Annotated in this window: 107 protein-coding genes, 2 tRNA genes and 1 pseudogene (1 of these 110 only partly in view); 26 read left to right on the top strand and 84 right to left on the bottom strand. The window is 65.9% G+C overall.

Features of this window, described 5'->3' with window-relative positions; genetic code table 11:
* Positions 1–192: 192 nt before the first annotated feature.
* From AAD027_RS00005 to AAD027_RS00065, 13 genes are all read right to left on the bottom strand, one after another.
* Positions 193–2,241, bottom strand: coding sequence for an acyltransferase family protein (locus AAD027_RS00005; RefSeq protein ID WP_341723966.1), 2,049 nt, complete (start codon positions 2,239–2,241; stop codon positions 193–195).
* Between the two features lie 21 nt (positions 2,242–2,262).
* Entirely contained in the window at positions 2,263–2,775 is a 513-nt protein-coding gene (locus tag AAD027_RS00010) for a hypothetical protein (RefSeq protein ID WP_341723967.1), read from the bottom strand.
* A gap of 58 nt (positions 2,776–2,833) precedes the next feature.
* Complete coding sequence (locus AAD027_RS00015; protein WP_341723968.1) at positions 2,834–7,336, bottom strand: FkbM family methyltransferase; 4,503 nt, start codon at positions 7,334–7,336, stop codon at positions 2,834–2,836.
* A gap of 95 nt (positions 7,337–7,431) precedes the next feature.
* Entirely contained in the window at positions 7,432–8,709 is a 1,278-nt protein-coding gene (locus AAD027_RS00020; protein WP_341723969.1) for a nucleotide sugar dehydrogenase, read from the bottom strand.
* Between the two features lie 57 nt (positions 8,710–8,766).
* The gene (locus AAD027_RS00025; RefSeq protein WP_341723970.1) at positions 8,767–12,333 is read right to left on the bottom strand and encodes a glycosyltransferase; all 3,567 of its coding nucleotides are present in this window, start codon (positions 12,331–12,333) and stop codon (positions 8,767–8,769) included.
* On the bottom strand, positions 12,330–13,703 hold the full coding sequence (locus AAD027_RS00030) for a glycosyltransferase family protein (RefSeq protein WP_341723971.1): 1,374 nt from the start codon (positions 13,701–13,703) through the stop codon (positions 12,330–12,332). Before AAD027_RS00030 ends, AAD027_RS00025 begins: the two co-directional genes overlap by 4 nt.
* A gap of 11 nt (positions 13,704–13,714) precedes the next feature.
* Positions 13,715–14,488 (bottom strand): ABC transporter ATP-binding protein, encoded by a 774-nt coding sequence (locus AAD027_RS00035; RefSeq protein WP_341723972.1) that lies wholly within the window; start codon positions 14,486–14,488, stop codon positions 13,715–13,717.
* A gap of 2 nt (positions 14,489–14,490) precedes the next feature.
* Complete coding sequence (locus tag AAD027_RS00040; protein WP_341723973.1) at positions 14,491–15,282, bottom strand: ABC transporter permease; 792 nt, start codon at positions 15,280–15,282, stop codon at positions 14,491–14,493.
* The gene (locus tag AAD027_RS00045; protein ID WP_341723974.1) at positions 15,279–16,466 is read right to left on the bottom strand and encodes a cystathionine gamma-synthase; all 1,188 of its coding nucleotides are present in this window, start codon (positions 16,464–16,466) and stop codon (positions 15,279–15,281) included. The genes AAD027_RS00040 and AAD027_RS00045 overlap by 4 nt, the downstream gene beginning before the upstream one ends.
* 100 nt (positions 16,467–16,566) lie before the next feature.
* The gene (locus tag AAD027_RS00050) at positions 16,567–17,937 is read right to left on the bottom strand and encodes a pyridoxal-phosphate dependent enzyme (RefSeq protein ID WP_341723975.1); all 1,371 of its coding nucleotides are present in this window, start codon (positions 17,935–17,937) and stop codon (positions 16,567–16,569) included.
* A gap of 120 nt (positions 17,938–18,057) precedes the next feature.
* On the bottom strand, positions 18,058–18,276 hold the full coding sequence (locus AAD027_RS00055; RefSeq protein ID WP_056879505.1) for an HP1242/YdcH family protein: 219 nt from the start codon (positions 18,274–18,276) through the stop codon (positions 18,058–18,060).
* A 356-nt stretch (positions 18,277–18,632) separates the two neighbouring features.
* The gene (locus tag AAD027_RS00060; RefSeq protein ID WP_341723976.1) at positions 18,633–19,529 is read right to left on the bottom strand and encodes an OmpA family protein; all 897 of its coding nucleotides are present in this window, start codon (positions 19,527–19,529) and stop codon (positions 18,633–18,635) included.
* A complete protein-coding gene (locus AAD027_RS00065; RefSeq protein WP_341724718.1) occupies positions 19,526–19,810 on the bottom strand; it encodes a DUF4398 domain-containing protein in 285 nt (94 codons plus the stop codon). Before AAD027_RS00065 ends, AAD027_RS00060 begins: the two co-directional genes overlap by 4 nt.
* A gap of 197 nt (positions 19,811–20,007) precedes the next feature.
* Here AAD027_RS00065 and AAD027_RS00070 point away from each other — a divergent pair, with 197 nt between their 5' ends.
* Positions 20,008–21,147 carry a PilT/PilU family type 4a pilus ATPase gene (locus tag AAD027_RS00070; RefSeq protein ID WP_341723977.1) on the top strand — a complete coding sequence of 380 codons (1,140 nt, stop codon included), beginning with the start codon at positions 20,008–20,010 and terminating at the stop codon, positions 21,145–21,147.
* Between the two features lie 40 nt (positions 21,148–21,187).
* On the opposite strand, the gene maiA is transcribed toward AAD027_RS00070, so the two are convergent.
* From maiA to rplM, 6 genes are all read right to left on the bottom strand, one after another.
* The gene (gene maiA / locus AAD027_RS00075) at positions 21,188–21,847 is read right to left on the bottom strand and encodes a maleylacetoacetate isomerase (protein ID WP_341723978.1); all 660 of its coding nucleotides are present in this window, start codon (positions 21,845–21,847) and stop codon (positions 21,188–21,190) included.
* A 101-nt stretch (positions 21,848–21,948) separates the two neighbouring features.
* Positions 21,949–22,938 carry a fumarylacetoacetate hydrolase family protein gene (locus AAD027_RS00080; RefSeq protein WP_341723979.1) on the bottom strand — a complete coding sequence of 330 codons (990 nt, stop codon included), beginning with the start codon at positions 22,936–22,938 and terminating at the stop codon, positions 21,949–21,951.
* Between the two features lie 171 nt (positions 22,939–23,109).
* Positions 23,110–23,856 carry a 2OG-Fe dioxygenase family protein gene (locus AAD027_RS00085; protein WP_341723980.1) on the bottom strand — a complete coding sequence of 249 codons (747 nt, stop codon included), beginning with the start codon at positions 23,854–23,856 and terminating at the stop codon, positions 23,110–23,112.
* A gap of 68 nt (positions 23,857–23,924) precedes the next feature.
* Positions 23,925–23,999, bottom strand: a tRNA-Gln gene (locus AAD027_RS00090).
* Between the two features lie 21 nt (positions 24,000–24,020).
* On the bottom strand, positions 24,021–24,413 hold the full coding sequence (rpsI, locus tag AAD027_RS00095; protein WP_341723981.1) for a 30S ribosomal protein S9: 393 nt from the start codon (positions 24,411–24,413) through the stop codon (positions 24,021–24,023).
* A 2-nt stretch (positions 24,414–24,415) separates the two neighbouring features.
* Positions 24,416–24,844 (bottom strand): 50S ribosomal protein L13, encoded by a 429-nt coding sequence (gene rplM, locus AAD027_RS00100; protein ID WP_267791595.1) that lies wholly within the window; start codon positions 24,842–24,844, stop codon positions 24,416–24,418.
* Positions 24,845–25,114: 270 nt separating this feature from the next.
* On the opposite strand from rplM, the gene coq7 reads away from it, so the two are divergent.
* On the top strand, positions 25,115–25,768 hold the full coding sequence (gene coq7, locus AAD027_RS00105) for a 2-polyprenyl-3-methyl-6-methoxy-1,4-benzoquinone monooxygenase (RefSeq protein WP_341723982.1): 654 nt from the start codon (positions 25,115–25,117) through the stop codon (positions 25,766–25,768).
* A gap of 136 nt (positions 25,769–25,904) precedes the next feature.
* Here the strand turns inward: coq7 and sugE are convergent, their stop codons facing one another.
* On the bottom strand, positions 25,905–26,225 hold the full coding sequence (gene sugE, locus AAD027_RS00110; RefSeq protein WP_341723983.1) for a quaternary ammonium compound efflux SMR transporter SugE: 321 nt from the start codon (positions 26,223–26,225) through the stop codon (positions 25,905–25,907).
* A 177-nt stretch (positions 26,226–26,402) separates the two neighbouring features.
* A complete protein-coding gene (gene speD, locus AAD027_RS00115; protein WP_141455567.1) occupies positions 26,403–27,197 on the bottom strand; it encodes an adenosylmethionine decarboxylase in 795 nt (264 codons plus the stop codon).
* A gap of 185 nt (positions 27,198–27,382) precedes the next feature.
* On the opposite strand from speD, the gene crp reads away from it, so the two are divergent.
* Positions 27,383–28,069 (top strand): cAMP-activated global transcriptional regulator CRP, encoded by a 687-nt coding sequence (gene crp, locus AAD027_RS00120; RefSeq protein ID WP_341723984.1) that lies wholly within the window; start codon positions 27,383–27,385, stop codon positions 28,067–28,069.
* A 467-nt stretch (positions 28,070–28,536) separates the two neighbouring features.
* Here the strand turns inward: crp and AAD027_RS00125 are convergent, their stop codons facing one another.
* From AAD027_RS00125 to AAD027_RS00165, 9 genes are all read right to left on the bottom strand, one after another.
* On the bottom strand, positions 28,537–29,259 hold the full coding sequence (locus AAD027_RS00125; RefSeq protein WP_341723985.1) for an HAD-IB family phosphatase: 723 nt from the start codon (positions 29,257–29,259) through the stop codon (positions 28,537–28,539).
* The gene (gene trpC / locus AAD027_RS00130) at positions 29,256–30,050 is read right to left on the bottom strand and encodes an indole-3-glycerol phosphate synthase TrpC (protein WP_341723986.1); all 795 of its coding nucleotides are present in this window, start codon (positions 30,048–30,050) and stop codon (positions 29,256–29,258) included. The genes AAD027_RS00125 and trpC overlap by 4 nt, the downstream gene beginning before the upstream one ends.
* A gap of 201 nt (positions 30,051–30,251) precedes the next feature.
* The gene (locus AAD027_RS00135) at positions 30,252–30,602 is read right to left on the bottom strand and encodes an antibiotic biosynthesis monooxygenase family protein (protein WP_341723987.1); all 351 of its coding nucleotides are present in this window, start codon (positions 30,600–30,602) and stop codon (positions 30,252–30,254) included.
* A gap of 1 nt (position 30,603) precedes the next feature.
* Complete coding sequence (gene trpD / locus AAD027_RS00140) at positions 30,604–31,650, bottom strand: anthranilate phosphoribosyltransferase (RefSeq protein WP_341723988.1); 1,047 nt, start codon at positions 31,648–31,650, stop codon at positions 30,604–30,606.
* Between the two features lie 105 nt (positions 31,651–31,755).
* Entirely contained in the window at positions 31,756–32,334 is a 579-nt protein-coding gene (locus AAD027_RS00145; RefSeq protein WP_341723989.1) for an anthranilate synthase component II, read from the bottom strand.
* Positions 32,335–32,427: 93 nt separating this feature from the next.
* Positions 32,428–33,915, bottom strand: coding sequence for an anthranilate synthase component I (gene trpE, locus AAD027_RS00150; protein WP_341723990.1), 1,488 nt, complete (start codon positions 33,913–33,915; stop codon positions 32,428–32,430).
* 557 nt (positions 33,916–34,472) lie between these two features.
* Entirely contained in the window at positions 34,473–35,405 is a 933-nt protein-coding gene (gene yegS, locus AAD027_RS00155) for a lipid kinase YegS (RefSeq protein ID WP_341723991.1), read from the bottom strand.
* A gap of 343 nt (positions 35,406–35,748) precedes the next feature.
* Positions 35,749–36,423: a ribulose-phosphate 3-epimerase gene (rpe, locus tag AAD027_RS00160; protein WP_341723992.1), complete on the bottom strand. Its 675-nt coding sequence runs from the start codon at positions 36,421–36,423 to the stop codon at positions 35,749–35,751.
* A 94-nt stretch (positions 36,424–36,517) separates the two neighbouring features.
* Positions 36,518–36,847 carry a J domain-containing protein gene (locus AAD027_RS00165; RefSeq protein WP_341723993.1) on the bottom strand — a complete coding sequence of 110 codons (330 nt, stop codon included), beginning with the start codon at positions 36,845–36,847 and terminating at the stop codon, positions 36,518–36,520.
* A 201-nt stretch (positions 36,848–37,048) separates the two neighbouring features.
* Between AAD027_RS00165 and AAD027_RS00170 the strand changes: the two genes are divergently transcribed.
* Both AAD027_RS00170 and AAD027_RS00175 read left to right on the top strand, forming a co-directional pair.
* Positions 37,049–37,984 carry a phosphoribosylaminoimidazolesuccinocarboxamide synthase gene (locus AAD027_RS00170; protein WP_341723994.1) on the top strand — a complete coding sequence of 312 codons (936 nt, stop codon included), beginning with the start codon at positions 37,049–37,051 and terminating at the stop codon, positions 37,982–37,984.
* Positions 37,985–38,265: 281 nt separating this feature from the next.
* On the top strand, positions 38,266–38,745 hold the full coding sequence (locus AAD027_RS00175) for an Mpo1 family 2-hydroxy fatty acid dioxygenase (protein WP_341723995.1): 480 nt from the start codon (positions 38,266–38,268) through the stop codon (positions 38,743–38,745).
* Between the two features lie 87 nt (positions 38,746–38,832).
* Here AAD027_RS00175 and AAD027_RS00180 read toward each other — a convergent pair whose 3' ends face one another.
* From AAD027_RS00180 to AAD027_RS00220, 9 genes are all read right to left on the bottom strand, one after another.
* Complete coding sequence (locus AAD027_RS00180) at positions 38,833–39,714, bottom strand: NAD-dependent epimerase/dehydratase family protein (RefSeq protein ID WP_341723996.1); 882 nt, start codon at positions 39,712–39,714, stop codon at positions 38,833–38,835.
* Between the two features lie 18 nt (positions 39,715–39,732).
* Entirely contained in the window at positions 39,733–40,101 is a 369-nt protein-coding gene (locus AAD027_RS00185; RefSeq protein ID WP_425605359.1) for a Na+/H+ antiporter subunit G, read from the bottom strand.
* Positions 40,098–40,367, bottom strand: coding sequence for a K+/H+ antiporter subunit F (locus AAD027_RS00190; protein WP_341723997.1), 270 nt, complete (start codon positions 40,365–40,367; stop codon positions 40,098–40,100). Before AAD027_RS00190 ends, AAD027_RS00185 begins: the two co-directional genes overlap by 4 nt.
* A complete protein-coding gene (locus AAD027_RS00195) occupies positions 40,364–40,861 on the bottom strand; it encodes a Na+/H+ antiporter subunit E (protein ID WP_341723998.1) in 498 nt (165 codons plus the stop codon). The genes AAD027_RS00190 and AAD027_RS00195 overlap by 4 nt, the downstream gene beginning before the upstream one ends.
* Positions 40,858–42,381 carry a monovalent cation/H+ antiporter subunit D gene (locus tag AAD027_RS00200; RefSeq protein ID WP_341723999.1) on the bottom strand — a complete coding sequence of 508 codons (1,524 nt, stop codon included), beginning with the start codon at positions 42,379–42,381 and terminating at the stop codon, positions 40,858–40,860. Before AAD027_RS00200 ends, AAD027_RS00195 begins: the two co-directional genes overlap by 4 nt.
* A complete protein-coding gene (locus AAD027_RS00205) occupies positions 42,378–42,788 on the bottom strand; it encodes a Na+/H+ antiporter subunit C (protein WP_341724000.1) in 411 nt (136 codons plus the stop codon). Before AAD027_RS00205 ends, AAD027_RS00200 begins: the two co-directional genes overlap by 4 nt.
* Complete coding sequence (locus AAD027_RS00210) at positions 42,788–45,613, bottom strand: monovalent cation/H+ antiporter subunit A (protein ID WP_341724001.1); 2,826 nt, start codon at positions 45,611–45,613, stop codon at positions 42,788–42,790. The genes AAD027_RS00205 and AAD027_RS00210 overlap by 1 nt, the downstream gene beginning before the upstream one ends.
* 115 nt (positions 45,614–45,728) lie before the next feature.
* Positions 45,729–46,679: a calcium/sodium antiporter gene (locus AAD027_RS00215; protein ID WP_341724002.1), complete on the bottom strand. Its 951-nt coding sequence runs from the start codon at positions 46,677–46,679 to the stop codon at positions 45,729–45,731.
* 92 nt (positions 46,680–46,771) lie between these two features.
* A complete protein-coding gene (locus tag AAD027_RS00220) occupies positions 46,772–47,395 on the bottom strand; it encodes a lectin (RefSeq protein ID WP_341724003.1) in 624 nt (207 codons plus the stop codon).
* 138 nt (positions 47,396–47,533) lie between these two features.
* Here AAD027_RS00220 and AAD027_RS00225 point away from each other — a divergent pair, with 138 nt between their 5' ends.
* Entirely contained in the window at positions 47,534–48,070 is a 537-nt protein-coding gene (locus AAD027_RS00225) for a hypothetical protein (RefSeq protein ID WP_341724004.1), read from the top strand.
* 3 nt (positions 48,071–48,073) lie between these two features.
* Here AAD027_RS00225 and hmgA read toward each other — a convergent pair whose 3' ends face one another.
* The 3 genes from hmgA to hppD form a co-directional block, all read right to left on the bottom strand.
* Positions 48,074–49,384, bottom strand: a complete 1,311-nt coding sequence (gene hmgA, locus AAD027_RS00230) for a homogentisate 1,2-dioxygenase (protein ID WP_341724005.1) — start codon at positions 49,382–49,384, stop codon at positions 48,074–48,076.
* A gap of 16 nt (positions 49,385–49,400) precedes the next feature.
* On the bottom strand, positions 49,401–49,799 hold the full coding sequence (locus tag AAD027_RS00235) for an endonuclease domain-containing protein (RefSeq protein WP_341724006.1): 399 nt from the start codon (positions 49,797–49,799) through the stop codon (positions 49,401–49,403).
* A 117-nt stretch (positions 49,800–49,916) separates the two neighbouring features.
* Entirely contained in the window at positions 49,917–51,011 is a 1,095-nt protein-coding gene (gene hppD / locus AAD027_RS00240; protein WP_341724007.1) for a 4-hydroxyphenylpyruvate dioxygenase, read from the bottom strand.
* A 101-nt stretch (positions 51,012–51,112) separates the two neighbouring features.
* Between hppD and AAD027_RS00245 the strand changes: the two genes are divergently transcribed.
* Positions 51,113–51,616: a MarR family winged helix-turn-helix transcriptional regulator gene (locus AAD027_RS00245; RefSeq protein ID WP_341724008.1), complete on the top strand. Its 504-nt coding sequence runs from the start codon at positions 51,113–51,115 to the stop codon at positions 51,614–51,616.
* Positions 51,617–51,965: 349 nt separating this feature from the next.
* Here AAD027_RS00245 and AAD027_RS00250 read toward each other — a convergent pair whose 3' ends face one another.
* Both AAD027_RS00250 and AAD027_RS00255 read right to left on the bottom strand, forming a co-directional pair.
* Complete coding sequence (locus AAD027_RS00250) at positions 51,966–53,498, bottom strand: peptide MFS transporter (RefSeq protein WP_341724009.1); 1,533 nt, start codon at positions 53,496–53,498, stop codon at positions 51,966–51,968.
* A gap of 189 nt (positions 53,499–53,687) precedes the next feature.
* Entirely contained in the window at positions 53,688–54,566 is an 879-nt protein-coding gene (locus AAD027_RS00255) for a tryptophan 2,3-dioxygenase (protein WP_341724010.1), read from the bottom strand.
* Between the two features lie 253 nt (positions 54,567–54,819).
* Between AAD027_RS00255 and AAD027_RS00260 the strand changes: the two genes are divergently transcribed.
* From AAD027_RS00260 to AAD027_RS00295, 8 genes and pseudogenes are all read left to right on the top strand, one after another.
* A complete protein-coding gene (locus AAD027_RS00260; protein ID WP_341724011.1) occupies positions 54,820–58,035 on the top strand; it encodes a lamin tail domain-containing protein in 3,216 nt (1,071 codons plus the stop codon).
* A gap of 295 nt (positions 58,036–58,330) precedes the next feature.
* Positions 58,331–59,407: a pyruvate dehydrogenase (acetyl-transferring) E1 component subunit alpha gene (gene pdhA, locus AAD027_RS00265; protein WP_341724012.1), complete on the top strand. Its 1,077-nt coding sequence runs from the start codon at positions 58,331–58,333 to the stop codon at positions 59,405–59,407.
* Between the two features lie 8 nt (positions 59,408–59,415).
* On the top strand, positions 59,416–60,459 hold the full coding sequence (locus AAD027_RS00270) for an alpha-ketoacid dehydrogenase subunit beta (protein ID WP_341724013.1): 1,044 nt from the start codon (positions 59,416–59,418) through the stop codon (positions 60,457–60,459).
* Complete coding sequence (locus AAD027_RS00275) at positions 60,459–60,806, top strand: SH3 domain-containing protein (protein ID WP_341724014.1); 348 nt, start codon at positions 60,459–60,461, stop codon at positions 60,804–60,806. The genes AAD027_RS00270 and AAD027_RS00275 overlap by 1 nt, the downstream gene beginning before the upstream one ends.
* Positions 60,807–60,917: 111 nt before the next feature.
* A complete protein-coding gene (locus tag AAD027_RS00280) occupies positions 60,918–62,345 on the top strand; it encodes a dihydrolipoamide acetyltransferase family protein (protein ID WP_341724015.1) in 1,428 nt (475 codons plus the stop codon).
* Positions 62,346–62,377: 32 nt separating this feature from the next.
* On the top strand, positions 62,378–62,725 hold the full coding sequence (locus tag AAD027_RS00285) for a VOC family protein (protein WP_341724016.1): 348 nt from the start codon (positions 62,378–62,380) through the stop codon (positions 62,723–62,725).
* Between the two features lie 141 nt (positions 62,726–62,866).
* Positions 62,867–63,249 (top strand): annotated as a pseudogene (locus AAD027_RS00290) (VOC family protein).
* A gap of 147 nt (positions 63,250–63,396) precedes the next feature.
* On the top strand, positions 63,397–63,783 hold the full coding sequence (locus AAD027_RS00295; RefSeq protein WP_341724017.1) for a VOC family protein: 387 nt from the start codon (positions 63,397–63,399) through the stop codon (positions 63,781–63,783).
* 100 nt (positions 63,784–63,883) lie between these two features.
* Here AAD027_RS00295 and AAD027_RS00300 read toward each other — a convergent pair whose 3' ends face one another.
* From AAD027_RS00300 to AAD027_RS00315, 4 genes are all read right to left on the bottom strand, one after another.
* Positions 63,884–65,506, bottom strand: a complete 1,623-nt coding sequence (locus AAD027_RS00300) for a M28 family metallopeptidase (protein WP_341724719.1) — start codon at positions 65,504–65,506, stop codon at positions 63,884–63,886.
* A 190-nt stretch (positions 65,507–65,696) separates the two neighbouring features.
* Entirely contained in the window at positions 65,697–66,626 is a 930-nt protein-coding gene (locus tag AAD027_RS00305) for an MBL fold metallo-hydrolase (RefSeq protein WP_341724018.1), read from the bottom strand.
* 382 nt (positions 66,627–67,008) lie between these two features.
* Positions 67,009–67,308 carry a hypothetical protein gene (locus tag AAD027_RS00310; RefSeq protein WP_341724019.1) on the bottom strand — a complete coding sequence of 100 codons (300 nt, stop codon included), beginning with the start codon at positions 67,306–67,308 and terminating at the stop codon, positions 67,009–67,011.
* The gene (locus tag AAD027_RS00315; protein ID WP_341724020.1) at positions 67,308–68,615 is read right to left on the bottom strand and encodes a tryptophan--tRNA ligase; all 1,308 of its coding nucleotides are present in this window, start codon (positions 68,613–68,615) and stop codon (positions 67,308–67,310) included. Before AAD027_RS00315 ends, AAD027_RS00310 begins: the two co-directional genes overlap by 1 nt.
* Before the next feature lie 190 nt (positions 68,616–68,805).
* On the opposite strand from AAD027_RS00315, the gene AAD027_RS00320 reads away from it, so the two are divergent.
* On the top strand, positions 68,806–69,603 hold the full coding sequence (locus AAD027_RS00320) for a hypothetical protein (protein ID WP_425605376.1): 798 nt from the start codon (positions 68,806–68,808) through the stop codon (positions 69,601–69,603).
* Positions 69,604–69,681: 78 nt separating this feature from the next.
* Here the strand turns inward: AAD027_RS00320 and AAD027_RS00325 are convergent, their stop codons facing one another.
* The 5 genes from AAD027_RS00325 to AAD027_RS00345 all read right to left on the bottom strand — a co-directional run bounded on the left by AAD027_RS00325 (position 69,682) and on the right by AAD027_RS00345 (position 72,285).
* A complete protein-coding gene (locus AAD027_RS00325) occupies positions 69,682–69,906 on the bottom strand; it encodes a CsbD family protein (protein ID WP_341724022.1) in 225 nt (74 codons plus the stop codon).
* Between the two features lie 228 nt (positions 69,907–70,134).
* Positions 70,135–70,269: an entericidin A/B family lipoprotein gene (locus tag AAD027_RS00330; RefSeq protein ID WP_341724023.1), complete on the bottom strand. Its 135-nt coding sequence runs from the start codon at positions 70,267–70,269 to the stop codon at positions 70,135–70,137.
* 203 nt (positions 70,270–70,472) lie between these two features.
* Positions 70,473–70,625: an entericidin A/B family lipoprotein gene (locus tag AAD027_RS00335; RefSeq protein WP_341724024.1), complete on the bottom strand. Its 153-nt coding sequence runs from the start codon at positions 70,623–70,625 to the stop codon at positions 70,473–70,475.
* A 134-nt stretch (positions 70,626–70,759) separates the two neighbouring features.
* A complete protein-coding gene (gene rocF, locus AAD027_RS00340; RefSeq protein WP_341724025.1) occupies positions 70,760–71,683 on the bottom strand; it encodes an arginase in 924 nt (307 codons plus the stop codon).
* A 179-nt stretch (positions 71,684–71,862) separates the two neighbouring features.
* Positions 71,863–72,285 carry a hypothetical protein gene (locus tag AAD027_RS00345; protein WP_341724026.1) on the bottom strand — a complete coding sequence of 141 codons (423 nt, stop codon included), beginning with the start codon at positions 72,283–72,285 and terminating at the stop codon, positions 71,863–71,865.
* A 108-nt stretch (positions 72,286–72,393) separates the two neighbouring features.
* On the opposite strand from AAD027_RS00345, the gene AAD027_RS00350 reads away from it, so the two are divergent.
* Positions 72,394–73,245, top strand: a complete 852-nt coding sequence (locus AAD027_RS00350) for a helix-turn-helix domain-containing protein (RefSeq protein ID WP_341724027.1) — start codon at positions 72,394–72,396, stop codon at positions 73,243–73,245.
* A 75-nt stretch (positions 73,246–73,320) separates the two neighbouring features.
* Here AAD027_RS00350 and AAD027_RS00355 read toward each other — a convergent pair.
* From AAD027_RS00355 to birA, 4 genes are all read right to left on the bottom strand, one after another.
* Positions 73,321–73,396: transfer RNA gene (locus tag AAD027_RS00355), tRNA-Thr, on the bottom strand.
* A gap of 28 nt (positions 73,397–73,424) precedes the next feature.
* Positions 73,425–74,090 carry an SPOR domain-containing protein gene (locus tag AAD027_RS00360; RefSeq protein WP_341724028.1) on the bottom strand — a complete coding sequence of 222 codons (666 nt, stop codon included), beginning with the start codon at positions 74,088–74,090 and terminating at the stop codon, positions 73,425–73,427.
* A gap of 23 nt (positions 74,091–74,113) precedes the next feature.
* Complete coding sequence (locus tag AAD027_RS00365; RefSeq protein WP_341724029.1) at positions 74,114–74,866, bottom strand: type III pantothenate kinase; 753 nt, start codon at positions 74,864–74,866, stop codon at positions 74,114–74,116.
* A complete protein-coding gene (birA, locus tag AAD027_RS00370; RefSeq protein ID WP_341724030.1) occupies positions 74,863–75,828 on the bottom strand; it encodes a bifunctional biotin--[acetyl-CoA-carboxylase] ligase/biotin operon repressor BirA in 966 nt (321 codons plus the stop codon). Before birA ends, AAD027_RS00365 begins: the two co-directional genes overlap by 4 nt.
* A gap of 478 nt (positions 75,829–76,306) precedes the next feature.
* Here birA and AAD027_RS00375 point away from each other — a divergent pair, with 478 nt between their 5' ends.
* Together AAD027_RS00375 and AAD027_RS00380 are read left to right on the top strand one after the other, a co-directional pair.
* Positions 76,307–76,627 carry a hypothetical protein gene (locus AAD027_RS00375; protein ID WP_341724031.1) on the top strand — a complete coding sequence of 107 codons (321 nt, stop codon included), beginning with the start codon at positions 76,307–76,309 and terminating at the stop codon, positions 76,625–76,627.
* Between the two features lie 18 nt (positions 76,628–76,645).
* The gene (locus AAD027_RS00380; protein ID WP_341724032.1) at positions 76,646–77,404 is read left to right on the top strand and encodes a M90 family metallopeptidase; all 759 of its coding nucleotides are present in this window, start codon (positions 76,646–76,648) and stop codon (positions 77,402–77,404) included.
* 140 nt (positions 77,405–77,544) lie between these two features.
* Here the strand turns inward: AAD027_RS00380 and AAD027_RS00385 are convergent, their stop codons facing one another.
* The 5 genes from AAD027_RS00385 to dusA form a co-directional block, all read right to left on the bottom strand.
* Positions 77,545–78,993, bottom strand: a complete 1,449-nt coding sequence (locus tag AAD027_RS00385) for an ATP-binding protein (protein ID WP_341724033.1) — start codon at positions 78,991–78,993, stop codon at positions 77,545–77,547.
* The gene (locus tag AAD027_RS00390) at positions 78,993–79,679 is read right to left on the bottom strand and encodes a response regulator transcription factor (RefSeq protein ID WP_341724034.1); all 687 of its coding nucleotides are present in this window, start codon (positions 79,677–79,679) and stop codon (positions 78,993–78,995) included. The genes AAD027_RS00385 and AAD027_RS00390 overlap by 1 nt, the downstream gene beginning before the upstream one ends.
* 74 nt (positions 79,680–79,753) lie before the next feature.
* On the bottom strand, positions 79,754–80,158 hold the full coding sequence (locus AAD027_RS00395; protein ID WP_341724035.1) for a PepSY domain-containing protein: 405 nt from the start codon (positions 80,156–80,158) through the stop codon (positions 79,754–79,756).
* 147 nt (positions 80,159–80,305) lie between these two features.
* The gene (locus tag AAD027_RS00400) at positions 80,306–81,220 is read right to left on the bottom strand and encodes an arginine deiminase-related protein (protein ID WP_341724036.1); all 915 of its coding nucleotides are present in this window, start codon (positions 81,218–81,220) and stop codon (positions 80,306–80,308) included.
* Positions 81,221–81,223: 3 nt separating this feature from the next.
* The gene (gene dusA, locus AAD027_RS00405) at positions 81,224–82,228 is read right to left on the bottom strand and encodes a tRNA dihydrouridine(20/20a) synthase DusA (protein WP_341724037.1); all 1,005 of its coding nucleotides are present in this window, start codon (positions 82,226–82,228) and stop codon (positions 81,224–81,226) included.
* A gap of 95 nt (positions 82,229–82,323) precedes the next feature.
* On the opposite strand from dusA, the gene AAD027_RS00410 reads away from it, so the two are divergent.
* The 6 genes from AAD027_RS00410 to AAD027_RS00435 all read left to right on the top strand — a co-directional run bounded on the left by AAD027_RS00410 (position 82,324) and on the right by AAD027_RS00435 (position 85,650).
* Positions 82,324–83,610 (top strand): site-specific integrase, encoded by a 1,287-nt coding sequence (locus tag AAD027_RS00410; protein ID WP_341724038.1) that lies wholly within the window; start codon positions 82,324–82,326, stop codon positions 83,608–83,610.
* A gap of 34 nt (positions 83,611–83,644) precedes the next feature.
* Positions 83,645–83,974: a type II toxin-antitoxin system RelE/ParE family toxin gene (locus AAD027_RS00415; RefSeq protein WP_341724039.1), complete on the top strand. Its 330-nt coding sequence runs from the start codon at positions 83,645–83,647 to the stop codon at positions 83,972–83,974.
* A complete protein-coding gene (locus AAD027_RS00420; protein WP_341724040.1) occupies positions 83,937–84,290 on the top strand; it encodes an addiction module antidote protein in 354 nt (117 codons plus the stop codon). The genes AAD027_RS00415 and AAD027_RS00420 overlap by 38 nt, the downstream gene beginning before the upstream one ends.
* Positions 84,291–84,318: 28 nt before the next feature.
* Positions 84,319–84,705, top strand: a complete 387-nt coding sequence (locus AAD027_RS00425) for a helix-turn-helix domain-containing protein (RefSeq protein ID WP_341724041.1) — start codon at positions 84,319–84,321, stop codon at positions 84,703–84,705.
* A gap of 15 nt (positions 84,706–84,720) precedes the next feature.
* Positions 84,721–84,861 (top strand): hypothetical protein, encoded by a 141-nt coding sequence (locus tag AAD027_RS00430; RefSeq protein ID WP_341724042.1) that lies wholly within the window; start codon positions 84,721–84,723, stop codon positions 84,859–84,861.
* 81 nt (positions 84,862–84,942) lie between these two features.
* A complete protein-coding gene (locus tag AAD027_RS00435; RefSeq protein ID WP_341724043.1) occupies positions 84,943–85,650 on the top strand; it encodes a hypothetical protein in 708 nt (235 codons plus the stop codon).
* Here the strand turns inward: AAD027_RS00435 and AAD027_RS00440 are convergent.
* From AAD027_RS00440 to AAD027_RS00485, 10 genes are all read right to left on the bottom strand, one after another.
* Complete coding sequence (locus tag AAD027_RS00440) at positions 85,632–86,855, bottom strand: hypothetical protein (protein WP_341724044.1); 1,224 nt, start codon at positions 86,853–86,855, stop codon at positions 85,632–85,634. The genes AAD027_RS00435 and AAD027_RS00440 overlap by 19 nt on opposite strands.
* Before the next feature lie 155 nt (positions 86,856–87,010).
* Positions 87,011–88,189, bottom strand: coding sequence for a TraB/TrbI/VirB10 family type IV secretion system protein (locus AAD027_RS00445; protein WP_341724045.1), 1,179 nt, complete (start codon positions 88,187–88,189; stop codon positions 87,011–87,013).
* Complete coding sequence (trbG, locus tag AAD027_RS00450; protein ID WP_341724046.1) at positions 88,186–89,172, bottom strand: P-type conjugative transfer protein TrbG; 987 nt, start codon at positions 89,170–89,172, stop codon at positions 88,186–88,188. The genes AAD027_RS00445 and trbG overlap by 4 nt, the downstream gene beginning before the upstream one ends.
* Positions 89,169–89,876 carry a conjugal transfer protein TrbF gene (gene trbF, locus AAD027_RS00455; RefSeq protein WP_341724047.1) on the bottom strand — a complete coding sequence of 236 codons (708 nt, stop codon included), beginning with the start codon at positions 89,874–89,876 and terminating at the stop codon, positions 89,169–89,171. The genes trbG and trbF overlap by 4 nt, the downstream gene beginning before the upstream one ends.
* Positions 89,876–91,015 carry a P-type conjugative transfer protein TrbL gene (trbL, locus tag AAD027_RS00460; RefSeq protein WP_341724048.1) on the bottom strand — a complete coding sequence of 380 codons (1,140 nt, stop codon included), beginning with the start codon at positions 91,013–91,015 and terminating at the stop codon, positions 89,876–89,878. Before trbL ends, trbF begins: the two co-directional genes overlap by 1 nt.
* A gap of 6 nt (positions 91,016–91,021) precedes the next feature.
* Positions 91,022–91,342 carry an EexN family lipoprotein gene (locus AAD027_RS00465; protein ID WP_341724049.1) on the bottom strand — a complete coding sequence of 107 codons (321 nt, stop codon included), beginning with the start codon at positions 91,340–91,342 and terminating at the stop codon, positions 91,022–91,024.
* Positions 91,339–92,070, bottom strand: coding sequence for a P-type conjugative transfer protein TrbJ (gene trbJ / locus AAD027_RS00470; protein ID WP_341724050.1), 732 nt, complete (start codon positions 92,068–92,070; stop codon positions 91,339–91,341). The genes AAD027_RS00465 and trbJ overlap by 4 nt, the downstream gene beginning before the upstream one ends.
* Complete coding sequence (trbE, locus tag AAD027_RS00475; RefSeq protein ID WP_341724051.1) at positions 92,067–94,517, bottom strand: conjugal transfer protein TrbE; 2,451 nt, start codon at positions 94,515–94,517, stop codon at positions 92,067–92,069. Before trbE ends, trbJ begins: the two co-directional genes overlap by 4 nt.
* Positions 94,514–94,783: a VirB3 family type IV secretion system protein gene (locus tag AAD027_RS00480; RefSeq protein WP_341724052.1), complete on the bottom strand. Its 270-nt coding sequence runs from the start codon at positions 94,781–94,783 to the stop codon at positions 94,514–94,516. The genes trbE and AAD027_RS00480 overlap by 4 nt, the downstream gene beginning before the upstream one ends.
* Positions 94,780–95,079 (bottom strand): TrbC/VirB2 family type IV secretion system protein, encoded by a 300-nt coding sequence (locus tag AAD027_RS00485; RefSeq protein ID WP_425605377.1) that lies wholly within the window; start codon positions 95,077–95,079, stop codon positions 94,780–94,782. Before AAD027_RS00485 ends, AAD027_RS00480 begins: the two co-directional genes overlap by 4 nt.
* 413 nt (positions 95,080–95,492) lie before the next feature.
* On the opposite strand from AAD027_RS00485, the gene AAD027_RS00490 reads away from it, so the two are divergent.
* Positions 95,493–96,527 carry a hypothetical protein gene (locus tag AAD027_RS00490; protein ID WP_341724053.1) on the top strand — a complete coding sequence of 345 codons (1,035 nt, stop codon included), beginning with the start codon at positions 95,493–95,495 and terminating at the stop codon, positions 96,525–96,527.
* Positions 96,528–96,927: 400 nt separating this feature from the next.
* Here AAD027_RS00490 and AAD027_RS00495 read toward each other — a convergent pair whose 3' ends face one another.
* The 12 genes from AAD027_RS00495 to AAD027_RS00550 form a co-directional block, all read right to left on the bottom strand.
* Positions 96,928–98,118, bottom strand: coding sequence for a metallophosphoesterase (locus AAD027_RS00495; RefSeq protein WP_341724054.1), 1,191 nt, complete (start codon positions 98,116–98,118; stop codon positions 96,928–96,930).
* Positions 98,108–100,729 (bottom strand): alpha/beta hydrolase family protein, encoded by a 2,622-nt coding sequence (locus AAD027_RS00500; RefSeq protein WP_341724055.1) that lies wholly within the window; start codon positions 100,727–100,729, stop codon positions 98,108–98,110. The genes AAD027_RS00495 and AAD027_RS00500 overlap by 11 nt, the downstream gene beginning before the upstream one ends.
* 286 nt (positions 100,730–101,015) lie before the next feature.
* A complete protein-coding gene (locus tag AAD027_RS00505; protein WP_341724056.1) occupies positions 101,016–103,631 on the bottom strand; it encodes a TonB-dependent receptor domain-containing protein in 2,616 nt (871 codons plus the stop codon).
* A gap of 130 nt (positions 103,632–103,761) precedes the next feature.
* Positions 103,762–104,754, bottom strand: coding sequence for a FecR family protein (locus AAD027_RS00510; protein ID WP_341724057.1), 993 nt, complete (start codon positions 104,752–104,754; stop codon positions 103,762–103,764).
* 10 nt (positions 104,755–104,764) lie between these two features.
* Entirely contained in the window at positions 104,765–105,343 is a 579-nt protein-coding gene (locus tag AAD027_RS00515) for an RNA polymerase sigma factor (RefSeq protein WP_341724058.1), read from the bottom strand.
* Positions 105,344–105,550: 207 nt separating this feature from the next.
* Complete coding sequence (gene trbB, locus AAD027_RS00520) at positions 105,551–106,456, bottom strand: P-type conjugative transfer ATPase TrbB (RefSeq protein WP_341724721.1); 906 nt, start codon at positions 106,454–106,456, stop codon at positions 105,551–105,553.
* A 44-nt stretch (positions 106,457–106,500) separates the two neighbouring features.
* Positions 106,501–106,962, bottom strand: a complete 462-nt coding sequence (locus tag AAD027_RS00525) for a CopG family transcriptional regulator (protein ID WP_341724059.1) — start codon at positions 106,960–106,962, stop codon at positions 106,501–106,503.
* Positions 106,959–108,812 carry an IncP-type conjugal transfer protein TraG gene (gene traG, locus AAD027_RS00530; protein WP_425605360.1) on the bottom strand — a complete coding sequence of 618 codons (1,854 nt, stop codon included), beginning with the start codon at positions 108,810–108,812 and terminating at the stop codon, positions 106,959–106,961. Before traG ends, AAD027_RS00525 begins: the two co-directional genes overlap by 4 nt.
* Before the next feature lie 173 nt (positions 108,813–108,985).
* The gene (locus AAD027_RS00535; protein WP_341724060.1) at positions 108,986–110,245 is read right to left on the bottom strand and encodes a DUF3363 domain-containing protein; all 1,260 of its coding nucleotides are present in this window, start codon (positions 110,243–110,245) and stop codon (positions 108,986–108,988) included.
* 285 nt (positions 110,246–110,530) lie between these two features.
* Positions 110,531–111,637: a reverse transcriptase family protein gene (locus AAD027_RS00540; protein WP_341724061.1), complete on the bottom strand. Its 1,107-nt coding sequence runs from the start codon at positions 111,635–111,637 to the stop codon at positions 110,531–110,533.
* Between the two features lie 213 nt (positions 111,638–111,850).
* Positions 111,851–113,203: a phosphoribosyltransferase-like protein gene (locus AAD027_RS00545; protein ID WP_341724062.1), complete on the bottom strand. Its 1,353-nt coding sequence runs from the start codon at positions 113,201–113,203 to the stop codon at positions 111,851–111,853.
* Between the two features lie 359 nt (positions 113,204–113,562).
* Positions 113,563–113,691 carry the 3' end of a lytic transglycosylase domain-containing protein gene (locus AAD027_RS00550; RefSeq protein WP_341724063.1) on the bottom strand. The gene runs 495 nt beyond the window's last position, so the window shows 129 of its 624 coding nt (coding positions 496–624); its start codon lies beyond the right edge, outside the window; it ends in the stop codon at positions 113,563–113,565.

Below are 113,691 nucleotides of genomic sequence, written 5' to 3' on the forward strand. Positions count from 1 at the left end.
GAAATCACGAAGAATACGTCCACGCCAATATAGCCGCCGGGCAGGATCCCTGGCCACACGTGGTACACCAGCACCGCCAATACCGCTATGGCGCGCATGCCCTGTATGTCAGAGCGGAAGCCTCCGGTATTAGCAGTTGCTAACATGCTTGAGGTCATAGGAAGGATGGACTGGCATAGGGTTCCAAGAGCGCTAACGCATTGCGCTCTCAATTCCATCGGCCAACATAGGAGCCATACTCCTCGCGTATGTAGCGGTCAAATGGTGCTTGTCGCGATAGACAAGTACGCCCCCGATTACAACCGGACAATCGCCCTTGAAGCAGAAGTAATTCTGCATGTCGATCACCCTAATCGATGCTTCTTTCTTGGCCACGATCGCAAGTGACGCCGTGGATAATGCCTGTTGGGCCGTCGTCGAACAGGCATCAATACTTGCATTTGGGCGCGCCATGCAACCCGGAACATCTTCCAGTTGCCATGGCGTATGCTTGATAACTGCCACGCGTATGCCAGCCCTATCAAGCTCACGCGCGTATTTCCGGACACCTTCGGCAATGGCTTCCTGGCTGGATGGATATGAAGTGCCCGGTATTGCCTGTCTAGGTGAATGACTGATAATCACTAGGTCGGGATGATGCTCCAGAATCCATTCCACAACCTTTTGTCCCCAGATTTGGCATTCGATGTAATCGCGATCAGCACCGCGCGACGAGAATTGAGTGAGTGCTGCGGTGAACGCACAGCTGCTTTTAGTGATTCCAGTAACTCGCCATCCCCGTATCCCGGCGATCTTCTCGAGTGCCGGCAACCAGTGAACCGCGTGGGAATCGCCCACGATCACAATATTAAGCTTCGCGTCCTCCGGACCGTAATGGCAAAAGCTGAGATCTTTGGACGGAACACTGCCAATACAACGCGAAGAGCCGTCCAAGCCATATGCCGGGCCTCGATCAAGTCTTGCAATCTCTGCCTTAGGAATGAAATCTGCGTTCGTGTTCCAATCAAGATTGAGGATGGCTCCTGCGCCAGGATGCTTATTGTCCACCAAGCTTGATTCTTCAAACTCGGCCCTCGCACGCTGATCACCAGCAAAGGTGAGGCCTGTGGCAAACAACGCCAATGTGGCTGTCAGCCCTGCCCCGATCACATAAGGACGGAAGGACTCCCCCTTGCGTGCATGCCGGAAGCGCTCCTCGATCACATACTTCGACACGTGCGCCAAGAGAATCGAGACCACCACCACCACCACGCCATCCTGCAAGGTCGCCACTTCCCGTCCCGTCACCGGCGCATAAAACACCACCACCGGCCAGTGCCAGAGATATAACGAGTAGGAAATGTCACCCACATATTGCATCGGGCGAGTCGATAGCAGCCTGCCCAACACTTCCTGCTCGCCCACCCTCGCGAACAGCAGCGCCGCGGCACCCAATGTCGGCAGCAAGGCCTCGTAACCCGGAAAGGGAAGACGACTGGAATAGAACCAGGCCGATGTCCCGATGGCCGCCACACCCAGCCAACCAAACCCAGAGCGAATCCAGCCTGTCACCCCGTCCACGTCCCGACCGGCAATGACCAGCAGCCCCCCAATGCCCAGCTCCCATACCCGCGTGGTCGTCAGAAAGTAGCCTGGCGCAGGATCAACAAACGATACATGGACCCCGTATGCCAGTGACGCCAACGTCACCACACCCAAGGCGGTCAGAAACGCTTGCCTGATCGGCCAGCCACGGCGCCGCGCAAGCACCCCCACTCCCAGCATCAGGAGCGGCCAGATGATGTAGAACTGCTCCTCAACCGACAATGACCAGAAATGCTGGACAGGACTGGGAGCCGCATCCTGCGCCAAATAGTCCACCGAACGCTGCACCAGCAGCCAGTTCTCCACGTACAGCGCGCTGGCAACAAGCTCCCGGGACAAATCCCGCCACTCCGAGGCTGACAGCCATAACCACGCCGAAACCGCCACTGCCAACAGCGTCACCGACGCTGCGGGCAGAAGACGGCGGATGCGCCTGGCATAGAAGTCACGCAGGCTGATCGTATCGCTTCGTTCAAACTCCCGAACCAGCAGGCCTGTAATCAAATAGCCCGAAATCACAAAGAACACGTCCACGCCGATATAGCCGCCGGGCAGGACCCCTGGCCACACGTGGTACACCAGCACCGCCAATACCGCTATGGCGCGCATGCCCTGTATGTCAGAGCGGAAGCCTGACGAGCCTTTTGAACGAGACATCAACGGAGCATCAATCCGGGATTAATTGGCAAGCGAATAGGCCATGTAAACTGTGCCTTTGGCATCAGGCATCTGCAGCACATAGCGCTCGCCTCGGGGAGCACCCGGGCGCACCCATACCAGCACATCGCCTTGGCCCTGCTTGGAATAGACGACACGGATCGCCCGGCCCTGCTCTTCCCGGGAAGCCTGTTGGTAGCCCTCTTTGGCGAACTCAGCGGTCACTGCTTTCTCGACATCGGGCACTATAGAGTCAAGGAACTCTATCCCTACCTCGCGTGACTTCTGGCCATCTTTCTTGCGGGTAACCTCGCGATCAACGCTCACATGGTACTGGAACGGAAACGATGTGATGCCCCCCGCAATTGGAGAGACGAACTCAGTCTTTCTTTCAACAGCTGGCTTGGCCACCTCCGACTGAGTTGCCTCGGCTTGCGGGGCCGGAGTCTGTGCGTTGTCCGCTTCTGCCGGCCCCGGGTCGCGGCAGGCGGCCAACACGAGCAGCATAGCAATAACGATAATTTTCTTATTCATAAGATAATTCTCCGGAAATAATTATGTTTTACTCAGACAATGCATTAAGAGGAAATATTCAGGATTGAGCGTACTTATGGAAAGTAAGCAGTCTAAGATACATCTGCGCGCTCATATTCTCCCATGTCAAACCCTTAGCAACGAGACTTCCTGCCCGAGACACACCTCCCCATACATCGGGGTCTTCATAGATCGCCTTGGCACATCTCGTCATGTGCTTGATCGACCGCACCTCGACCGCACCAAGACCGAGATAATCGGACAACGAATTATCCATCTTGGGATGCAGAACTGGCACCCCCATAGCCGCCACCTCCATCGGCACCATCTCGAATGTCGCGTATTTAACCAGGCTTATCATCAGGCGCGAACGTGAGAGAACCCGCGTGTACTCCTCTTGTAGGAACGGCAGCACCTCGATGCCCAGGTCTCTAGCCTGCCTAGGACGATACTGCTGCACACAGAACAAGTGCGCATCAGGCAAGGCAATCCGTAATGATTCAATCGCTTCTTCCGCAGACCAAGCAAGCAAGGACTGATCGCAGAGTTTCCCATAGTCGCCCAGGAATATTCCCTCACGCTCGGAGAATCCGACCTCGGGGATATGTTCATAACTCAAGGTCTTCGGGATGGCCACCAACATGTCGGCGACCGGAGCCAGCAATGGATCGTCTTCAACCCGATCGCCGAATACCATCAATCCAACCCGCTTCCCGTACAGCGCGCGCCAGGTCGACATTTGCTCACAGATATAATGCTTGCGGGAGTCGCGTCCGTTCAGCGAGAGATTCACTATGATTGAACGAGCCTGACGGGCATGATGGTCCACCAACTCGATGACATCTTTGAAGTCGGGCCGCTCCGGGTCGCCCGGATAAACCATGACTATATCCGCGTCAAATCCGTTCAGCGTGCGCGGATCGTCCATCTCGAGATCGATCAGCGCCACTTCTATACCGAGAGGCCTTAGCATGTCGGCAGTCAAATGGGTGGACTTCAGTATTCCTCCCTTTTTCCAGCGTTCCTTATTAGTCCGCCCAACGATGGCGAGCCGGAAACGCTCGCGATGGAATCCAGGCAGGTTGGCCTGACTCGTTTCTTGCGACTGAGCGGGACTAACCATCTCCAGTTCGCATATCTGTTCGGCAAAGGCAGAGCCGGATGCTGCGATCCTTGACTCTAGGTAGTCACGCAACGATTGGCTGACCCCCGCCCCCCAACCCCGGCTACTCGCGATCAGCCTTGTCTGCTGGTCCGCGGAAGAGCGGAATTCGTCGAACAATGAAGGCGGTGCGCCGTTCGCATCTGGAATGGGTGTCAACCATGCCTTGCGGCGCTCGATCGCAACCAGAGTTACCCCGAGCTTTTTGGCCTCAACCGCAATCCAAGCATCCACCATACCGGTGGAACTGAAATTGTCGCAGGATGGCCGCCAGAGACTGGTATGGAATGCGAGCGTCCCGGTACCGAGCTGATCCACGACATGGTCCCGTCCCAGTCCCTGGCGGAAATGGAACACCCGCCGCCCCTCGAAGTAGGAGACAAAGGGTCGGGAAAATATAGTCCCATGTACACCAACGGCAGCCTTGCGACCGTAAATCTCGATCCTCCTGATGAGCGATTGGACATAATCCTTCGGATAAACGATGTCATCGTCCACCGTGAAGCAGTAACCATCTGGAACAGAAGGCATGAAGTAGAACTTTCCGTTATCTCTCAAGTTCGCTCCGCCCAGTTTCACCACAATGCGCGGATGTTTGAGGAATTCAGGAACTGAAGTGTACTCATTAAGGTAGACAAACAGGAAATCTACCTGGTCGATGAGTGAGTTGACGGCAACCTTCAGTTGTCGCTCACGTGCAGGAAAGGTCGCGATGCAAACGGATATGGGCTCCCCATTGAGATCGTTCCCCGCCACACGCAGACGCTCATGGATCGGGAAAGGACGTCTTACGACCGGAAATGGCACATACGGATATCTACCGCGTTCAAAAAGAGTTTCATGCCAGCGGTCGACGGCATCGCTGTATGCCTTTCTCGGTTCGGACAAGATGCCTGGCTGCGCGGATAGGGCGCCATTGGAAGGATCTTGCGTCAAGGAAAACTCTCTGACTACTGCCTTATAAAGCACCTCATGCACCGTTCGATGGGAATCGATGCCGATGAAACGTTTGATGCGGCGTAGCATCTCGTCATCTGCCGACGTGCGGACGGAATCGAAGTAACCGAGCAGATCGAAAACACCCTTTCTCATCATCTGACTGATGTAGGCCACGCGCTTTGTCCGCCCCGCGACAACCAACAGGCTACCCGCGAGGTCCCTTCGCTCATGCAGGCATGTCGTGACAGCGCATCCTGACTCGCCCAATAGGACGTACTGCTTCTCGAGCCTCGTCGGCTCACTTACGTCATCCGAGTCCATGAACGTCACTGCCACGCCCTTGGCCTTGGTGATGCCATAGTTTTTGCACCAGTAGGTACCTCGATTGACACCGAAGCTGATACACGTGACTCGCGAGTCACGAGATGCTGCAGCCTGCACGACATCGATGGTGCCATCCGTACTGCCATCATCGACTACGATCAGCTCGAGATTCCGATGTGTCTGGTTCAGTATCGACTCGATGGCGGCCCCAACAAAATTTCGGGTATTGAACGTCGTCATCACGACGGATATCAGCCCCTCCACGGGGAGTGGACGCTCCAGGAACGAGAGATCCTTATTTACAGATCGCCTCGACATGTACGGCACTCCGCCGCGTAGCACTTTCTCAACAATCTCCCCAGCGCTGAATGACACATCCGCCCCCGCGGAAACAGCCGTCGCTGCTTGGGCCGCGTTGACCTCATTCACGCGATTCGTTTCAGGCCTGGTCTTCGAGACCAGGGAAGTTACAGCTGTCGGGTGCATTATCTCGCTAGACGCCGAGGGTACGTCCAGCGTCAACTCCCTTGCCTTGCCAGCTTCCGCCACCACCGACTCGTTCATCGCGCGTTTCTGCGGGAATGGATGTAGAACCCGTCTTCCAATCTGCTTAAGCAGCCTCAGGAACGAGAAGATCCTTCCATTCATGAGTGCGTCGAATCTCTCGTTCGCACTGCGCGTGCCTTCAAGGGCGCGTTCGAGTTGCTGTTCGAGTTGCCTGTGATCTCGCTCCAGTCGTTCCGCGAGACCTTTCTGTTCCAGGCTGATGGCCGCTCGAAGGTTCTTGATCCGGCTCGCCGAGTCGTTATCGAACTTATTGACCGTAGCCCATAGCTGTCGGACATCACTATGGCTATTCTCCTGCTCAACCGCGACCTTATCCTGATAGGATCGCAGTTGGTCGGCCACTTCATCGATATCGATGCTCAGCGAAGAAAATTTCGCGCGAACTTCTTCCAATTGAGCTTTTTGAATCAGAAGTGCAGCATCCTGTGCCTTTGCCTGTTCGCTTAACGCTTGCAGATGAGCATTTATTGATCGCTCATGCTCGCTCTGCCTGCCATCGATACGCTCCTCCAAGGAAGAGGCCGCCAACGATGCGGACAATTCAAATCGTTTGATGTCTTCCGACAAGCTAGAGACGCGGGCTGCAACGTCGGCAGCACTATATGCTACGGACGCCAATTGGGTCAGGCTGGTCAAAAGGCTTGCTTGCTGGTTCTCCACCTTGTTCCTGGATTCTTCGACACTTGAACCCAGCCTAAGGGCTACTTGGTCGAGGCTCGCCAACCGTTCAAGTATCGGTACCGGGTTATTTTCAGTCGCATTAGATCCGTATATCGCAGCCGTTAAGTTGCGCTGCTGCATTGCAATCTTGTCCAACGAATTCTTGCTAGCGCTGACTCTTCTCGAGAGGTCCTTAAGATCATGCTGAGCACTAATGAGTCCACTGGCCTGCAGCGTGGCAACTGCATTTTTTTCCGCATTCGTGCTATCTGCCACAAAGATGTAGGTATCTGTCGCATTGAAACAACCGACAGCGATGTACCCGAACCGGGATAGCATTTCACTGGCGACTGCGTATGCATCAGCATCCTGTGCCTCATACACGATAATGGGTCGGTCCCTGCGAATCAGGTTTTCGGCACCCCTAATGACCTGCGCTTCCATGCCCTCGACATCAATCTTAATGAGAACGACTCTGGAATCGAAGTCGAAACCGTCCAAACGACGTGCTGGCAATTCGCCCTCATCGTCCATCCGGAAGGATATGGCTCCCAAATTATCATCCACGGAATGGGCAATGGACACATGACCATCTACATCCGACAGGGCAACCTCGTTGACCTGCACGCGCCCCTCCAGACCATTGAGACGAACTGTAGCCTTCAAGAAATGGCATGCCTCCGGGTTTACCTCGAAGGCTTCGACTCGACAACCACACACGCCGGCAAAGAAGACCGTGTGATTCCCGATGTTTGCACCCACGTCGAGCACAAGATCGCCTTCCTGAAGCTGTGCCTTCAAGATGGAAAGCAGCTTGCTCTCGTAGAACGTACCGGACGCGACGATCTTCGAGATATGGTCCGTTAAAGAAGGAAGGAGAAACTGGAAATTTTTTTCACCATAGCTCACTTTTGGAGCAAGCACATTCGTACTGTGACTATTCTTCTCAGATTCTAGCGGCATCGGTGCGGCCTCAATTTTCGCGATTCGGGCCCAGAACGGACCTACAACCTGGCAACGTTCTTCCCAACAGGCAACACGCCCTTGACATCAAAAACGATGCCATTTGGCTTGAGGAGAGAAAAAATATCGATGGTCGCCTCCTCGCCGATGAATTGCTTGTGTGCGACGGCCAGGATCACCGCGTCGTAGACCCCATTGTCAATCTTCCCCAATAGTTCCACGCCGCACTCGCGCATTGCCTCCTCGGGATCGACCCAGGGATCGTAGATTTCGACCTTGGCATTGATATCTGCGAGTTCCTGCAGTACGTCCACTACCTTTGTATTGCGCACATCGGGGCAATTCTCTTTGAATGAGAGGCCCAGCACCAAGATCCTCGAGCCGATAACGTTCAAACCAGACTTCGCCATCAGACGCAGCACCCTATCGGCGACGTAGGGACCCATCTCGTCATTAATGCGCCGCGCGGCCAGAATGAGCTCAGGGTTGTATCCGAGCATGGTCGCTTTGTGCGCAAGGTAATATGGATCGACGCCGATGCAATGGCCACCAACCAGACCAGGCACGAATGGCATAAAATTCCATTTTGTCCCTGCGGCTTCGAGCACCTCATGAGTATCGATACCCACACGCTGGAATATCCTCGCCAACTCGTTCATCAACGCAATATTTACGTCACGCTGCGTATTCTCGATCACCTTTGATGCCTCAGCCACCCGGATCGAGCTCGCCTTGTGCGTTCCTGCAACGATGATCCGCTTGTAGAGTTGATCGACGAAGTCCGCCACTTCAGGCGTCGAACCGGATGTGACTTTCATGATCTTGGTTACCGTTCGCTCCTTGTCCCCCGGATTTATCCTCTCCGGACTGTAACCGCAGAAGAAATCCTCATTGAACACGAGCCCCGACGCCCTCTCCAATACGGGCACACAAACTTCCTCTGTGACACCCGGGTACACAGTGGACTCATAGATCACGATATCGCCCTTCTTGAGCAGCGCGCCAATGGCTGCGCTGGACTTAAGCAATGGATCAAAATCCGGCCGACGCGCACTGTCGATAGGCGTTGGAACCGTGATGATGTAGACGTTGCAATCGACAATCTCGCCGGGTATATCCGTATAACGGAGCAGTTCAGCCTCACGGAGTTCGTCATCAGAAACTTCAAGCGTATGGTCGTGACCGCGCTTCAATTCATCAATGCGAGTCGCATTGATGTCGAAACCAATCACCTGCATTTTCTTGCCAAAAGCAACAGCCAGCGGTAGGCCAACATAGCCCAAGCCAATCACTGCAAGGCGTGTGGAATTAATATCCATTAATTATTCCTTTTTAACCTCAAGAGAAACCCATCCCTAGCCAGACCTTGGCCAGGCTCATTCCATGATACCGGCGAGCCCAAGTACTTGCAGTTCCTGACTCACTACTTGTCGAGATCCAGCCTGATTCCTGACTCTCTGGGAAGCCCCTCTAGACAGTCGAGCGAACATGGCAGGTTCCTCGGCCAAACGTATTATCGCAGCAGCGAAGGAGTTCGGGTCATCCACAGGGCACAAAATACCCGATTCATCATCCACAAACTCCGGAATGGCACCTATTCGCGCAGTCACAGGTACCAGCCCCGAAGACATGGCTTCATCCCGGCTGACTCCCTGCGTGTCACCTCTGGTTGGTACTAGAAATACACCATGCTGCCGATGCAAGCTGGCGATCTCTTCTTGCCGGAGGAACCTGCGATGGAGGCTTACGTTCGGGTATTGTCGCAAATCGCCAAAGTTCTCGTCCCACAAAGCGCCGTCGCCTACCAAAGTGAAATTCAACGAACCAAACAAATCGTGCTGCGAGAGGGCATGGATGGCTTGTGCTACCAAATCATTCGCATAAATGCGATAGTCGTGCGGCCTGATAGACAAAATGTGAAAACGTTGTTCCACAGGCTTGGGCTGATAGCCGAACAGATCAGTATCAATCGGGTTGTGAATGACGCTCCATCGAGCGTCCGCACACCTGACCCCTAGGTCGGTCCAGGTTTCTTCGGCAAATGTCTTTGAAACAAAGACCAAGTGCAGTCCAGGTGGCGGATCCCGTAGTAACTCCCGCCAGAATGCTGCTCGTGCGTCACCAAGACGGATGGCCTCATGAAGCTCTTCATCGGCACGATAGTTAAAGCGTCTCCGCCATGGAGACTGAATCTCGGCTCCATGCAGCCATACCACCACCCGACGATTGTGAGCCGCTTCCTGCAAACCCTCCCACATCGCCCTGTCCAGGAAATGGACAGCAATGGCGGCATGCTTGGAGTGCCTGATGGTTGCCGCCAAGGTGGCAGGCGAACAGACTTGCACGAGGATCCCATCGTGCTCATAGGCACGCTGCGCCTCTGAAGCGCTCACGGATATGACGTCTACGATGACACCAAGACTGCGATACGCCAAAACTCGTCGATGAAGGAAAGCATTCCGATAGAGTCGCCCACGTTCTGGGTAACCATTGCAGACAAGCAACAATCTGCCTCGTCCCGGCAGCACCAACGGCGCCGCCGGCATACCCGTTAGCCAGAGCCCCTCGACATGATGGACGAAGTGCCCCCTGACCGCGGCGGCCAAACGATAATGTGCAACCTTGAGGGGAGGGTCCATGATCGCCTCAACCCCGGGCTCTAAATGCAGCCGGTGCAGTACCGTGCCCGCTGAGTCCAGGGCATCAGCGTAAAGATCCAGATGCTTCGAGTATGCTGCCTGCAGGCCAACGCGTAGAAAACCAGCACGCTCCACTCTTGATCGTTCGATCGGCGCCGAAAACAGCGCATCCTCCTGGCCATGCTCCAAAAGCGAGCAAATTTCCATTCCACTGATGCTGGCGCCAGCGGAAGTGCGCGCCGGGATCGTTCCATTGTTGAACAGCCTAACAAGCATCTCACCGTCAATAGCATCATCACCTGCTGACGACGGATCCGGAGTCGGCTCCAAAGCACTAACGGCAGCTTCCACGTCGCCAATATCGATTCCCATATTTAGGGCGTGTGTCTCTAGTTCAGGAAAATCGAAGCCTGCACCGTTCTCTACATAGCTCATGACATCCAAGGACACCAATCTCTCTCCCTCCAGGGATGCGGTATCCAAGTCGTCCAGCAGGTCTACCAGTTGCCCCGGCAGACGATCCAATCTGACCAAGCTTCTACGCAAAAGCAGTGTTTTGGCTTTCTTATACTCGCCATCTGCATTGTTGAGCTTCAAACCACCGCTAGCATCACGCTCGAGCCAAGCCGCCTTTCCTAATGCGGAGGATCCGAGGCCGAAGAAACGCCCCAAGGCCAGATCCTCTAGGTAATGATCACCGTAGTAGTCGTCTGGGTGGAGCATCGCAATCCAGTCCCCGGGAACAAGGGGGGATTCCTCCAATCTCTCAGCATGAACGGGCAACGGCAAGCCAGGTGCCAACGCCAGCACAAGGACGGCGTCCACTCCTTGCTGGCGAGCGAATGCCCGTTGAATGCTCTCGAGTTGCCTACCATCCTTCGCCTTGGCAACCACACGAACGCGTCCATACCCGCTGTTCGGTGCGCGTCCGAATGCGGCGAGTGATATTGTCTGAAGACGCCTAGCCCAAGTGTGCTCCTTCAGGACCTTCCGCAAGGCGAGTAGCCGCCGCTTCCGGTGCTCCATGCCCCCCGGGTTACGCAGCTCTTCCCAGGCCCGGGCAAACAGTCGTTCTGGATCATCCGAGGAAACGGTCAAGTCACCCAGCAACAGCCTCAATGCTAGCGAAAAATTCCCATACACCGACGTGTTGCAGCCTATGAGTTCCAGCACGCGCCGCGCGAACATAGTCGGCGACTGCTTGATAGTGTTCAGGTTGAGCCCGATGACATGGGATCGATATAGATTCGGAGTTTCCTCGAACGGAACGCCTGGTCGTATGCACGCGGAGAACCGCTCCGGGAATCGCTGGTGGGATTCGCCGTGACCGCTGTGGCGATCATGGATGAACAGTGGGCCAGCTAGCATCAATGCGTCCGCGGCGGCTTCGAAATCACTGCAACGATCGTGCATGCGACCGTACCAAGCTCCAGCGAACACGGACGATGCATCTCGCTCGGCACTGCATACGGGATGATGGGTCCGCGGCTGCAACGCAAAAGGCAGCAAGGCCACCCGATCATGCCCGAGAGCCCGACGGTACTTGGGGATGCTAAGCGCATCCGTGGTGAAGACATGATCAAATAATCGGGCAGTTTCGACAAATGCCTCAAAGTGGAGTGGGTCCTCCTTGTTCCAGAAAATGGTGGGTATACCTGCCGCCCTGCAGGACGCGACCAGCGACTGAAGCTCCGAAGGAGCCCGTTCTACCTTTCCCCTCCACTCACCCTGTAGCCCAGTCCAGGCAGACTCGACCAGCAGGAGATCTGGACGAGATTCACGAATCTGATGCAGCCAGTCATTCGGGTGCAGAGAGATGAAACGGCATTCAGGACTGAAACTGGCTACTGAGAACGGGTCCATCACCGCAGCAATGCACAGAACCGACAGTTCGGACGGCACTGGTCCGGGAGATGGCAATGGCCTTACATCCACGAGCAGCGGCGCATCCTCAGACGAGCCCAAGCCCACTCCGCCATCCTTCAAGGTACTGTGCATCATAGGCGACGAAGCCAATAGCGTGTCCGGAACCCGATCACGCCTAGCCTGGCTGCCAAAGATATTCCTTGCACGACGGAGCAGCTTCAAGGGCAACTTGACTCCTTCCACCATGCAATCTCCAAGCCTGAAACGTACACTTGCTCGTAGAACAGACTTCTCTTTGGCCATTTCTGCCAATCGCCCCTGGAGCGCCTTAGCATTTTCGGATGCTGAATCAAGCGAGGCACGAAGCTCACCCACCTCTCGCTGTGCTCGCAGCAGCTGAAGCCTAAGCTCGAATTCGTCGGATGGGGCCAGACTCATGCACGCACCATGTCCGCTACGTGTCGCCAAAATTTTTCTGCCAAGGCCTGCCAGCTATACGGCTCGACGCCCGGGGTCCGTCGAGTAGCATTGTTCAACCGCCCCGCGAGCTTCTCATTCCGCCACAAGGTCAATCTACTAGCCAACGCGCTCGACTCGTTCTTCTCGCATACTCCTATGCCAACCCGTTCGATCAACGCCGACGCTGCATCATCCCCATCCCCTATATGCAGGATACTCACACCTGCTCCCAAGTACTCATAAATCTTTCCCGGTATCTGCATCGGGTCATCGTTGGCGATGTTTACAAGCACGTCACATTTCCGCTGAAGCCGCAAGGCCTCATCATGCGGAAGGAAACCCATCAACCTGATCTTCTCGGGGTGAGCCTCCGATGCTTGGAGCACATCCTGTGGAGGCGAGATGGTAGCAATGGAGATTCTCGTCTTTGGCGTCTCGATCACAGCCTGCAACAAAGCGTTGATTCGCCGGAAAGCATAGAAGCTACCCGTATAGACAAGTTCGAGCCGATCAGGATCAAACTCTATGCCATCGGAGCCACTATTAACGGAACGGAACTCCCTGTCAAAACCCTGGGTCAGCAAATAGAAGTGGTCCTCTCCAACACCATGCCTCGACATAAGAACTTCAATCGTGCGGAGCGTAGTCACCGTGATCAGATCCGCCGAGCAGCAGACTTCCCGTTCCACATCCAATGCTCTCGCCACCCAATGCGGCGGCGTGTATGCGGCAGCCACTGGATCTCCCAAGTCTGCGGACCAGCGGAATCCGAGCCGCTTTGCCTCCATGCCCAACGGCAAGGTGAATGCTGGCTCATGCGAGGTAACCACCAAGTCAGGAGAAAACTCTCGGAGGATACTCCTCATCTTCCGCCGGGCCCAAAACGCCCATTCCGCACGATAGTCGGGAAACACCTTGAGTGAGACACGGGACCTGATAAAGGCAACGGTTTTCCGTGCCAATACTCCCGGAGTTTGCCCACGCAATAGAAACCTTACCCAATAGGCAAACTTTCCTTTCCGGTTCAATTCATCATAAGGGAGATTGCGAACGCCTTCCGCAAGCAATCCGACTGTGCTGTCAAACGCACTACGCCGGTACGGCACGCCCTTGCATATTTTTGTGCGCCGAAAATTGAAGCCAGCAGATAGCAGCCCCGGCCATACCCTGTATACCAGCACGTCCTCCGGAATCTCCGGCAATCCACCCAAGCCATATCCAGGTAAATCGGCAGTCAGCACTCGAACCTCATGACCGAGGGCGCACAGCTCACGCACCAGATAAGCCCAACGCAGGCTCTGCGGCGAGGGAATTGGCGGAAATTCATACGCGACCAGAAATATACGCATACGCAAATCGACTATTCGTCTTCTTCCGCTACGGCCATGGGTGTCTTGAGAAGCTTGGCATACTGTTCAAGCACCGGATTGACATCACCAAACGCCATCATTTTTCCGCCCTCGAGCAGGATCGCCTTGTTGCAGACGCTGCGGAGCAGCGAAAAGCTATGACTTGCGAGCACGACAATCTGGGCACCATCCACATGCGACTGGATGCGGACTTTGGCCTTCTCCACGAAAGATGCGTCACCGGTGCCTAGCCACTCGTCCATGATCAATATTTCGTGCTGCACTGCAGTCGCCAATGCAAATCCAAGACGCATGCGCTGGCCGGAAGACAACGTTCTTAGACGGTGTCCGGCCTTCTCGCCGAGTTCCGCGAACTCAAGCACCTCGTCGGTGATCGTGGAAACCTGCGCCGGACGCAATCCCATCGCAATCCCACGGAGCATTATGTTTTCGACGATAGTCGCCTCTTGGTTGAATCCTAATGAAAGATTCAATAGGCCCTGTCGCTCTCCCTCCACCTCAATATGCCCTCTGCTTGGACCATAAGCGCCCACGAGCACCTTGAGTAACGTTGATTTCCCCGACCCGTTACGCCCCACGATCCCAAGGCGGTCGCCGGACGAGAGCTTGAAATCGATTCCATCCAAGATGGTGCGAGTAACCCTTCGAGGCGGCTCAAAAGCTGCTCGCAAGAACAATCTCAGGCTTGCGCGCACGCTACGCTGGTCTTGGGTGAATACAGGAATGTCGAGACCAACTGAATGGGCATTTAGATGAGCATTCATAGTCACACCCATAGCGGGACAAATCGCGCGTACCTGCGATACACGTGGATGGCCATCAACCAACCAATCAACGTGAAAACCACGAGGTACTTGTATGTCCACGACTCGATCGGCTCGCCAAGCAAAGGCGCCCGCACGATCTCAACAAGATGGAACAAAGGATTCAGACGGGCAATGCCGCCTCTGAGAGTGTCGGGAGGTGCGTTTGCTGCCGTCCAGAGAATGGGGGTGAACAGAAAGCTGAACATCAGAGCACTGCCCACCAACTCATATACGTCCTGCAGCCTTGCCCCAATCACTGACACTACAGCGCCCATCCAAGCCACATTGATGAACACCAAAGCCAGAGCCGGCAAAAGAGCGAGTAACCCGACAACACGGAAGTCCGGGCTCATCGCCAAGGCAACCGCCATAACGGGGATTGCAAGCATGAAATAGAACAATGCCTTTGCAACTACTCTAAGCACATAGTCAGTCAGTCTGACCCGCCCATCCAAGATGAAGTTGGCGTGCCCTGCATAAGTCGTGGTTGCCTCGCTCAGCGACACGGTTACGAAGCGGAAAATCATATAGCCCAGACCAAGGTGGGCAACGAATTTTCCTGCAGGAATTCCTTGGAGATGGGCAAAGAAACTGCCGACACCGAAAGTGTAAAGAACCGGCGGAAAGAATGCCCAGAACATGCCAAGACGTGAACGTCGATACTTAGTTACCAGATCCAACCATGTCGCGTAGATCCAGAATTCAGGATGACGAAAGCTTTCCAGGTAATCTCGAACTAGGTGACGGGTCATGCTGCGAATGCACTCTGAATATCCGTAACGAGGTTGCTAGCCTCCTCCACCCCCACACTCAACCGCACCAATCCATCCGATATCCCCAGCTTCTCCCGCCGCTCCACCGGAATCGACGCATGCGTCATCATCGCCGGGTGGTTGATCAGGCTTTCCACGCCGCCCAGCGACTCCGCCAAGGTGAACAGCCGCGTGTTCTCGCAGAGCTTGCGGGCGGCGTCGAAACCGCCCTTCAGCACGATCGAGATGATCCCGCCGAAACCCTGCATCTGGCGCTTGGCCAGTTCATGTTGCGGGTGGGATGGCAGGCCGGGGTAGATGACCTTCTCGATGGCGGGATGGGTTTCCAGCCATTCGGCCAGTGCCTGGGCGTTCTCGCAGTGGGCCTTCATGCGCAGGTGCAGGGTCTTCAGGCCGCGCAGGGCCAGGAAGCTGTCGAACGGGCCCTGCACGGCGCCGATGGAGTTCTGCAGGAAGGCCATCTGTTCGGCGAGTTCCGCGTCGTCGCCCACCACCACCATGCCGCCGACCATGTCGGAGTGGCCGTTGAGGTACTTGGTGGCCGAGTGCATCACGATGTCGGCGCCCAACAGCAGCGGGCGCTGCAGGATCGGCGAGGCGAAGGTGTTGTCGACCACCACCCGCAGCCCGCGCTTGTGCGCGATCTCGCACACGGCCACGATGTCGACGATCTTCAGCATCGGATTGGTGGGGGTTTCCACCCAGACCAGGCGCGTCTCCGGGCGGATGGCCGCCTCGAGCGCGGACAGGTCGGTCAGGTCCACGAAGCTGAAGTCCAGCCCCGCGCTGCGCTTGCGCACGCGCTCGAACAGGCGGTAGCTGCCGCCGTAGAGGTCGTCCATGGCGACGACGTGGCTGCCGCTGTCCAGCAGTTCCAGCACCGTGGAGGTGGCCGCCATGCCGGAAGCGAACGCGAACCCCCGGCTGCCGCCTTCCAGCGCCGCCACGCAGCGCTCGTAGGCGAAGCGCGTCGGGTTGTGGGTGCGCGAATACTCGAAACCCTGGTGTACGCCCGGACTGCTCTGGGCGTAGGTCGAGGTGGCGTAGATCGGCGGCATGACCGCGCCGGTGCTGGGGTCGGGGGATTGCCCGCCGTGGATGGCCAGCGTGCCCAGTGCGAGTCCGCCGGGCTCCCCGCTGGTCGGGGATGGGTTTTGCGCCATTTTCTGGTTCCTTGAAGCAGCCGGTCATTCTACCAGCCGGGTCTTAACGTACCGTCCATGCCACGCCGTCGTCCGGGTCCGGCCGCGGGGGATGCCGCGATTATTGTGCGCGGCGTCGCAGGTAGTTCAACAGGTCGATGCGGGTGATCAAGCCCAGGAAGGCGTCGCCGTCGGTGACGATGGCCACCTGACCCCGGTCGAACACCGGCAGCAGGGCCTCGATGGGCGAACGCACGTCCAGCCGGTCCAGCTTGCTGACCATGGCCGTGGACACCGGGTCCCGGAAGCGGGCCTCGTCGCCGTACACGTGCAGCAGCACGTCGCTCTCGTCGACGATGCCCGCCAGCTTGTCGCCCTCCATCACCGGCAACTGCGACACGTCGTACAGCTTCATGCGCTGGTAGGCCGTGGTCAGCAGGTCGGTGGGGCTGACCACCACGGTGTCGCGCTGGTTGTACGGGCGCAGGATCAGGTCGCGCAGGTCGCCGTACTGGGGCCGCTCGATGAAGCCGTTGTCCAGCATCCAGTAGTCGTTGTACATCTTGGACAGGTACTTGTTGCCGGTGTCGCAGACGAACACCAGCACCTTCTTCGGCGTGGTCTGTTCGCGGCAGTACTTCAGCGCGGCGGCCAGCAGGGTGCCGGTGGACGAGCCGCCCAGCACGCCCTCCTTGGCCAGCAGCTCGCGCGCGGTCAGGAAGCTCTCGCGGTCGCTGATGGCGTAGGCCTTCCTGACCCGGGTGAAATCGGAAATCTGCGGCAGGAAGTCCTCGCCGATGCCTTCCACCAGCCAGGTGCCGGACTTCTCGCTCAGCGTGCCCTCGTTGATGTACTGGGTCAGGATGGAGCCGACCGGGTCGGCCAGCACCAGTTCGGTATGCGGCGAATGCGTGGCGAAGCAGCGCGACAGGCCGGTCATGGTGCCGGAACTGCCGCAGCCGAACACGATGGCGTCCAACTGGCCGTCCATCTGCCGGAGGATCTCCGGGCCGGTGCCGAATTCGTGCGCGGCCGGGTTGTCCGGGTTGCCGAACTGGTTGATGAAGTAGGCGCCCGGCGTTTCGCGGGCGATGCGCGCGGCCAGGTCCTGGTAGTACTCGGGGTGGCCCTTGGCCACGTCGGAACGGGTCAGGATGACCTCGGCGCCCATGGCCTTCAGGTTGAAGATCTTTTCCCGGCTCATCTTGTCCGGGACCACCAGCACCAGCTTGTAGCCTTTCTGCTGGGCCACCAGGGCCAGGCCGATGCCGGTATTGCCGGCGGTGCCCTCCACCAGGGTGGCGCCGGGTTTCAGGTCGCCGCGCTTTTCGGCTGCCTCGATCATCGACATGCCGATGCGGTCCTTGATGGACCCGCCCGGGTTGGCGCTTTCCAGCTTCAGGTAGAGCTCGCAGACACCGGCGTCGAGGTGCTGGGCCTTGACGATCGGCGTGTCGCCGATCAGTTCGAGTACGGAGGAGTGGATCGCCATGCGGGCCGTGCATCCAGTGCGGAAGAATGGCCCGGATTATCGCACCTGGGTGGCGCGGGCGGCGACGACGGACGAGGAAGCCGTCGCCGCCCGCGACAATGAAAGCGTCCGGGGGAGGCGCTAGTGCGGTTTGGCGTCGTAGATCCGGAGCAATCGCTCCTTGGCATGCAGTTTTTCGCGTTTCATCTGGCCCAGCAGGTTGTCGTCGATGGGCAGCACGCCGAGCTCGGCGTCGGTGACCTTTTTGTCCAGTTCGCGGTGGCGCTGGTACAGCTGCTTGAACTCCGGATCGGCCTTGATGAGTGCGTCGATTTCGGCCTGCGGTTGTCCTTCGAACATGGTCGTTACCTCCTTCAGCGGAAATACAAACGCCCCGGCCTTCACAGGTTCGGGGCGTTGGCTTGGGAGCGGAGCATCGTGCGGGTGTCGCGGGCACGTCCCTCAGGAATGCCCGCTGCGGCCTGGTTGCCGGCGGCGGTCTCCTGCGGGGGCGGTACGGGCGTCATCGGCCTGATTCTCCGGTGAGCCAAGCGACGGATGCCGCTTGGGTATACGACCCTACTCCTCGAAAACCGACCCGGCAAGGCCCGACGCAAGTACTTGATTGCCTTGGAATCAGGAAACTGAACGCCATTCGCCGGGCACCGCGCGAAACGACCACGGCTTCGTTCATGTTGCTGTTTCCAAAGGGAAAATCAATGCGTGACGATCACTTCCACGGCCCTGGCGCGGCTGCCACTCCCCTTGCCGCTGCTTTGCAGGCGCGAACGGGTCACGCCGCCCGCCGTCAGCGCATCGCGCACGGCATCGGCGCGGCGCTGGCCGGGCGTCTGGTTGTCGCCGTAACCTTCGATGCGTGCCTTGGCCCTGGGGTTGGCCTGCAGGTAGGCGGCCAGCGCGCTGGCACTGGACGCACCGCTCGCCGACAGTTTGGCCGATCCGCTGGCGAAGGCTTCCGCCGCCAGCGTGAACACCTCGCCGCGGCTCTCGAACTTCGACGCCGGCAGCTTGGCGCCGGACATCAGTTCGGCTTCCTGCCGGGCCAGCCTGAGTTCGCGCTGGCGGGCCGCGCTCAGGCGGTTGGCCTGCTGGCCGGCGACGGTATCCAGCGTGGTCTCCGCCTCCTGGCGGGCCAGCGCCTCGGCCTCGGCGGCCAGGCGCAGGCGTTCGGTCTCCTCGGCCTGGATCTGGGCCTGCACGCGCAGGCGCTCGGCCTCCCGGCGGGCGCGTTCCGCTTCGCGGCGGCTGGCTTCCACCAGCAGTTCGCTGCGAGTGCGGTCCAGCCGGTCCGCCTCGCGGCGGGCGGCCTGGGCGCGGGCGGCGGTCTCGGCGATCTCGACGCGGCGTTCGGCGATGTACTGCGCGGTCGCGCGCTGGTTGCGGCGCGCCTTGTCGAAGGCGGCGATGGCGTTCTGGGCCTGCAGTTTCTCGTAGGACGCCAGTTCGGCCAGTTCCGGATCGGATTGCAGCGCGGTCAATCGCTGGTTCAACTGCACGACCAGCGGGTTGTCCGCCGCCCAGCCCGGCAGGGCCAGGATCGCCAAGGCCACGGCCAGCGCGAACCGGGTTGGGATCATCCGGCGGGCACTCATCGGCCGCCCTCCGCGCCCAGCGTGCGCTGCAGGTCGGCGATCTCCTCACGGCGCTGCTGTACCTCGGCGGCGGCCACGGCTTCCTGGCTGCGCGCGCGCGCCAGGTCGGCATCGACCGCCGCGCGCAGGGCCAGGTCCAGCGCCAGCCTCTTGTCGCGCGAGGCCTGCGCCTGCGCCAAGGCCTGGCGCGCGGCGTTCAAGGGTTCCGGCGCGTACTGGTCGGCATCGGCCTGGTCGGCGCGTTGCACGGCCTGCACGGCCGCCTCCATTTCCGGGGTCATCACGGCCTGCGCCCGCAGTGGTCCGGCGGCCAAGGCCATTGCCGCTACTGCGGCCGCCATCACATGCAGGGGGAAGCGGAAGTGTGAGAAGCTAACAGTCATTGGGGTGCCGTGACGTTGAGGGGTGCGCGCGGCCATTGTCGTAAGCCTTTGGCGCCGCTGCAACGTCGCGCCGCGCATCTTGGGGAGCATTGCACATGGACATCGGCTATTTCCTGAAGCTGATGACCGAGAAGAACGCCTCGGACATGTTCCTGACCACGGGCGCACCGGTCTACATCAAGATTGAAGGCAAGCTCTACCCGCTGGGCAACACCGGGCTGCCGCCCGGCATGGTGAAGAAGATCGCCTACTCGCTGATGGACGAGGGCCAGGTGCCCGTGTTCGAGCGCGAGCTGGAGCTCAACATGGCCATCGCCCTGCAGGACGCCGGCCGCTTCCGCGTGAACGTGTTCAAGCAGCGCGGCGAAGTGGGCATGGTGATCCGCGCCATCCGCAGCGTCATTCCTTCCATCGAGGAACTGAACCTGCCGCAGGTGCTGAAGGACATCATCATGACCCCGCGCGGGCTGGTGCTGATCGTCGGTTCCACCGGCTCCGGCAAGTCGACCTCGCTCGCGTCGATGATCGACCACCGCAACACGGTCAGCACAGGGCACATCCTCACCATCGAGGACCCGATCGAATACCTGCACAAGCACAAGCAGTCCATCGTCAACCAGCGCGAAGTGGGCCTGGACACCCACGCCTTCCACAACGCGCTGAAGAACGCGATGCGCGAGGCGCCGGACGTCATCCTGATCGGCGAGATCCTGGACGCCACCACGATGGAGGCCGCCATCGCCTTCGCCGAGACCGGCCACCTGTGCCTGGCGACGCTGCACTCCAACAACGCCGACCAGACCATCGAGCGCATCCTGAACTTCTTCCCGGAGAGCGCGCACAAGAACGTGCTGATGAACCTGGCGCTGAACCTGCGCGCCGTGGTCTCGCAGCGCCTGGTGAAGGGCATCGACGGGCGCCGCCTGCCGGCCGCCGAGGTGCTGATCAACACGCCGATGATCCGCGACCTGCTGCGCCGCGGGCAGGTGCACGAGATCAAGCAGGCCATGGAGGAGTCGCTGGAGGAAGGCATGGAGACCTTCGACCAGTGCCTGTTCCGCATGGTCAAGGAAGGCCAGATCGAGCAGGAGGAGGCGCTGCGCGCGGCCGACTCGCGCGATGGCCTGGCGCTGAAGTTCCGCCTGTCCGAAGGCAGCAAGGGCGAGCACGACCCCTACGCCGACTACGACACGCCCGGCGGCGGCTCGCCGCGGATCACCCACGGCTTCGGCTGAACCGGCCCATGGGGCGGAGCTTGCTCCGCTCTACGCCGCCTCACACCTGCGCGTCGGGTTGTTTCTCGGGCCGCGCCTGGTCGAAGGCGGGCAGCGCCAGGCAGGCCTGCTCGATGCGGGCGATGGTGGGGAAGGCGGCCACGTCCACGCCGAACCGGCGCGCGTTGAATACCTGCGGCACCAGGCAGCAGTCCGCCAGGCCGGGCGTCTGCCCATGGCAGTAGGTGCCGGTGGCGGAATCGCCGGCCAGCAGCGACTCCATCGCGGTGAAGCCTTCCACGATCCAGTGCTTCACCCAGTCGTCGCGCTCGGCCTGCGGCACGTTCCAGGTGTTGTCGAAGTACTGCAGCACGCGCAGGTTGTTGAGCGGATGGATGTCGCAGGCCACCATCTGCGCCAGCGCGCGCACGCGGGCGCGGTCGCGCGCCGTCATCGGCAGCAGGCGCGGCGACGGCCAGGCTTCGTCCAGGTATTCCAGGATCGCCAGCGACTGGCGGATCACCCGCACGCCGTGCTGCAGCGTGGGCACCATGTGCTGCGGGTTCTTGGCGACATAGTCGGGCTTGTGCTGCTGCCCGCCTTCGCGGACCAGGTGCACGGGCACCGTTTCGTAGGCCAGTCCCTTGATGTTCAGGCCGATGCGTACGCGATAGGCGGCGCTGGAACGCCAGTACGAATACAGCCGCAGTTGCTCAGCCATGCAAGCCGCCCCCTGCGGTTTGCGGTGCCATGTGCGCGTGATGTCCGTCCATGCCCCGTAGCCTTCGTCTCCGTGCGTTCACACTGGGCCTTGGCGGGCCATCAAGGCAAGGGCTGCGGCTCGATCCGCTGCTCGATCACACCAAAAATGGAACGGCCGTCACGGTCCTGCATTTCGATGCGGACCACGTCGCCGAACTTCATGAAGGGCGTGGACGGCTTGCCGTCGCGCAGGGTCTCCACGGTGCGCTTCTCGGCGAAGCAGGACGCGCCCCTGGAGGTGTCCTCGTTGGCGATGGTGCCGGAACCGACGATCGTGCCCGCCGACAGCGGCCGGGTCCTGGCCGCGTGCGCCACCAGCTGGGCGAAGTCGAACTGCATGTCCACGCCCGCTTCCGGCGCGCCGAACCATTCGCCATTGATGTGCGTCAGCAAGGGCAGGTGCACCTTGTTGTCGCGCCAGGCCTCGCCCAGTTCGTCCGGCGTCACGAACACCGGCGACAGCGCCGAACGCGGCTTGGACTGCAGGAAGCCGAAGCCCTTGGCCAGTTCCGGCGGGATCAGGTTGCGCAGCGACACGTCGTTGACCAGCCCGATCAGCTGGATGTGGCCGGCGGCCTGCTGCGGCGTCACCGCCATCGGCACGTCGTCGGTGACGACGACCAGTTCGGCCTCCAGATCGATGCCATAGTCCTCGCTGACCACCCGCACCGGGTCGCGCGGGCCGTAGAAGGCCGCACTGGTGGCCTGGTACATCAGCGGATCGGTGTAGAAGCTGGCCGGCACCTCGGCATTGCGGGCGCGGCGCACGCGTTCGACGTGCGGCAGGTAGGCGCTGCCGTCGACGAACTCGTAGGCGCGCGGCAGCGGCGCCGCCAACGCCTGGAAATCCACTTCGAACACGCCATCGGCATCGCCGTCGTTGAGCGATTCGGACAGCGCATTGAGGCGCGGGGCGACGTTGGACCAGTCTTCCAGGGCCTGTTGCAGCGTCGCCGCGACACCGCTGGCACGCACGGCGCGCGTCAGGTCGCGCGACACCACGATCAGGGTGCCGTCGCGACCGCCTTCCTTCAGGGAACCCAGCTTCATCGGAACTCCAGGATGCATTGCGCGCGGGTGCGCCATGGTTTCAATTGTAACGAATTGCCGGACGCTTGCTTCCCTCCGGCCCCTCCCCCATCGCCCTCCATGATGCTGCTCTGCGCACCGGCCAGGCCATCCATCCTGGCCGTGCATGGCGGACGCTTCCGGGGGCGACCGCTAAGCCTGCGCCTCCCCGCCCTGGAACCCGCCGGCGCGAAAGGTCAGCACCAGCGTATCGCGGTGGCCCGTGCCATCGAGGGGCTGGATGGGCGTGGACTCGTGAATCACCCGCTCATCGTCCAGGAAGATCAGCGACCAGGGTGCTTCCAGTGTGAAACGCTGGCCGTCCGGGCCCGCCGCCTCGAACACCCGGGTCTCGCCGCCCTTGATCCCGCCGCGGTCCACCAGCATCACCGCCACGAAATCCACGCCGTCGCGGTGCGCACCCTCCGGCGTGGGGCGGCCGATACCGTCGGTGGTGTCGATGCGGAACTGATGCGCCTCGACGAACCATGGGCGTTCGCCCTTCAACTCGGAGCACCACCGGCCCAGCGATACCAGCAGCGCCTGCCAGACCGGCTGCGACACGACCCCGGGCTCGATGGGCTGGAACCAGCGCTGCATGCCGCCATGCAGGGCGTTGTAGTCCAGCGACTGCCAATGCGCCCGGTGCGGCACCCGTTCCAGCCGGTCGCCTTCGACGACGAAGCAGGAATGCCGGCGGCGACGGTAGCGGCCGCCATCCTTCAGGTATTCGTCCGGTTCCAGGCGGTCCCAGCTGGGCAGCAGGACCTGCAGGTCGGCGGGTGCGAAACCGCACAACTGGCCGACGGCCTTCGGCGCCAGCACGGCATAGCCGCGCTCGCGGATGCGCGGCAGCGCCTGGCCGGGCGGCGAGAACGGGGGTTGGAACGTGGCGACCATCGGCATGACCCCTCAACGCAAAAGCCCGCACGAGGCGGGCTTTTGCGGATGTCCAGCGGACTTCGATTTGGCAGCCCCGGATGGATTCGAACCACCGAATGCCTGAGTCAGAGTCAGGTGCCTTACCGCTTGGCGACGGGGCTGTGTAACCAGTGAAGCGTAGTTTAGCGCTTCGAGAACTGCGTGGCACGACGTGCCTTGTGCAGACCGACCTTCTTGCGCTCGACTTCGCGGGCGTCGCGGGTCATGAAGCCCGCCTTGCGCAGTTCAAGCTTCAGGGTTTCATCATACTCCACCAGCGCGCGGGCGATGCCCAGGCGGATGGCGCCGGCCTGGCCGGTGGTGCCGCCGCCGGTGGTGGTGACCTTGATGTCGAAGCTTTCGGTGTTCTTGGTCAGCTCCAGCGGCTGGCGCACGATCATGCGCGCGGTCTCGCGGCCGAAGAATTCGTCCAGCGGACGATCGTTGACCGTGATGTTGCCGGTGCCCTTGCGCAGGAACACGCGGGCGGTGGAGGACTTGCGACGGCCGGTGCCGTAGTTCTGAGTGATAGCCATGATTAGATGTCCAGGACCTGCGGCTGCTGCGCGGCGTGCGGATGGTTGGGGCCAGCGTAGACCTTCAGCTTGCGGTACATGTCGCGGCCCAGCGGGCCCTTCGGCAGCATGCCCTTGACGGCGGTCTCGATGACGCGTTCCGGATGACGTTCCAGCGCCTGCGCCAGGGTCTCGGTCTTCAGGTTGCCGATGTAGCCGGTGAAGCGGTGGTACTTCTTGTCCGCCAGCTTGTTGCCGGTCACGGCGATCTTCTCGGCGTTGATGACGACCAGATAGTCGCCGGTATCGACGTGGGGGGTGTAGACGGGCTTGTGCTTGCCACGCAGGCGGCGGGCCAGCTCGGTGGACAGACGGCCGAGCGTCTTGCCGGTGGCGTCGACGAGGAACCAGTCGCGCTGGACGGTCTCGGACTTGGCGGTAAAGGTGGTCATGACAAACTCTGTGTTGGTCGGGCGGATTCCGCGGTTCATCCGGCGGAACTTTGCCACGCGATGTGAAGGGTACAACGTGAGAAGCGGGATTGTACTGGGCCCGCCGGGTGCTTGCAAGCCACCGCCTTGCCCCACCTGACGGGCGCGCGGCGAGGCGGCACAATGCGCCTTGGAACGGGTTCGTCGGTTGCTGGTTCCTGGTTGCTGGCAGGCGACCCGGTCCAGTGCTTTGCCAGCAACCAGGAACCAACCACCAGGAACACACCCTCCATGCCAGCGCGCCCTCTCTCCCGCACCTACTCCCCCGTGGACCGCTGGCTGGTCGAAGCCCAGCGCGGGCTGGACACCGTCTTCGGCGATCCGCCGGCGCAGCGCCCCAACCCGGCCGGCGACACCCCGGAACTCGAACTGGAAGCCGCCGAGCAGCGCCACGCCGCCGGCCTGATGCGGATCAACCACGTGGGCGAGGTCTGTGCGCAGGGCCTGTACTTCGGCCAGGCGGCCGTGGCGCGCGATGCGGCCACCCGCGAGCACCTGCTGGAGGCCGCGCAGGAGGAGACCGACCACTTGGCCTGGTGCGCCGACCGCCTGCGCGAGCTGGACAGCCGGCCCAGCCTGTTCAACCCCCTGTGGTACGCCGGCAGCTACGCGCTGGGCGCACTGGCCGGGCTGCGCGGGGACGGCTGGAGCCTGGGTTTCGTGGTGGAGACCGAACGACAGGTGGAAGCCCACCTGGACGAACATCTGGAAACCCTGCCGCCGGCCGACCTGCGCAGCCGCGAGATCCTGACGGTGATGAAGACCGACGAGGCCCGCCACGCCGAGCACGCCGAACAGGCCGGCGCGCGCATCCTGCCCGCCCCCATCCCCACCCTGATGGCCGGAGCATCGAAACTGATGAAGGCCGTGGCTTACCGGCTGTAGAGCCTGCCCCGCGCCTGATGCGGGGGTATGCCCTGGCGCATCATCGCCATGCCCACACCCGCGATGGCACGCAGCGAAGTCGCTTCGCCAAGCCACCGCCTTGCCCGAAGATCAGGGTGGTGCGCCGGGGCGCACCCTACGTGTTCGACGTCAGTTTCAACCCTGCGATCCCCGCCACGATCAGGCCGATGCACACCAGCCGCGCCGCGGTCGCGGGTTCCTTGAACAGCCACATGCCCACGAAGGCCGTCCCCACGGCGCCGATGCCCACCCACACGGCATAGCCCGTGCCCAGCGGGATGTGCTTCAGCGAAACCGCCAGCAGCCAGAAGCTGGCCACCAGCGCCACGGCCGTGATCGCGCTGGGCACCAGCCGGGTGAAGCCTTCCGAGTACTTCAGCCCCACCGCCCAGACCACTTCCAGCACGCCCGCCACTACCAGATATACCCACGCCATCGTCGTCTCCTTGGATTCTGCCCGGGCCATGACGCGGAACGGCCCGGAACTCGCGTTCCGGGCCGCCGTCGGCCTGAGTGCGCGGCTCCCGCCGCTGGCGGGTCGTCCCGCCTGGATCGTGTCGCCAGCCTGCATCCCCGCGCCCGAACCGGGTGTAACCCGGCCGGGCGGCGGCCGTCATTCGGACAGGTTGCGGCCGTGGAACAGCTCTTCGATCTCGCGCTTGAGCAGCGCCTCGATCTTCATGCGTTCCTTGAACGACAGGTTCTTGGCCTTTTCCTCGAACAGGTACTGGTCCAGGTCGAAGTCCTTCAGGTGCATCTTCGTGTGGAAGATGTTCTCCTGGTAGACGTTGACGTCGAACATCTCGTAGCGCGACTTGATGTTGTTGGCCAGGAAGTTCTGGATCGAGTTGATCTTGTGGTCGATGTAGTGCTTCTTGCCCTTCACGTCGCGGGTGAAGCCGCGCACCCGGTAATCCATGATGACGATGTCGGATTCCAGGCTTTCGATCAGGTAGTTCAGCGCCTTCAGCGGCGAGATCACGCCGCAGGTGGCCACGTCGATGTCCGCGCGGAACGTCGCGATGCCGTGCTGCGGGTGGGTTTCCGGGTAGGTATGGACGGTGATGTGGCTCTTATCCATGTGCGCCACCACGGCGTCGGAGATGATCTCCTTGCCGGCCTGCTTCTTGTCGATCACCGGCTCTTCGGAAATGAGGATGGTCACCGACGCGCCCTGCGGGTCGTAGTCCTGGCGGGCCACGTTGAGGATGTTGGCACCGATGATCTCCGCCACATCCGTCAGGATCTGGGTCAGGCGGTCGGCGTTGTATTCCTCATCGATGTACTCGATGTAGCGCTGGCGCTCGTCCTCGGAGACGGCGTAGCACACGTCGTAGATGTTGAAGCTCAGCGCCTTGGTGAGGTTGTTGAAGCCTTGCAGCCTGAGGCGCGGCAGTGGTTTTACCACGGCGGTGGTCCCTCTGGGGGAAGCGGATGGGGGCCGGAATTATGCGGCATACCGGGTGACAGCGGAATGTCCGTTCGCCGGCCGTCGGCCGGCCGCCGCGGCGCTGGCCCGCCGCTTGCATGGCCTGCGTTTGCCGTCGGCTACGTATTCAGACTAAGCTTCCCGAATTCGACGCTGCGACCACCATGAGCCTAGGCATCCCCCTTTCAGCCCCCGCTCGCCCCGCCGCCAGTCCGCTGACGCCGGATAACGCCACCATTGAGCGCTTCCTGGCCCATAGCCACCGGCGGCGCTACCCCGCGCGCGCGGACGTGTTCCGCCCCGGCGACCCGGCCGGGACCCTCTATTACGTGGTCAGTGGCTCGGTCAGCATCATCACCGAGGAAGACGACGAGCGCGAGCTGGTGCTGGGCTATTTCGGCAACGGCGAGTTCGTCGGCGAGATGGGCCTGTTCATCGAGTCCGACCGCCGCGAGGTCATCCTGCGCACCCGCACCCAGTGCGAGCTGGCCGAAATCAGCTACGAGCGCCTCCACCAGCTGTTCGCCGGCAGCCTGTCGGCCGATGCGCCCAAGCTGCTGTACGCCATCGGCGCGCAGCTCTCGCGGCGCCTGCTGGATACCAGCAGGAAAGCCAGCCGCCTGGCCTTCCTGGACGTCACCGACCGCATCGTCCGCACCCTGCACGACCTGGCCCGCGAGCCGGAAGCCATGAGCCATCCCCAGGGCACCCAGCTGCGCGTCTCCCGGCAGGAACTGGCGCGCCTGGTCGGCTGCTCCCGCGAAATGGCCGGCCGCGTGCTGAAGAAGCTGCAGGCCGACGGCGCCCTCCACGCACGCGGCAAGACCGTCGTGCTGTACGGCACCCGCTGACCGGATCGAGTCGCGGCGGGTCCCTGCGGCCCGCCATGCACGCTTCGCCTTCCCGTTCGCTGCTCGGATCTTCGCCCAGTCCAGCCTGCAACTGCTGGGTGTCGAGCAACGGGTCACGGCGAAGATGTACAAGGGAGCAGGAGCAGCGGATGGCCCGCGAGACGCAGCAGGGCCAGGGATCGGCATTGACGGTATGAACGGGGCCGGGACTGGTGGCAGCGCCGATGTGACGCCCTGTTTCGCCATGCATCAGTGTGCGGCCCGGCGTGAGGAGGCCATGGCCGAGAGCGAATTCGCCGACCTGGTCAAGGACTGGAACGCGCCCGAGCGACCTTGAATCGCGCAGCGTGGACCCTAGCCCATCATTGCCATGCCTATATTCGCGATGGTGTATGGCGAATTGGATTCGTCATACGCCACATCCGCCGCATCACCTGAAGTATTCCAATGGTGCGCCGGGGCGCATCCTACCCGACGGAAGCGCCGCCGCGTTCCTTGCAACCCCAGTTGAGGATCGGCGTGCCGGGCGGAAGCACGCGGCGGAACATGGCCACGCGCGCGGGCTTGGGATTGACCACCACCGGCGCATGCGCGGCCTTCAGCAGCGGCAGGTCGGCGCTGCTGTCGGAATAGGCCACCGCCACATCACCGTAGCCGCGCTCACGCAGCATGCGCATCTTCTCTTCGTTGTGGCAGTGGCGGGTGGCCACCACCGCGCCGAAACGCGGTCCCACGGCGGTGCCGATCACCGGCACGTCCTCGTGGGCGACGAAGCTGAGGATGGCGCGCGCCAGTTCCGGCGGCGCGCCGGTGGCGACCACGACGCGGTCGCCGTTCGCACGGTGCTCGCGGAACACCTCCAGCGCCTGCGGCAGCAGCCGCTGCTGGACTTCCTCGCGGTGCGTGGCCACGTACTGGTCGATCAGCGCATCGAAACCGCGCCGCCCGTGCAGGCCGAACGTGCCGATCCAGATGTAGCCGGAAATGCCGCGCCGGCGCGTGGGCAGGTAGGCCACCATCGGCCCCAGCACCACCGACGCGGCCAAGGCCGCCAGGATGCGCAGCGGATTGCGCTGGATCAGCCACTTGACCAGGTGGCCGCCGGAATCGCCGTCGTACAGGGTGTGGTCGAAATCGAACACCACCAGCGGGGCTTCCGCGCGCGGGGTCGGGTAAGCGGATTCACTCATGCGGCGAAGAATAACTGACGCAGGGCCTCGCCCGGTTCTTCGGCGCGCATGAAGGTTTCGCCCACCAGGAACGCATTCACGCCCGCCGCGCGCATCGTCGCCACGTCCCCGGACGCCAGGATGCCGCTTTCGGTGACCAGCAGGCGATCCCTGGGCACGGCGTCCTTCATCGCCAGCGTGGTCTCCAAAGACACCTCGAACGTGCGCAGGTTGCGGTTGTTGATGCCGACCAGCGGCACCGGCACCTGCAATGCGCGTTCGAGTTCGTCGATGTCGTGCACTTCCACCAGCACGTCCATGTCCAGTTGCATCGCCAGTCCGGACAGTTCGACCAGCTGCGCATCGTCCAGCGCGGCCACGATCAGCAGGATGCAGTCCGCGCCCAGCACGCGCGCTTCGTACACTTGGTACGGATCGATGGTGAAGTCCTTGCGCAGCACCGGCAGCGTGCAGGCTTCGCGGGCCTGCTTCAGGTAATCGTCCGCGCCCTGGAAGAAATCCACGTCGGTCAGCACCGACAGGCAGGCCGCGCCACCGAACTCGTAACTGACGGCGATGTCGGCCGGACGGAAGTCGGGACGGATCACGCCCTTCGATGGACTGGCCTTCTTCACTTCGGCGATCACCGCCGGCTCGCCCTGCGCGATCGTCGCGTTCAGCGCATCGGCGAAACCGCGCGTCGGCGGCGCATCTTCGGCGCGCGCGCGCAGGTCCGCCAGCGGCACGCGGGCGCTGCGTTCGGCGATCTCGTCCGCCTTGCGGGCGAGGATGGTGGTGAGGATGTCGCTCATTGAAGCCCTTGATTCGTTCCCTCGCAGGCGCGCGGGGAACGGTATTGTCGCATCCATGCTGCCTTATGTAGGAGGGGCTTCAGCCCCGACCGGATTCCTACAGGGACAAGTCCATATCCAGCCGTTCCCCAAGCGGGCGCGCTGCGGTGCGCTCATGGTCATGCCGGCCGAAGGCTATCGCGGAGCGGGCTGAAGCCCCTCCTACAATGGCTCAGCGCGATCCCAGCCATAGGCGCGCTCGACCTTGGCCACGCGCAGTTCGAAATGGTCGTACCAGTCGCGCCGGCCCTGCTCCCGGGCCGCCGTGTGCTCGGCGTTCTGCCGCCATTGGCGGATGGCCTCCTCGCTCTCGAAGTAGGCCACGGTGATGCCGAAGCCGTCCGCGCCGCGCGTGGATTCCGCACCCAGGAAGCCGGGCTGCCGCGAAACCAGTTCGACCATCCGCTGCGCCATCGCGCCATAGCCCGCCTCGTCGCGGTCGCTGCGCCGGGAAGAGAAGATCACCGCGTAGTACGGCGGCTCGGGCAGTGAAGCGAAGCCGGGATCCGACATGTCACGCTCCTCCGGCCTGCCGGCCCAGTGCCTGCGTGGTGGCGACGAACCGCTGCAGCCGCTCCAGTGCGCGGCCGCTGGCGATCGCGTCGCGCGAACGCGCGATGCCGTCCTCGATGGTGTCCGCCACCCCGGCCACGTACAGCGCCGCGCCGGCGTTCAGCACCACGATCTCGCGCGCCGGGCCGGGCCTGTTGTCCAGCACGCCCAGCAGCATCGTCTTCGACTCGGCCGCGTCGGCCACGCGCAGGTTGCGGCTGGCGGCCATGGCGATGCCGAAGTCTTCCGGATGCAGTTCGTATTCGCGCACTTCGCCGTCGCGCAGTTCGCCGACCAGCGTGCCGGCGCCCAGCGACAGTTCGTCCATGCCGTCGCGCCCCCAGACCACCAGCGCGCGCTCGGCACCCAGTTCCTGCAGCACGCGCGCCTGGATGCCGACCAGGTCAGGATGGAACACGCCCATCAGGATGCTCGGCGCGCCGGCGGGGTTGGTCAGCGGGCCGAGGATGTTGAAGATGGTGCGCACGCCCATCTCGCGGCGCACCGGCGCCACCACCTTCATCGCCGGATGGTGCACCGGCGCGAACATGAAGCCGATGCCGGCCTGCGCGATGGACTGCGCCACTTGTTCCGGCTGCAGTTCGATGTCCGCGCCCAGCGCTTCCAGCACGTCGGCACTGCCGGACTTGGACGACACGCTGCGGTTGCCGTGCTTGGCGATGCGCGCGCCCGCGGCGGCCGCGACGAACATCGAGCAGGTGGAGATGTTGAACGTGTGCGAGCCGTCGCCGCCGGTGCCGACGATATCGACAAGATGCGTGCGGTCGGCCACGTCCACGGTGCGGGAGAACTCGCGCATCACGGTGGCCGCACCGGCGATCTCGCCCACGGTTTCCTTCTTCACCCGCAGGCCGGTCAGGATGGCCGAGGTCATCGTCGGCGACACGTCGCCGCGCATGATCTGCCGCATCAGATCGACCATCTCGTCGTGGAAGATCTCGCGGTGCTCGATGGTGCGCTGCAGGGCTTCTTGGGGGGTGAGGGGCATCTTCGGTCGCCTGTAGGAGCGGGCCATGCCCGCGATGCTCTTGGTGCCACGTAGGAAACGCATCGCGGGCATGGCCCGCTCCTACAAGGCATGTCTTGCCGGGGACTACCTTTCCAGGAAATTCTTCAGCAGGGCATGGCCGTGTTCGGTCAGGATGGATTCGGGATGGAACTGCACGCCCTCCACCGAGAACTCGCGATGGCGCAGGCCCATGATCTCCTCGAAACTGCCATCCTCGTTCTCGGTCCAGGCGGTGATCTCCAGCGCGGCGGGCAGGCTGCCGCGCTCGACCACCAGCGAATGGTAGCGCGTCGCCTCGTAGGCATCCGGCAAGCCGGTAAACACGCCCCGGCCTTCGTGGCGGATGCGCGAGGTCTTGCCGTGCATGATCTGGCCGGCGCGGATGACCTTGCCGCCGTAGGCCTGGCCGATGCTCTGGTGGCCCAGGCACACGCCCAGGATCGGCGTGGTGGCGCCCAGCCGCTCGATGATCTCCAGCGACACCCCGGCCTCGTTCGGCGTGCACGGGCCGGGCGAGATGACGATGCGCTCCGGCGCGAGTGCGGCGATCTCGTCCACCGTCATCGCATCGTTGCGCACCACCTTCACCTCGGCGCCCAGCGATTGCAGGTACTGCACCAGGTTGTAGGTGAAGCTGTCGTAGTTGTCCAACATCAGAAGCATGGCGCTTTACTCCCCCTCTTCCGCTTGCGGGAGAGGGTTGGGGTGAGGGTCATCGGATGACGGGAAACGCGGCGCGGGTCGTCGGCATCATGCTCACAGCCCCCTCGCCGCTTCCGCCACCGCGCGGAACAGCGCGCGGCCCTTGTTCATCGTCTCGTCCCATTCCTTCTCGGGGTCGGAGTCGTAGACGATGCCGGCGCCGGCCTGCACGTGCAGGCGGCCGTCCTTGATGACGGCGGTGCGGATGGCGATGGCGGTGTCGGCGTCGCCGTGCCAGCCGATGTAGCCGATGCTGCCGGCGTAGACGTTGCGCTTGATCGGCTCCAGCTCGCGGATCACTTCCAGCGCGCGGATCTTCGGCGCGCCGCTGACGGTGCCGGCCGGGAAGGTGGCGCGCAGCACGTCGGCGTAGCTCAGGCCGGGCAGCAGCTTGCCGGTCACTTCGCTGACGATGTGCATGACGTGGCTGTAGCGTTCGATGACGAACTGCTCGCCGACCCGCACGGTGCCGGCTTCCGACACGCGGCCGGTGTCGTTGCGGCCCAGGTCGATCAGCATCAGGTGCTCGGCGCGCTCCTTGGGGTCGGCCAGCAGTTCGGCCTCCAGCGCGAGGTCCTCGTCGTGCGTCCTGCCGCGCGGCCGCGTGCCGGCGATGGGACGCACGGTGACTTCATTCCCCCCTTTATCGGTATGTTCGAGACGGACGAGGATTTCCGGCGAGGAGCCGACCACCTGCACGTCGCCGACGTCGAGGAAGTACATGTACGGCGACGGATTCAGCGCCCGCAGCGCCCGGTACACGTCCACCGGGCGCGCGTTGAACGGCACGCTCAACCGCTGGCTCAGCACCACCTGGAAGATGTCGCCGGCACGGATGTATTCCTTGGATTTCTCCACCGCGGCGATGAAGCCGTCGTGGGTGAAGCCGGAGACGAAGTGGCTCTCGTCCAGCACGTCGCGGGTGATCGGCGTGGGGTAGGAACCGGGCTGGCGCAGCTTGCGGGTCAGTTCGTCCAGCCGCGCCTGCGCCTTCTCCCATGCCCCTGCTTCGCGTGGATCGGCATGCACGACCAGGTACAGGCGGCCCTTGAGGTTGTCGAAGACCGCGACTTCCTCGGACTGCATCAGCAGGATGTCGGGCGTATCCAGTTCGTCGGGCTTCTCGCCAACGGCCAGTCGCGGTTCGATGTAGCCGATGCATTCGAAGCCGAACCAGCCGACCAGCCCGCCGGTGAAGCCCGGCAGGCCTTCCAGCTTGGGCACGGAATACGCGACGCGCAGCGCTTCGACTTCGGCGAAGGGATCTTCCACGTCGCGCGATTCGACCAGTGCGCCGTGGTCGCGGATTTCCAGCGTGTGGCCGCGGAAGGTGGCCACGCGGCGCACCGGCAGGCCGATGATGGAATAACGGCCGAAGCGCTCGCCGCCTTCCACCGATTCGAACAGGTAGGTATGCGGGGCGTCGGCGAGTTTCAGGTAGACCGACAGCGGCGTGTCCAGGTCGGACAGCACTTCGCGGACTACCGGGATGCGGTTGAAACCTTCAGCAGCGTACTGCTGGAACTGGGCGTGCGGGATCAAGCGGGCTTTCCTTCCGGGGCGCGGTGGCGGTGTGGACGACGGCGACGGGCCACCATCGCCAGCAACGGCGTGCGGAAAGTTCGGAAAGCGGGAGCGCGGGATGGGACACGCGCCTACTCTACCCGACCAATGGGCCGCTCCGCCACCTGAAGAACGCGCCTTATTCCACTACGGACCGCCGCCGTTGCAGGCAGGGCTCGAGGGTTTGCAGGAGCGGGCAGTGCCCGCGATGCTATTGGTATGGGGTGACGGGAAAAGCATCGCGCCCATGGGGCGCTCCTACAGGGATCGCCGAGGCGGCGCATTGCGGGAGCGGGCCATGCCCGCGATGCTTTTGTGCGGGGTGACGGAAAAGCATCGCGCCCGTTTGGCGCTCCTGCAAGGATCCTCGGTGCCTGCCGGATTTCTCGCAAGCGGAAAGCCGGCCGCACCGGGTGGGCGCGCCTCGACGCCTTCATCGTCGCGTCGGTGGCTAAGGCATCGCGGTCGGGGCTGGTTTTCAACAGCCGGATGGCTGGTCAACCCCTCCTGCAGCCTTTCGACCGAACTCGCGAGCGCTACGCCGTTGCGAGCAAGGGGCAACCGGCCGGCAAGTGCATGCGCAGGCGGGCCGGCACGCACTCCACCCGGAAGCGCCGGGACCGCACGGGCTCTCCGTCCAGATTGAGAGCCAGCGGTTCGTCCGAGACCAGTTCCACCCACGGCATCCGCGCGCGCACGGCCACGCGGTCCAGTGCGGCGTGCTTGCCGTCCTTGACCAGCGTGCCAATGGTGGACGCCACCTCGCCGGACAGCTCCGGGACGATGGTCAGGTCGAGCAGGCCGTCGTCGATCCGTGCGTCCGGGCACAGCGCCTGCCCGCCGCCGGCCTGGCGGCCGTTGCCGATGCCCAGCGCGATGAAGTCCCCTTCCCATGCGAAATCCGGCCCGCTCACGCGCGCGGCCAGCGGTTCGATGCGCCCCAGCTTGGCGATGCCGGTGATCAGGTAGGCCAGGCCGCCGAGCATCTTCTTCAGGCCTTCGTCGGTTTCCACCGTGACCTCGGTGCCGAAACCGCCGCTGGCCAGGTTGGCGCACCAGTGGGTGCCGTCGTCGGCGTCGATGCGCAGCAGGTCCAGCGGCACGGCGGCGCTGTCGCGGATCAACTGCAATGCGGGCAACGGTTCCTCGGGGATGCCGGCGGCGCTGGCGAAATCGTTGGCCGTGCCCAGCGGCACCAGGCCCAGCGATGGCAGCGTTTCGGCCGGCTCGTCCCGGCGCGCCAGCTCGGTGGCGACCTCGCTCAGCGTACCGTCGCCGCCGGCGGCGACGATGGTGTCCACGCCGTCGCGGATGGCTTCGTCCACATGGCGTTCGGCGTCGCCGCTTTCCCAGGTCACCCGCACGCCCAGCGCGACGCCCGCCTCGCGCAGTTTGCCGACGGCTTCGCGCAGATCGTCGTCGCCCGCGCACTTGCCGTTGAGGATCAGGCGCCATCGGGGTGCGGTCATAGGGGTTCCTCGCGAAGACGCACCTAGCTTATCCATCCCCCTGTAGGAGCGACGTGAGTCGCGACCGCACGCCGACCACCCTCTTTGCCGCTTTCCTGCGGTGCGGGCAAGCCGTTGGCCTTTCCGGGGCCTCACGGTGACCCCGGGGCCGCGGTCGCGACTCACGTCGCTCCTACAGCGCATGGCCTGTCATCACGCCGTCATCTGGCGGGCGTAGCGTCGAAGGCCATAGCAGGGACGATGGGCGGAGGCAGGATCAGCCTCCAGTTTTCCGGGGCGGTGGCACAGGCCATCGCCCTTTTTCATGGCCGCAGGGCGGTGCATGCTCCGCTCTATGCGGTGCTCAGCCGCGTGCGGCGGCCACGGCCTGGCGCATGCGGCCGATCACGTCCGCGTAGTCCGGCGCATTGAAGATCGCCGAGCCGGCGACGAAGGCGTCCGCGCCCGCCGCCGCGATCTGGCCGATGTTGTCGGCCTTCACGCCGCCGTCGATCTCCAGCCGGATGTCCTTGCCGGTGGCGTCGATCTTCGTGCGCACCGCGCGCAGCTTGTCCAGCGCCGACGGAATGAACGCCTGGCCGCCGAAACCCGGATTCACCGACATCAGCAACACCAGGTCCAGTTCTTCCAGCACCCAGTCCAGCACGTCGACGGGGGTGCCGGGGTTGAGCACCAGGCCGACCTTGCAGCCGTGCGACTTGATCAACTGGATGGTGCGGTGGACGTGCCGGGACGCCTCCGGGTGGAAGCTGATGATGCTGGCGCCGGCCTCGGCGAAGTCCGGCACGATGCGGTCCACCGGCTCCACCATCAGGTGCACGTCGATGGGCGCGGCGACGCCGTGCTTGCGCAATGCCGCGCAGACCATCGGGCCGATGGTCAGGTTGGGCACATAGTGGTTGTCCATCACGTCGAAGTGCACCCAGTCGGCGCCGGCCTTCAGCACGTTGTCCACTTCCTCGCCCAGGCGGGCGAAATCGGCGGACAGGATGGAGGGGGCGATGATGCAGTTCGACATGGCGGTTCCAATGTAGGAGGGGCTTGAGCCCCGACATAGTCTCTGTGGGAACGTCGGGGCTGAAGCCCCTCCCACAAGAGCAATCCGTGCAGGACTATCGGCGCTTGCGCAGCACCTTGATGCGGTCGTAGGCGGCATTGATCTCGCCGGCCTTCCTTTCGGCCTGGCGGCGCAGGTCTTCCGCCGCGCCGGCCATCTTGTCCGGGTGGTACTGCGAGATCAGCCGGCGATAGGCCTGGTCGATCTCCGCGTCGGTGGCGTCGCTGGTCAGGTTGAACACCCGGTACGGGTTGTCGCGGCTCAGCCGGAACCAGTCCTCGTCGAAGGCGTGGCCGATGATCAGCCCGACCAGACCGCCCAAGGGGTGGCGCATCAGCAGCCAGCCTGCCACGAATCCCAGCAGTTTCCCGTACCAACGCTTCATTCGGCCCGCCTTCTCCGGCAATCGGGGGCATTTTACGGCACACGGCGGCCCCAAGCGCCGTACACTACGCGGCCCGGTCCGGTACCCGGCCCCGCAGCAGCGGGAGGACGGCCGCCCCGGGGCACAGGGCGGCCGGTGCACGCCGGGCCCCTGCGGACCCTGATCCACCTTGTTGGTTTCCGGACTCCCCAAGGAGTGTTTGTGCCCACGACGTTGCTGCAATCCGATCTGCCCGGCCTGACGCTGCGCCATCGCGGCAAGGTCCGCGATGTGTTCGACCTGCCCCGCGACCGCCTGCGCGCCGACCCGTCATCGACCTTCACCGGCGATTACCTGTTGATGGTGGCCACCGACCGCCTGAGCGCGTTCGACGTGGTGCTGCCCGACCCGATTCCCGGCAAGGGCGAGATGCTCTGCCAGATCTCCAACTTCTGGTTCGCCAAGACCGCGCACCTGCTGCCCAATCACCTGACCGGCATCGACGTGGCCAGCGTGCTGCCGGCCGGCGTGGACGCGGCGCTGTACGCCAAGCGCGCGGTGGTGACGAAGAAGCTCAAGCCGGTGCCGGTGGAAGCCATCGCCCGCGGCTACCTGATCGGCAGCGGCTGGAAGGACTACCAGCGCACCGGCAAGGTCAGCGGCATCGAACTGCCCGATGGCCTGCGCCAGGCCGAGCAGCTGGCCGAACCCATCTTCACGCCCTCCACCAAGGCCGCCGTCGGCGACCACGACGAGAACATCGACTTCGACGCGATGGTGAAGACCGTCGGCGCGGAACTGGCCGAGCGCGTGCGCGACGCCACCCTGCGCATCTACCGCTACGCCGCCGAGTACGCGGCCGAGCGCGGCATCCTGCTGGCCGACACCAAGTTCGAGTTCGGCACGGATGAAGACGGCCGCCTCTACATCATGGACGAGATGCTGACGCCGGATTCCTCGCGCTACTGGCCGGCCGACGAGTACGAGGTGGGCACCAGCCCGCCGAGCTACGACAAGCAGTTCGTGCGCGACTACCTGGAAACGCTGGACTGGGACAAGACCGCACCCGGCCCCCGGCTGCCGGCCGAAGTGATCGAGCGCACCCGCGCGAAGTACGCCGAAGCGCTGCAGAAGCTGGCCGGCATCGTCGTGGATTGAGCCACGGCCTGGGAGCGGCGTAGGGTGCGCCCTGGCGCACCGCTCCTCCGATGGCCCATTCCATCTGCACCATGCTGAACGCGCCGCAGCGCGCGTGGGTGGGTGGCGAACACGCAGGCTTTTATCGTGTCTGCGGATCGGATCGAAGCGGTGCGCCAGGGCGCACCCTACGCCACGCTCCTGACAGGGGACTGGCGGAGGCCTGACGGCCGGCCCAACATGCCCGGCCGGGCTGGGGTATGCTCCATACCCTGCCGCATTGCCATCCTCGGGAGGGATGAATGAACGCGACCGCGCAACGCCCGGTGGACCGCTGGTTCGCCAGTTATTCCGGCGACCATCGCAACGACACCAACCAACGGATCCATGTCTTCGCGGTGCCCGCCATCCTGTGGACGGTGATCGCGCTGCTGTGGTGCATCCCGGTGTTCGGCACCTGGGTCAAGTCCGGCGTCTGGGCCGCCTTGGCGATGTTCGCCGCATGGATGTACTACTACAAACTCTCGCGCCCGCTGGGCCTGGGCATGCTGGCCATCTTCATCGCGATGGCCTGGCTGACCCGCTGGCTGGAAGCGGCGCTGGGCATCCAGAACCTGTTCTTCCTGGCATTGGGCGTGTTCGTCGTCGCCTGGATCGCGCAGTTCATCGGCCACAAGATCGAAGGCCGCAAGCCCAGCTTCCTGACCGACATCACCTACCTGCTGATCGGGCCGGTGTGGGTGCTGAGCAAGTTCTACCGCAAGATGGGCTGGAAGTACTGATCCGATCCGCCTCGTAGGAGCGCCCTCGGGCGCGATGCTCTTGCGCTTGCGAGAGGGACACAAAAAGCATCGCGCCCTAGGGCGCTCTTACGGGTTATCGGGGGGCGTCGCCTTGCGCCCCAGTGCGCGCGCATCCGGCGCGAACACGCGCGGCGCGTAGCCGAAATCGGTGGCCGCGGGCGTCGCATCGAAGGCCAGGTCCTGCCGCATGCGCGCGATGGCCGCGTCGCTCAGTCCCTGCATGCGCCCGGTCAGGCGCGCGAGCGCAAGCGCGCCCCGGAACAACGGCGCGGGCGCTTCGATCAACCGTGCAGGCGGCGTCAGCGCCGCCAGCGTGCGCGCCACCATCTCGCGGTATTCCAGCGTCTCGCCGCCCGGCAACGCATAGGCGCGGCCATGGGTCGCGGGCACATCCACCACCGCCAGCGCCGCGGCGGCCAGGTCCTCGACATGCACCGGCTGGCGCAGGCCGGTGGCGCCGCGCGGCAGCACGAAGGCTCCCAGCCTGCCCGCGATCGCGGCGATGCGCGTCAATGTCTGGTCCCGCCCCGCGCCATAGACCAGCGTGGGCCTCAGCAACGTGGCGGCGGCGCCGCGTTGCCGGGCCGTGGCGAACACCGACGTCTCGCCGGACTGCAGTCGTGCCACCAGATCGCGCTCATGGGCGTCGTCGGACGCCACCTTGGTCTCCACGCTGGTCGAACCGAACGCCACCACGCGCGCCGTTTCCACCCCGCCATGCGCATACCACGCCGCGAAGCGGTCCAGCGGACCCAGACTGAAAATGGCGTCCACGCGGGCCGGCAGGTCGTCGCATCGCTCAAAACCGCCCGCCAACCACCGCACGCCCGGCTGCGGGCGCTGGGGCCGCCGCGACACCGCGATCACCTGCCAGCCCGCCCCGTGCAGCCGCGGCAGCAGCGGTGCGCCGATCTGGCCGGTGCCGCCGAAGACCAGCGCGGTCCGCATCAGCCCGCCGCTCCCGGTTCACGCATCGCGTGCGTCCGTGCCGGCATCGGCTTTTTCCGGCTCGCCGGGCGCCTGCGGCAGTTCCGGCCGGTCTTCCATCATCAGCGACAAGGCGGCCTTGGCCATCAGGTGCGCGCTGATCGGCGCGGTGATGAACACGAACACGGTGATCAGCAGTTCGCGCGGCTGCGGGTCGTTGCCGGTGTAGGCGTGGTAGCCGATGGACGCCAGCAGCACGCAGCCCACGCCCAGCGTGCTGGCCTTGGTGGGCCCGTGCAGGCGCTTGAAGAAGTCGTTCAACTTCACCAGCCCCAGCGAACCGACGAAGATGAAGAAACTGGCCGTCGCCAGCAGCGCCACCAGCACGATTTCCACGAACAGGCTCATTCCACGATGTCCCGGCGGATCACGTACTTGCTCAGCACCACCGTGCTGACGAAACCCAGCAGGGCGATGATCAGCGCGGCTTCGAAGTAGACCGGCGTGTCCAGGTACATGCCGAACAGCATCAGTTCGGCGATGGCGGCGATGTTCAACGTGTCCAGCGCCAGGATCCGGTCCGGCACGGTCGGTCCGCGCAGGACGCGCCACAGCGCCATCAGCATGGACGCGCCCACCACCATCATCGAACCGGCGATCGCGTACTGGATCATGGGAATACCTCCATCAACGGGGCTTCGTAACGCCGCTTGATCTCGTCGATCGTCGCCTGCGCGTCCTTCAGGTTGAAGCAGTGCACCAGCAGGTAGCGGCGGTCTTCCGACAGCGCGGCCGACACCGTGCCCGGCGTCAGCGTGATCATGCTGGTCAGTGCGGCGATGCCGTGGATGTTGCGGATGTCCAGCGGCACCCAGATGAAGCCCGGCGTGATCGCCGACTCCGGCCCCAGGATGCGGCGCGCGACCTCCACGTTGGAGCGCACGATGTCCCACGCCACCACCGCCAGCATGCGCGGGACCGGCCGCAACGTGCCGATGCGGGCGAATTCGCGGTCCAGCCGCGCCCCGAACAACGGCACCACCACCGCCAGCACCGCCGCCATCGCCAGGTCGCCCGCGGCCACGCCGCCCACCATCAGCAGCCAAAGCGCGAACACCACCAGCGAGAATCCCGGCGAGGGGAACAACGTCTTCGGCATGGTCTTCATGGCGACGGACTCCGCTTCTGCGGCGCCGTGCCGCGGATGTGGTCGATCGCATCCACGGGCGCCATCAATTGCCGCGCCGCCGCCTGCGCGTACGCCATCACCGGCTGCGCCTTCACCGCCATGCCCACCCCCAGCGCCAGCAGTACCGTCACCGCGCCGTACTCGATGCGGCGGATCGGCGCCGGCGCCAGTTCCGAGACGTCGTCGACGCGCCAGAAGATGCGGCTGCCCGCGCGCGCCAGGCCGACCAGCACCATCAGGCTGCTGAGCAGCAGCACGCTCCAGACCAGCGCCACGCGTCCTTCCGGCACCGCCTGCATCAGCGACGCCTTGCCCAGGAAGCCGGACAGCGGCGGCAGGCCCGCCACCGATACCGCCGCCACCAGGAACAGCAGGCCCAGCGCGGTCTTCTCCGGCATCGGCGCGATCAGGTCCATGCGGTCGCCGGAGGCGCCGCGGCGGCGGCACACCAGGTCGGCGATCAGGAACAGCGCCGCGCCGACCAGGCTGCTGTGCACCAGGTAGTACAGGCCGGCGCCGATCGCCTTCTCGCTGTCCAGCGAGAAAGCGATGAACAGCGTGGCCGCCGACACCAATATCAGATAGGCCACCAGCGTGCGCAGGCGCACGGCCGCCAGCACGCCGAACGCCGCCAGCAGCAGCGTGGCCAGGCCCAGGTACAGCAGGCCGTCCCAGGCGAACCCGGCCAGTGCGCCCGCCTGCGCGCCGAACAGCAACGTCCCTACCCGCAGCACCGCGTACAGGCCCACCTTGGTCATGATGGCGAACAGCGCCGCCACCGCCGCCGGCGCGCGCGTGTAGGTGTCCGGCAACCAGAAGTACATCGGCAACAGCGCGGCCTTGGCGCAGAACACCACCAGCAGCAGCCCGCCGGCCGCCTGCACCAGCCGCGCGCTGTCCGGCGGCAGCTGGCCGATGCGCAGCGCCAGCTCGGCCATGTTCAGCGTGCCCAGCAACCCGTAGATCAATCCCAGCGCGATCAGGAACAGCGTGGACGCGGCGATGTTGAACGCCACGTAGTGCAGGCCGGCGCGCATGCGCTCGTCGCGCCCGCCGCTGAGCAGCAGGCCGTACGACGCGATCAGCATCACCTCGAAGAACACGAACAGGTTGAATACGTCGCCGGTCAGGAAGGCGCCGTTCAACCCCATCAGCTGGAACTGGAACAGCGCATGGAAGTGCGGCGCGCGCTTGTCCCAACCGGCGCAGGCGTACAGCAGGCAGGCCACCGCCAGCAGGTTGCCGGCCACCAGCATCAGCACGGACAGGCGGTCGGCCACCACCGCGATGCCCAGCCGCGCCGGCCAGTCGCCCAGCAGGTACACCGCCACCTCGCCGCCGGAGACGCGGTACAGCAGCAGGCCGACCACGCCCAGCAGCGCGACCGTGCCCAGCGCCGCGATCGCGCGCTGCGTGCGTATGCCGCGGCGTTCCAGCAACAGCGCCAGCGCACCGGCGAACAGCGGGACCAGGATCGGCAGGACGGGCAGGTGCGTCATCCGCCGCCCTCCTCTTCCACTTCCACGCCATCGCGCAGGCCGCCGTCCGGCGAGATCGGCGACGGCGCGGCTTCGGGCTTGGCGTCCACGTGGTCGCTGTGGTTGTCCGAGCGGCTGCGCATCGCCACCACGATCGTCACCGCCGTCATCGCGAAGGCGATCACGATGGCGGTCAGCACCAGCGCCTGCGGCAGCGGATCGATGTAGTGCTCCAGCGTGGCCGGCACGCCGTCGCGCAGCACCGGTGCGCGGCCGACCGACAACCGGCCGCCGGAGAAGATCAGCAGATTGGTGGCGTAGGACAGCAGGGTCAGGCCCAGGATCACGTCGAAGCTGCGCGCGCGCAGCAGCAGATAGACGCCTGCGGCGGTCAGGATGCCGATGGCGCTGGCCAGTGCGATTTCCATCAGCGCAGCTCCGCGGTGCGTGGCGAACGTTTCACCGGATCGATCCGGCCGCGGCGCGAGGCGCGCCGGCGGGCCGGCTCGATGGTGCCCATCATCGACAGGATCAGCATCGCGCCGCCGAACACCACCAGGTACACGCCGATGTCGAAGCCGATGGCGCTGGCCAGCGGCACTTCGCCGATCCAGGGCAGCACCGGTTCGGCATGCCCGCTGGTCAGGAACGGCAGGCCCAGCAGCATCGGCGCCACGCCGGTCAGCCCGGCGATCAGCAGGCCCGCGCCGATGCAGGCCACGTAGTTGAAGCCGAAGCGCGATTCCACCGAGGCCGCGCCCTGCACCACGTACTGCATCAGCAAGGGCACCGCCAGCACCAGGCCGGCGATGAAGCCGCCGCCCGGCGCGTTATGGCCGCGCAGGAACAGGTAGACGGACACGGTAAGCGCCATCGGGAACAGGATCTGGGTCAGGTCCGCCGGCACCGGCAGCGCGATCGGGCCGCCGGGCATGTGCTTCTCTGGCGCCATCCGCACGCGCCGCAGCAGCGCATGCACCACCAGCGCCGCGATGCCGAACACGGTGATCTCGCCGAAGGTGTCGAAGCCGCGGAAGTCCACCAGGATCACGTTGACCACGTTGCGCCCGTAGGCCTCCGGCAACGAACGCGCCAGCAGCTCGCCGGCGATGGTGTCGGCCGGGCGCGTCATCATCGCGTAGGCCAGCATGGCCACGCCCGCGCCCGCCGCCAGCGCGATGCCCGCGTCGCGCCACTGCCGCCAGCGCGACGGCTCCGGCGGCGAGGTCGGCGGCAGGTAGTTCATCGCCAGCAGCAGCAGCGCCAGCGTCACCATCTCCACCAGCAACTGGGTCAGCGCCAGGTCCGGCGCCGACAGGAACGCGAACGCCAGGCTCACCATCAGGCCGATCACGCCCATCACGATCACCGCCAGCAACCGCTGCCGGTACAGCACCAGCGTCGTCGCCGTCGCCGCCAGCATCGACAGCCACAGCAGCCAGCCCAGCGCCGGCATGGTGTGCAGGCGCGGCTCGGGCAACGCCACTTCGCGCAGGAACGGCCATGCGCCGGCCACGATGGCCGCGCCCACCAGCCAGCGCACGCTGCGCTGCAGGCTGCCGTTGGCCAGCGCATCGGTGAACCGCGACGCCAGCCGGAACATCGCCTCCAGGTTGAACCGGAACAGCGTGCGCCCCAGCGACTGGCGCACCACCGCGTGCAGGTCGAACAGCCGGCGCAGGCTGAAGTACAGCGCCACGCCGCCCACCACGCCTCCCAGGCTCATCAACAGCGGCAGGTTGACGCCGTGCCATACCGCCAGGCTGTATTCCGGCATCCGCTCGCCCAGCAGGGACGTCGCCGCCGCGCGCAATGCCGGCGCCACCGTCCAGGCCGGCGCGACGCCCACCGCCACGCACAGCACCACCAGCACCTCCACCGGGATCTTCATCCAGCGCGGCGGCTCGTGCGGCTCGCGGTCCAGCGCGCGCGGCCCCTTGCCGAAGAAGGTCTCGTAGACGAAGCGCAGGCTGTAGGCCACGCCGAACACGCCGGCCAGGAACGCGGCGACGATCATGGCGATGCGCATCGGGCCGCGCTCGTCGATCTCCAAGGCCTCGGCGAAGAACATCTCCTTGGACAGGAAGCCGTTGAGCAGCGGAATGCCCGCCATCGCCAGCGAGGCGATGATCGCCAGCGCGCTGGTGAAGGGCATCGACCGTCGCAGGTTGCCCAGCCGGCGCATGTCGCGGGTGCCGGTCTCGTGGTCGATGATGCCGGCGGCCATGAACAGCGAGGCCTTGAAAGTGGCGTGGTTGAGGATGTGGAACAGCCCCGCCACCACCGCCATCGGCTTGGACAGGCCGAACAGCATCGTGATCAGGCCCAGGTGCGAAATGGTGGAATACGCCAGCACTCCCTTCAGGTCGTGCTGGAAGATCGCGTTCCACGCGCCGATCAGCATCGTCAGCGCGCCCACCGTGCTGACCACGTAGAAGAACAGGTCGGTGCCGGCCAGCGCCGGGTGCAGGCGCGCCAGCAGGAACACGCCCGCCTTCACCATCGTCGCCGAATGCAGGTAGGCCGACACCGGCGTGGGCGCCGCCATCGCGTGCGGCAGCCAGAAATGGAACGGGAACTGCGCGCTCTTGGTGAACACGCCGGCCAGCACCAGCGCCAGCACGGCCGGGTACCACGGGCTGGCGCGCAGCGTGTCGGCCGCCGCGTAGACCGCGTCGATCTCGTAGCTGCCGACGATGCGGCCGATCAGCAGCACGCCGGCCAGCAGCGCCAGTCCGCCGCCGCCGGTGATGACCAGCGCCATCTGCGCGCCCTCGCGGGCGTCGCTGCGCTGCGACCAGAACCCGATCAGCAGGAACGAGCTGATGCTGGTCAGTTCCCAGAACACCACCAGCAGCAACAGGTTGCCGGCCAGCACCATGCCCAGCATGGCGCCCATGAACAGCAGCAGGTAGGCGTAGAAGCGCGGCGCGCTGTCGTCGCGGCCGAGGTAGTAGTGCGCGTACATCACCACCAGCGCGCCGATGGCCAGCACCATGCCGGCGAACATCCAGGCCAGCCCGTCCAGCCGCAGCGAGAAGGCCAGGCCGATCTGCGGCAACCAGGCGTGTTCGCCGCGCACGATGTGGTCGGCCAGCACCGCCGGCGTCAGCCAGGCCAACAACAGCAGGCCCAGCACCGGCGCCGAGGCCGCCAGCCAGGCCGTCGTACCGCGCGAAACGCCGCGCGCCAACGCCACCACCAGCGCCAACACGAACGGCAGGGCCAGCAGGATTTCGAGGAAAGGGATCATCAACCGCCTTGCGTTGCAGGGAATGCGAGATTCGCGAGCAATATCCGAGTTTAACAGGCCCGCGAACGCCACCGCCCATGGCGTAAGGTCGGCGCGTCGATGCAGGAGAAGGCCCTCAGGCCAGCAGCGCGACTTCCAGCGCCACCCAGCCCACGAACGCCGCCGCCAGGATGCCGCCTTCCACGCGGCTGACCTTCAGGTCGCCGCGCAGCATGGGATAGAGCACGAGCACGAAGGCGATGGCGGCCGGCAGTTCCAGCCGCACGAACGACTCGGGCAACGCCAGCGGACGGAACGCCGCCATGCCGCCCACCACCACCAGCAGGTTGAACAGGCTGGAACCGATGACGTGGCCGGCGACCATGTCGCCCTGCCCGCGCCGCGCCGCCATCACCGCGGCGGCCACCTCCGGCAAGGCGCTGCCGATGGCCACCGGCAGCAGGCCGGTCAACAACGGCGACAGGCCCCAATGCGCGCCGATCACCGGCGCCCCCTGCACCACGTAGCGCGCGCCGAAGTAGAGCAGCGCGGCGGCCACCCCGAAACGCAGCAGGTTCATCCACAACACCACGCGGGTGCCGGCATAGGCTTCCACTTCCGCACGCACGTCCGGCGATTCGCGCGGCGCGCGCGCCAGCAGGAACCCGAGCATCGCCACGAAGCCGAGCAGCAGCACGCAACCTTCGACGCGGCTGATCACGCCATCCAGGCCGAACACGATCAGCGCCAGCGTGGCCACCGCCAGCAGCACCAGCAGCGGCGACAGCACGCGCATGCGGATCAGCACCGGCGCCACCAGCGCCGCCAGGCCCAGCGTCAGGCCGAGGTTGACGATGTTGCTGCCCACCGCGTTGCCCAGGGCCAGATCCTGCGCGCCCACCCACACCGCGCGCGCGTTGACCGCCAGTTCCGGCAGCGACGTGCCGAAGGCGATCAGCAGCAGGCCGGCGACGAAGGGCGAGGCGCCGAATCGTTGCGCCAGCCCCGAAGCGCCCTTGACGATGGAGTCGCCACCCAGCGCCAGCAGCACCAGGCCCAGCGCGAAATATCCCCAGGCTTCCATCATCGCCGTCCCCCTCCCTCGTGGTATCCGGCGATTCTATGCCCGGCCGCCGCGGCCCGGCCAGCGACGGCCCCGCGTACGGCCGCCGCGATCGATCAGGAACAGCCTTCCACGTAGTCCACCTGCGGGGACAGGCCCACCCGCCACGAGGTGACCTTGCCGTCGGCATCGGCCTCGAAGACCAGCCGGGTCGGCGCCACGTCGCCGGCGTCCAGGGACAGGTACTGGCCGCCCTGCGTGTACTTGTGCGGCGCGGCCTTCAGCGCGCCCCCGTAGAGCTTCTGCAGTTCGTCCACGCTCATGCCGACCTTGCCGCCGCCCGGCGCGGTTTCCTTGTCGATGCCCACGTCGTAACGGACGAACTTGCCTTCTTCCATCATGAAAGCGAAGTCGGCCGGCCGCGTGATCCACTTCGGCCACAGGTAGTGGCAACTGGTGCCTTCGGTGGGCGAGCCGTTCAACTCGCCGCCCCAGGCCGCGCGCGCTTCCTCCACGGTGCTGCCCAGCTTCATGTCGCCATAGCCCAGGAAGCTGGCCTGGCTGACCGGACCGGCCGGCACCGCGGTGTCGTCCACGGCCGGGGCCGGTTGCGTGGTGACGGCCATCGGCGTGCTCGTCGCCGTGGTCAGCGGTTCGGTCCCGGTCTTCGCCGGGACGTCCTGCCGCTGGCATGCGCTGAGCAGGGTGACCGCCATCACGATCGGCAGCATCGACTTCATTCGGTTCTCTCCGGAAACAAACTCGCAGATTAACGGCAGAACGTTAAGTCGCCGCGAACGCATTGTGTCGAAGCGTGCTGTCATTCGCATTTCATCGCACTCGACTAGCGTGTGGGCCCTCCCCTCCTTCGCATGGCCATGCGCCCGCACAAGACAGACCTCGCCCGCCGGACCCTGCAGGCCCACGACGGCACGCTGGGCATGCGCGAGCGGCGCGCGCTGATCCTGTGCGATGGCCAGCGCGACCTGGACGAACTGGTGCGCCTGTTGGGACAGGATGTCCCCGATCTGGTGCAACGACTGGCGGAGGCCGGCTACCTGTCGGTGCAGGCGTCCGCGCACGCGCCCTCGTTCGCCGCACCCGCACCGGCAACGCCTGCGCGCACGCAGGCCGGCCCGCGCCGCTCGCTGGTCGCGGCCAAGGTATACGCGCTGGGCATGCTGGAACTGCAACGCGACGACGATGCCGCGCGGCATCGCCAGCAACTGCAATCGCGGCGGGACGACGACGCACTGGTCGAAGCGCTGGTGGAAACCCTGCGCTTCCTCGAATCGCGCGTGGCCGCATCGCTGGCCGCGCGCATCCGCGAACGCCTGGCCGAAGTATTGCCGGAGGAACACCTGCCGCGCCTTGGCGCGGCCACTTCGCAACAGAGCGAACCCGCGCTGTCCTGACGATCAGCCCGCGGGCGGACGGAAGTGCTTTTGCAGGCCGGCCCAGCACGCCTGGTAGTCGCGCTGCCGATGCGCCGCGTCGATGGCCTGCCGCGTCGGCCGGATCACCGCGCGCGTCTCGAACATGAAGGCCATGGTGTCGCGGATGACATCCGGCTTCGACAAGTCGGCGCTGCTGCCCTTCTCGAAAGTGGCCGCATCCGGTCCATGCCCGGTCATGCAGTTGTGCAGCGACGCGCCACCGGGCGCGAAACCATCGGCCTTGGCGTCGTACACGCCATGGATCAGCCCCATGAACTCGCTGGCCACGTTGCGGTGGAACCACGGCGGACGGAACGTGTCCTGCGCCACCAGCCAGCGCGGCGGGAAGATCACGAAGTCCAGGTTCGCCGTGCCCGGCGTGTCGCTGGGCGAGGTCAGCACGGTGAAGATGGACGGGTCCGGATGATCGAAGCTGATCGAGCCGATCGTGTTGAAACGGCGCAGGTCGTAACGGTACGGCGCGTAGTTGCCGTGCCAGCCCACCACGTCCAGCGGCGAATGGCCGATGTCGGCGCGCCACAGATGGCCCTGGAACTTGGCGACCAGTTCGAATTCGCCCTCGATATCTTCGTAAGAAGCGACCGGGGTCTCGAAATCGCGCGGATTGGCCAGGCCGTTGGCGCCGATCGGTCCCAGGTCCGGCAGCCGCAGCAGCGCGCCGAAGTTCTCGCACACGTAGCCGCGCGATGCGCCGTCCGGCAGGTCCACGCGGAAGCGCACGCCGCGCGGGATCACCGCGATCTGCAGCGGCTCGATGTCGATCGCACCCAGTTCGGTGGCGATATGCAGGCGGCCCTGCTGCGGCAGGATCAGCAATTCGCCATCGGCGCTGTAGAAATAACGCCCCTGCATGGACCGGTTGGCCGCGTACAGGTGGATGCCCACGCCGTGCTGGCCTTCGGCCGAGCCGTTGCCGGCCATGGTGTAAAGGCCTTCGACAAAGTCGGTGGGCGTTTCCGGCAACGGCAGCGGCGACCAGCGCAACTGGTCCGGCGACACCGGGCCGGTGCCGAAGTCGTTGTGGAACGCAGGCTGCGAGAACGGCGCGAATGTCCCGTGCATCGCCGCCGGACGGATGCGGTACAGCCAGCTGCGCCGGTTCTCCCGGCGCGGCGCGGTGAACGCGGTGCCGCTCAACTGTTCGGCGTACAGCCCATGGGCGACGCGCTGCGGCGAATTGCGCCCCACCGGCAGCGTGCCGGCCACGGCCTCGGTGGCGAAGTCGTTGCCGAAGCCGGATTGGTAGGGATTGTCGATCTTGCTCGTGGACATTCGGATGCCTCGCTGCCTAAAGCCCCTCTCCCACCGGGAGAGGGGTTGGGGAGAGGGTACGGTCGCCGACGATGTTCCAGATCGCCTCGACCACCGCCTCCATGTCGTTCAGTACCTCATTGTCCCAGAAGCGGACCACTTGCCATCCCTGCGATTGAAGATATCGCGTGCGGACCGCGTCCTTTTCGTCCGTATGCTGCGACCCGTCCAGTTCGATCACCAACTTGCGTTCCACGCAACAGAAATCGGCGATGTAGGGTGGAATGGGATGCTGCCGACGAAACTTGAGGCCGCCCAGGCCCCCGGCACGCAGATGTCGCCAGAGATTCCGCTCCGCATCCGTCATTTCACGGCGAAGCTTTCTGGAATGCTGCTTCGTCGTCGTGGGTAACGGTGGTTTGACCGTCCTTGGCATGGCCTTTCCTGACCTGCGTTTCCTGTGAGGGGAGGGGTGCACTGTGATCTGCGACCGCCTGGTTCCACCGGACCCTCACCCCAACCCCTCTCCCGGAGGGAGAGGGGCTCGTATCGTTCAAAGCACGCCGCGCTTCATCTGGTCGCGCTCGATGCTTTCGAACAGGGCCTGGAAGTTGCCTTCGCCGAAGCCTTCGTTGCCCTTGCGCTGGATGATCTCGAAGAAGATCGGGCCGATCGCGTTCTGGGTGAAGATCTGCAGCAGCTTGCGCTGGTGGGTTTCCGGGTCGGCGTCGATCAGGATCTTGTTCCTGGCCAGCCGCGGCACGTCCTCGCCGTGGTTGGGCACGCGCTGGTCGATGACGTCGAAGTAGGCGTCCGGCGTGTCCAGGAATTCGATGCCCTGTTCGCGCATGGCTTCCACGGTGTCGTAGATGTTGTCGGTGAAGCAGGCGATGTGCTGGATGCCCTCGCCCTTGTAGGCGTCCAGGTATTCGTTGATCTGCGACTTCGGATCTGACGATTCGTTGAGCGGGATGCGGACGATGCCGTCCGGCGCGGTCATCGCCTTGGACAGCAGGCCGGTCTTGGCGCCCTTGATGTCGAAGTAGCGGATCTCGCGGAAGTTGAACAACCGCTCGTAGTAGTCCGACCACTTGGCCATGTTGCCGAAGTACAGGTTGTGGGTCAGGTGGTCGATGAAGGTCAGGCCGAAGCCCTTCGGGTCCTGCTCGGCACCCTGAATGGGCAGGTAGTCGGCGTCGTAGATGCTGCCGGCGCTGCCGTAGCGGTCCACCAGGTACAGCATGCAATCGCCGATGCCCTTCACCACCGGCGCCGGCACGGCGCGCGTGTCGGCCAGGTGCACGATGGCCTCGCCACCGTTGGCGACGACCTTGGCCACCACCTCGTCGGCGGGATGCTTGAAGCGGATCGCGAAGCCGCACGCGGACGGGCCGTGCGCGCGGGCGAACCCGGCGGCGAACGAATCCGGGTCCTCGTTGACCAGGAAGTTCACCCCGCCCTGGCGATACACCGTGATCGGGCGCGTCCGGTGACGCAGCACCGCGGTGAAGCCGAGGCGGCGGAAGTAGTCGTGCAGCGCTTCACCCTGTCCCTCGGGCGCGGCAAACTCGACGAATTCGAAGCCGTCGATGCCCATCGGGTTCTCGAAGGTGGTGACCTGCATGCCGAGGTTGGGTTGTGCGTTCATGGGGCGCCTCGCTAGGCTTGCATCGGATATCCGCCTTTATAGTTTCAACTGAAACTATAAGCAAGCGGCGCCGCAGCATGCCCCTCCTACCGGCCCCTTCCATGACAGACCCCGCGCAAGACGAACACGCCTCCGACGAGCACCCTTCCCACGCCCACGCCGTCCTGGAACTGGAGCACTTCCTGCCCTACCGGCTCAGCATCCTGTCCAACCGGGTCAGCCAGACCATCGCCCAGCTGTACGAGCGCCGTTTCGGCCTGGCGATCACCGAGTGGCGGATCATGGCGGTGCTGGGCCGCTACAAGGACCTGTCGGCCGGCGAGGTGGCCGAGCGCACCGCGATGGACAAGGTCGCCGTCAGCCGGGCGGTGGCGCGGCTGCTGGAGCGCGGCCTGATCGCCCGCGAGACCCACGGCCACGACCGTCGCCGCTCGGTGCTGGCGCTGTCGGAGGTGGGCTATTCGGTCTACGACGAAGTCGCGCCGATGGCGCTGGAATGCGAACGCCGCCTGCTGACCCACCTGTCGGCCGAGGAGAAGGCGCAACTGGATGCGCTGATGGGCAAGCTGACCGAAGGCATCGCGCACATGGCGGAGCCGCATTGAGGGGTCGACCACCGTCGGCAACTACGGGCAACGTGAAACACAATCGGAAACGAACACGGCAGCCAATGGCCGCCGTGTTCGTTTTTGCCGTCATCCCGGCGCAGGCCGGGACCCAGCGACTTGCGGATGGTTCACAGGCACGGGACCCCGGCTTGCGCCGGGGTGACGATTCCGCAAAACCGCGCCCACACTCCGGGCGCGGGCAGAATCCTGTTGCTCTTGCCGTCATCCCGGCGTAGGCCGGGACCCAGCGACTTTCTCAAGCCAACTGCAAGTCGCTGGATCCCCGCCTTCGCGGGGATGACGCACCGGCCAAGGCATGCCCGCAACGCGGGCACGCGCCGGTGCGTCACTTGACCCCGTGCATCAGCTTCTGGATCAGCGGCGCGACCACGAACAGCAGCACGCCCGAGCCCACCAGCGCCCAGAAGCCGAACGTGTAGCCGGCGTGCGCCGATGCGACCGTCATGCCGCCTTCGCCGCTGACGCGGCCGGCGAAGATGCCCGCCATGTTGTTGCCGATCGCGATGGACAGGAACCAGCAGCCCATCGCCATGCCGGCCAGGCGCGAGGGCGCCAGCTTGGTGGTCATCGACAGGCCGATCGGCGACAGGCACAACTCGCCGACGGACTGGATCACGTAGACCATGAACAGCGTCCAGAACGGGATCTTGCCGTTGCCGTCCACCATGCTCGACAGCGCCACCATCAGCAGCAGGAACGCCAGGCCGTTGAAGATCAGGCCCAGGCCGAACTTGCGAGGGATGATCGGATTGTTCTTGCCCATCTTCACCCACAGCCAGGCCAGCACCGGCGCCAGCGCGATGATCGCCACCGAGTTGACCGACTGGAACCAGGACACCGGGAAATCGTTGGTTCCCGCGAAGGTCTGGAACAGCCAGGACATGCCGATATCGCGATCGACGATGCGGTCGGCCAGGAAGTTGAACGAACTGCCGGCCTGCTCGAAGAACATCCAGAACAGCACGTTGAAGACGAAGATCACCAGCATCGCGATGACCTTGTCGCGGGCCACCTTGCCTTCGCGCACCCCCTCGACGACCAGCATGATGGCCGGGATGACGAACAGCGCCATCAGGATGCCCTGCAACAGGTTGGCGTCGATGGTCAGCAACGCGTAGAACATCGGGATGCCGATCACGGCGCCGAACAGCAGGACGAGGCCGATGTTGCGCATCCCCGTCTGGTGCTCGGCGGGCAGGCCGATGCCCTGCAGCTGCCTGCGGCCGAACCAGAACCAGACCAGGCTCAGCAGCATGCCCACGCCGGCGGCGATGAACACCACCTTGTAGGCCGGCATGTCCTCGATGCCGAACACCTTCTTGGCCAGGTACTGGGTCACCAGCGGCGCCAGCAGCGCGCCGATGTTGATGCCCATGTAGAAGATGGTGAAGCCCGCGTCGCGGCGCGCGTCGCCCTGGGCGTACAGCTTGCCCACCATGGTGGAGATGATCGGCTTGAACAGGCCGTTGCCGACGATGATCGTGGCCAGGCCCAGCTTGAACATCGACTCGCTCGGCAGGGCCAGCAGGAACAGGCCCGTCGACATGAACACCGCGCCCAGCAGGATGGAACGCTGGAAGCCGATCAGCTTGTCGGCCACGTAGCCGCCGAAGATGGCGCCGGCGTAGACCAGCGCCAGGTAGGCGCCGTACAACTCGCTGGCCGGCTTCTCGCCGGACGTATCGCCGCCGTGGAACTGCGCCACGATGTACAACACCATGGCCCAGCGGATGCCGTAGAACGCGAAGCGTTCCCAGAACTCGGACATGAACAGCATCCACAAGGGACGCGGGTGTCCCAGCACCTGCTTGAATTCCGGTATCCGCTCCGGCGTTTGCGTATCGACGGCACCGCTCATGCGGTCTCCCCCTTCAAAAAGTGATTCAGGAATGACAAGACCGTGCGAAACGCACGGGACGCGGGAGGATCACCGACCCGCCCGGGCCGCGTCAAATGGCTGAAACATGGGTGTGCTGGCTCTCGGCGCGCAACGACAACCCATTAAATCACTGAATTTTCAGGGATTTCGTGAAATGAACAGGGCTCTTCAATAGGCCTGCGACGACCCCGGCTTGCCGTCGATGGTGGTCCGTACCTCGAACAATTCCGGGAAGAACGTCAGTTCCAGCGCCTGTTTCAGGAAGCCCACGCCGCTGGAACCGCCGGTCCCTCGCTTGAAGCCGATGATGCGCATCACCGTGCGCATGTGGCGGAACCGCCACAGCTGGAACTGGGTTTCCAGGTCCACCAGGTCCTCGCACAGCGCGTACTCGCGCCAGTAGCGGTCGGTGTCCTCGTAGATGGCCTCGAACACCGGCAGCAGCGCCGGATCGGAGGCATGCGCCTGCCGCCAGTCGCGCCGCAGGTGCTGCGCCGGGATGGCATGGCCGAAACGCGACAGGTAGATCAGGAACTCGTCGTACAGGCCGGGGGCGTTCAACACCGCTTCCAGTCCCGCGTGGCCCGCAGGGTCGTGCGAGAACACCTTCAGCATCGCGGCGTTCTTGTTGCCCAGCAGGAACTCGATGGTGCGGTACTGCAGCGACTGGAAGCCCGACGAAGGCCCCAGCAGGTCGCGGAAACCCATGTATTCCGACGGCGTCAGCGTTTCCAGCACCGACCACTGCTCGGTCAGCTGGCGCAGCACCTGCTTGCTGCGCGCCAGCACCTTGCGACATTGCCACACCTGGTCGCGTTGCAGGAAATCGATCGCCGCGCGCAGTTCGTGGATCATCAGCTTCATCCACAGCTCCGACACCTGGTGCTGCACGATGAACAGCAGCTCGTCGTGGTGCATCGGGTCCGACACCGGTTGCTGCGCGGCCAGCAACTGGTCCAGCCGCAGGTAGCCGCCATAGGTCATGCGCCCGGACAGGTCGGTGTGGATGCCCGCTTCCAAGGGGCGCTCGTTCTTTTCTACGGACATCCGTCGGTCGGTCGATACGCTGCGGCGGCAGCAAGGGCCACAGCGTAACCGATGGCACGCCCGCCCCTTCGCGTCCGCGCGCGAAGGCCAGCAAAAACCGGCACTTATGTCATCGGCATGCAATGCATGCGCGCGAGGCTTCCGCTACATTGCGTCGGCCGGGGGCGGCACTCGCCTTCGACGGGGGGCGGCGTCCACACCACAGTCAGGGAGTGTCTGTTCCATGGAAATGCCACGGGGCCGCATCTCGGCCATGCTCTTCTCACTGGCGATCCTGTTCGCCTCCGCCACCTCCGCGCAAGCCCAGGTGGTCATCAGCCAGATCTACGGCGGCGGCGGAAATGCCGGCGCCACGCTGAAGAACGACTTCATCGAACTGCGCAACAACGGCTCCGCGCCGGTAAGCCTGGACGGCTGGAGCGTGCAGTACGCATCCTCGGCCGGTTCGAGCTGGTCGCGCACCAACCTTGCCGGCAGCATCGCGCCGGGCGGATTCTACCTGATCCAGCAGGCGCAGGGCGCGGGCGGCACCATCGACCTGCCCCCGCCGGACGCCACCGGCACCATCGCCATGGCGGCCACGGCCGGCAAGGTGGCGCTGGTCAACACCACCACCGCGCTGACGGGAACTTGCCCGCTGGCGGAAACCATCGTGGTCGACTTCGTCGGTTTCGGCAGCGCCGCCAACTGCTTCGAGGGCGCCGCGCCCACCGCCACGCTCAGCAACACCACCGCCGCGCTGCGCCATGGCGACGGCAGCGTGGACACTGACAACAACAACGCCGACTTCGCCATCGGCGCGCCCAATCCGCGCAACAGCGGCGCCGAGCCGCCCGAACCGCCGGAACCGCCCGTCGCGCTGACCATCCCGCAGATCCAGGGCAGCGGACTGGCCTCGCCGCACGTGGACAAGCGCGTGATCACCGAAGGCATCGTCACCGCGGTGAAGTTCAACAACGGCTTCTTCCTGCAGGCGGCCAACGACGACGGCGACCCGGCCACGTCCGAAGGCATCTTCGTGTTCACCAGCAGCGCGCCGCCGGCCACCGCCGCGGTCGGCAACCGCGTGCGGGTGACCGGCACGGTCGCCGAGTTCGTCCCGGCCTCCAATCCGCACCAGTTGGCGATCACCGAGATCGTCACGCCCACGGTGGAACTGCTGGAGACCGGCGTGGCCCTGCCCGCGGCGGTGGAACTGAGCGCGGCCGAACTGGCCCCGGACGCCCTGCCCGGCACGCTGGAACGGCTGGAAGGCATGCGCGTGAGCGTGGCGCAGGCCACCGTGGTGGCGGCCTCGGGCGGCAGCCTCAACGAGGCCAACGCCACGGCCTCCGGCGACGGCGTCTTCCACGTCACCCTGCCCGGCGTACCGCGCCCCTTCCGCGAGACCGGCATCGGCGTGATGGACACCATCGACATCCCGGCCGGCAAGGATCCGCCGCGCTTCGACACCAACCAGGAACGCCTGATGGTGCGCAGCCGCGGTCAGGTGGGTGCGCTGCCGATCTCCGTGGACGTGGGCGCCAGCGTCGCCGGCCTGGTCGGCGTGCTGGACTACTTCGCCGGCACCTGGGCGCTGCTGCCGGACGCGGCCACGCCGCCTTCGGTGAGCGGCGGCCTGCTGCCGCGTGCGGCCAACGACCCGGACTACGACGAGGTCACCATCGGCAGCTTCAACCTGCTGCGCCTGTTCGACGAAGTGAACGACGGCAACGGCGCGGTCACGCTGACCCCGCAGGCGCTGGACAAGCGGCTGGCCAAGGCCTCGCTGGCGATCTGCGACTTCCTGAAGGCGCCCGACATCCTGGGCGTGGTGGAAGTGGAGAACGTGCGCGTGCTGCAACTGCTGTCCGAACGCATCGACGCCACCTGCCCCCGTCGTCCCGGCTACGCGCCCTACCTGGAACCGGGCAACGACGTGGGCGGCATCAACGTGGGCTTCCTGGTCAGCACGCGCGCCATCGCCGGCGGCACGCCGCGCGTGGAAGTGCTGGACGTGGCGCAGTTCGGCAAGGCCACCACGCTGGCCAATCCCGACGGCAGCACCAGCCTGCTCAACGACCGTCCGCCGTTGCGCCTGCGCGCCCGCGTGCACCAGGACACCGCCGGCAGCTACCCGGTCACGGTGATCGTCAACCACCTGCGCTCGCTCAACGGCATCAACGACACCCCGCCCGGCAGCAACGGCTGGGCCACCGGCGGCGAGCGCATACGGGTGAAGCGCGGCACGCAGGCGGCCTACCTGGCCGGCCTGGTGCAGCAGATGCAGCAGGCCAACCCGGACGAGAAGATCGTGCTGGTCGGCGACTTCAACGCGTTCGAGTTCAGCGACGGCTACGTCGACGTGATGGGCATCATCCGCGGCGACGCGGCGGCTCCGGACCAGGTGCTGACCTGGATCGACAGCCCGCTGGGCACGCCGCTGATCGACGGCTCGCAGTTGATCGCCGACCCGGCCGAACGCTACTCCTACGTCTTCGAAGGCAGCGCGCAGACGCTGGACCACGTGCTGGTCAACGAAGCGCTGGTGATGGATGCGAACCTGCGGGTGGAGCATGCGCGCATCAACGCCGACTTCGGCGTGGACAACTTCGGCGACGCCAGCCTCGCGGTGCGTTCGTCCGACCACGACCCGGTGCGCCTGAGCATCCGCGTGCCGGGCTTCGCCCGCGCCGACCTGTCGGTGACCGCGGCGGCCGACCGCAGCACGGCCAGCGTCGGCGACACCGTGCGTTACACGGCCAGCGTGCGCAATGCCGGTCCCGGCAGCGCCGCGCCGGCCGCCGTGGCCTTCGTGTTCGCCGCCGAACTGTCGCCCGTGATGACCGGCATCGCGCCGGGCTGGAGCTGCGCGGCGCCGGTGCACGCCACGGGAACCACGCGCACCACCTGCACCACCGCGTCGCTGGCGGTGGGCGCGGAAGCGGCGTTCGCATTCCAGGCCGTCGTGCCGGCCAGCGCCGCCGGCACCGCGCTCGGCCTGGGCGTGTCCGCCCATTCGCCGGTGCTGGACCCGGCCAACGGCGACAACACCGCGTCCGTGCCGGTACAGGTGGCCGCCCTGCCGACGAAGAAGGCCGACCTGTCGGTCAAGCTGGCCGGCGGTGCGCTGCCGCTCCTGCGCGGCACCATCGCCACCCTGCTGGTGCCGGTGCGCAATGCCGGCCCGGATGCCGCCGAGCAGGTCAAGGTACTGCTGACCAGCAACGTGGAAGCCCGTTACGCCGCCGTGGCCGCGCCGAGCGGCTGGTCGTGCAGCCGGGTGCAGGACACCGCCGAGGGTTCCGCCGCCGAATGCACGCGCCGGGGCGCCATGTCCCGCGGCACGCAGACGCTGGCGTTCGCCATGGTCGTGCCCGGCAAGCCCAAGCGCGGGACCGAGTTCGAGTTCGAGGCCGCGGTGAGCAGCGACACCCCGGATCCGAACCCGGGCAACAACCGCGACCGGCTGGTGCAGCGGATCCGCTGAACTTCCGGCACCTTCCGGCAGTCGACAAGGGCGCGGCGATCCGCGCCCTTGTTGTTTCCGCATACCCGCGACCGGCTGCCGAACGCGACGCCGGTCACCACCCGCACGCAGGACCACAGCGCATGCTGACACCGCACGACACCGCGCAAGTGCCTGCTTTGCCGGAAGTTTCCCGCATGCGATCGACGCCATGCGCGCCGGTGTTGTTGCAGCGCAGGACAGTCGTTCGCCTCCGGTTCTTTAACATTGCATGCTTAACATTCAACGCAAGACCCGACACGAGCGACCCGCTTAGATGACCATCGCCGCGAAATTCGAGATCGAATACCTGCAGTACCTGGGGCCGGACGGCACCCTGGTGCGCGACGACCTGCCCGAATCCGGGCGCGACACCCAGCGCCTGCGCGAACTGTTCAAGCAGATGCTGTTCGTGCGCACCTTCGACACCAAGGCCATCGCATTGCAGCGCACCGGCAAGCTGGGCACCTACGCCAGCTGCCTGGGCCACGAGGCCACCCACGTCGGCATCGGCGCGTCGATGAAGCCGGAAGACGTGTTCGCCCCCAGCTACCGCGAGTACGGTGCGCAGTTCATGCGCGGCGTGGAACCCCGCGACGTGCTGATGTACTGGGGCGGCGACGAGCGCGGCAACGACTTCAAGGTGGCCAGGCACGACTTCGCCTGGAGCGTGCCCATCTCCACCCAATGCCTGCACGCGGCCGGCGCCGCGCTGGCGTTCAAGCTGCGCAAGCAGCCGTACATGGCGGTCAGCGCCTGCGGCGACGGCGGCTCGTCGAAGACCGACTTCTACGCCGCACTGAATTCCGCCGGCGCCTACGAACTGCCGCTGGTGCTGTGCGTGATCAACAACGGCTGGGCCATCTCGGTGCCGCGCAAGGCGCAGACCGGCGCGCAGACGCTGGCGCAGAAGGGCCTGGCCGGCGGCCTGCACTGCCTGCAGGTGGACGGCAACGACCTGATCGCGGTGCTGGAAGGCATGCGCCGCGCCGCCGAGCGCGCCCGCAAGGGCCAGGGCGGCACGGTGATCGAGTTCGTCACCTACCGCCTGTCCGACCACACCACCGCCGACGACGCGCGCCGCTACCGCGAGGACGCGGAAGTGAAGGCCGCCTGGGAACGCGAGCCGATGACGCGCCTGCGCACCTGGCTGACCGCGCAGGGCGCCTGGAGCGAGGCCGAGGAAGCGGAATGGAAGGAGGAATGCGGCGCGCGCGTCGATGAAGAGGTGAACGCCTACCTCAATACGCCGGTGCAGCCGGTCGAGGCGATGTTCGACTACCTGTACGCCGATCCTCCGCCGGAACTGCTGGCCCAGCGCGCCGCCGCGCTGGCCGCGGAGGGCCGCCGATGAGCACCGTGATGAAACCCGAAAACAAGACTGTGGGAGCGACGTCGGTCGCGACACCCCAAGCCGCCGCCACGCCCACCGCGATCACCCTGATCGAGGCCATCACCCAGGCGCTGGCCTGGGAGATCGCCCACGACGACACCGTGATGGTGCTGGGCGAGGACGTGGGCGTGAACGGCGGCGTGTTCCGCGCCACCGCCGGCCTGCAACAGCGCTTCGGCGCGGACCGCGTGCTGGACACGCCGCTGGACGAGACCACCATCGCCGGCCTCACCGTCGGCCTGGCCGCGCAGGGCATGAAGCCGGTGGCCGAGGCGCAGTTCGACGGCTTCGTCTACCCGATGGTGGACCACATCATCTGCCACGCCGCGCGCATGCGCTACCGCACCCGCGGCCGCCTGCACTGCCCGATGGTGCTGCGCGTGCCGTGGGGCGGCGGCATCCGCGCGCCGGAACACCATTCCGAAGCCAACGAATCCATCTTCACCAACGTGCCCGGCCTGCGCGTGGTCATGCCGTCCTCGCCGCAGCGCGCCTACGGCCTGCTGCTGGCGGCGATCCGCGACCCGGACCCGGTGATCTACATGGAGCCCAAGCGCATCTACCGCCAGTACAAGGAAGTGGTGGCCGACGACGGCGAGGCGCTGCCGCTGGACGTGTGCTTCGTGCTGCGCGACGGCACCGACGTGACCCTGGTGACATGGGGCGCGCAGGTGAAGGAAACGCTGGAAGCGGCCGACAAGCTGGCCGCCGAGGGCATCAGCGCCGAAGTGATCGACGTCGCCACGCTGAAGCCGCTGGACTTCGACACCATCGCCGAATCGGTGGGCAAGACCGGCCGCTGCGTGATCGTGCACGAGGCGCCGCGCACGGCGGGCTTCGGCGCCGAGATCGCCGCGCGCCTGGCCGAGCATTCCATGTACGACCTGCTGTCGCCGGTCGAGCGCGTCACCGGCTTCGATACCCACATCCCGCTGTTCCGGCTGGAGATGAAGTACCTGCCCAGCGTGGACAAGATCGTCGCGGCCGCCAAACGGACCCTGGCGAACGGCTGATGAAACGCGCGCGGGTCATCGCGACGCACCGCACGCCGGACCGGCCCGCCGTCCGCGTGGCCACGGGGGACCGCGTCACGCTGGGCGAGCGCGACACCGACTGGCCGCACTTCGTCTGGGCCACGCTGGCCAGCGGACTGGGCGGCTGGATCCCGGCGGCGATGTTCGACGCCGAACGCGGCGCGGCCACCGCGCTGGACGACTACGATACGCGCGAACTGGATGCGGAGGCCGGCGAAACGCTGGTGCTGCACCACGAGATGGCGGACTGGTGGTGGGCGGAGAACGTGCTGGGCAAGGCCGGCTGGGTACCCGCGCGCAACCTCGAACTCATCGACGAGCGCTGAACGGCCCGTAGAGCCGGGCTTGCCCGGCCACGGCTTCGCCAAACTTGTTCAGCCGGGCGAGCCCGGCTCTGCACCGAAACGAAACGAACGAACACAGATCAGGAACCGAGCATGAGCGACAGCAAGACCTTCCATCTTCCCGACCTGGGCGAAGGCCTCCCGGACGCGACCATCGTCGAGTGGTTCGTCAAGGAGGGCGACGTGATCCGCCTGGACGAACCGCTGGTGTCGATGGAGACCGCCAAGGCAGTGGTCGAAGTGCCCTCGCCCGTCTCCGGCAAGGTGGTGAAGCTGGCCGGCGGCGCGGGCGACGTGGTGATCACCGGCAGCATGCTCGCCGTGTTCGAGCCCGACCCGAACCTGCCGCAGCGCGCGGAAGGGCAGGATACCGGCCACCATCATGGGCCACCGAAGGAATCCGCTGTAGGAGGGGCTTCAGCCCCGACCACTCCAACCACCGCGAACGTCGGGGCTGAAGCCCCTCCTACAAAAGCGACGGAAAACGAACGCGCCGACGCCGGCACCGTGGTCGGCGCCATGCAGTCCTCCAACGCCATCCATGCCGAACAGGCGGTCGCCGTGGGCGGCGTCAGGGCCATGCCGGCCGTGCGCGCGACGGCGAAGAAACTGGGTGTGGACCTGGCCCGCGTGCGCGCCACCGGCGCCGATGGCGCGGTGACCATGCAGGACGTGAAGCAGGCGGCGGCGGAGGGCTCCGCCCCTGTAGGAGGGGCTTCAGCCCCGACCGCTTCGCCGCGCGCCCGCGTCGGGGCTGAAGCCATGCCCCCATCCGCCCTCCGGGCACCTTCCCCCGCAAGCGGGGAAAGGGAAGCTCATGCACGCACTGCGCTCTCCGCCTCCGGCAAGCCGATGCGCACGCAGCCGCCGGGAGTCTCCGTCAGCGGTCAGCCGGAACAGTTGAAGGGCGTGCGCCGCAACATGGCGCGGGTGATGGCCGATGCGCACGCCAAGGTGGTGCCGACCACGCTGAGCGACGACGCCGACGTGCACGCCTGGACGCCCGGCAACGACGTCACCGTGCGCCTGATCCGCGCCATCGTGCGCGCCTGCAAGGCGGTGCCAGCGCTGAACGCCTGGTTCGACGGCGACAAGCTGACCCGCACGCTGCACCCGCAGGTGGACATCGGCATCGCCGTGGACACCGACGACGGCCTGTTCGTGCCGGCGCTGCGCAACGCCGACATCCTGGACGCGCAGGGCGTGCGCGAAGGCATCAACCGCCTGCGCGCGCAGGTGGAGGACCGCAGCATCCCGGCGTCGGAACTGAGCGGCTACACCATCTCGCTGTCCAACTTCGGCATGTTCGCCGGCCGCTACGCCACGCCGGTGGTGGTGCCGCCCTGCGTGGCCATCGTCGCCGCCGGCCGCGCGCGCCACCAGGTCACCCCGGTGATGGGCGGCTTCGAATCGCACAAGGTCGTCCCGCTGTCGGTGACCTTCGATCACCGCGCCTGCACGGGCGGCGAGGCGGCGCGCTTCCTGAAGACGCTGATCGACGACCTGGCCCTGCCGGCCTGAAGCGCGCAGTCGTGTTCCGCCGCCTGACGCCGATGCTGCGTACCTCGGACCTGCCGGGGACGCTGGCGTTCTATCGCGACGTGCTGGGCTTCGAACTGGCTTCCGGCGGTGTCGCCGAGGGATGGCTCGCCCTGCGCCGCGACGCCGCCGGGTTGATGGCGTCGGGCCTCAACGACCACGAAGGCGACGCGGCCCCCGCCTTCACCGGCTCGCTCTACTTCGAAGTCGCCGATGTGGACACGCTATGGGATGCCGTGCGCGACCACGCGCGCATCTGCTACACGCCGGAGGACTTCGCCTACGGCATGCGCGAGTTCGGCATCTACGATAACAACGGCTATCTGTTGCAGTTCGGCATGCCCCTCCGCGCCGACGCGTAGGGCGCGCGCTGGGGTACCCTACGGAAACCTGAATCGACCTGTAGGAGCGCCCTCGGGCGCGATGCTCTTCATGGCGTCAATGCAAAAGCATCGCGCCCGAGGGCGCTCCTGCAGGCGCACATGACACCACGGAGCTTCGCCATGACCCATCGCAGCCGGCTTGCCGGTTTCATCATCGATTGCCAGGGCGGCGACCATGACGCCGCGGCGGACTTCTGGAGCCGCGCCCTGGGCCTGCCCATCGCGGAAACCTATGAAGACGGCGAGGCGCGCTATGCCGAACTGGCGGAAGCGCCCGGTGGCTTGCACGTCGAAGTGCAGCGCGTTTCGCACGCCTCCCGCGTGCACCTGGACATCGAGAGCGACGACATCGACGCGAGGCCGACCGTCTGGAGAAGCTCGGCGCCAAGCGCATCGGCTTCGTCAAACGCTGGTGGGTGATGGAAGCGCCCACCGGACACCGGTTCTGCATCGTGCGCCTGCGCGACCGTCCCGGCGCCGCCGAGCCGAACACCTGGGATTGACGTAGGGTGCGCCCTGGCGCACCTCACGGAGAATGCGGATCGACCGTAGGAGCGCCCTCGGGCGCGATGCTTTTTTACCTGACGTCACGAAGAGCCTCGCGCCCGAGGGCGCTCCTGCAATGGAACACGACACCACGGAGTTTCGACATGACCCACCGCAGCCGCCTTGCCGGTTTCATCATCGACAGCCAGGTCGACGACCTGCCCGCCGCCTCCGCGTTCTGGAGCCAGGCGCTGGGGCTGAAGATCACCCATCCGGACGACGGCGACCTGGGCATCTACGACAAGTTCGAGCCCGGCCCCGGCGGGCTGCACATCGAGGTGCAGAAGGTCGCGCATCCTTCGCGCGTGCACCTGGACATCGAGACCGACGACATCGACGCCGAAGTCGCGCGCCTGGAGGCCCTGGGCGCCAAGCGCATCCAGCACGTGCGCGACCGCTGGTGGGTGATGGAAGCGCCGACCGGCCACCGCTTCTGCGTGGTGCCGATGGACGAGGACAGCCCGCGCGGAAAGCCGAACGAGTGGAAGTGATCCCTACCCCGTAGGAGCGCCCCATGGGCGCGATGCTCTTGCTTGCCACGCACCCCGGGAAAAGCATCGCGCCCATGGGGCGCTCCTACAACAGCTACCGCTAGCGCCGCGCCGCTTCGCTCTTCTCGCGCACGGCCTTGAATTCGGAGCCTTCCTGCCATTGCGGCCATGCCGCGCTGTCGGCGATGCCCTGCCCCAGGTCGTACAGCAAGGTCACGTCCTGCGCCTGGCCGCTCGCCTCCCAGGCCGGCGTCCACGCATCGCAGGGCTGGTGGTAGCAGTTGGCGAAGTAGGCATCGCGCAAGGCCTTGCCGCTTTCCACGCCACCGTCCCGCCGGTCCAGCCCTGCGCCCGCGGTGATCGCCGGCACGCCGGCGCGCGCGAAAGCGAAATGGTCGGCGCGGTAGAAGAAGCCCGCTTCCAGGTTCGGGTCCGGCGAATAACGGCGTCCGCGCGCTTCGGCCACGCGCTTGAGGTCCTGCTCCAGCGACACGCGACCGTTGCCCCACGACGCGATATCGTGGTTGGGGCCGTCCGGGCTGAGCATTTCGATGTTGATGACCGCGGCGGTCTTCTCCAGCGGCACCAGCGGGTTGGCGGCGAAATACGTGGCGCCCTGCAAGCCTTTTTCCTCGGCCGTCAGCACCACGAACAACAGGCTGCGCTGCGGGCGCGGACCGGCGGCGAAGACCCGCGCCAGTTCCAGCACCGCCACCACGCCGGTGGCGTTGTCCACCGCGCCATGGCGGATGCGGTCGCCCTGCGCGTCCGGTTGGCCCACGCCGAACGCGTCCCAGTGCGCCGAATAGATCACGGTCTCGTCCGCGCGTTGCGTGCCTTCCAGCCTGCCGACCACGTTGTGCGTGACCACCTGGTCGCGCTTGACGTCGAACGACGCCGACAAGGTAGCGTCGCCCAGCGGCACCGGCGCGAACTGCGGCGTCCGCGCCCTCTTCTTCTCGGCCTCGAAGTCGAGGCCGGCGCGTTCGAACAGCGAGACCGCCAGTCCGCGCTGCATCCAGCCGCGCAGCGGCGTGTGGTAACGGGCGGCATCCGCCCGCGGAATGTCGAACAGCGGCGACAGGCCCGAACTCTTCACCGTGGCCCAGCCGTACGCCGCCGGCGCGGTCTCGTGCACGATCAGCACGCCGGTGGCGCCCTGCCGCGCGAGCTCCTCGTACTTGTAGGTCCAGCGACCGTAGTAGGTGACCGCGCGGCCATCGAACGCGCCCGGCTGCGGCGTCTCGAAATCCGGATCGTTGACCAGCACCACGGCGATCTTGCCGCGCAGGTCCACGCCCTTGTAATCGTCCCAGCCACGCTCGGGCGCATTCACTCCATAGCCGACGAAGACCAGCGGGGCTGCATCCACCCGCACGCGATCCACCGGCGCCAGGCTCTGCAACACCACGTCCCCGCCGTTGTCCAGCGCCTGCGGCTTGCCGCCGACCTGGAGCGTGGCCTGTACCGGCCCCTCGACCTGCGCGCGCACCAGGGGCACGGCCTGCGTCCAGCCGCCGTTCTCGCCGCCGGGCTGCACGCCAGCCTTCTTCAGCTCGTCGATGAGGTAAGCGACGGTCTTCTCTTCGCCCGGCGTGGCCGGCGCACGACCCTCGAATTCGTCCGAGGCCAGGATGCGCACGTGGCGCGACAGGTTCTCCGCGCTGATGCCGCCACCGGGAACATCGGCCGCGAACGCGGGCACCGCCAACAGCGAGAACATGGCCAGGACAAGACGTTGCTTCACCACCACCCACCTCGAAAATTCGGAACACCGCGAGTCTACGCGATCGCTCTGCGGAAGCGGCTCACGCCCGGACACCCGTAGGAGCGCCCCATGGGCGCGATGCTCCTGTTTGCAACACACGCCGGAAAAGCATCGCGGGCATGGCCCGCTCCTACAAGGGGAACGATCAGGGGCGGCCGCGGTCCAGCCACACGCCCAGGCCCTGCGCATTGAGTTCGATGTCCATCGCCAGCACGCGCTGCACCGCTTCGTCGTCCAGCGGCACCTGCTGCTGGAGCGCGCGCTCCAGGTACAGCGCGGTCAGGCCCGCGGTGAGGCAGCGGTGGCGGTCGGCGCGGCCGTCGCAGGAGATCGCGATGGCCACCATCGCATCGATCTGTTCGTGCAGCGCCCGCGCCAGCTTCGGCACCTCGCCGACGCGGCCGTAGTGGGTCAGGTGCATCGCCTCCGGCGAATACGACAGCATCCGCGCGATGGAGGCCTTCAAGGGCTCCGGCTCGAACTGCACCGGCGAGGTGGTGGGCAGGATGAAGGCGCCGGCCGGCCCGTCCAGTTCTCGGTACGACAGGCCGAAGGTATCGCCGGTGAACCAGCTTTGGCTGCGCGCATCCCAGATGCAGTAGTGGTGCCGCGCATGGCCGGGCGTGTCGATGAATTCCAGCGCGCGTCCGGCCAGTTCCAGGGTCTGGCCGTCCTCCACGACCAGCACGCGGTCCGCCGGTACCGGCTGGATCCGCCCGTAGCTGCGCTGCATCTCCTCCTCGCCATACACCGCGGTGGCACCAGCGATCAGCTTCGCCGGGTCGATCAGGTGCGGCGCCGCGCGCGGATGCGCCACCAGCCGTGCATTCGGCAACTGCTGCATCAGCAGGCCGGCGCCGCCGGCATGATCCAGGTGCACGTGGGTGACCAGCAGCCAGTCCACGTCGGCGGGCGCCAGGCCCGCGGTTTCCAGTGCCGCAAGCAGCAACGGGACGGAATGGTTGGTGCCGCAGTCGACGAAGGCGCCCCGGCCTTGCTCGACGATGAGATAGGCCGCATCGAAGTGGTCGCGCTGGAATGCGGTATCGATGGTGTGGATGCCGTGCGGGTTCATCCGGTGGCCTCGACGCTGGCGGATGCCCCGATTCTAGTCGCGGCCGCCATCGCGCACGACCCGTCTTTGGTCGGACACGAGTTCTCCTGCAGGAGCGGCTTCAGCCGCGACCGCGCGCACTGTCAGCCGGATGATCCGACCGGCACCGTGTGTACCGGACGCTCGGACACCGTAGGAGCGCCCCATGGGCGCGATGCTCTTGCTTGCCGCACACCCCGGGGAAAGCATCGCGGGCATGGCCCGCTCCTACAGGGAATCATCAGGGCCGCATGCAACAGAGCACACTCGGACACCTGTAGGAGCGCCCCATGGGCGCGATGCTCTTGCTTGCCACGCACCCCGGGAAAAGCATCGCGGGCATGGCCCGCTCCTACACGGTCGTTCAACCGCGCGCCAGCCACCAGCCGCGCAGCGGCACCGCGACGGTCAGCACGAACAGGAACGCGCCGTACGCCACCAGCGTGGCCAGCACCTGCTTCCAGATCGCCCCGGTGCCCACGTCGGCCAGGCCCAGCGCGTAGCCCCACCGCATGCCGACGAAACTCAGCACGAAGGCGACGACCAGGGTGGCGAGGTCGAACGCCCTGCGCCGCGATCCACGCGGCTGGCGCGGAAACAGCCAGAACAGTGTCCCCAGCAACAGGAACCAGGGCAGGAACAGGACCCCCGCCAGGTAAGGCATCAGGCCTCGCTTTCGCGCAATGCGGCCAGCGCGGCCAGCACCTCGTCCACCGGTACCTGCAAGACGATTTCCGGCGTCTCCATCGCATCGGCCTGCTCGGCCTGTTTCAGCACGGCGATCAGCCCGCCGGCATCCTTGGGCGAATCGAAGCCGTTGCTCTGCACCAGCACGTTGCCTTCGGCATCCACCAGCTTGAAATAGAAGCGGCCATCCTTGTCGCGATACTGCTTGAACTGCGGCAGCGCGGCCTTGCCGCCGCCCTTCTTTTCCTCCACCGCCTGCTGCGAAAGGTCGCGCAGGCCCACCGCGTGCCGCAGCTCGGCCACGAACGGCGTGGCGTAGCGGGCGCGCAGGCGTTGCGCGCCATCGCGCAGGATCGCCTCGATCTCAGCCGGCCGGGCCATCAGCGCTTCGTACTTCTCGCGCAGCGGCGCCACTTCGGCATCGATGCGTTCGAACAGTTGCTGCTTGGCGTCGCCCCAGCCGATGCCGTCGGCGAAGGCCTGGCGCATCGCGGCGGTTTCATCGGCCGACGCGAACGCCTGGTACAACTGGAACACGTGCGAGCCGTCGGCATCCTTCGCTTCACCCGGCGCCCTGGAGTCGGTGACGATGGAGGCGATCAGTTTCTTCAACTCGTTGCGCGGCGCGAACAACGGAATGGTGTTGTCGTAGCTCTTGCTCATCTTGCGGCCGTCCAGGCCGGGCAGGGTCGCCACGTTCTCCTCGATCACCACTTCGGGCAACGTGAAATAGTCCTTGCCGAACAGATGGTTGAAGCGCTGGCCGAAATCGCGCGCCATCTCGATGTGCTGGATCTGGTCGCGGCCCACCGGCACCTTGTTCGCATTGAAGATCAGAATGTCGGCGGCCATCAGTACCGGGTACATGAAGAGGCCGGCGGTGATGCCGGCATCGTCGTCCTCGCCGTCGGCGCGGTTCTTGTCCACCGCCGCCTTGTAGGCGTGCGCGCGGTTGAGGATGCCCTTGCCCGCCACGCAGGTCAGCAGCCAGGTCAGTTCCGGGATCTCCGGGATGTCGCTCTGCCGGTAGAACCACACCTTGTCCGGCTCCAGCCCGCAGGCCAGCCAGGTGGCCGCGATCTCCAGCGTGGAGCGCTGCACGCGCGCCGGCTCCTGCACCTTGATCAGCGCGTGATAGTCGGCCAGGAAGTAGAAGCTTTCCACCCCGGCCGCATGGCTGGCGGCCACCGCGGGACGGATGGCGCCCACGTAGTTGCCCAGGTGGGGCGTGCCGGAGGTGGTGATGCCGGTCAGGACACGGGTGGTGGAAGCAGGGGAAGTCATGCGTGATTCGCGGGAATTGCGGGAAGACGCCTAGTTTAACGGGTGTGGAGAGCGCGGGTTCCCGGTGGCGGGCTCCCGTTTGCCGCCGCACGGGCCGAACACGCCATGAACCGGCACCCGGGAACCCGCAACCCCGTCGCTCCCGTCCGCGCGTTTCCCCTTTCGTCCAACCCCGGAGAACGCCGCCATGCTGCAACGAATCCTCGCTTCCACCGCCCTGCTGGCCCTGTTGGCCGCCTGCACGCCGCTCGCCGCCCGGCCGCTGGTCGACGTCAGCGTGGTGGACCGCGATACCGGCCAGTGGCTACCCCGCCACCCGCACCGCGGCGACACCTGGGTCGCGGGCACGCCCGGCCATCGCTACAGCGTGCGGCTGGCCAACACCACCGGCGAGCGCGTGCTGGTCGTGCTGTCGGTGGACGGCGTGAATGCGATCACCGGGCAGACCGCGCATCCGGGCCAGGCCGGCTACGTGCTGGAACCGTGGCAGTCCACCGAGATCTCCGGCTGGCGCAAGTCGATGGACGACGTGGCGCAGTTCGTCTTCACCGACCTGGGCGACAGTTACGCCGCGCGCACCGGCCGACCGCGGAACGTGGGCGTGATCGGCGTGGCGGTCTTCCGCGAAGCGCGCCCCTATTACAGTCCCCGTTATCCGCCGCCTCCCATTACGCGTCCTTACGCGGAAAAGCGCGGCAGCGAGGCCGAGGCGGCGGCGCCCACCGCCGCGGAAGCGATGGCGGACGGCCGGGCCAACCGACAGAGCATCGGCACCGGCCACGGCCAGCGCGAATGGTCGCCGACCACGCGCACCGGATTCGAACGCGCCAGCCGGCAACCCGAACAGGTGTCGGAAATCCGCTACGACGAACACCGCCGGCTGGTGGCGATGGGCGTGCTGCCGCGCCATGTCCGTCCGCAGTGGCGCGACGATACCCCGCGCGCCTTTCCGAATGGCTTCGTCGCCGATCCGCCAGGCCATCGCTGACCCCGCATCGATGGCGTATGCGCAAAAAAACAACGGGCCGCGCAGGGCGGCCCGTTGTGCTCGACGCGGCGTCGCCGCTCAGTGATTGATGTTCTTGTCGTCCGAACGAAGGGTCCGCTGGAAGTCCTGCACTTCGGTATGGGCGCGGTCGCGATCCCACCCGTAACGCTCCTGCAGCTTGCCTTCCAGATACTCCGCATTGCCCTGCGCGACCTTGAAATCGTCATCGGTCAGATCGCCCCATTTGGCCTGGATCTTTCCCTTCAGCTGTTTCCAGTTGCCGGCGATGATGTCCTGATTCATGGTGTTTCCTCTACTTGATTGAGCGGCAGGGTGCGCCGCCTGGACAGCATCGCAAGCGGCGCGTTCCGGTGGGATCAAGCGCGCGTCAACGCGCCATTAGGAAACGCTGAACGATTCAGCGGCGTGAGGACGGCATTCGCGCTGCGTGCCGCCAGGCACGGGCATCGCGGAAAAGAAAACGGGCCGCTGTCCGGCGGCCCGTCTCCGTGATTCCCGAGGCAACGAAGCTTACTTGCCCGATGAATCCTCGACCTTCTCGCCCACCTTCTGCACGTCCTTGCCGAACCCCTTGACGGTGTTGCAGCCGGACAGCACGCCGATGGAGAACAGGGACAACAACATCAATGCGATGAAACGCTTCATAAGCGACTCCTGTGGACGGTGTTCATTGCCCGGGGGCGCCGCCTGACCTCCAGCCGGCGGCGATCCCACGGCAACAGTCTGATTTAAGCACGCTGGCTGGCGGCTGACCAAGGGCGGAAAAGCGGAAGGGCCGGAAAACCGGCCCTTCCGTCGGCGCGCGCCCAAGGACGCGGCCTGCCTATCGGGAAACGCACATCAGCGCATCAGCACTTGCCGTCCTTGCAGTCCTGCGCCTTGTCTTCCACCTTCTCGCCGACCTTCTGCACGTCCTTGCCGGCACCGGCCATGGTGTTGCACCCGGACATCACCGCAGTGGAGAACATCGCCATCAACAACAGGGCCATCGCACGCTTCATGTTATCGTCTCCTCAACCTTGGTATGTGCGACCACCATCGACGCGGCGGTGTATAGGTCACGTGAAACCCCCGGGCATCCGTTCAGTCCCAGTTCCCCTTCCCGGCGCCGCTTTCGCGGGAATGCCCTCGCTGCCTAGTCCCGCATCAGGGTCGACTTGCCGAACAGGCTTTCCACCAGGTCCACGGTCAGCTTGGCGGTGCGGTTGCGGCGGTCCAGCACGGGATTGAGCTCCACGATGTCCAGCGAGCCCATCAGCCGCGTGTCGGCGATCATCTCCATCACCAGTTGCGCCTCGCGGTAGTTGGGGCCGCCGGGCACGGTGGTGCCCACGCCGGGCGCGATGCTGGGGTCGAGGAAATCCACGTCGAAGCTGACGTGCAGGTGGGTGTCGGCGTCCACGCCTTCCAGCGCGGCCTCCAGCGTGCGCTTCATGCCCACCTCGTCGATGTAGCGCATGTCGTAGACATCGACGGCGTGGTCCTTGATGAGCTTCTTCTCCTCGGGATCCACCGAGCGGATGCCGATCTGCCGCACCATCGCCGGGGTGATCGCCGGCGCGTCGCCACCCAGCCGGGTCAGCGCATCCGGACCGATGCCGCACAGGCAGGCCACCGGCATGCCATGGATGTTGCCCGACGGCGTGACCGCGCTGGTGTTGAAGTCGGAATGCGCGTCCAGCCACAGCACGCGCAGTTTCTTGCCGGCCTGGCGGCAGTGGTGCGCCACGGCGGTGATCGAGCCGATCGCCAGACAGTGGTCGCCGCCCATCATGATGGGCAGGCGGCTCTTCTGCAGTTCGGACGTGGTGGCGTCCATCAGCGCGCGGTTCCACGCCACCACTTCGTCCAGATGGCGATAACCCTGCACCGGGTCGGTCCACGGATTGCGCGGGCCTTCCACGTTGCCGGTATCCACTACGTCCACTCCGCGCGCGGCCAGCGCTTCTCCCAGCCCGGCGATGCGCAACGCATCCGGCCCCATGCGGGCACCGCGATGCCCGGCCCCCACGTCGGTGGGCACGCCAATCAGGGAAACGGGAGGGAAAGCATGGCTCATGGGCAGATCCAGTGGGAAACCGGCCCACAGTCTATGCCGACCGCGATGACCGCCCTGTGGCATCGCAGCACGGACAACCGATCAGTCCGCCCGCGAGGCAGGATCGCGGGCCTGCCGAAGCCCCCGCAGCCGGCGATGGCAGCGCGCTGCGCCTGGACGGCGCATTGCGCTGCGGATCGTCACACAGGATGCGGCAGCGACCGCTTGCCTGCGGCGCGCAGGCCGAACCAGCCCAGTTCGACGAAGGCCAGCACCACCAGCGCCTGCGCCATCACGAAGCACACTCCGAACACGCTCGGCCGCCAATGCCCGCCGAATGCCACCCACACGCTGGCGACCACCCACGCGATGTTGATCGCGATCACCGCCTTCACCGCACCGCGCGGGATCCCGGACGACCGCGACAGCGCCAGCACGCAGGCGGCGAACACGACGCAGATGCCGCCCGCGGCTCGTTGCAGTCCGACGGGCAGGTTCAACAGCGGCGCCAGCAAGTCGGCCGCCGACAGCAACAACACCCCGGTCGCGCCGGTCGCCAGCGCGTCGGCCGCCATCAGGCGGTGGAGGAAACGGGGATGCGCGATCATCTGATGGAACGACATGGCAATGCTCCTTTCTGGTCGGATGGCCCATGCTGGCGTCGCGACGTCATCGGGTCGATTACCTGGCAGGTAATCCGTGCCGTTCGCCGCCTGCGATATAGTCCGGGCATGAGCACGACCGTCCTGTCGCAGCGCCCCATCGGTGAGCAGTTGCGCGACTGGCGCATGCGGCGCCATCTTTCGCAACTGGATCTGGCGAACCTGGCCGAGATCTCCCCGCGCCACCTGAGCTTCATAGAGACGGGACGTTCGATCCCCAGCCGCGCCCTGTTGCTGCGCCTGTCGGACCGGCTGGACATCCCCCTGCGCGAACGCAACCGGTTGTTCACCGCGGCGGGCTATGCGCCGATGTACGCCGAGAGGAGCCTGGACGACGAGGCCCTGGCGACCGCGCGCCGGGCGGTCGAACTGGTATTGCGCGGCCACGAGCCGTACCCGGCGCTCGCCATCGACCGCCACTGGCGAATGCAGGCGGCCAATCGTGCCCTTGCGCCGTTCCTCAAGGGCGTCGCGCCCACCCTGCTCGAGCCGCCCATCAACGTCCTGCGCCTGAGCCTGCATCCGGAGGGCGTCGCGCCGCGGATCGCCAACCTGGGGCAATGGCGCTCGCACCTGCTGGCGCGCCTGCGCAAGCAGGTCGAGAACACCGACGACGCGGTGCTCGCGGCCTTGCTGGAGGAACTCACGGCCTACCCCGCGCCCGCGCACAACGAGGAAGTCGATGCTGCGGCGATCGTGGTGCCGATGCGGTTCCGCAGCGAAGCGGGCGAACTCGAGTTCCTGAGCACGACCACCGTGTTCGGAACGCCGCAGGAAGTGACCCTGTCGGAACTGGCGATCGAATCGTTCTTCCCCGCCAATGCGAAGACGGCGCAAGTGCTGCGCACCCTGTCGCTGGTCGGCCGCGCGCTCCGTCCGTTCCCTTTCCTCGGGGGCAACCGGCGCGTACCGGGAACCTGACCTGCTCCACCGCGCGCATCGGCCCGGCGGGCGGGACATGCGCGGCGCGGCGCGATCAAGATCGCATCGAGGAGATGGTGCCGCTTATCCGAATCGAACGGATGACCTACCGCTTACAAGGCGGTTGCTCTACCAGCTGAGCTAAAGCGGCACGGGGCGCCGTCGGCGCGGCGGCAATTCTACCGCAGAGCGGTGCATTCCAGCGGCAACGGCGTGCCGGTGGAGGCGGTGCGGGCCAGCGCGGCGAGATCGGCGCCGTCGGCGGCGCCGGCATCCAGCCACCACTGCGAAGGACCGGCGCGTCCCACCGGCTGCAGTTGGGCGGGGAAACCGGCCGCCTGCAGCTGCGACTGGCGGCGCTCGGCGGCCTCGCGGCTGCGATAGCGGCCCAGCGCGATGCCATTGGCCTGTTCACCCTGATTGATCAGCAGGTAGTCGTCGAATCCGGCGGCGCCGATGCGAGCAGCGGTGGCCTGCGCCGCTTCGCGGTCGGCTGCGGGCGGCAGCACCACCTGGTAACCACTGGCGCCGACGCCGGGCACCTCGCGCAGCTGCGCGCGCAGCAACTGGCCCTGCAGGCTGTCCTGCGCCTGCCGGGCGCCGGCTTCGCTGGTGAACGACCCCAGGCTGAAGCAGCGGGAAGGTTCGGCGGTCGCCACGACCGCGCTCGCAGGCGCCGTGTCGGCAGGCGTGGGCGCTTGGCTTTCGTCCACCAGTTGCAGGCGCGCCACGCCGACCGGGATCTCCGGCGGCGGAAGAGGCTGTGGTTCAGGGCGGGTCAGCCACCACGCGGCCACCCCCAGGTTCAGGACGATCAACAGGACGATCAGGGCACGGATCAGCATGCGTCGATTCTAGCCAGCACCCGTCATGCCGGGATACCGGCACGCGCCCATTGCGCCAGCCCTTCCAGCACCAGCGACGACGCCATCACGCTTTCCGGCAGCAGCGGCCGCAGGACGTCCGCGCCACCGCCATGCAGCAGCAGGGCGGGCGCATGGCCCAATACGGCCCGCGCATGCAGCAGGCTGCGTTCGACCAGGCCGGCGGCGGCGCCCTCGCAGCCTGAAGCCAGCGCATCCTCGGTGCCGCGCGCGAACTCGACGTAGCCGCCCCCTTCGGCCGGCAACTGCACGGCGGCGCGATGCAGCGCCTCGCGCATCAGCCGTGGCGACGGCCCGATGCGTCCCCCCATGTGCCGGCCATCGGATGCCAGCAGGTCGATGGTCAGCGCGGTGCCCACGCCCGCGACCAGCCACGCCTGCGGCGCGCGCGCGCGCGCGGCCAGCAAGGCGAGGAAACGGTCCACGCCCATGCGCGCGGGCTCGTCGTAGGCGATGCGCACGCCGGCCATGGCCGGCTGGGTGCGGGCGATGGAGATGCAGGCGAAGCGCGTGGTCAGCCACTCCACCACGGCCGCCGTCAATGCCGGCGACGCCACGCTGGCCAGGCAGGCCACGGCCGCGCCGAGTTCGGCTCGCGGGGGCACCGTGGCGTCCAGGGCGGCGATGAAACCGGCTTCGTCATGGCCCAGCGCCTCCACGCGGCCCAGCGTGCCGTCCACCTGCAGGGTGGCGCACTTCAAACGCGAATTGCCCAGATCGAACAACCAGTGGTTCATTGCATCCTCACGCTGACTTCGCCGGCATGCACATGCCGGACCTCGTGGCCGATGCGCACGCGCAGGGCGCCATCTTCACCGATGCCGTCGGCCACGCCATGCGCATCGCCATCGGCGGCATGCAGGACGACCTCGCGGCCCGCCAACGCATCCAGTGCCGCGTAGCGCGGCAGGAACGGCGGCAGTCCTTCCTGGTCGAACGCGTCCAGCGCCGCCAGCAGCGCGGAAACCAGCCGCGCGGCCAGGGCATTGCGCGATGGCGGGGCGCCCAGGGTCGCCAGATCGATCCAGGGCTGGTCGATGTGGGCGGCGACGTCCATCGGCATGCGCACGTTCACGCCGATGCCGATCACCGCGCGTACCGGGCCGCCATGCTCGCCGCCGCCTTCCACCAGCACGCCGCCCAGCTTGCGCCCCTGCGCCACCAGGTCGTTCGGCCACTTCAGCGCGACCTGCGGATAACCCGCCTGCCGCAACGCTTCGGCCACGGCGATGCCGACCACCAGGCTCAACCCGCCCAACCGCGCGAGCCCACCGGAAAACTGCCGCGACAGCGACAGGTAGAGGTTGGACGCGATCGGCGAGGCCCAGTAACGGCCGCGTCGGCCGCGCCCGCCGGTCTGCTGTTCGGCCAGCAGCACGGCGGTGCCCGATTGCGGCGCGGGACGGCGCAGCAGTTCGCTGTTGGTGGAATCCAGCGACCAGGCGACCTCCAGTGCGGCGAGTTGCCCATGCGGTGTCGGGGCCAACTGCGCGCGGATGGCGTCCACGTCCAGCAGTTCCATTGCCTCGGCCAGGGCGTATCCGCGTCCCGGCTGCGCATCGATGCGCACGCCGCCTTCACGCAGCGCCTCGATGCGTTTCCACACGGCGGCGCGGGTCAGGCCGGCGTCGCGCGCCAGCGCATCGCCGGACACCGGGCCTTCGATCAATCGCTGCAGCAGCTCGCGCTCGCCGCTCATGCGCGACGCCGCCGGGAACGCGCGCGCGCCAGCGTGCCTTTCTCCATGCCGACGCCACGGCGGCGACCTGGCGGGAGGCTGCCGGGCACCGAACCTGGCGGATACGCGGACGACAGCGGAAGAAGGGGCGACAGCATGGCGTCATTATGGGCCACGGCGCGCCGGGCCCCGCCATCGGGCAGCTGGCTGCAACGCGACGATCAACGTGCCCTGCCCGGCTGCGCATCGATGGCGATATCGGTCCTGGCCGGATGATCCCCGCCGATCGATGGACATGCGCGTGGCGCGGTCAACGGACGGGCGCGGTGGACGTGGCCCGGCCTGCCGCGTCGCAACAGGTCGGCGCTTTCCCACGATCCGTCGCCGCCTGCGGGCGTTTCGTCGCAACAGGCCCGTCCATTCATCACGTCGGGGCGCTTTCCGGCTATAGTCCGGCGGGTTCACTGGCCGCTGTACCCCGACAGACAGGAGTCATCCGATGCTTCGCGCCAGCCTTACCTTGCTGCTGTTCTGCGCCTCGGCCGCGGTGTTCGCCCAGAACGGGCGCACCGGCGCTGCGGGCAATGCCACGGCCTGCCAGGACATCGCGGACCGCGCAGTGGCGGAGCGGCAATCCGAGGCGGCCCCGACCACCCCGGATGCCCAGCGCGCCCGCGCCACGGCGGTGCGCAGCAAGTACGCCAGCCAGGCCACGGCCAACCCGGCCACGTCGCGTGGCGGCGGCGACGACGACACCTCCTCGCTGCCGCGCAGCCGGGGTTCGAAGTGGCACAGCTTCCTGCCCGGCATGTTCCGCTGAAGCTGCCGCCCTGATCCCATGATCGGAGTGCTGCGGCGGTTCCGTCGCCCCGCCCCCTTCATCGAAGACGCCCTCTGGCAACCCGTGCGCACGCGGACCCCGTGGGTGGCCGGGCTGGACGACGCTCGCGCGGAATCGCTGCGCGGACTGGCCGCGCGCTTCCTGCACCAGAAATCCATCACGCCCGTCGCCGGCCTGCAGCTGGACGACGCGCAGCGCGCGCAGCTGGCCGCACTGTGCTGCCTGCCGTTGCTGGAATTCGGCGAAACCGGCCTGCGCGGCTGGTCGCAGCTGATCGTCTATCCCGATGCCTTCCGCGTGCACCGCAGCCATACCGATGCCGCCGGCGTGCTGCACGAATGGGAGGACGAACTGGCCGGCGAAGCCTGGGGCGCGGGCCCGCTGATCCTGTCCTGGGCCGACGTGCAGGCCGACCTGGCCGAACCCGATGCCGGCTTCTGCGTGGCGGTGCACGAGATGGCGCACAAGCTGGACGTGCTGGATGGCGAAATGGACGGCACGCCGCCGCTGCCGCGCGAGTGGCACCGGCAATGGGCGCGCGATTTCCAGCGCGCCTACGACGACTTCTGCATGGAGGTGGACCTGGGCCGCAGGACGAGCATCGACCCGTATGCGGCGGAGGCGCCGGAGGAATTCTTCGCGGTGGCCACGGAATACCACTTCTCCGCGCCGCAGGTGCTGACGGAGGCGATGCCGGCGGTGGCGGAACACCTGAAGCGGTTCTACGGTCCCTCGCCATTCGCAGCTCCCGTGTAGGAGCGGCTTTAGCCGCGACCGCACCAGCCACGTGTGGCGGCGCGCGACGATGAACACGCCGCAGCGCGTCGGGTGGATAACCACCCCCTGATTCCCATACCTGTGGCATGCGACATGCGCGGTCGCGGCTAAAGCCGCTCCTACAATCCGGGCGGCAACGTCACCTCGAAGCGCGCGCCGCCCAGTTCCTCCGAACGCCGCACATGCAGCTCGCCGCGATAGTCGCGGATCAGGTCCTGCACGATGGACAGACCGATGCCATGGCCCTGCACGCGCTCGTCGCCGCGCACGCCCCGCTGCAGCACCTTGGCGACGTCGTCCTCCGCGATGCCCGGGCCGTCGTCGTCCACCGCCAGGAACAGGCCCGGCCGGCGCTGCGGCGCGGTGGCGCCCAGCTTCACCGTCAGCAGCACGCGCGAGCGCGCCCACTTGAAGGCGTTCTCCAGCAGGTTGCCCATCAGTTCCTGCAGATCGCCGGGCTCGCCGTGGAAGCGCGCCCGCGGGTCTATCTCGAATTCGCAGATCACGCCCTTCGCCGCATAGACCTTCTCCAGCCCGCGCACGATTTCCTCGGCGTGCGGTTCGATCGGCACCGGCGCGGAGAACAGCTTGTGGCCGCTGGAAGCCGCGCGCGCCAACTGGTACGAGACCAGGTTGTTCATGCGCTTGAGCTGCACGTCCAGTTCCTGGCGCATCGCCTGCGGGTCGCTCTGGTTGTCCAGCTGCGTGCGCAGGACCGCCAGCGGCGTCTTCAGGCTGTGCGCGAGGTCGGCCAGCGTGTTGCGCTGGCGCTCAAGGTTCTCGCGCTCGCTTTCGATGAAGGCGTTGATGCTGTCGGTCAGCGGCTCCAGTTCGCGCGGGTGGCGCTCGGTCATGCCGGACAGTTCGCCCCGCTGCACGCGGGTCAGCTCGGAGATCACCCGCCGCAGCGGGCGCAGGCTCCAGCGCAGCACCAGCATCTGCAGCAGCAGCAGGATCAGTCCCGCGCCGCCCAGGTAGACCCACAGCGAACCCCGGAACACGCGGATCTGCGCGGTCAGGGTCTGCGCGTCTTCCAGCACGTAGATGCTGTAGGGGAATTCGGGATGCTGGCTGGTGCCCGGCCACACGTAACCCACGCCGTAGCGGAAGGCCTGCGCCGGCGTTCCGTCGGCGCGGGTGATCGGCAGCGGGCCCTCGAACGATTCCTGCAGCGCGCCCAGCATCGGCGGCTCGGGCAGGCCGGGACCCAGCGTCGAATTGGAACCCCAGGGTCCGCCGGGCAGCACCACCTGCGCGTACAGCCCGCTGTCGGGCATGTCGAAGCGGGGATCGGGCGTGTTGTAGGGGGGAATGAGCGTGCCGTTACGGCCGAACTCCACCTCTTCGGTGTACTTCAGCGCATAGCTCTTGAGGCGCTGGCGCAGGTTGTCCTGCGCGGTGTCCACGAAGGCGCGGTCGAGCGCGTAGCCGGCCAGCGCCAGGAAGGCCAGCAGCGCCAGGCTGGCGGCCAGCAATTGGCGCGCGCGCAGCGAACGCGGGCGCCAGCCACTGAACCGGTCGCGCCCGTCCGATGGCCGCGCCGCGGCGCCGGTGCCCGGCGCGGGCATCAGCCCTCGTTGGTGCGCGGGATGGCGAAGCGGTAGCCGCGGCCGCGCACGGTCTCGATCGGCTTCAGTTCGCCTTCCGGATCCAGCTTCTTGCGCAGGCGGCCGATGAAGACCTCCAGCACGTTGGAATCGCGGTCGAAGTCCTGCTGGTAGATGTGCTCGGTCAGGTCGGCCTTCGAGACCAGCTCGCCGGCGTGCATCATGAGGTACTCGAGCACCTTGTACTCGTAGCTGGTCAGGTCGACGTTGCTGCCGTTGACGCTGACCGTCTGCGCGGCCAGGTCCAGCGCCACCGGTCCGCACTCCAGCGTGGGCTTGCTCCAGCCGGCGGCGCGGCGCAGCAGCGCATTGACGCGGGCCAGCAGCTCTTCCACGTGGAAAGGCTTGACCAGGTAGTCGTCGGCGCCCTGCTTCAGGCCTTCCACCTTGTCCTGCCAGCTGGAGCGCGCGGTCAGGATCAGCACCGGGAACTTCTTGCCTTCGTCGCGCAGCGCCTTGATCAGCTCCATGCCCGACATCTTCGGCAGGCCCAGGTCGATGATGCCCACGTCGAACGGCACCTCGCGCCCCATGTACAGGCCCTCCTCGCCGTCCTGCGCCGCATCCACGGCAAAGCCTTCGCGCTTCAGGCGCGCCGCCAGGGTTTCGCGCAGGGGGGCTTCGTCTTCGACCAGCAGGATACGCATGGACTCTCCTTGGAATGCGGGCGGCGCGTGTGGCCGCGATTACTCGAGCTTGACCCGATGGATTCTACGTAAGACTACGGGCGGGAGGGGTTATCGCCGCGTGCAGGCGACGGGCTGGGCACGTCGCGGGGCGATCGCACGCGCGAGTCGCTGCGGCGCGCGCCGCCGGCATCGTCCATCGTGCGCACGCGGCCACGGTCGTCCACGTACTTGACCCGGTTGACCTCGCGCCCGTCGTACTGCATGCGCTCCACGCTGAGCACCTGGCCGCCGGTTTGGTTGCGCACGCGGCGCACGGAATCGGACATCGAGCTGCGATGGCCGCCGTCCTCGCTACTCCGCGGTGGGCTGCGCTCGGCGCGCGGCGGATTGTCGCCACGCTCGCCTGCCTCCTGCGCCTGCACGGTGGCCACGCCGCCGACCAGGGCGATCAGCGCCACGAGGGCGGTACGACAGGTAAACGAACGGAAGCTGGGCATAACGGAATCGTAACGGATCTGGGGCCGCCAAACTGAACGTAGCCCGAAACCGCCTGGTGGGAATGGAAGCGAAGTCTTGGCTCGGAGCGGTGAATCCGGTCTGAACTTATCCACAATGCGATGCCGCCAGTTCAGGCTGATGAACCACTAGAAAACCTCGGCCACACAACACCTTAGCGAGCCGCCACCGGCCTCGATGGCCTCCAGCGGCACGCTGCGCACCGCGAATCCGGCCCGCTGTTCCAGCGCCTCGCGCGTGCCCGCCGACAAGGCCTGCCGGGCCCGCCGGCTCATCCAGACCGACCGCTCCGCCAGGGCGATGGCATTGCCGGCGAAGGCGGCGTGTTCGGCCGGCGACAGCATCACGGCATGGGGGCCGTACAACGCCTCCAGCGCCCCGACCACGGCCGGATCGGCGAATCCGCCCGGGCATACCAGCGCCGCGCGACCGGCCAGCACCGCCAGCACCACGTTGGTGTGGTACTCGCCCGGGGCCAGTTCGAACATCAGCGTGGCGCGCAGGCCGAAGGCATCATGCATCAGCGCGGCACCGGCCTCGTCGCAGCGCTCGGACAGGCCGCAGAAGCCCAGGCCGCGCGCGCGGTCGATCACCAGCGCTCCGGTCAGCTCGCAGGGATGCGGCTGGGCGGACAGGTCGGTTTCGGCATAGCCCAGTACATCGCGGAAGAAGCCGCGGATATCGGAACGCAACGCCTCGCGCCGGCGCACCTCGTGGCGCATGCGTCCGATCACCAGCCGTCCCGGCGCTGTGGCGAAGACGTTGTTGGGGAACACCGCATCCGGCGTGTCCTCGTGGCCGGGGAAGCAGAACACCGGCAATTCCGCCGACAGCGCGCGGTGCAGGCCGTGGTGCTCGCGCAGCGCGGCGCCGGCATCGAACGCGTCGGCCGTCGCCATGTAGCGGTTGTCCTGCGCGGACTGTTCGGCACGCACGAAACCGTCCGGCGAGACCAGGAACGCCGCCCGCGCGGTGCCCGGGCCGAAGTCCGGCGCCAGCGCGCAGGCATGGGCCAGAAACGCCTGCGGGTCGCGCGTGATCATGCGTCAGGCGGCCGGCCGCAGTTCGCGCGCGGTGGCGGCCAGGGCCTGTTCCACCAGCGACCAGTCGGCGCCCGGCCTGTGCGCGCCCTCGCTGAGGATCTGCCGGAACGCGCGCCCACCGGGCTGCGCATGGAACAGGCCCAGCACGTGCCGGGTCATGTGCTTCAGCGCCACGCCGCACGACAACTGGCGCTCCACGTAGGGCCGCCATGCGCGCAGCAATCCGGCGCGATCGCGCAGGTCGCCGCCGGACAGCGCGGCATCCATTTCGTGCAGCACGTAAGGCTCGTGGTAGGCGGCGCGGCCGATCATCACGCCATCGGTGTGCCGCAGGTGCTCGCGCACCTGCTCCACGGTGGCGATGCCGCCGTTGATCGCCACGATCAGTTCCGGCCGCTCGCGCTTGAGCCGGTAGGCCCAGTCGTAGCGCAGCGGCGGGATCTCGCGGTTCTCCTTCGGCGACAGGCCCTGCAGCCAGGCCTTGCGCGCGTGCACGAAGAACACCCTGCAACCCGCGGCGGATACCTGCTCGATGAAGGCATGGAAAAGGTCGTAGTCTTCCTGCTCGTCCACGCCCAACCGGCACTTCACCGTCACCGGCACGTGCACCGCCGCGATCATCGCGGCCACGCAATCGGCCACCAGCGCGGGTTCCCTCATCAGGCAGGCGCCGAAACGCCCCGCCTGCACGCGGTCGGACGGGCAGCCGACGTTGAGGTTGACCTCGTCGTAGCCCCAGTCCTGCGCGATGCGCGCGGCCTGCGCCAGGTGCTCCGGCTCGCTGCCGCCCAGTTGCACGGCGACCGGATGCTCGACCTCGTCGAAGCCCAGCAAACGATCACGGTCGCCATGGATGACCGCCTGCGCGTGCACCATCTCGGTATACAGCCGCGCATGCGGCGCCAGCAGCCGGTGGAACACGCGGCAGTGCGAATCCGTCCAGTCCATCATAGGAGCGACAGCGATCATTTTTTCGTTGTAATTCAATGTCTTATCCAATAAAATCATCCACATAAATCGGGCGTGTGCACCCGCGTGTGCACTGGATTTCGCCCGATTTCGCCCCTCTACGACGGCCCGGTGCACATATAGCGCACACGAAAATGGCGACGATCACCCGACTCAAGTCGGGCCACTGGCGGGTTCAGGTCCGACGCAAACAATCGTATGCCAGCGAAACCTTCCTGCGCCACGAGGACGCGAGGAAGTGGGCGACCGCGGCCGAGCGGCAAATCGATCTTGGCGAGTCGCCACTGAAGCGCAGCAAAGCCGACCCCAAGACCCTCGCCCATCTGATCGACCTGCACGTGGACGACATGCGCGAAGTCGGCAAGGCACCCCGCCGCTCCAAGCAATTCACGCTCGACGCCCTCCGGGCCAAGCTCGGCAACGTCAGGCACAAGGATCTGACCCGCGAGCGCCTGATCCAGTTCGGCAAGGATCGAGCAAAGGAAGGTGCCGGCCCGGTCACGCTGAGCGCGGATCTCGGCTACCTCAAGCTGGTGCTGACCCATGCCGCCGCGGTGCACGGTGTCGACGTCAAGGTCGAGCCCGTGAATCTCGCACGCGTTGCCCTCAAGCGGCTGGGACTGATCGGCAAGTCCCGCCAGCGCGACAGGCGCCCTACTCCCGACGAGATCAGGCGCCTGCTCGACCACTTCGACAGCAACCGCTACCTGATGATCCCGATGGGCCGCATCGTGCGCTTCGCGATCGCCAGCGCGATGCGCCAGGAAGAGATCAGCCGGATCCGCTGGAGCGACGTCGACGTGGAACAGCGCGTCGTGCTGGTGCGGGACCGCAAGGATCCGCGCGAGAAGGACGGCAACAACCAGTTGGTGCCACTGCTCAACCTGGGCGGCTATGACGCATTGCGCCTGATCCGCGTGCAGCGCAGGTACCAGCCGCGCGGCGACCTCATCTTCCCCTACAACCCGCGCTCGGTTGGCACCGCGTTCCGCCGCGCCTGCCGCGAGCTGAAGATCGAGAACCTGCACTTCCACGACCTGCGTCACGAAGCCACCAGCCGCCTGTTCGAGGCGGGCCTGCGCATCGAGCAGGTCGCACTCGTCACCGGCCACCGCGACTGGAAGATGCTCAAGCGCTACACGCACCTGCGTCCCGAGCATCTGTACCGCGACAAGGCCAAGCGTCCCGCGGATGACGTGGCCGAGGTGGTGCGCGCCGCCGTCCGCTCGCTGGCGACCGAACTGCACGTCACGCCGGTCCAGCAGGCGTCCTCCATCGACACAAGAGCAGCGACCCTCCAGGAAGCCGCACCGCTACTGCAGCAGTTGGCCGCGCTGCTGCTCGATCAGGATTCACCCCCGCCAACCGCGCCTCCGCCGCCGGGCAAGTCCCGCCCCAGGCTCACCGTGGTGCCGAAGTGAACCACCCTTGCCCGCCTGTAGCCTTTAAGCTACAATGACCGACGTCGAAGTCCGTGAGTACCTGACCTCGGACGGGCGCTGCCCGTTCGGCGAATGGCTCGCTGGCCTGCGGGACCGCCAGGCCCGGACCCGGATACTCGGGCGGCTCGACCGGATGCGCGCGGGACTGCGTGGCGACTGGAAAGCTGTCGGCAAGGGCGTCTTCGAGCTGCGTGTCGACCACGGCCCCGGCTATCGCGTCTATTGCGGTCAGGACGGGGAAACGCTGGTGCTGCTGCTCTGCGGCGGCGACAAGCGAACCCAGGCACGAGACATCGAGGTTGCCCATGACTACTGGCAAGACTACAAAGCCCGCAGCGGCTAGCCGACCTTTCAGCGTAGGCGCCTACCTGCGCGACGAGGCGGATGTGGCCGCCTATCTCGAATCCGTGCTCGAAGATGGCGATGCACGCGTCGTGCCCGTCGCCCTGCGCACCGTCGCCGAGGCGATGGGCGGCATGTCCGCGTTGGCGGTACGTACCGGGCTGAGCCGGGAAACCCTGTATCGCACGCTCTCGGAGAAGGGCAATCCGCGCCTCGACACGCTGACGGCGATCCTGGCCGCGTTCGGACTCCGGATGGCGGTGGCGCCCGTGCCTTCCCGTCAGCGCCAGCGGTCACGATCGATTGCACAGGCGTAACAAGGCCTTGGCTCCACTGGAGACTTCGATGACCAAGAACTTTTCCGTACTGGAAACACGAATGTCGCCTGAGACGCGTGCCCGTTCCGACGCACTTCACCGCAAGCACGCGGCTGAAATGCCGTTGAGTGACTCGCATCCGTCCGAGGCATATGCCAGCGTTTGGGATGCGCTGTCCGATAAATCTGCAGAAGCCGCCAACCTCAGGGTGAGGTCGGAACTGATGCAGCAACTCTCAGCCGTGATCCAAGGACGCGGCTGGACGCCGGCCGAAGCCGCGCACTACTCCGGCGTCGACCCGTCCCGTGTTGACGACCTTCTGCGCGGCAGCATCTCCCGCTTCTCGCTTGATGCGCTGGTCGACATTTCCGCGAAGCTCGGCCAACAAGTTCGCATCCGACTGGAACCCCGTTAGCCACCGATCACAAGAATGGACGACACGCTATTCGACGAGCTGCTACGCAGCATGGAGCAAATGGACGGCATCGTCCGCGGCCAACATTCTCCCTCGCGTGCGTTCGATCTCGAACTGCCGGGCCAGGAGCCGGCAGAAGACATCCTTCACGACTAGGGTCGGCCCAGGCTGGAGCTTGTGAACCCGGAACGTCGCCATCCCCATCCCTACGGTTCCTGCACGCAAAGGAACGCCCAGGTGACTGAAGATCCAGCAGCAACGGCAGATCAACGGCCTGCACCTCCCGTCACCCCAGACATGATCCGGCGGATCCTCCTCGGCATGGAGGACGCCGAGATTCGCTATCGCTTCCTTCTGGACTACAACGACCAACTGGAGAACTTTGTTGGCCACATGGTGAACGCATTCCTGGCATGGGAACGCCTCGATGCGCGAATCACCAAGGACGAACCGAGTGCACACCTCACCGCGCTCGTTTACGGTGCTCTGCATACGCACCTCGTGGCGATGAAACTCTTGTTGGAAGGCTTGCTAGTTCCTTCCGGCAACTCGCAGCGTTACGTCCTGGAAAGCATCGCGACGGCCCTGCTGCTGTCCAGACCGTCTCTCGGATATCTGGATCGCTACGTCAAGAACACCTATTCCACGACCAAGGCAATCCGGGACGTCACAAGGCACGCGAAGGCGCTGGGACTTGAGAAGAGTGCGCTCGCGACACTCAGCCAGCGCAGCAAGCTCTACGACCTCTACAGCCATCCCACGCAGTTTGCGTCCGCCTCACTGTTGACGCTGCAGGCGGAGAATCCACAGACCGTCCTGGGCGGACACTTCGACGAAGGAAAGGCGCTGGCCTATGACAACGAGATCTCCTCACGCACCAGCTTGGCCAGCCTCTTTCCCAACATCATCTACGCGGTGGGACGCAATTATCTGGATCCAGCCTGACACGTCTCGCCTTCCGAATCCCGCTCCTCGTCCGTGATGCCACGAAGATAGGCCCCCGAGAGTACCGGATCGATTCTTGCCGCTTGGGCCAGCGCCCATGCCGACCATGCTTCGAGTTCCGCAGGAAGCGTATTCCCGGAGCCGTTGCTGATCGCACGCACTTCCTCCACATAGGCCCGGATGTCGCGCGCTTGCCGTAGCGCCAGCGCTTCCCCGAGCAACCGATCGACCCGAGCCTTTTCTGCTCGGATGCGTCTCTCCTGAACCCGTCTGGCTTCCTCCTCCCGCTGACGCCGTGCCTGCTCGATGAGATCGGCTTTTCGATTGGTCAACCATTCGAAACGATGCTGCTCTCCAAATCGGTAACGCATCTCGCCCAATACGATCAGGCTGACGACGATCTGCTGCAAGTGCGACTCGACCCGGTCGCCAGGCTGATCCAGCCACTCGCTGCGAATTCCTTGCAGTCCTTCGTACGAGGCCGCGATCCGGAGCACCAGTTTCTCCGTCGCCGGACGCACCAGTTCCTCCGAGGTGCGATATCCCGATCGCCCGCGTTGATGGGGATGATCCAGATGAAATCCCACGTACTGTTCGCCAATATGGGCGCCGAAGTCGCTCGGGTCGTTGCCCGACAGGGTGCCTTTCATTCCGCAACGCCCCAGGGCGGCGAAGATGCTGCTCAGTATGCGCAGCCTGCGTTGCTCGAACGGCGACGCGAACAGGGGCCGATCGGATCGATAGCTGTACCGCTTGCGGGCATCCTCCTCGCGCCGCAGCAATCCCGCGACCAACCCATGCGGTACGCGCAGATCGCGCACCATCGTCACCTTTCCTACCAGCCGCGAGACTCTGGCCACGAGCTCGTCGATCGGCTCCGGAAACTCCGGCGGCGGCGGGATCTCTGCCTCGATGAGTTCCGCGTCAGGGATGCTCTGGCGCCAGTACCTGCCGCGCCCCGGAAATACCAAGTCCGGCATGCCCAGGCCCCGCGCAGGAAGCGCGGGCCGGAACACCCGCTTGCCCGACTGCACTTTCGCCCAATGCCCGCGCGGCGGGATCGGGACCAGATGCTTGCGACAAGTCTTGGCCAAGGCCACGTCCGATATATCGAGACGGGCCGCGACGGTCTTGATGGGTTCCGACCAGACGGCGCGATAAAGGGCCTCACGCGAGATCCGCTGCGCACTTCCATTCGCGGCCAAGTCTGGTCTCCCCAATGAAGTCGTGTCATTGCGGCATGCCTTCCACGAGGCGGGCTGGCATGGAGGACACGGGCCGCATTCAATTCAACGACGTTCCAAGCAACGGGGAACCCTACCCGCAGATGCTCTGCGTTTACGTCCTTGTTGCAGCACGGTTACCGTAGCACCAGATCGCGGTTCACCACCACCCGCACCGGAAACCCCGCCCGTACCGTCAGCGTCGGCTGCAGGTCGAGATTGCGGCGGGTGACTTGCTGGCCGACCTGGTTGACGGTCTCCTGCACGCTCTCGCGCGTGGCGATGACGATGCGGCCGTCGGCATCGACACGATCGGGCGCGGCCAACTCAGCGCCGATGCCGATCAGGGTCGAGAGCGCTGCGCCGGCGAAGATCCGGCGCCAGTGCCAGTCCACGCGATCCTCCACCCCTGACTGGCCGGCCACGTCGGTCGCGGGCAGGCGGTCGAGCACCAGCGAGGAACCGTCCGGGCGGATCAGCCGCGTCCACACCAGCAGCACGCGGCGCTGGCCGTAGGCGACCTGGCTGTCGTACTGGCCGATCAGCCGTGAGCCCTGCGGCACCAGCAGGTGCCGTCCGGTCAGGCTGTCGTAGACGTGCTCGGTGACCGTGGCGATCACCTGCCCCGGCAGGTCGGAGTTCACCGCGGTCAGCAGTGCGGCCGGGATCACCGTGCCGGCCATCAGCTGGTACGGCGAGCGCGGCGTCTGTACTTCCGCACTTCCGTAAATCCGGCTGTCCGGTTCGGCATCGACGAACGCCTGTTTGCCGGCCTGCCGGTTCTGCGCCATGTACTCGTCGGCGGCTGGCGCTGGTGCCGGCAGGGACGGGATTTCCGGCGTGGCGGCAATAGCCGTTACCGGCATTTCCGTCGTTGTCGCCGGCGCAGCCGCGGGTGATGCCGTCCGGCCGGCCTGAAAGAACACCGGCGCCTTCGCCGCAGCTGTGGCCTCTTCCTGCAATCGCTGCTCCTCGGCACGGGCCGCCTCGTCCTCCGGCGGGGTGTCGTCAACTCCTTCGCCGAAACCGGGAGCCTGGTCTTCGGAGGCCAGTGCCGGCGCTATCGGCACCTGCCGATAGTCGCTCGGCAATGTCTGCAATCCTTCCGCCGGCGACACCCGCTCGACGTTGTGCGCCTCCTGCGCCGCCGCATCCCGCTTTTCCGGCTTGCGGAACGCCCACAGCGTCACCAGCAGCACGCCCAGCGCCAGCCCGCCGACCAGCACCGCCAGCGTGCGGCGGTTGAGCCGCGTTACCGGCGCCGGCCGCGCGCGCAGCGCCAGCTTCTCCGGGCTTTCCTTCGGCGGGACGCTCACCGTCGCCCCGCCCTCGCCGTCCGGCGTTGCCCGTCGTCGCGCTCGATGCGCACCACCTGCTGGCGCTCGCCGCCCAGGCGCAGTTCGGCCGCGCCGAACAGGCGGTCGACGACCAGGTACGGCAATCGCACCCGGTAGTTCACCAGCTGCGTGTCGCCCTCGGCGCCGATCACGAACAGCGGCGGCAGTTCGCCCTGGCCGATGCCGGGCGGGAACTGGATGTAGACCTTGCGTCCGTCGTCAAACGCGCGCAGCGGCCGCCACGCCGGCGTGTCGCCGCTGATCACGTAGCGGAACCGCAATTGCTCCAGCGCGATGCCCTCGCCTTCCGCCGCCTGTATCTCGGCCGAGCGGTCCCGAGCGCGTAGCGTGCGCACCAGCTCGCCCGGATACGTCCACTCGACCGAGGCCATCCACGTCTCCGTCGTTGCCGTCAGTTCCACGTGATAGGTGCGCCGGTCGGTGCTGATGAAGAAGTTGGTCTTCAGGCCGGCGCGGTGCGGCCGGACGATCAGGTGGACCCGTTCGTCGGCACCGCTGCCGCTGACGGTGTCGCCGATGATCCAGCGCGCAGGATCGCCAGCCACGGAGATGAGCTTCTCGCCCGGCTGCAGCGCGATCTCGGTGACGTGCTCGGGGCTGGCATAGACCTGGTACAGCGCACCGGCGCTGTACGGCCACACCTGCATCGCGTTGACGAAGCCGTCCTTGACCGGCTCGATGCGCGCCATCCGGTTCGCCGACGCGATGTCGCGCGCAGGATCCCCGAAAGCGGGCTTCGCACCCGTGGGCGCGGGCTTGAGCTGTCCGGGCAGCGGCAGCGGCGTCGGCACCTCGACCACCTCCACCGGCGCCGGCAGCTCGGACGCGGGCAACGCCTCGATCTCGACCGGCTCGTCCAGCGCGATCTGCGGCGCCGGGCGCGTCGTGGCACACGCAGCCAACGCCACGCACAGGATCGCAAGCATCAGAATTCGGTTCATGGCGTTTCTCCCACGGCGGTGGCGCCGAGCTCCCGGCTCCAGTCCAGCCCGTTGACGTAGATCCCCAGCGGGTTCTTGCGCAGGCGCACCACATCACGTGGCGGCTGCAGCACCACGGTCACGATCGCCGTCCAGCGCTCGACGCCGCCGGGCGAGCCGTTGACCGTACTGCGCTCGATCCAGCGCAGTTGGAAGGAGGACTCCGAGGCGCGCACCACGCTGGTCACCTCGACCGCCACCGTCACGCGCCCCACGCGCGCGAACGGATCGTTCTCGCGCGCATAGACGTTGAGCGCCGCCGCGCCGCGGTCGGTGGCGTAGTCGTAGGCTTCCAGCCAATTGCTTCGCAGCACCACCGGATCCAGCGGCAGCGAACGCACGTTACGGACGAAGCGCTCCAGTTCGCGCGCAATCTGCGCGTCGGTCGGTCGATAGGCTTCCAGCGCCGGCCCGATCGCACGCACCTGGCCGAGGGTGTCGACCTCGACCACGTACGGCACCACAGTCGAGCGGCCGAGGTGCCAAACCAGCCCGCCGACCGCCAGCGCCGCTATGGCGAAGCCGCCGTACGCCATCCGCCGCCAGTCGCGCGCCTGCGCGCTGGAACCGCCAATGCGCTCGTCCCAGACCTGTCCCGCCTTCTGGTACGGAGTCGCCGGCTGCGGCGTCTCGGAATAGCGAAGTCCCGCACGACGGAAGCGCATCAGTCGTCTCCCAGCTTCGGCCCGGCGCCGCCACCGCCGCGGTCGGAGGAGCGCACCACCATTGCGGCGGTCGCCAATCCGCGCGTCGTGCGCTGACGACTCTGCTGCATCCGCTGCGCCCAGCGCGGCGCGCCACCCGACGGCCCGCCGGACGGGCCGCTTGGCTTGCCGCCGGCCATCGCCGCCGCCGGCGCATGCGATGCCTGCGGCGCACGGCCGCGCGTACCCGCACCGAGCGCGCTACCGGCGATCCGCGCGGCGCCCACTGCCGCGGCGCCTGTCGCGGTGGTGACACCGGCTGCGGCCAGCGCCACACCCGCCGCCGCGCCAGCACCGAGTTGTGGTCCGCCCGACACCAAGCCGGTGGCGATTCCCGGCCCGAACAGCCCCAGGCCAAACAGTGTCAACGACCCGAGCATGATCGCCAGCGCATGGTCGATCGACGGCTCGGTGCCGGGCGGTAGGGTGAACTCATCGAACAGTCCGGTGCCGATGCCGACGATGACCGCCAGCACCAGCACCTTCACGCCCGACGACATGACATTCCCGAGGACTTTTTCCGCCAGGAACGCCGTCTTGTTCCATAACGCGAACGGCACCAGGACGAACCCTGCCAGCGTGGTCAGCTTGAACTCGATCAGCGTGACGAACAGCTGCACCGCGAGCACGAAGAAGCTCAGGATCACCACCAGCCATGCCAAGAACAGCACGGTGATCGAGTCGAGATTCACGAACACCTGCGGAAACCCAGCCATCTCCTGGATCTGGTCGAGCATGGGCCGTCCGGCCTCGACGCCGACCTCGGCGAGCCTCCCCGGCCGCAGCAGTTCCGCCTCGCCGATGGACGCGCCGGACGCCAGCAGCCCGAGCCCGGCGAACGAGCGGAACACGATCTCCGCCAGCGCGTTGAAGTTGCCGATGATGAACGCGAACGCGCCCACGTAGAGGATCTTCTTGATCAGCCGCGCGATCACGTCGTCGTTGCCGCCCATCGCCCAGAACAGGCCCGCGAGGGTGACGTCGATGACGATCAGCACCGACGCCAGGAACGCCACCTCGCCACCCAGCAGCTCGAAGCCGCTGTCGATGTACTGCGCGTAGACGTTGAGGAAGCGGTCGATGACGCCCAGGTCGTCCACGGCGGCTCACTCGTCCGTCGGCTCGGGCAACTGCGCCTCGGGAAGCGCCACCGGTTCCGGCGTGTACTTCGCCTTGCCATCGCCCATGAAACGCTGGCGCGTGGCCTTGGCCGCAGCGACGCACAACTCCTCGTCCACCGCATCCCAGTCCTCGCGGCACAGCCGCCGCACTTCCTTCAACCGTTCCGGGTCGCGGGCCAGTTCGTCGACGAGATCCGCCGCCGGCTCGGGGGTAGGCAGCGGCACCTCCAGTACCTGCGGCACGTCGCGGTTGCATCCGGCCAGCAGCACGGCCAGCCCCGCCAACGTCAAGCACACGATCTTCATGGTTCACCTCCGAACAGGCGCACGGGTTCGCCGGTGTACGGCGTGCGTTCGGTCATGAAGCGGCGGCGTTGTTCGCGCGCACGCGCTTCGGCGGCCACGGCGCGCGCCTGCTCCAGCGCCGTGGCGCGGCCCTGCGCCGCCTGCAACTGCTGCGACTGGATCAACTGCCGCGATTGCAGTGCCAGCAACTGGTTCGTGGCCTGTGCCGCCTGCAGGGCACCGGCGGCTGACTGGCTCTGTCCCACAAGATCCGACAGCACGGTCTCATCGTCCGCGACGTGTTCCACCACCTGCGCCTGTAGCGCAATCGCCGTGCGCAACGCCTCCAGCGAGCCCTGCCAGCGCTCCAGCGCATCCGCGCCCAGCCGGTCCCGCGACATCGCCGCGTCGTAACGCTCGGGATACAGCCGCGCGAACTCGCGCTGCGCCCGTTCGACGTCGAACGCCAATCCACGCGCCTCGTCGATCAGTCCTTGCGTCTCCGCCAGCGTCGCCCGCAACTGCGCCAGTGCGCTGAAGTCCAGCCCGGTCAGGTTGCGCGCATCGTTCATCAGCATCTGCGCTTCGTTCTGCAACTGCCGCACCTGGTTGTTGATCTGTTCCAGCGTCCGCGCCGCGGTAAGCATGTTCTGCGCGAGGTTGCTCGGATCGAGCACTACCCATTGCGCATGGGCCGGCGCAGCGGCCAGCCAGCCGGCGATGCACAGCCACAGCAGCGTCTTCTTCATGACACGCTCTCCAGACGAGGGGCCGACGCGTCCGCGTCGTGCCCCGGAAACTCTCCCAACAGATCTGCCGCCCAGTCGAGCCAGCAGTGGCGCAGCCAGGCGCCGGCAAAGCCGGGCGAGCCGGCGTCGGCCAGCACGCGGTCGATGTCGCGCTGGTGTTCCGGAGTCGAGGCCCCGGCGAACGCCAGCGCCACCGGCCCCAGGTCCAGGTCGAACAGCCGGTTACCCAACCGCGACTGGTAGTAGTAGTCGCGCTTGGGCTGGGCGCGGGCGACCAGCTCAATCTGCCGCGCGTTGAGCCCGAAGCTCTCGTAGACCGCGCGCAACTGCGGCTCGCCCGCCTGAGGGTTCGGCAGGAAGATCCGGCTCGGGCAACTCTCGATCAGCGCCGGCGCGATCGCCGACTGCTGCAGCGTCGCCAGCGACGGCACCGCGAACACCACCGACACGTTCTTCTTGCGCAGCACGATCAGCCACTCGCGCAGGCGTCCGGCGAACATCGGGTCGTCCAGGAACACCCACGCCTCGTCAAGGATCAGCAGGGTCGGCGCGCCGTCGAAGCGCCGCTCCAGCCGGTGGAACAGGTACGTCAGCACCGGCGGCACCGCGGCGCGCGCGTGCATCAGTTCCTCCATCTCGAAGGCCTGCACATCGGCACCGCCGAGGCGTTCGCTGTCGGCGTCCAGCAGCCGTCCGTGCGGCCCTTCCAGCGTGTAGGGCTGCAGCGCCTGCCGCAGCCGGTTCACCGGCAACAGCGCCGACAGCCCGGTCAACGTGCGTTCGGCCCGCGGCGCCGAAGCGAGACTGCCCAGCGCCGACCACACCGCCTCCTTGACCTCCGGGCCGACCTCGATGCCCTCGTGTGCGAGCAGTCCCGCGATCCAGTCCGAGGCCCAGCTGCGCGTCGCCGGATGCTCGATGCCCGCCAGCGGCTGGAAGCCGATCCCGCCGTCACCGCCCAGGTCGTAGTGCTCGCCGCACAGCCCCAGCGTCGTCGCCCGCGCCGAGCGCCCTTTGTCGAACATGAAGATCCGGGAAGCCCGATAGCGTCGGAACTGCAACGCTATCGCCGCCAGCAGCACCGACTTGCCGGCGCCGGTCGGCCCGACCACCGCCGTGTGGCCGACATCACCGACGTGGGTCACCAGCCGGAACGGCGTGCTGCCGTCGGTGCGGGTGACGATCAGCGGCGGCCCGTCCAGGTGCGCGTCGCACGGCTGTCCCGCCCACACGGCGGACATCGGAATCAGGTGCGCCAGGTTCAAGGTGGACACCAGCCCCTGCCGCACGTTGGCGTAGCAATGTCCCGGCACCGACGACAGCCAGGCCTCGACCGCGTTGAGCGTCTCCGACACCGCAACGAAGCCGCGTCCCTGGACCACGCGCTCCACCGCCTTGCGCTGCGCCTCGACAGCCTCCGCGTCGGCATCGCGCACCACCACCGTCATGGTGACGTAGCCGAACGCGACCTCATCGCTGCCCAGCTCCTGCAAGGCCGCATCTGCATCCGCGGCCTGATTCGCCGCGTCCGAATCCACCAACGGACTCTCCTGCTGGAAGATCGTCTCGCGCAGCAGCGCCACAACGCCCTTGCGCTTGGCGAACCACTGCCGGCGCAGCCGCGTCAGTTCGCGCTCGGCTTCCGCCTTGTCCAGGCAGAGGAAGCGCGTCACCCAGCGATAGCCGAAGCCGAGCCGGTTCAGTTCGTCGAACATCCCCGGCCAGGTCGAGCCGCGGAACCCGCGCACCGTCACCGCGCGCACGTGCGCCTCGCCCAGCTTCGGCGCCACGCCGCCGCTGAGCGGCGTATCGGCCAGCCAGGTGTCCAGGTACATCGGCACCGGCGACACCGCCACCGGATGCCGCACGTTCGACACCGTGCCATGCAGATAGGTCAGCGTCGCCGCGTCGTCCAGCCACGCGGCTTCCGGCATCACGCCGTCGAGCAGATCCAGGAACCGATCAGTCTCGGTCACGAACAGGTCGCGCTGCTGGCGCCAGTCCACGCCGCGCGGGCCGGACGCCTCGTACAGGAAGCGTCCGGCCCGCGCCTGCGACTCGGGCGGCGGCAGCCAGACCAGCGTGAGCCAGTAGCTGCTCTCGAAATGCGAGCCGGCCTCCTCGAACGCGCCGCGCCGCTCCGCATCCACCAGCCAAGACAATGGTTCGGGAAACTGCGAGTCGGGATACCCGGCCGCCGCCGATCGCGTGGCGTCCACGAAGATCGCCCAGCCCGACCCCAGCCGATTGAGCGCATTGTTCAAGCGCGCGGTCACTGCTACCAGCTCGCCATCGGTCGCGCTGTCCAGGTCCGGCCCGCGAAAGCGTGCGGTGCGCTGGAACGAGCCATCCTTGTTCAGCACCACGCCGGGTGCGATCAGCGCGGCCCATGGCAGGTAGTCGGCCAGTTGCGCGTTCTCGCGGCGGTATTCGGCCAGCGACATCATGGCGCTACGTCCAGATAGGCCCGGTGCTTCACGTGCCGGGCGAACACCTCGACGAACTGCGGATCGGCCTTGGCGCCCCACACCGCCAGCGCGTGGCCCGCGACCCACAGCACCAGGCCGGGAATCCACTGCTGCAACCCGATGCCGACGGCCGCCGCCAGCGTGCCGTTGGCGATCGCCAGCGCGCGCGGCGCGCCGCCCAGCAAGATCGGCGCGGTCAGTGAGCGGTGCAGCGGCACCTCGAAGCCGGGCACGTCGCCGCTCACGCTACCACCGCGCCGCCGGCGAACGAAAAGAACGACAGGAAGAACGACGAGGCCGCGAACGCGATCGACAGCCCGAACACGATCTGGATCAGCCGCCGGAACCCGCCCGAGGTATCGCCGAAGGCCAACGTCAGTCCGGTGACGATGATGATGATCACCGCCACGATCCGCGCCACCGGGCCTTCTATGGATTCCAAGACCGACTGCAGCGGTCCTTCCCACGGCATGTTGGAACCCGCGGCCCGTACGGACCCGGCGATCAGCAGCGCCATCATCAGCAGCACACCGCTGTCGATCCGTTCGGCAAACCAGCTACGTGCAGTGTCGTGCCCATCGATCACGGCGAACCTCCACAAAGGGGAAGTCACCGCCCCGGACCGCAAGCCGACTGATGCGTCAGGGGGAAGGCACGCCTCGCGGACCGGGACGGTGATGGGGCATCGTTCGTCCGCCGCGCACGCTCGGGTAGGGAGAATCGGAACCTCGCGCCTCACCTCCTCCCCGCCGCCCCAATCATCCAATCAGCCCAAGTCCGCCGGACTGCACCGCAGTACACCCGGCAAGCGTCCCGCAATACGGTCTCCCTGCATGGCAAAATCCCGGCGTCCGACCGGTCCTGGCCCAACTTGCGCACGGGCGGCGTTACCTCCAACATGAATGGGACAATCCGGCCGCTGCGTCGGGCTTGCGGGGACATGGGGGAGACATCATGGGGAATCTGGCCAAGCCGGTTCTGTGGCTCGTGGCGGCCTTCGCGATGGCGGGTTGCGCCTCAGTCTCGTCGCGCTTGTCGACGCCCGCCCCGCGCGACAACAACGGGCTTGTGTACAGCCTGCCGAACCGGCTGATCGACGTGCGGGTCGAGTTCTCGGGAGAGGGCCAGCACAAGCTCACGGTGGAGGGGGGCAGCTACTACCCCGACGCTGCGGACGAGTCCCGATACGTGGCAAGAATCCACAAGGGAAAGGTCGGCACGATCAAGGCAACGCTGGCAACGTCCGGCGGATTGCTGACCTCGGCGGACGCCAAGTACACGGGGCAATCGGCGGAACTCGCGAAGGCAATCGGGGCTGCAGCAGGCGTTGTTGGCAGCCGAAGCCACGGAGTCGTAACGGATGCGGCGGAATGCAAACGCACGCTAACGGTGACCCGCTCTCTGCCCCTATCCGAATTCACGGACTACAAGGCCGAATTCAATCCGCTGGACGGCGATCCCGCATGCGCCAACGTTTCCCTTGAGGTCAAGCGCATCGACGGATCGCCGCGTTCCCCGCCAAGCAGCACGCCCACTGCCGGCAAGCGAGCCAACGGACTCTGGTACCGGGTGGAACTGCCGTATCTAGTGACGGCGAAACTCGGCGACAGCGCCATCGCCACGGCACTGGTCATGCTTCCGGACGAATCTCCCCGGTACTTTGTTGGAATGGACGCGGGTATTTTCGCCGACGCGGACAACAAGATGGTCTTCACCAACGGGATGCTCACGAGCTACGAGAAGAGCAACGACAGCGAGGTCATCGCGCTGTTCAAGCTCCCGGCCGCGATCATCTCCGCGTATGCGTCGGCCGTGGGTGACATCTTCTCCAACTTCAGCACCGCGGAGAAGCACGAGGTCAACGCGGAAATCGCGAGGATCAACCGCGAACTGGTGCTGCAGAAGATCGAATCGTGCAACCATGCCATCTCGCAGAAGCAGCCGGCCGACGTCGTCAAGGAACTGTGCACAATCCCGCCGCTTCCGTAACTGCAATGCGCCCTATGGCATAGGGCCAGCCGGACCTCCGCAAAGGGAAAGTCACCACCCTGGCCGCGAGCCGACTTTGCGTCAGGGGGAAGGCACGTCTCGGCGGCCGGGGCGGTGATGGGACATCATTGGTCGGCAATATACAGCCGGGTAGGGAGAATCCGAAGCACACGCCCCGTCTCCCGTCGCACTACCCGATAGATTGCGCTGCAGTGCGCCCCGGTATCGACGCATCGGCCACAGCCCGAGCCCCGAAAAAGAAATCCCCTGCCGGGGGCCAGGGAAAGGGGTAAGCAGTCAAACGAACGCTGCTGGCGGCACGACGGAGAGAGTGTCGCCGTACGTGGCTATGAACAAAGACGCTGCGCGAGGAGAGACCCCCTACCCGCTCCAGCAGTTGTCATCTCGATGGAGATGCGTTGTCCGGCAGTGGTTCGCGTGAACCGTCCACGCGAGCCCGATACCAGGCGCCGTCGATCCGCAGCGCGGCTTCCATGACGGCGGCTTCCGTCTTCTCGTCGAAATGCGGATAGACCTGTACGGCGATGACCTTGCCGCCGTACAGCGGCGTCACCGCCGGCACGATCGTGTGGCCTACCAGGATCTTCTCCACCCCGAAGTGGCGGAGCGCGGCATCGACGTCGACCTGCGTCGCCTTCGGCGGTGCATCGTCCATCGGGAAGTAGCCGCGGTACCAGAGTGGTCCCGAGGACTTCATCACGAAGGTCGGCAACTCTCGATCCGCGTCGAGCGTGCCGTCCAGCACACCGCGCACCGTGGCGTTGATTTCGCCCAGCGACAGGTCCCGGTCGACCAGCTCGGGCGAGATGCCGCCATGCAGCAACAACAGGTCGCCAAGCTTGAGTACCGCTGGCTTGCTGCTCAGCCATTGGCCGAGCAGCGTCTGCGGGCCGAAGAGTTCGGAATACGCCGGGGCGCCGAACGCCTGCGCTGTCTGGACATACTTGGGATTGAGGTAGCGCGCGTCACCGCGCAAGACCATCGCCTCGTGATTTCCCAACAGCAGATGCACGGCGCCGCCGGCCGCGGCTGCCTCGGCTTCCAGCTCGTAGATGAGCCAGAGGATCTCGGTCTGGTGCGCGCCGCGGTCGAATACGTCGCCGAGGAACGCCAGGTGCCCGGTGCCGAACGTCCAGTGCAGCCGGTCGTCGATGACGCCCTGCTTGCGCAGCAGCCTGGCGAGGATCTCGTACTCGCCATGCGTGTCAGCTACCACGAGCAGCGGAGTGCTGGAGGATAACGGCGTCTCGTCCGGTGCCGGAGACGCCGGTGCACGCAGACGCACCTCGAAGGCCGGCAGTTTCTCGACCTCCCGGACAGTCACCTGCTGCCCGACCGCCACGGACTCGCTGCGAACCTGCTGCCCGCCGTCGCTCGGCTCCACCCACCGTGCGGCCCATCTGTCCTTTCCATCCATCTGCACATAGGGGCCATCCGTGGCTGAAGCCGGAGTCGCAAACAGCGCGCCCGGCGCCAGCAGCAGCATTCCGAGCAATGCAATGAAGAAGCTGATACGGCGGTCTCCGATCACGATCCTGTGACCTCGCTTCGGCGGTCCTTTATGGATCACGCGGAGCAACTCCGTTTTCGGTCAGGAAGTCGGACATCCGGCTCCAAAGGTCACGAATGTTGGCGGGCGACGACGGCGCATGCCCCTCGCCCCAGTAGCGCACATAGCGCACATCCTTTCCAGCACGCGTCAGCGCACCGTACATCTCGTCGAACTGCGACATCGAGAAGCTGTCCATGTCCGAGTGCACCAGCATCACCGGCGCGTCGATCTGCGGCGCCAAGAACACTGGGCTGTTTCGGATGTATGTCTCCGGATCCTCGAACGGCGTGCGGCCGATGCCGAAATCGCTGCCGGCCACGCTGTCGTAGCGCCCGAAGTCACCGAAGTACTTGCCGTACACGGAGGAGTAGACACCATTCGCCCCGAAGTAGTGGCTAAACAGGTCCGCCCAGCTGTTCATGGCGATCACGGCCTTGAATTTCTTCGAGTATGCCGCCGTGTAGAGCGCGGAGACGCCGCCTTGGCTGAAGCCGTACAACACCATGCGTTCCGGATCGGCCAATCCTTCTTTGACCAGAGCCTCCACGCCAGCCTCGACCACGCGGGGCATACCAGCGATCGAACCATCGTCCGTACGGATCAACGCCCGCGGCGTACTGAGGCGCGCGTAGGCATATCCCTTGCCGGCCCACAGGTAGGGCGAGACAGCGATCGGGTTCTCGATCCGCTCGCCGCCGTCCTTGCACCTCGGCGTGGTGTTCGGATACACCTCGACAATGAGCGGCAGCGGATGGCCACCACGATAGCCGGGCGGCAACAGCACGCAGCTTTCGATGGCCTGCGACGCACCGCCGTTGGGATCCTGCACCTCGTAGGACACCGCCTTCCACGTGCCCAGGTCGACTTCGGCCAGATGGGCATTGAGGCGGGCAATCTCCCGCGGCGCGGCGGCGCTGCCGCCCTCGGCCACCAGCAGCCGCGAAGCCTGCCCGTCCTCGGCGCGGAACAGCACCGCCCTGGAAGCGAGAGAACCAGCCAGCGGCGTGGCCTCGGCCGACGGAGCGTCGATCACGACATTCTCGCCCTCGTGGCCCTCGCGCAGATCGACCATCACGATCTTCGTCTGGCCCTTGCCGGTGACGTTGAACAAGGCCTCGTTGCCGTACTCCGAGCGGATGACATTGCTGCGCGTGGCGAAGGTGCCCGACGGCAGGAACCGAAAACGGCCCGGCAACTCGGGTGACAGTCGACGGTGCGGGTCATCGGCGTGAAGCCGATAGACGCCATCGTCGGCCACCACGGTCAGGGATCCGTCGCCCGCATGAACCGGGATGCCGGACACGCCAGGCAGGTTCGCCGTCAGGTTGCGGGAGGTGCCATCGGCAGACAACACATACCAATCCGGCTTTGAAAGGCCGGCCGGCCGCACGTCTTGGTAGGTGAAGCGCGGCGCCTGATCTTCCGATGCCGGAATGCGCCGGGCGAACATGGCCAGAGCGTCGCCCAGGAAGCTCACCCGCTCCGGACGCTGCAACCAGCCGCGTTCGCGCTCCGAAACCAGATCGAGGCCGACGTGGTCGTAGCGTACGGCACCGCCGGACTGCACGTCGATCACGTAGAAGCGCCCGTCGCGCGGCGTCTGCTCCGGCGTCCAGCCAAAGGCCGCCAGGTGACGACCATCGGGCGCCCAGGCGATGGTGTAGGGAAATAACTCCAGGCCCGGCGCGAGCGACCGCTTCTCGCCGGTCCGCAAGTCGAACAGAGCGAGGCGATAACGGCGCGGATCATCTTCCTGCAGCTTCGCCGGGTCGGTCGATCGCGGCTTGGAGACGGCCAGCGCCGCCAACCAGCGCCCGTCCGGGGACACCCGCAGATCAGCAAACAGCCCCTCTGCGAACACCCTGGTCCCGCCGGTGCGCGCATTGGCGCGCACTAGGCGTCCGGCCTCCTGCTGATCGGACAGATCCTCGGCCACGCTGCGGACCTCGCTGGCCGTCACCACGTCGCCGCGCCAGGCATCCTCCCAGGCCTTGGCCAGCGTTCGGCCGGTCTGTGCGCGCACGCTGGTCAGTTCCGGCGCCTCGCCTTCCGGCAGGGCAGCGAACACCAGTTCGTCATCGGATATCCAGACCGGGTTGTGGGCGCCATCGCGGCTGAAGGCCGGCGCCGGCTTGAACGGGACCAACTTTTCAGCGGTCATGTCGTACGCGGCCAGCGACAAGGCGCCCAGCCGGTACTGCATCACGGCGAGAAAGCGGCCGGAGGAAGAAAACCCCTGCAGATAGCTGTGGGGTGCCGGATCGACGCCCGGCAGCAACTCGGGCGCGCGCCCACTTTTCGGGTTGTAGCGCCAAAGTTGATGACCGCTGTGATATGCCGCGTAGGTACGGAAGCTGAAGTCGTCCGACTGCCCGTACGGACGCAACCGTTCGAAGACCAGCCAGCGGCCGGCCGGATCGCCGGCAGCGGCACCCGTGTTGCCTTCGACCTGTAGCATGTCGTCGACTGTCATCGGGTGTCGCTCCGCCGCCACACTCTGCATGGACAGCAATACGGCCAGGACGGCTGCAAGAACGGGTATGGTGACTCGGAGTCGGATCATGGAGGTAATCGGCTTCTCGAACACGGGGGCAACGCGGCCGGGCACAGACAGCTTGTTCTTCCCCATGCCGTTTCCCCGGTAGCGTCAGTGAAACGACGCCTCGACCATGCGGAGCACGGCGACGTCGACACCCATAAGACGTCACCGCGCATACCATTCCCTACCTGCCAGCCTGCATTCGCAGTACCGAGCCACACGAAGGGAACTCACACAGACACAGGCATGCCGCGCCAACCATGACGCGACACGTCCGACGATTGGATGTGGTCTAACGACGTGGCAATTCGGCCATGCCCATCACCCGCGAACAAATCAGGTTAATCCGTACCCATCCAATCACCTGACCAACGCATCACCAGTGTTTGCTAATCGATACGGTGATGTATCGCCCGATCGCCGAGTGATTAGTTGAATCGAAGGGAGCGTATCTCGGATTAGGTTGCGTGATGATAGGCGGATCGCGGTTAAACAAATTATCTACCGACAACGCCAAAGTTAGACCTGAAAGCGGAGTGCTTCCCGGCGCAGTCTCGTAACGCAACGTGCTGTCGAAAGTAGTGATTGAGCCAATCTCTTCCCGCGTGGCCGTGATCGTGTTCGTAATCCCAGAGGTGTAGTTGGCAAACGCGGAAATACTCAACCCACCGTAACTCCATATCGCTCCGAGTCGGCTGTTAATCTCTGCAGGAAAGTACACAGTCCCCGACAAGTCGAATGCATCCTGCCCCGAGATGTTTTGCTGGGACAGATCTATCCAGCTGGCGCCGCCGCGGAAGACTAGCTGCCCCACGGGTAGATCGAACCGAAAGCTTCCGGTCAAATCAAAACCTTTGGCTTGTTGGCTGGCGACGTTGGTGTACTGAGCCGAAACGATGGCGACTACTTTATTCGGATCGTAGGCGAGTCCCGACTGGTTATAGAACGCGTCATTGTAGGTGGCGATCAACTCCTGCTGCTGATCAATCGTTGGGCCATACTGGATGAACGACGCATACTCTTCGGGATTACGCAGGCTGTTAAGAACGTTCGGAAAGGGATAGGCAACCCGTTGCGTGTAGTCGATCGAGAAGAACGTAAGCTCAGCATCGAGACCAGGCAAAGCCTCAGGGTGGAAAGCTAGGGATGCTGTCCAAGTACGAGCACGCTCGGGCTCAAGGTCACGATTGCCGCCGAAGGACATCAGCACCGTCTCATCAGCAGCACAGGATGTGCAACCAACCTGTTGAGCCCTCCACACGTAGGTGAATCTGTTAAAAACTCTTTGATTCAAAGTTGGGACTTTGAATGATCTCCCCCAGGAGGCCTTTAAGGTGAAATCCCGGTTCGGATCGTAGATGACGCCCAACTTCGGCGTGGTAACGCCACCAAAAGTGTCATAGTCTTCGGCACGCACAGCGGCACTGAATTCAAGCCGCTGTGCGCCAGGCCTGGCGTTGTCTGCACCAATCAAAGGCAGCGATAACTCACCGTAGGCGTAGCGTCCTCGTTGTTCGCCTTCATAGTTGGTGTTCGTCAGGAATGACTTGTTTGCGAATTCGTCACGGCGCCCTCCGATACCAATTGCCAACCTCATGTCTCGCGAACCGAATGAGACCAATGACCCTTCGGCCCCCAACTCCCATGACATGGTCTCGTTGCAATAGCAGCCATTGGCCGATGTCGTCGCGACACCACCCGTAGTCGTCACGGTATCGAAGACATTCTCTCCCTTACTGCGCGATGCACCCACGGTCAGCGACCAATCATGCGCTAGAGACAACTCCAAACTGGGCGCTACCGATGTAATCGTTGACAGCCAGCTTCCCGCGAAATTCTGGGTTGCACTCGACTCGAAGCTCGATGCGTCGCGCACGGTCCTCAACATATCCAAGCGCAATTCCGCACGCTCACCAAAGCGCTGGTACGCACTAACAAGACCGCTCCGCAATTTGCTGCCGTTGTAGAGAGTCGCTGGGTCCGCCATTGACTGGGTGTAATCGCGCTGATCAGCGAACAAGGGATCTTGGCTGGACTTTGTGAAAGTTCCGATAAACCCGCCGGAATCCCACGTCTCCCCTACAGCGGCGTTGAACTCTTGTCTTTCGAGGCCTCCATCTGTCGAGTCCCCATACAGCGCTCCCAGTGCCACCCCCTCAAAATCGCGCTTGAGAATCACGTTGGCGACGCCGCCCACTGCATCAGAGCCGTAGATAGCCGAGGCACCATCCGGAACGATCTCGATGCGCTCGACCGCCTGGATAGGAATTGCGCTGATGTCCACCGCTTGGTTGGTCGAGTCATAACTCAGGCGACGTCCATTGAGTAAAGTGAGCGACGCATCGGGGCCGAGTCCACGTAGATTCAGCGCTGAACCACCACTATTGTTTCGGTTGGTAGCACTGCCAGCGGTAGCACCTACATTTACCCCGGGATTCTGTCCGCCGCGAAAGTTCTGCGGAATGCTCCGGATCACCTCACCAAGATCCGTGAAGCCTTCTTGCTGAAACTGCTCCTCGCCCATCACGATCGTCGGCGATGGGGTAGTCCCTCCACGGATCCGGGTGCCTGTCACGGTCACCGTTTCCAGTTCCTCTACTTCGGCTTCCTTGACCTGTGTGGTTTTCGGATTGTCACGAGGAGCGGCTTTCGGCTCTGCCGCCGGCGCGGCGCCCTTCTTGATCACCACTGTCTTGTCGTTGACGCGCTCGGCTACCAGTCCGCTGCCCTCCAGCAGAAGCCGAAGCGCCTCTGTCGGCGTGTGGCTTCCGGTCAATCCGCTGCTGCGCTTGCCCTTCAGCAACTCGGGCGGATAGATCAGCTGGATGCGGCTTTCGGTGCCGAATCTGGAGAGCACTGTCTCCAGGTCGCCCCCCGCGATGCTGTATGTCTGCGCCTGGCCCTGCGCGTATGCCGTCGCCGGATACGTCATCGCGCCGCCCATCAGCAGGATCGCGTTGAGAATCGCAACCTGCAGTGTGTTCTTCCTCATGCCGTTCCCCGGGTTGTGTCAGTGGAGCGACGTTCTCAACCGCGCGAGCCGCACGATGACGTCGACGCCCATAAGACGGAACCACGGAATTCTTTCCCTACCCCCTGCCGAACCGCGGCAAGGGCGCAGGCTAGTCGCGCCGGTAAAGGACGATTTCATCGGCTGAAGGACGTTCGGCCCGCAACGACCAGCCGTGTTCCAGCGCCAGGATCAGCGAGTCCGGATCGTTGCCATAGAACTGGCCGCTGATCTGGAGATCGTTCAATGCCGGCTGGCCCAGACGGATCTTGGCGGTGTTGTAGCGGTTCATTTCCTCGGCCACCTCCTTCAGCGGGCGGCCACGGAACACCAGTTGGCCTTCGGTCCAGCCCCGTGCGACCTCCGGATCGAAGGCATGCTTGTTCCAGCGGCCGCCGGCATCGAAGTCCAGTTGTTCGCCCGGCGCCAGCGTTGCCACGCGCGGCTCGCCCGCAGCAGCAGCGGCGCTGACCTCGACCACGCCCTTCATCAGCATGACCTCGACGCCGCCGGTACGCCTGCGCACCTGAAACTCCGTGCCGACGGCGCGGACGGTCCCCAGGTCGGTATGCACCAGAAATGGCCGCCTGGGCTGCGGCGCCACCGTGAACTGCGCCTGGCCGCGTTCCAGCACCACTTCGCGGCGCAGGCGGCTGTAGCGCACGGCCAGCGCCGAGTCGGTATCCAGCAGGGCGACGGAACCATCGTCCAGCGTCAACGTGCGCCGCTCGCCGACAGCGGTGGCGTAGTGTTGCTCGGGTTCCGCGGGATTCCAGCTGCGCCAGCCGATCCCCAGCGCCAGCACCACGACTGCGACACCGGCCAATGACGTTGCCCAGCGCAGTGCGCCCCGCCGCCGGCGCCTGCGTTCCATCCGTTCGCGGGCCATCCTGGCCGCAGCCCGCAGGCGCGGATCGTCGCCGGCCTGCGCGGCCAGGTGGAACACACGCTCCACCTCTGCGTAGGCCGCCGCGTGCGCCGGGTCGGCGAGGCGCCAGCGTGCGCAAGCGGCGCGATCGGCCTTGCTGCAATCGTGCATCTGCAGGCGCATGAACCAGCGTTCGGCCTCATTGCGCTCGGTCTGTTGTCCTGATGTCGGCATCATGCCCATATCCCTATGACGTGACCGGGGCCGGTTTACCCAACTGCCTGCGCAGCGCGGCCAGGGCCTTGGTCATGTGTTTCTCCACCGCCTTGAGCGAAATCCCGCAGGTCTCGGCCACCTGGACGTAGGTCATGCCCTCGACCCGGTTGAGCAGGAAGATTTCCTGACAACGCGGCGACAGGGTCAGGATGACCTCGGCCACGGCCGCCAGTTCCTCCTGCTGGGCGAGGTGCTCGTCGTGCGCCGGTTCGTCCGTGGGCGCAGCATCCAACGCATCGTCAATCGTGACGTGCCCGGCGGCGTGATGGCTGCGGGCGTAGCGATGCTGGTCGTTGGCGACGTTGACGGCGATTCGGTACAGCAGCCGCTTCCAGGCTTCCGGGGGTTCGCTGTCGCGATAGCGGATCATCCGGATCAGGCTTTCCTGCACGGCATCCTGCGCATCCTCGTCCGTGGGCAGGCGAGTGATCAGGAACTTGAACAGCGCCTCGCGTTCGTCGCGCAGGAATGCCTCGAAACGCTCATCCAACGGCGACCCGGCGGCTTGCGCCACCGCATTGATCCAGGTTGGTTGCGTGCCGTTGCTCATCGGTCCCGATCCATCGCGCCCGCATCGGGCGCTACAGGGCAACTGCAGCACCGGAAAACGCGGGTTTATGGATCGATCATCGAGCGCACATCGCTACAAATCAAGCATTTGCGCGACTTCAGATGAAATTCGCGCATCCTGCTCCAGACAGGTAGGGTGAACTCGCTCGCGCCACGTCTTATAGGGTTGGATGAGGCAACAGCGCCGCTACGCGGGCTCCAATCGATAGTCCTGTCCCTCCAATCCGGTCACCCACGCGATCTCGCGCACGCGCCGGGCACCGCCCCGCCCTTCCAGGCAGACGACGAGGTCGATCGCCTCGGCGATCAGCGGACGCGGCACGGTGACCACGGCTTCCTGGATCAGTTGCTCGAAACGGAACAGGCCGCCGCGCGCCGAGTCGCCGTGGATCGAGGCGATGCCGCCCGGATGCCCGGTGCCCCAGGCCTTCAGCAGGTCCAGGGCCTCTGGCCCACGCACTTCGCCGACAATGATCCGGTCCGGCCGCAGCCGCAGGATCGAGCGCACCAGCCGCGCCATCGTCGCGACGCCCGGCTTGGTGCGCAGCGCCACATGGTCGTCGGACAGGGAGCGCAGTTCCACGGTGTCCTCCAGCACGATCACGCGGTCACGGGTCTCGGCGATCACCTCCAGCAACGCATTGATCAGCGTGGTCTTGCCGGTGGAGGTGCCACCGACGATCACGATGTTCTTGCGCTCCAGCACTGCGCTGCGAAGCAGGTCGGCCTGCGCCTGCGTCATCACGCCGTCGGCGACGTACTGGGGCAGCGGGATCACGCTGCGGGCATGCTTGCGGATGGCGAACGTCGGCGCCCGCGCCACCGGCGGCAGCAGGCCCTCGAAGCGTTCACCAGTTTCCGGCAACTCTGCCGACAGCACGGGATCGCCGGCGTGGACTTCCATGCGCACATGAGCGGCGACCAGCCGGATGATGCGCTCGGCGTCCTGCGGCGAGACGGTGACGCCGGTCGGCGCGCGTCCGCTGCGCAGCCTGTCCAGCCAGAGCGCGCCGTCTGGGTTGACCATGACCTCGATCACCTGCGGATCCTCCAGCGCGGCGGCGATGGCCGGCCCCATCGCGGTACGCAGCATGCGGATCTGGCGATCGGCGGCGATGGCGCTATCGGTCGGTTCGCTTAGCCCGGATCCGCGCACGAATCATCCTCCTGCGCGGGCGCGTCGAACGCCGATTCGTCCGGAGTGCATTCCTCGATCGCCTGGCGCACCCGCGTACCCCGCTGCAGGTGCAGCGCGAGCTGTTCGATGAATTGCTCGAAGCGCGCCCTGCCCTGCGCCCGTGCGGCGTCGACGTGCGCCTCGGGCAGCGGCGCGGTGACCGAGAGGTAGTGGCGGATGTGCAGCGCCAGCGTCTCGGTCAGGATCATCTGGTCGCGTTCCAGCCGGTCGAGCTGGCGCGAGAGCCGGTCCAGACGACGCGCGATGGCCGCCTCGCGGCGGTCGGCGTTGTCGGGCGACAGGAACGAGGCCAGCGACGCGGCGACGATGCTGGACTTGGACACACCGCGGGTGGCGGCCAGTTCGGCCAGGCGCCGCGCATGTTCGCGCTCGAGGAAGATGTTGAGGCGGCTGCGGCTCATAGCGGCAACCGCTCGTAGCGAAGATCGTCTGCGCGGTCGTCCGCAAGCTCCGCATCCGCCGCGTCGCCCGGGTCGTCGTCCGGCACGGCCGCGCGGTCGATGACGCAGCCCTCCCAGTCGTGCAGACGCGGCGCGGGCGCGTCGGCGTAGCCGCCGATTGATAGGTTGGCGGCCGGCAACACGCGTTCGGCCAGGTTGCGGTCGGCGAAGTACCGCAGCTTGCGGGCGCGCAGCGGTGGGTGCCCGGCCACCAGCACCAGTTCCTCGTCCGGCGGTAGCTGCATCACCTCGCCCGGCGTCAGCAGCGGCCGCGGCGCCGCCTGCTGAGACACGTTCACGTGCTCCAGCCACAGCGACATGCGGTCGCCGCCGTAGCTGCGGCTGGCGCGAACCTCGGTCGCCGTGCCCAGCGATTCCGACAGCCGTTTCGCGGTGCGCTCGTCGTTGGGCGCGAACGCGACGCGGACGTGGCAGTTGTCGAGGATGGCGTTGCTCTGGCCGTAGGCCTGTTCGATCTGGTTGAGCGACTGCGCGATCAGCAGCGCCCGCATCCGGTAGCCGGCCATGAACGCCAGGGCCTCCTCGAAGAAGTCCAACCGGCCGAGCGCAGGAAATTCGTCCAGCACCCATAGCAATCGATGCTGCCCGTCGATATCCGCGGCACGTGCCCACCGCTGCCACCAGCGCCGCGGCGCGGCTTCCACCGGCGGCAGGGTCTCGGTCAGGCGCCGGCCAATCTGGTTGAGCAGCAGGCGCACCAACGGGCGCGTGCGCGAGATGTCCGACGGCGGCACCACCAGGTACAGCGAGACCGGCAGGCTGGCCGACATCAGGTCGGCGATGCGCCAGTCGCAGCGGGAGGTGACGGCGGCGACGGTGGGGTCGTGGTACAGGCCGAGGAAGCTCATCGCGGTGGACAGCACACCGGAGCGTTCATTGGCGCTGCGGTTGAGCATCTCGCGTGCCGCCGACGCGACGACCGGATGCGGCCGGTCGCCCAGGTGCGGGGTGCGCATCATCGCGGCGAAGGTGCGCTCGATCGGGCGCGCCGGATCGGACAGGAAGTCGGCGACGCCGGGCAGGCTCTTGTCCGGCTCGGCGTAGAGCACGTGTAGGATGGCACCGACCAGCAGTGCGTGCGAGGTCTTCTCCCAGTGGTTGCGCCGCTCCAGCGCACCCTCCGGATCCACCAGCAGGTCGGCGATGTTCTGCACGTCGCGCACCTCCTGCGCGCCGCGGCGGACTTCCAGCAGCGGGTTGTACGCTGCCGAGCGCGGGTCCGTGGGATTGAAGTAGAGGCAGTGGGAGAAGCGCGCGCGCCAGCCGGACGTGAGCTGCCAGTGCTCGCCCTTGATGTCGTGTATGACCGTCGAGCGCGGCCAGGTCAGCAGCGTCGGCACCACCAGACCCGCACCCTTGCCGGATCGTGTCGGCGCGATGGCGGCCACGTGTTCCGGGCCGTCGTGACGCAGGTATTCGCCGCCCAATTTGCCGAGGAAGATGCCCGAGCGCGAGAGCAGTCCGGCCTCCTTCGCGTCGACCTTCGTCGCCCAACGCGCAGTGCCGTAGGTGGTTGGCGGTGCCTGCCGACCACTCCAGGCGCGACCGGCCAACGCCACCGCGGTGGCCAGCATGCCGCCGCCGGCCGCGATCAGTCCGCCGAGGTTGAAAGTACGCGGCGCCAGCGCGTCGAAGGCCAGCCACCACGGGAACAACTGCCAGGGCGGGTAAACCGGGATGCCGTTCACCACGAACCACGGTGACCCGAGGCGCGGGGCGTATCGAAGCGTATGCGCCACCCATTGCGTCGCCAGCCACAGGCTCGCCAGCACGATTGCCGCGACCAGCATTCCGTGGATCCATCGCTTGCTTCCCGACATTGCGCACCTCGGCTCCCAACTCGCGAGCCTTGGCATCCTTGGGGTCTGCGCCGTTCCTGTGGATGGAGAAACCACCAGTGTCCCGCCTCCTCCGGCTTTCCCCATAAGACGGTGCGAGCGTGGATTTTCCCTATCCGTGCGCGCTACCGACCAATCTGCGGTGTGCGCTGGATCACAGCCAGGACGCGGTGAGGCGCCCGCGGCATCTGACGAATGGTCACCTGCGCTCCGCGCGCATAGCGCGACAGGTCCACGCGATTGCCGAGATCGACGTAATGCGCGCGACCATCCGCGCCCGCGACGATGAGGTAGCCTCGCTCGTGCAGTTCGTCGCTCAGGCCGCTGGCTAGGATCTTTCCCCGCAGAGTGCGCCCGCTCGCCGGATCCCAGATCGCGTGCTCCTGCTGCTGGGCGCCGAGCTTGCGTTGCATCGTGCGGATGATGTCGCCGCGCTCGCCCATCGTCCGCAGGGTGCGTTCGGAATCCGGATGCAGCGACCAGGCGGCGCCGCGCTGGCGCTCGGCGAGCCCCAGTTTGGCCAGATGGTCCAGGCGCCCGATCAGCTTGGCCCGGTGCCGGCGCTTGCCGAGGTCGCCGGGCACGTCGCGCAGGTTGACGATGCCGTTCTGGGCGCTGCCGGTGAGCGCGCGGTCCAACGCAGTCCACCGGTTCTGCTGCACTTCGCGTCCGAGCTGCCGTTCGATCTCGCGCTGCGTGCGCGGCCCCAGCCAGTCGGTCGCCAACTCCGCGGCGCGCAGGCGCATGCCGTGGCTGATGTACTCGCGGGCGATGATGAGGTCCGCGCCCAGTTCGTCCTTGCCGCGCAGGACGATGTGCGTATGTGGATCGTCGGTATCCCAGTGGTCCACGGCCACCCAGTCCAGCCTGGTGCCGAGGTCGCGTTCGACCTGCGCCATGTGCGCGCGGGTGAAGGCGGTCAGGTCGCCGATCTCGTTGCCGTCGTCCGGCGAGAGGATGAACCGGAACTGGTGGCGGTCGCCGCGGCCGCGCTGCTCGAAGGTGTTGCCGTCGGCGCGGTCCGTCTCCGGACCGTAGAGTTGGCCACGGCCACCCTCGCGGGTCACGCCGTCGCGTTCGATGTAGCGCAGGTGCTTCTGCGTGGAGCGCCCTCCGGCGTGTTTCAGCACCACCAGCCGCGCCTTGACGATGGCGAGGCGCGAGCACGGGCCGAGCGACTGCCCGGCCAAGCGCGCAGCGACGTGGCCCCGGCCGCGACCCGCGCCTGCGCGCGCACCGGCGGATGTCAGCAGCCGCTGCGGGGAGCGCCCGGCCTTGGAGGTCGCCTTGAGAACTTGGCTGATGAAGCGCGGCGTACGCCCAGAGCCGTGGTCTCGCGGCGGCGCCGGACGCGCGCGGAAATACTCGTCCTCGCGGTCAGCCACGCTCGTACCGACTCTTATTCTTCCCATTCTCCGCGGACACGCATCGCGCAATCAGATTCGGATACGAAATCAGTACTCCTTACCGCCGTCGAAGGGAACCAACTCCAGCGTAGACGCCAGTGTTTGTCCATCGTCAGGCCCGCTTCTCAGATGCACGGGCTGCATTCAGCGGTTCGAAGTTCGCCCTGCCTTAGCAACGGACAGGGAATGTCAGGCTCCTCCTATCAAACTTCTCCGGCACTGGTGGCGGGGCTCTCCAACATTCCGAATCCACCGATGGTATTGCTATGCCGGCATGACGAACGGAGTCGGCCAATCAATTCCACGCAGCCTGCGACGCACTTTCTTTCCCCATACAGGGTCTACGCCGATCGCGAATGCGGCGAGTCCGAAGAGATGATTTTGAAGGCCGACGACGGAGTCGAATCCTCGCGCTTGCGCGTGCTGAGCCGGTCCGAGTCGCTCTAGAAAGTGGAGGTGCATCCTCATCCGATCGCGAAACTCGCGCGTCAATCGTGGCTGCTCGCCATCGACGAGCAGCCCCAGCACAAGCTTCCTCGCGCCAGGCGGGATGACGCGGGTCTTGGTACGGTTCGGGTACAGGCCGAACGGAAGCATCGCCTCGTAACACCCACCGATCACGCTCATGGCGCGTTGGCGCGAGAACTCGCGACCGTGGAACGACAAGGTCATATCGTCCGCATAGCGGGTGTAGCGCAGGCCCTCGCGCTGTGCGATCTCGCTCATGGCCCCATCCAGGTCGCGCGCCGCCAGATTGGCGAGTATCGGGCTCGTTGGCGCGCCTTGCGGAAGGTGGCCGAAACGCTCGTTCCCATATGTAGGTATCGCGAAATGCTGGCCTTTCTTCAGCCGCCGGACGTTGCCGGTGGGCCGCAGTCTGGTGCAGATCCGCGCCATCTCGAACGCGACGAGCGGTTGGTAGCCCAGGTCCAGGAACGCCGAATACACTGCCGGCTCCAGTATGGAATCGAAGAAGTTGGTGATATCTAGCTTGATCAGCCAACTCGCCTGGCAGTGCGGCGCCGCCGCCCCTGAGATGGAGCAATCCTTGCCATAGGCCTTGCTGGACGGGTGCGCAGACGCATGGATCAGGATGTTGTGGTGGATCCAGCGTTGCGCACGGAGCAGCAGCGGTGTCGGCACGCATATGTGGCGCTTGCGATCTCCGTGACCGCGATGCTCGCGTCTCAACGCGAACACTTTGTAGGGATCCAGTTCCTTGTCCCTTGTCACCACTCCTCTCAGGAAGGGGTAGGGCACGTCGGTCAGGTGCGCCAGATGTCCGAGCGTCAGCACGACAGCGGCCTTGGGCGTGCGCGCCTGCAGGATCTGGGTGGTCTTCCGGATCGCGTCTTCGATCTGTGTGGGCATCGCCAAGGCCGCTGAAGGGAGCGCTGGGAGCCCGGGTCGGCGTCTACCTTTGGGCCCGCCCTGGCGGGCCATCGCCGCTAGCACTGCGAGCCACCACAGCGTGATCGCGGTGATGTCCCTCCAGCACTGCGGAAGCTCTTTCGAAGGGTCGCGGAAATCCGCACCCCGGAACTCGGAGACCGAGTTCGACCCTTGGAGTTTCCTCCACGGACACTAGACGCGCGACACCGGGCTCCTCAGCTGTTTCGGATGATACCCGACCGGGTTGCCGGCAGCGATGGGCTTCGGCCCGGGCCGTGGTGGCCGCGACAGGTCGCGCAGCAAGCCGTGGCCCTGCGGCGTCAACCGGCATTGGGGGTCGGCGAGACCGTCTGCCTGGATCCTTTCAAGCGCCTGTCCCAGGTCCTGCACGGACAGCCCCGTTGTGCCGGCCAGTTCGCTAATATCCCGCCGTCCCTGTCGCAGTGCGGCCAGCACTATTACTCCATTCTGCCGTGACTCGTCGCTGCGGCGGAAGGGCTTGCTTTGCGCAATTCCGGAAAACTTCAGTGCTTCCAATGCCAGCCGCACACGATCCTGCCTGCGCATGCGCAGACCCTGCGTGAAAACATCGCGCGTGCGACGAGCGGGAAACAGCGGGAACCAGGGATCCGACTTGCGCTTGCTCTCCTCGATGAAGATCGCGGGTGCGTTATTCGGGCAGGAGTGCTCGAATGCCATCAGGACTTCGGCATCGCCAAAACCCAGTGCTCGCTTGGCCGAGGGAGAACGGCGCCGGCACAGCCCGCGCACCGCTTCCCGTTTGCTGCCCTTGAAGGCGGTGGCAATGGTCGGACAACCGGAAACCACGATAAGGTCTGGTTTCGTGCGTAGCGACCGCACCAGCTTGGCGCCCCGCTTGGTGGCGCTGAACGCCACGATGCAGAACCGGATCAGGCCAAGGTTGTGCCACGCCCGAATCGTACGCACTCGCCAAAGGCTCTGCAGCATCGAACGGACACGTGTTGCCGAGCCAATGAAGTCGGTCAGGATCACCACGCGACGCACTTGGCTCTTCCTCATCTCCTCTGCCGAAGGATGCACGAGCAAGCGTCCGTGACTTCCACGTGCCGCACCGGTTGCAATCGTGGCGAGAATGCCCTCGCTGCCGACCTCTTGCTGATCCCTGCGGGGGGCATCCACTGGCGCCAGAGCGGCGCCCTTCGCCCTGAGCCGGGACTTCTTGTCTCCGGGCATCTTCACCTTGGCTTCCTTGTACATCTTGGCAGGCGCAGTGACACGGTATGAGTAGGTCACCGGCTTGCCGACATTCGCATGCCCGTTGCTCGTTCGCGCTGGACACGTTACGCGCTTGACGATGCTCCGCTTCGGAATCGCCCGCTCCACAAAAACGGCGACAACCTCATTCTTCGCGAGATCGAGCAGGGCTTGGCTGAGGCCGGTGTCCAATTCGCTGTGCGTGACCAGCCTGAACTTACCGAGCATCTCGCGCGCCAGCACATGCTCGCGTTCGTCGCGAAACTGCTGCAGCCACAAGGACGCTGCGGAGGTGCCAAGCAAGCTCATGCAGACACGGGCCGTGGAAAGTCGCAACAGCCTGCCGCAGCGGCGGGGAGCGAGTCAAACGTCCCGTTGCGATCCTCACCCTCGGCATTCCATTGCATTCGCACCGACACCGACGCGCGGCCACCAGCGTGGGGAACCCCGCCGGATCGGTCGCTTGGCTGCACCAGCGTATACAGGCGCGAGCGGCACGCAGCAATTCCCGCGCGATGAGGGACTTAGACGACGCGACAGCACGCACCTTGAATGCTACGTGCCGCGACAAACCCAACCCGGACAAGCACTTGTCCCCGCGGCCGTGCCGCCTCCTTCTATCTTGCCTGCCACCTCCAACGCACAAGTCCCCCGATACCAAGACAGATTCACGGTTGCACATGCGAGGCCTCCCCTCGTGGACGCGCGTGTCGCAAGGGAACGAACAGACGCGAATGGGGCGACGCAGGCGTTTCGCCGTGCGCCGTGCGGTTCGGGTGAGTGATCGCGAACAAGCT

The organism is Pseudoxanthomonas putridarboris (genome assembly GCF_038321125.1).
Classification (GTDB): domain Bacteria; phylum Pseudomonadota; class Gammaproteobacteria; order Xanthomonadales; family Xanthomonadaceae; genus Pseudoxanthomonas_A; species Pseudoxanthomonas_A putridarboris.

Bases quoted from the DNA above. Each gene is read 5' to 3' on its own strand.
- AAD027_RS00005 (WP_341723966.1), bottom strand. From the start codon at position 2,241: ATGTCTCGTTCAAAAGGCTCGTCAGGCTTCCGCTCTGACATACAGGGC.
- AAD027_RS00010 (WP_341723967.1), bottom strand. From the start codon at position 2,775: ATGAATAAGAAAATTATCGTTATTGCTATGCTGCTCGTGTTGGCCGCC.
- AAD027_RS00020 (WP_341723969.1), bottom strand. From the start codon at position 8,709: ATGGATATTAATTCCACACGCCTTGCAGTGATTGGCTTGGGCTATGTT.
- AAD027_RS00025 (WP_341723970.1), bottom strand. From the start codon at position 12,333: ATGAGTCTGGCCCCATCCGACGAATTCGAGCTTAGGCTTCAGCTGCTG.
- AAD027_RS00030 (WP_341723971.1), bottom strand. From the start codon at position 13,703: ATGCGTATATTTCTGGTCGCGTATGAATTTCCGCCAATTCCCTCGCCG.
- AAD027_RS00035 (WP_341723972.1), bottom strand. From the start codon at position 14,488: ATGAATGCTCATCTAAATGCCCATTCAGTTGGTCTCGACATTCCTGTA.
- AAD027_RS00040 (WP_341723973.1), bottom strand. From the start codon at position 15,282: ATGACCCGTCACCTAGTTCGAGATTACCTGGAAAGCTTTCGTCATCCT.
- AAD027_RS00045 (WP_341723974.1), bottom strand. From the start codon at position 16,466: ATGGCGCAAAACCCATCCCCGACCAGCGGGGAGCCCGGCGGACTCGCA.
- AAD027_RS00050 (WP_341723975.1), bottom strand. From the start codon at position 17,937: ATGGCGATCCACTCCTCCGTACTCGAACTGATCGGCGACACGCCGATC.
- AAD027_RS00055 (WP_056879505.1), bottom strand. From the start codon at position 18,276: ATGTTCGAAGGACAACCGCAGGCCGAAATCGACGCACTCATCAAGGCC.
- AAD027_RS00060 (WP_341723976.1), bottom strand. From the start codon at position 19,529: ATGAGTGCCCGCCGGATGATCCCAACCCGGTTCGCGCTGGCCGTGGCC.
- AAD027_RS00065 (WP_341724718.1), bottom strand. From the start codon at position 19,810: ATGACCCCGGAAATGGAGGCGGCCGTGCAGGCCGTGCAACGCGCCGAC.
- AAD027_RS00070 (WP_341723977.1), top strand. From the start codon at position 20,008: ATGGACATCGGCTATTTCCTGAAGCTGATGACCGAGAAGAACGCCTCG.
- maiA (WP_341723978.1), bottom strand. From the start codon at position 21,847: ATGGCTGAGCAACTGCGGCTGTATTCGTACTGGCGTTCCAGCGCCGCC.
- AAD027_RS00080 (WP_341723979.1), bottom strand. From the start codon at position 22,938: ATGAAGCTGGGTTCCCTGAAGGAAGGCGGTCGCGACGGCACCCTGATC.
- AAD027_RS00085 (WP_341723980.1), bottom strand. From the start codon at position 23,856: ATGGTCGCCACGTTCCAACCCCCGTTCTCGCCGCCCGGCCAGGCGCTG.
- rpsI (WP_341723981.1), bottom strand. From the start codon at position 24,413: ATGGCTATCACTCAGAACTACGGCACCGGCCGTCGCAAGTCCTCCACC.
- rplM (WP_267791595.1), bottom strand. From the start codon at position 24,844: ATGACCACCTTTACCGCCAAGTCCGAGACCGTCCAGCGCGACTGGTTC.
- coq7 (WP_341723982.1), top strand. From the start codon at position 25,115: ATGCCAGCGCGCCCTCTCTCCCGCACCTACTCCCCCGTGGACCGCTGG.
- sugE (WP_341723983.1), bottom strand. From the start codon at position 26,225: ATGGCGTGGGTATATCTGGTAGTGGCGGGCGTGCTGGAAGTGGTCTGG.
- crp (WP_341723984.1), top strand. From the start codon at position 27,383: ATGAGCCTAGGCATCCCCCTTTCAGCCCCCGCTCGCCCCGCCGCCAGT.
- AAD027_RS00125 (WP_341723985.1), bottom strand. From the start codon at position 29,259: ATGAGTGAATCCGCTTACCCGACCCCGCGCGCGGAAGCCCCGCTGGTG.
- trpC (WP_341723986.1), bottom strand. From the start codon at position 30,050: ATGAGCGACATCCTCACCACCATCCTCGCCCGCAAGGCGGACGAGATC.
- AAD027_RS00135 (WP_341723987.1), bottom strand. From the start codon at position 30,602: ATGTCGGATCCCGGCTTCGCTTCACTGCCCGAGCCGCCGTACTACGCG.
- trpD (WP_341723988.1), bottom strand. From the start codon at position 31,650: ATGCCCCTCACCCCCCAAGAAGCCCTGCAGCGCACCATCGAGCACCGC.
- AAD027_RS00145 (WP_341723989.1), bottom strand. From the start codon at position 32,334: ATGCTTCTGATGTTGGACAACTACGACAGCTTCACCTACAACCTGGTG.
- yegS (WP_341723991.1), bottom strand. From the start codon at position 35,405: ATGACCGCACCCCGATGGCGCCTGATCCTCAACGGCAAGTGCGCGGGC.
- rpe (WP_341723992.1), bottom strand. From the start codon at position 36,423: ATGTCGAACTGCATCATCGCCCCCTCCATCCTGTCCGCCGATTTCGCC.
- AAD027_RS00165 (WP_341723993.1), bottom strand. From the start codon at position 36,847: ATGAAGCGTTGGTACGGGAAACTGCTGGGATTCGTGGCAGGCTGGCTG.
- AAD027_RS00175 (WP_341723995.1), top strand. From the start codon at position 38,266: ATGAACGCGACCGCGCAACGCCCGGTGGACCGCTGGTTCGCCAGTTAT.
- AAD027_RS00180 (WP_341723996.1), bottom strand. From the start codon at position 39,714: ATGCGGACCGCGCTGGTCTTCGGCGGCACCGGCCAGATCGGCGCACCG.
- AAD027_RS00185 (WP_425605359.1), bottom strand. From the start codon at position 40,101: ATGAGCCTGTTCGTGGAAATCGTGCTGGTGGCGCTGCTGGCGACGGCC.
- AAD027_RS00190 (WP_341723997.1), bottom strand. From the start codon at position 40,367: ATGATCCAGTACGCGATCGCCGGTTCGATGATGGTGGTGGGCGCGTCC.
- AAD027_RS00195 (WP_341723998.1), bottom strand. From the start codon at position 40,861: ATGAAGACCATGCCGAAGACGTTGTTCCCCTCGCCGGGATTCTCGCTG.
- AAD027_RS00200 (WP_341723999.1), bottom strand. From the start codon at position 42,381: ATGACGCACCTGCCCGTCCTGCCGATCCTGGTCCCGCTGTTCGCCGGT.
- AAD027_RS00205 (WP_341724000.1), bottom strand. From the start codon at position 42,788: ATGGAAATCGCACTGGCCAGCGCCATCGGCATCCTGACCGCCGCAGGC.
- AAD027_RS00210 (WP_341724001.1), bottom strand. From the start codon at position 45,613: ATGATCCCTTTCCTCGAAATCCTGCTGGCCCTGCCGTTCGTGTTGGCG.
- AAD027_RS00215 (WP_341724002.1), bottom strand. From the start codon at position 46,679: ATGATGGAAGCCTGGGGATATTTCGCGCTGGGCCTGGTGCTGCTGGCG.
- AAD027_RS00220 (WP_341724003.1), bottom strand. From the start codon at position 47,395: ATGAAGTCGATGCTGCCGATCGTGATGGCGGTCACCCTGCTCAGCGCA.
- AAD027_RS00225 (WP_341724004.1), top strand. From the start codon at position 47,534: ATGCGCCCGCACAAGACAGACCTCGCCCGCCGGACCCTGCAGGCCCAC.
- hmgA (WP_341724005.1), bottom strand. From the start codon at position 49,384: ATGTCCACGAGCAAGATCGACAATCCCTACCAATCCGGCTTCGGCAAC.
- AAD027_RS00235 (WP_341724006.1), bottom strand. From the start codon at position 49,799: ATGCCAAGGACGGTCAAACCACCGTTACCCACGACGACGAAGCAGCAT.
- hppD (WP_341724007.1), bottom strand. From the start codon at position 51,011: ATGAACGCACAACCCAACCTCGGCATGCAGGTCACCACCTTCGAGAAC.
- AAD027_RS00245 (WP_341724008.1), top strand. From the start codon at position 51,113: ATGACAGACCCCGCGCAAGACGAACACGCCTCCGACGAGCACCCTTCC.
- AAD027_RS00250 (WP_341724009.1), bottom strand. From the start codon at position 53,498: ATGAGCGGTGCCGTCGATACGCAAACGCCGGAGCGGATACCGGAATTC.
- AAD027_RS00255 (WP_341724010.1), bottom strand. From the start codon at position 54,566: ATGTCCGTAGAAAAGAACGAGCGCCCCTTGGAAGCGGGCATCCACACC.
- AAD027_RS00260 (WP_341724011.1), top strand. From the start codon at position 54,820: ATGCTCTTCTCACTGGCGATCCTGTTCGCCTCCGCCACCTCCGCGCAA.
- pdhA (WP_341724012.1), top strand. From the start codon at position 58,331: ATGACCATCGCCGCGAAATTCGAGATCGAATACCTGCAGTACCTGGGG.
- AAD027_RS00270 (WP_341724013.1), top strand. From the start codon at position 59,416: ATGAAACCCGAAAACAAGACTGTGGGAGCGACGTCGGTCGCGACACCC.
- AAD027_RS00275 (WP_341724014.1), top strand. From the start codon at position 60,459: ATGAAACGCGCGCGGGTCATCGCGACGCACCGCACGCCGGACCGGCCC.
- AAD027_RS00280 (WP_341724015.1), top strand. From the start codon at position 60,918: ATGAGCGACAGCAAGACCTTCCATCTTCCCGACCTGGGCGAAGGCCTC.
- AAD027_RS00285 (WP_341724016.1), top strand. From the start codon at position 62,378: ATGCTGCGTACCTCGGACCTGCCGGGGACGCTGGCGTTCTATCGCGAC.
- AAD027_RS00295 (WP_341724017.1), top strand. From the start codon at position 63,397: ATGACCCACCGCAGCCGCCTTGCCGGTTTCATCATCGACAGCCAGGTC.
- AAD027_RS00300 (WP_341724719.1), bottom strand. From the start codon at position 65,506: ATGTTCTCGCTGTTGGCGGTGCCCGCGTTCGCGGCCGATGTTCCCGGT.
- AAD027_RS00305 (WP_341724018.1), bottom strand. From the start codon at position 66,626: ATGAACCCGCACGGCATCCACACCATCGATACCGCATTCCAGCGCGAC.
- AAD027_RS00310 (WP_341724019.1), bottom strand. From the start codon at position 67,308: ATGCCTTACCTGGCGGGGGTCCTGTTCCTGCCCTGGTTCCTGTTGCTG.
- AAD027_RS00315 (WP_341724020.1), bottom strand. From the start codon at position 68,615: ATGACTTCCCCTGCTTCCACCACCCGTGTCCTGACCGGCATCACCACC.
- AAD027_RS00325 (WP_341724022.1), bottom strand. From the start codon at position 69,906: ATGAATCAGGACATCATCGCCGGCAACTGGAAACAGCTGAAGGGAAAG.
- AAD027_RS00330 (WP_341724023.1), bottom strand. From the start codon at position 70,269: ATGAAGCGTTTCATCGCATTGATGTTGTTGTCCCTGTTCTCCATCGGC.
- AAD027_RS00335 (WP_341724024.1), bottom strand. From the start codon at position 70,625: ATGAAGCGTGCGATGGCCCTGTTGTTGATGGCGATGTTCTCCACTGCG.
- rocF (WP_341724025.1), bottom strand. From the start codon at position 71,683: ATGAGCCATGCTTTCCCTCCCGTTTCCCTGATTGGCGTGCCCACCGAC.
- AAD027_RS00345 (WP_341724026.1), bottom strand. From the start codon at position 72,285: ATGTCGTTCCATCAGATGATCGCGCATCCCCGTTTCCTCCACCGCCTG.
- AAD027_RS00350 (WP_341724027.1), top strand. From the start codon at position 72,394: ATGAGCACGACCGTCCTGTCGCAGCGCCCCATCGGTGAGCAGTTGCGC.
- AAD027_RS00360 (WP_341724028.1), bottom strand. From the start codon at position 74,090: ATGCTGATCCGTGCCCTGATCGTCCTGTTGATCGTCCTGAACCTGGGG.
- AAD027_RS00365 (WP_341724029.1), bottom strand. From the start codon at position 74,866: ATGAACCACTGGTTGTTCGATCTGGGCAATTCGCGTTTGAAGTGCGCC.
- birA (WP_341724030.1), bottom strand. From the start codon at position 75,828: ATGAGCGGCGAGCGCGAGCTGCTGCAGCGATTGATCGAAGGCCCGGTG.
- AAD027_RS00375 (WP_341724031.1), top strand. From the start codon at position 76,307: ATGCTTCGCGCCAGCCTTACCTTGCTGCTGTTCTGCGCCTCGGCCGCG.
- AAD027_RS00380 (WP_341724032.1), top strand. From the start codon at position 76,646: ATGATCGGAGTGCTGCGGCGGTTCCGTCGCCCCGCCCCCTTCATCGAA.
- AAD027_RS00385 (WP_341724033.1), bottom strand. From the start codon at position 78,993: ATGCCCGCGCCGGGCACCGGCGCCGCGGCGCGGCCATCGGACGGGCGC.
- AAD027_RS00390 (WP_341724034.1), bottom strand. From the start codon at position 79,679: ATGCGTATCCTGCTGGTCGAAGACGAAGCCCCCCTGCGCGAAACCCTG.
- AAD027_RS00395 (WP_341724035.1), bottom strand. From the start codon at position 80,158: ATGCCCAGCTTCCGTTCGTTTACCTGTCGTACCGCCCTCGTGGCGCTG.
- AAD027_RS00400 (WP_341724036.1), bottom strand. From the start codon at position 81,220: ATGATCACGCGCGACCCGCAGGCGTTTCTGGCCCATGCCTGCGCGCTG.
- dusA (WP_341724037.1), bottom strand. From the start codon at position 82,228: ATGATTTTATTGGATAAGACATTGAATTACAACGAAAAAATGATCGCT.
- AAD027_RS00410 (WP_341724038.1), top strand. From the start codon at position 82,324: ATGGCGACGATCACCCGACTCAAGTCGGGCCACTGGCGGGTTCAGGTC.
- AAD027_RS00415 (WP_341724039.1), top strand. From the start codon at position 83,645: ATGACCGACGTCGAAGTCCGTGAGTACCTGACCTCGGACGGGCGCTGC.
- AAD027_RS00420 (WP_341724040.1), top strand. From the start codon at position 83,937: ATGACTACTGGCAAGACTACAAAGCCCGCAGCGGCTAGCCGACCTTTC.
- AAD027_RS00425 (WP_341724041.1), top strand. From the start codon at position 84,319: ATGACCAAGAACTTTTCCGTACTGGAAACACGAATGTCGCCTGAGACG.
- AAD027_RS00430 (WP_341724042.1), top strand. From the start codon at position 84,721: ATGGACGACACGCTATTCGACGAGCTGCTACGCAGCATGGAGCAAATG.
- trbG (WP_341724046.1), bottom strand. From the start codon at position 89,172: ATGAACCGAATTCTGATGCTTGCGATCCTGTGCGTGGCGTTGGCTGCG.
- trbF (WP_341724047.1), bottom strand. From the start codon at position 89,876: ATGCGCTTCCGTCGTGCGGGACTTCGCTATTCCGAGACGCCGCAGCCG.
- AAD027_RS00465 (WP_341724049.1), bottom strand. From the start codon at position 91,342: ATGAAGATCGTGTGCTTGACGTTGGCGGGGCTGGCCGTGCTGCTGGCC.
- trbJ (WP_341724050.1), bottom strand. From the start codon at position 92,070: ATGAAGAAGACGCTGCTGTGGCTGTGCATCGCCGGCTGGCTGGCCGCT.
- trbE (WP_341724051.1), bottom strand. From the start codon at position 94,517: ATGATGTCGCTGGCCGAATACCGCCGCGAGAACGCGCAACTGGCCGAC.
- AAD027_RS00490 (WP_341724053.1), top strand. From the start codon at position 95,493: ATGGGGAATCTGGCCAAGCCGGTTCTGTGGCTCGTGGCGGCCTTCGCG.
- AAD027_RS00500 (WP_341724055.1), bottom strand. From the start codon at position 100,729: ATGGGGAAGAACAAGCTGTCTGTGCCCGGCCGCGTTGCCCCCGTGTTC.
- AAD027_RS00505 (WP_341724056.1), bottom strand. From the start codon at position 103,631: ATGAGGAAGAACACACTGCAGGTTGCGATTCTCAACGCGATCCTGCTG.
- AAD027_RS00510 (WP_341724057.1), bottom strand. From the start codon at position 104,754: ATGATGCCGACATCAGGACAACAGACCGAGCGCAATGAGGCCGAACGC.
- AAD027_RS00515 (WP_341724058.1), bottom strand. From the start codon at position 105,343: ATGAGCAACGGCACGCAACCAACCTGGATCAATGCGGTGGCGCAAGCC.
- trbB (WP_341724721.1), bottom strand. From the start codon at position 106,456: ATGCTGCGTACCGCGATGGGGCCGGCCATCGCCGCCGCGCTGGAGGAT.
- AAD027_RS00525 (WP_341724059.1), bottom strand. From the start codon at position 106,962: ATGAGCCGCAGCCGCCTCAACATCTTCCTCGAGCGCGAACATGCGCGG.
- traG (WP_425605360.1), bottom strand. From the start codon at position 108,812: ATGCTGGTCGCGGCAATCGTGCTGGCGAGCCTGTGGCTGGCGACGCAA.
- AAD027_RS00540 (WP_341724061.1), bottom strand. From the start codon at position 111,637: ATGCCCACACAGATCGAAGACGCGATCCGGAAGACCACCCAGATCCTG.
- AAD027_RS00545 (WP_341724062.1), bottom strand. From the start codon at position 113,203: ATGAGCTTGCTTGGCACCTCCGCAGCGTCCTTGTGGCTGCAGCAGTTT.